Genomic DNA, 115343 nt, shown 5'->3' with positions numbered 1-115343 from the left:
GCGCGACCACCTCGGTGAAGCCCTTGTCGGTGGCCACCTGCCACTCCACCTTCGTGGCCGGGCCCTTGCCGGAGCCCGGCAGCGCGTCGGCGGCCGGGGTGACTCTGGTCCACAGCAGGACGCCGTCGGGCAGCGGATCACCGGAGGCGACACCGTGCTGGAAGGGGGCGGTGGCGGACGTGGCCGCCGTCCTGGCCGCGGGCTCGGCGGCGCGCGCGGTGGCGGCGGTGCCGAGGGGCAGGAGGGCGGCGGTCGTGGCTACGGCCGTGACGGCGGTACGGCGCGAGATCTGGTCATGATCGGTCACGGCCGATCACCCTACTGGCTGGTAAGTGACTTCGGGGGTACGGATTCCATCGGATCCGTGAACCCGTGCCCCCGGTCACCGGAGATGCGGCGTCACTTCTCCGCCGGACCGAACTCCTTGTCGATCATCTTCTCGAAGTTGTCCCGCGCGAGCTTGTTGTACTGCTCCTGCGTCATCTGCTGCTGGGGGATCTGCGCCATCTCCAGCTTCTTGTCCCCGTGCATGAAGGTCGGGGTGCCCTTGACGCCCTTGCGGCCGAACAGCCCGGCCATCTCCATCGCCCAGCGGTCGTACGTGCCGTCCTTGACCGCCCGCGTGAACTTCGCGTCCCCCTTGAGCTCGGGCACCTGGTCGGCGACCTTCAGCAGCGCGGAGTCCTTGGCGTAGGTGTCGACGCTCTCCTCGGGGTGGTTCCGCGCCGAGAACAGCGCCTCCTTGTAGTGGAGGAACGCCTCGGGGCTCTTGTCCAGCGCGGCGCCCAGCGCGCTCAGCGCGTTCTTGGAGCCCTCGCCGCCGGCCATGTCGTCGATGAACGCGTACATCGTGAAGCGGACCTTGTACCGGCCGTCCTCGATGTCCTTCAGCAGCACCTTGCCCGTGGACTGTTCGAAGGACGCGCACGCCGGGCAGCGGATGTCCTCGAACACCTCCAGGGTGTCCTTCGCGCTCTTCTCACCGATGAGGATCTCCGTGCCGTTCTTGCCCTGCGTGTGCGCGGGCTCGACCAGCTTCGCCTCCTTGGCGGCCTCCCAGCCGGTGGGCTCGTTGGCCTTCAGCACGCCGTAACCGATGCCGCCGGCGATCACCAGGACGCCGAGCACACCGCCGGCCACGACGAGCTGACGGCGGAGCCTCGCGCGCTTCTTCTCCCGCTCCCGTTCGGCGCGTATGCGCTCCCGGGCGGCGGACTTGGCGGCCTGGCTGTTGCGGTTGCTCATGCGGTCCCCTCCATGGCGGGGAGTCTGCCACGGGGGCCGGCCGGCAAGTGGTCAAGATTCGGCAACGGCCGGCGGACGCACGGGACGCATGCCGCCCGTACGTCCGCCGGCCGCCGCGGACGCGTCCGCTACTTCTTGAGGTTCTTCTCCACGAGGGAGTTGAACACGTCGGGGGTGGACGGCGCGCTCTGGCCGTCGGCGGAGAGGAGCTTGCCGTTCAGCTTGACCGTGGGCGTGCTCCGGACGTCCTTGGCGCTGTTGAACGCGTCGGACATCGCCAGCGCCCAGCGGTCGTACGTACCGTCCTTCAGGGCCTTCTGGAACGCCTTGTCGCCCTTGAGCTCGGGCACCGTGTCCGCGACCTTGATCAGGTAGGAGTCGTCCGCGAACTTGTCCGGGCCGGTCTCCTCCGGGTGGTACTCCTTCGAGTACAGCGCGTACTTGTACTTGAGGAACGCCTCGGGGCTCTTGTTCAGCGCGGCGCCCAGGGCGCTCACCGCGTTCTTCGAACCGGTGCCCTGGAGGTTGTCGTCCAGGAACGTGCCCAGGTGGAAGGTGGCCTTGTACGTGCCGTCGGCGATGTCCTTCTCGACGGTGTCGCCCACGTTCTGCTCGAAGTTGGCGCAACCGGGGCAGCGCGGGTCCTCGTACAGCGCGAGGGTGTTCTTGGCGTCCTTCTCGCCGATGGTGACGGTCGTGCCGTCGCTGCCGGTGGTGTTCGCCGGCTTGACCAGCTTGGCGTTCTTGGCCTTGGCCCAGGTGTCCTCCGGGCTGCCGTCGCCGCCACCGCCGGAATTGGCGACGGCCAGTCCGATGCCGCCGGCGATGGCCAGCACCACGACGATCGCGCCGCCGACCGTCAGCTGACGGCGCACCTTGTCCTTCTTCGCCTGCCGCTCGCGCTCGGCGCGCAGCCGCTCACGGGCTGCCTGCTTGTTGGCCTGGCTGTTGCGGTTGCTCATGATCGGTTTGCTCCTGGGTCTGCTGTGCCGGGGTGGCGCCGGGAATGCGGCGTGCCGTGCCCCGTGGGGAAAGGACCGGTGGTCGCGGATCAGGCCGCGAGGGAGCGGTGGGGGCACCGCCCATGCCGTTGAGGCAATGGGGGAGGTCCCCGGCGTACGACGCAGTGCACGAGCAGCGGGATGCCGCGGGACGGCGCGGGGGCCGCCACGGGCGGTACGGCCGGGCGGCGCGGGGCGCGGCCGGCGGTCAGCACCGCCACCGCGACCAGCAGCGGCCGCAGCGCGAAGACGGCCAGCGCGCCCAGCAGCTGGATCAGCGCCGTCTCGCCGCGGCGCAGCCAGGCGGCGGCCAGCAGCCCGACGGCGACGTGCACGGCGAGCAGCAGCAGCCAGGTGGCGGCGGGGGCCGGCTGGTGTCCGGCGGCCCGGGCCAGCGGGGTGCCGACGTCGCCGCCGCGGCACAGGAGGTCGACGCCCAGGGAGCGGAGCGGGCCGGCGACGGGGCCGCCGGCCGCGCCGTAGCAGGCGTGCTGGCCGACGCTGAAGACGGTGTCGGCAGCGAGCTCCAGCGGTACCAGCAGGGCCGCTATCGGCCCGAAGCGCCGTTCCCGGCCGGCCAGCGCGTACGCGAGCACGAAGACGGCGGCGGCGAGCGCGGCCACCGTCGGCAGCGGCAGCGGCATCCGGGAGAGCAGCACATGGGAGGCGGCGGACAGCGTCACGCACAGTGCCGTGAAGAGCGCCGCGCGCAGTGCCCGTAGGTGTGCCGCCGAGATGTCCATCGAAATCGAGTCTGCCATGGCCCGGGATAAGCGCCGCTTAAGGGGTTTCTGTGAAAACGGGGCCCGGAGCCGGGCCCCGCGGATCACAGCCCCGGGATGCGGCCGTTGCGGAAGAGGTCGACGAATATCTGGTGGTCGCGGCGGGCCCGGGAGCCGTAGCCGTGCGCGAAGTCCACCAGCAGCTCGGCGAAGCCGGCCTCGTCCGCGGCGATGGCCGCGTCGATCGCGCGCTCCGTGGAGAACGGCACGAGCGAGTGGCCGCTCTCGTCGTCCGCCGCGGCGTGCATCGCGGCCGTCGCCCGGCCCAGGCCGGCCACCACGGCGGAGATCTCCTCGATCTCGTCGATGTCGGACCAGTCCAGGTCGACGGCGTACGGCGAGACCTCGGCGACCAGCTGGCCGCTGCCGTCCAGCTCGGTCCAGCCCAGCCACGGGTCGGCGTGCGCCTGCAGCGCGCGCTGGGAGATCACCGTGCGGTGCCCCTCGTGCCGGAAGTAGCCGCGCACCTCGGGGTCGGTGATGTGCCGCGAGACCGCCGGGGTCTGCGCCTGCTTCATGTAGATGACGACGTCGTTCTCCAGGGCGTCGCTGTTGCCCTCCAGCAGGATGTTGTACGAGGGCAGGCCGGCCGAGCCGATACCGATGCCGCGGCGGCCGACCACGTCCTTGACGCGGTAGGAGTCCGGGCGGGCGAGGCTGGACTCCGGGAGCGTCTCCAGATAGCCGTCGAAGGCGGCCAGGACCTTGTACCGGGTCGCCGCGTCCAGCTCGACGGCGCCGCCGCCGGGGGAGAAGCGCCGCTCGAAGTCGCGGATCTCCGTCATCGTGTCCAGCAGCCCGAAGCGGGTGCGCGAGCGGGCGTCGCGCAGCGCGTCCAGCAGCGGGCCCTCGGCGGTGTCCAGCGTGAAGGGCTGGGTCTCGTCGTCCCTGGCGCCGGTGGCCAGCGCGTGGATGCGCTCCCGGTAGGCGGTGGCGTACGTGCGCACCAGGGCGGTGATCTGCTCGTCACTGAGCGCCTTGGCGTACCCGATCAGCGCCACGGAGGCGGCGAAGCGCTCGAGGTCCCAGATGAAGGGGCCGACGTACGCCTCGTCGAAGTCGTTGACGTTGAAGATCAGGCGGCCCGTGGCGTCCATGTACGTGCCGAAGTTCTCCGCGTGCAGATCGCCGTGGATCCACACCCGGGAGGTCCGCTCGTCCAGGTACGGGCCGGTGTCCTTGCCCGCCTCCAGGTCCTTGTAGAACAGGCAGGCCGTGCCGCGGTAGAAGGCGAAGGCGGAGGCGGCCATCTTGCGGAACTTCACCCGGAAGGCCGCGGGGTCGGCGGCGAGCAGCTCCCCGAAGGCGGTGTCGAAGACGGCGAGTATCTCCTCGCCGCGCCGGTCGGCGTCCTGCGCCGGGACGTGCTGGTTCGACATCGCTGGGTGCCTCCTGGGGGCCTTCGTGGGGCCCGTGCGTTGCGGACGGATGTTCCGTGACTGACAACGCGCGAGGCTACCTGCGCGTGCCCGCCCGCCCACCACCCCTCATCGAGGCGCTGCGCGCCGCGGGTCCGATTCCGGGCCTCGATTGTCAGTCGGGAGTCGTAGACTTCCTGACCGTCCACCCACTCTGCCGACTGCTTCCGGAGGTCCTCCGCCGTGGCCAAAAAGCCGTTCACGCACCTGCACGTCCACACCCAGTACTCGCTGCTGGACGGTGCCGCGCGGCTCAAGGACATGTTCAAGGCCGCCAATGAAATGGGCATGACGCACATCGCCATGTCCGACCACGGCAACCTCCACGGCGCCTATGACTTCTTCCACAGCGCCCAGAAGGCCGGTGTGACGCCGATCATCGGCATCGAGGCCTACGTGGCCCCGGAGTCCCGGCGGACCAAGCGCAAGATCCAGTGGGGCCAGCCGCACCAGAAGCGCGACGACGTCTCCGGTTCGGGTGGTTACACCCACAAGACGATCTGGGCGGCGAACAAGACCGGTCTGCACAACCTCTTCAAGCTGTCCTCCGACGCGTACGCCGAGGGCTGGCTGCAGAAGTGGCCGCGTATGGACAAGGAGACGATCTCCCAGTGGTCCGAGGGGCTGATCGCGTCCACCGGCTGCCCCTCCGGCGAGCTGCAGACCCGGCTGCGCCTGGGCCAGTACGAGGAGGCCCGCAAGGCGGCGGGTGAGTACCAGGACATCTTCGGCAAGGACCGGTACTTCCTGGAGCTGATGGACCACGGCATCGAGATCGAGCGCCGGGTCCGCGACGACCTGCTGAAGATCGGCAAGGAGCTGGGCATCCCGCCGCTGGTCACCAACGACTCGCACTACACCTACTCGCACGAGGCGAGCGCCCACGACGCGCTGCTCTGCATCCAGACCGGCAAGAACCTCTCCGACCCCGACCGCTTCCGCTTCGACGGCACCGGCTACTACCTGAAGTCCACGGAGGAGATGTACGCCATCGACTCCTCCGAGGCCTGGCAGCTGGGCTGCGACAACACCCGGCTGGTCGCCGACCAGATCGACACCACCGGGATGTTCGAGAAGCGCGACCTGATGCCGAAGTTCGACATCCCCGAGGGCTTCACCGAGGTCACGTGGTTCCAGGAAGAGGTCCGGCGCGGCATGGCCCGGCGCTTCCCCGGCGGCGTCCCCGAGGACCGCCAGAAGCAGGCCGAGTACGAGATGGACATCATCATCCAGATGGGGTTCCCGGGGTACTTCCTGGTCGTCGCGGACTTCATCATGTGGGCGAAGAACAACGGCATCGCGGTGGGCCCGGGCCGAGGCTCCGCGGCCGGCTCGATCGTCGCGTACGCCATGGGCATCACCGACCTCGACCCGATCGAGCACGGGCTGATCTTCGAGCGGTTCCTGAACCCCGAGCGCGTGTCCATGCCCGATGTCGACATCGACTTCGACGAGCGCCGGCGCGTCGAAGTGATCCGGTACGTGACCGAGAAGTACGGCGCCGACAAGGTCGCCATGATCGGCACCTACGGCAAGATCAAGGCGAAGAACGCGATCAAGGACTCCGCCCGCGTCCTCGGCTACCCGTACGCCATGGGTGACCGCCTCACCAAGGCCATGCCCGCCGACGTCCTCGGCAAGGGCATCGACCTGGACGGCATCACCAACCCGGAGCACCCGCGCTACAGCGAGGCCGGCGAGATCCGGTCGATGTACGAGAACGAACCGGACGTGAAGAAGGTCATCGACACCGCCAAGGGCGTCGAGGGCCTGGTCCGGCAGATGGGCGTGCACGCGGCCGGCGTGATCATGTCCAGCGAGCCGATCGTCGACCACGCCCCGCTGTGGACGCGGCACACCGACGGCGTGACGATCACCCAGTGGGACTACCCGCAGTGCGAGTCGCTCGGCCTGCTGAAGATGGACTTCCTGGGCCTGCGCAACCTCACCATCATGGACGACGCCCGCAAGATGGTGGAGGCCAACAAGGGCGTCAAGCTGGACCTCCTGGAGATCCCGCTCGACGACCCGAAGACGTACGAACTGCTCTGCCGCGGTGACACGCTCGGCGTCTTCCAGTTCGACGGCGGCCCGATGCGTTCGCTGCTGCGCCAGATGCAGCCCGACAACTTCGAGGACATCTCCGCCGTCTCGGCCCTGTACCGCCCGGGCCCGATGGGCATGAACTCCCACATCAACTACGCGGAGCGGAAGAACGGCCGCCAGGAGATCACGCCGATCCACCCGGAGCTGGAGGAGCCGCTCAAGGAGGTCCTGGGCCTCACCTACGGCCTGATCGTCTACCAGGAGCAGGTCCAGAAGGCCGCCCAGATCGTCGCCGGCTACTCCCTCGGCGAAGCCGACGTCCTCCGTCGCGTGATGGGCAAGAAGAAGCCCGAGGAGCTGGAGAAGAACTTCGTCCTCTTCCAGGCCGGTGCCCGGAAGAACGGCTTCTCCGACGAGGCGATCCAGGCGCTGTGGGACGTGCTGGTCCCGTTCGCCGGCTACGCGTTCAACAAGGCGCACTCCTCCGCGTACGGCCTGGTCACGTACTGGACCGCGTACCTGAAGGCGAACTACCCGGCGGAGTACATGTCCGCGCTGCTCACCTCGGTGCGCGACGACAAGGACAAGTCGGCGGTCTACCTGAACGAGTGCCGCAAGATGGGCATCAAGGTCCTCCCGCCGAACGTCAACGAGTCGGAGTCGAACTTCGCCGCGCAGGGCGACGACGTGATCCTCTTCGGCCTCTCCGCGGTCCGCAACGTCGGTACGAACGTCGTCGAGGCGATCATCCGGGCCCGCAAGTCCAAGGGGAAGTTCTCCTCCTTCCCGGACTATCTCGACAAGGTCGAGGCGGTCGTCTGCAACAAGCGCACCACCGAGTCGCTGATCAAGGCCGGCGCGTTCGACGAGATGGGCCACACCCGCAAGGGCCTGATGGCGCACTACGAGACGATGATCGACAACGTCGTCCAGGTGAAGCGCAAGGAGGCCGAGGGGCAGTTCGACCTCTTCGGCGGGATGGGCGACGACGCCGACGACGGCGGCCCCGGCTTCGGCCTGGACGTGGAGTTCTCCGACGTCGAGTGGGACAAGACGTACCTGCTCGCGCAGGAGCGCGAGATGCTCGGTCTGTACGTCTCCGACCATCCGCTCTTCGGTCTGGAGCACGTCCTGTCCGACAAGGCGGACGCCGGCATCTCCCAGCTCACCGGCGGCGACTATTCGGACGGCTCGATCGTCACCATCGGCGGCATCATCTCCGGCCTGCAGCGCAAGATGACCAAGCAGGGCAACGCCTGGGCCATCGCCACCGTCGAGGACCTGGCGGGCTCCATCGACTGCATGTTCTTCCCGGCCACCTACCAGCTGGTCTCCACCCAGCTCGTCGAGGACGCGATCGTCTTCGTCAAGGGCCGCCTGGACAAGCGCGAGGACGTCCCCCGTCTGGTCGCCATGGAGATGATGATCCCCGACCTTTCGGACGCCGGGACGAACGCCCCCCTGACGATCACCATCCCGACGCTCAAGGTCACCCCGCCGCTGGTGGAGAAGCTGGGCGACGTGCTGAACCAGCACCGCGGCTCCACGGAGGTGCGGATCAAGCTGCAGGGGACGCGGAAGACGACCGTGCTGCGCCTGGACAAGCACCGGGTCACCGCCGACCCGTCGCTCTTCGGCGACCTCAAGGTGCTGCTCGGCGCCTCCTGCCTGGCGGGCTGAGCGGCCGGCGGAGCGTACGTACTGCGTACGCCACGGAGTACGCGGTACGTATGACAGGGGCGCGCCCGGGGTGATCCCGGGCGCGCCCCTTCTTGCGCACCACCGCCGTGGCGCCGCCGCGTCAGTTGTGGCCGAAGCGGCGCTCCCGGTGCTTGCGGGCGACGTCGCCCGGGTTCGCCTGGGCGGCCGACTTCGCCTGTGCTTCCATCGCCGACTGCTGAGCCTGCTGCTGTCCGCGCCCCGACTGCGCGGCGGCCTTCTGATTGCGGTCACGGTTCTTGTTCTTGGCCATGATCGTGCCTCCTGAAGGGGAATCCTGGGATCGGCGCCGAAGCCAGAGTTACACGCCGGGCAATAGGCTGCATTTCGGGCAATTCTCTTGGGTGATCCGGAGTGTCGGCGACGGAATCCGGGCCGCGGCGGCGTAAAGCGCCACGCCGATGATCGAGTTCCGGCAGATAACCCCCGCCCGGTCGGGCAGACTCGAAGAAAGCCGAAGACACCTCAGCCAACAGGCCGAGCCGGGGGGCGACCGGACCGCAGGACCTTAAGGGAAGAGGGTGGAACGTGGACCGCTGCGTCGTCCTTGTGGATGCCGGGTACTTGCTCGGTGCCGCTGCGAGCCTGCTCGCCGGAGAGCCCGCCCGGTCCCGGATCACCGTCGACCACGCCGCCCTCATCCAGGGCCTGCGGGAGCGCGCGGAGGCCGACACCGAACGGCAGCTGCTGCGCATCTACTGGTTCGACGGCGCCCCCGACCGGGTGCCGCAGCCCGAGCACCGCAGGCTGCGGGTGATGCCCCGGGTCACCGTACGGCTGGGCGCCCTGACCCGCAGCGACGGCCGCTGGGCGCAGAAGGGCGTGGACGCGGCCATGCACGCCGAGCTCACCGAACTGGCCCGTAACCGCGCCTGCTCCGACATCGTCCTGGTCACCGGCGACGGCGACCTGCTGCCCGGCCTGATGTCGGCCAAGGAGCACGGCGTCGCCGTCCACCTCTGGGCCGTCCAGGCCGCCGACGGCGACTACAACCAGTCCGAGGACCTGGTCGCCGAGGCCGACGAGCGCCGGGTGCTGGACCGCGCCTGGATCACCCGCGCGGTCCGCGCGAAGGACATCAGCGGCGTCTGCCCGCCGGCGTCCGTGCCGCGTACCGAGATCGCCGCGATCCTCTCCGCGCCGCTCCCGGAGTCCGCCGTCGCCGCGGCCGCCGCCGCCACGGCGGCCGACCGGGACCCCGGCGACCGCCACGAACGCAACGGCACCGCCCGCCCGTCACCGGTCCCGCGCTCCGGCGCGCCCGACGGCGCCTCGGCGGCATCCCCGGCCGGCGCGGACGGCGCCTGCGTGGTGAACCGGGACACGGAGGAGGCGGGCTCGGCGGCCGCCGGCAAGGGCGTCCCCACCCCCAAGGACCTGGCGGGCCTCGGCCGGAACCACACGACGCCGCCCGCCGGCACGCCGGTGCCCGCCGCCGCGACGCTGCGCTGGTCCTCCGACAAGGGCTGGGTGGAGCGGGCCGGCGGGCCGGTCGGCGAGCCGCCGGAGACCGCCTCACTGCCCACCCTCGCCCAGCTCACCAGCGCCGAACAGCGCTGGGCCGACCGCGAGGAGGACATCACCGCGGTCGGCGGCGACCCCTTCGAGGTCGGCCAGGTCTTCGCCCGCCGCTGGACCGAACGGCTCACCGACAACGCGCACCTCCAGCAGCTCTCCACGGAGTACCCGCGCATCCCGCACCGCATCGACGGCGAGCTGCTGCGCTACGCCGCCCGCTTCGGGCTGCTCGCCCACAAGGACGACCAGATCGACGAGCACGACCGGTACGCCATCAGGGCCGGGTTCTGGCGTGAGGTGGACCTGCGCACGGCCGCCGAGCACGCCCCGGCGGCCGACTGACCGCGCCGCCCGCCGGACGCCCCGCGGGCGGCGGGCCCCGAGCGGGCGCGTACCCTCGTTCCTCGTGAGGACGGGCACGACATCGGGCACGACACAGGCCGCGGGCGGCGAGACCGTGGTGGCCGTGCGGGATCTGGTCAAGACGTATCCCGCGGTGCGTGGGCGCCGCGGCGCTGCCGACGTGCCCGCCGTACGTGCCAGCGACGGGATCGGCCTGGACATCCGGCGCGGCGAGATCTTCGGCCTGCTGGGCCCCAACGGCGCCGGGAAGTCCACCCTGGTACGCCAGCTCACGGGTCTGCTGCGGCCGGACTCCGGCAGCGTGACCGTGCTGGGCCACGACATCGTGCGCCACCCCGAGCGGGCCGCCCGGCTGCTGGGCTACCTCGGCCAGGAGTCCACCGCGCTGGACGAGATGACCGTGGCGCTGGCCGTGGAGACCACCGGACGGCTGCGCGGGCTGGACGTCCGGGCCGCGCGCGACGAGCGGGACGCCGTCCTCGACGAGCTGGCCCTCACGAAGATCGCCGGGAGCCCGCTGAAGAAGCTGTCCGGCGGACAGCGGCGGCTGGCCTGCTTCGCCACCGTGCTGATGGGCGAGCGCCCGCTGCTCGTCCTGGACGAACCGACGACCGGCATGGACCCCCTCGCGCGGCGCGCGGTGTGGTCGGCCGTGGACCGGCGGCGCGCCGAGCACGGCGCCACCGTCCTGCTCGTCACGCACAACGTCATCGAGGCGGAGACCGTACTGGACCGGGTCGCGGTGATCGACCGCGGCCGGGTCATCGCCTGCGACACGCCCGGCGGCCTGAAGGAAATGGTCGGCGAGGAGGTACGGGTGGAACTGGTCTGGCGCGACCGCCCGCCGCTGGACGTGCCCGAGGTCGCCCGGCTCGGCGAGCACGCCCGCAAGGGCGGGCGGCGCTGGACGCTGCGGATGGCGCCGGACGAGGCCCGCGCCGCGGTGGCCGCGGTCACCGGCGGCCCCGCGTTCGCGGCGCTGGACGATTTCACCCTAGCCACGCCCAGCCTGGAGGATGTCTACCTCGCGCTCGGCGGGCGGACTGAGGAAGGCTTGGTGAAGGCGTGAGAGCGGCCCGGCCGGAACGGAAGAGGAGCGGCGCGGCGTGACAGTGGTTCCTGCGGAGGCGATGACCGGCGAGCGGGCCGGCGACGGGGCCCGCGAGGTCCCGGCGGCGGCCGAGCTGGCGCCGCGCGCACGGCTGCGCCCGGCGCTGGCCGCGGTGTACCGCGCACAGCTCTCCCGGGCCCGGGTGGCCCGCATCCCGCTGCTGTTCGTCGCCACCTTCCAGTCCGTCGGGATCATGGTCCTGATGCGCGGCGTGGCGGACGGCCCCGCCGAGGCGCGTGCCGTGGTCGCCGGGTCCAGCGTGCTGGTCGTGGCCTTTGTGGCGCTCAACCTGCTCGCGCAGTACTTCGGCCAGCTGCGGGCCGGCGGCGGCCTGGACCACTACGCCACGCTGCCCGTGCCGCCCGCGGCCGTGGTGCTGGGCGCGGCGGCCGCGTACGCCTCCTTCACCGTCCCCGGCGCCGTGGTCACCGCGGTGGCCGGCAGCGTCCTCTTCCAGCTGCCGCTGACCAACCTCTGGGTGCTCGCCGCCGTCATCCCGCTCTCCGGCGCCGCTCTCTCGGGCCTGGGCGCGGCGCTCGGGCTGCTCGCGCCGCGCCAGGAACTGGCCACGCTCCTCGGCCAGCTGGGCATGTCGGCGGCGCTGCTGCTCGGCGTGCTGCCGGCCGAACGGCTGCCCACCCTCATCACCTACGCGCGCGACCTGCTGCCCTCCACGTACGGCGTGGAGGCGCTGGCGCACAGCTTCGACGCGCGCCCCGACTGGCTGCTGATCTGTGCCGACCTGGGCGTGTGCGCGGCGGTCGGCGTGCTCTCGCTGGCCGTGGCGACCTGGGCGTACCGCCGGGCGGCCGTACGGTGACGGGGCGGAGCGGGGACACCGGGCGGCACGGGACCACCGGGACGGGCGGTACGACCGGGCCGGAGAACCGTCCTGCCGCCGGTGGCGGAGCCGGGACCTGGCACGATGGCGGGGTGAGTGCACCGCTGACACCGCCCGACCGTCCGTCGAACCAGCAGCCGGGGGCCACCCGCGACCCGTGGACCCGGCCCGCGACCGAGGAGGACCACGTGCCGACGCCCCCGCAGGAGTACGGCGGGCCGGACGCCCGTCCCCTCGACGGGGACGACGGCCCGGGCCTGCGCGGTGAGCTGCGCGAGGCCGTGCTGGTCGTGCTGGTCACGACGGTGTGCGGGGCGCTGCTGGGCGTCCTGTGGGCATGGCTGGCGCCGCACGTGCCGCTGATCTCGGACGGCAAGGCCGTCTACCTGAAGAACGCCGAGGGCGAGGAGTCGATCGGCGCCGACGGCACGTTCATGCTCCTCGGGATGCTGTTCGGCCTGGTCACCGGCGCGGTGGTCTTCCTGTGGCGGCGGCGCGGCGGCGTGCCGCTGGTGGTGGCGCTGGTGGTCGGCGGGCTGCTGGCCTCGGTGCTCGCCTGGCGGCTCGGGATGCTGCTGGGGCCGGAGCAGGACGTGGTCGCGCAGGCGAAGGCGGCCGGCAAGGGCGTCACGTTCGACGCGCCGCTGCGGCTCCAGGCCAAGGGCGCGCTGCTGACCTGGCCGATGGGCGCGGCCCTCGCGCATCTGCTGCTGACGGGGATGTTCGGACCGCGCGACCCCGAGCCGTTCGTACCGGACTGGCACGCGCCGCAGCCGCCCAGGGACTGACGTCCCGGGTGCGCGACTGCCCCGCCGCGTGCGTGCCGGCAGTCCGCCTCGTGCTCGCTCCGGTGCGCGCGTGCGTACGGAGCCGGGGCCGGCACCGGGGCACCTCCTCGGAATCGAGGGCCGACGGCCGCTTGAGCATGCGGGACCGTGGAGAGAAACCCCGATTCCTGCGGGGACACCCCGATACCGTCCCCTCCGGCCGCGAGGCGCTGCACCGTCGCGGTCGGCTGCGCCTGTTACGCCGGGCGACGGCCGTGGTTGGCGCGGCCCTTCTTGATGCGCCACTTCCGTTTGCGGGTCTTCTTCGACACAGGGACCTCCTCGGTCGGTCCCTACGGGTACTAGTCGCGGCAGCGGAGGGCGTAAAGAGGGCGCGTCGGTCAGGCCCGGCGGTCAGGCCCGGCCGATCGGGGCGAAGACCGCGCCGGTGAGGGCGGCCAGATCCTTGGGGGAGAGCTCGACCTCCAGGCCGCGGCGGCCCGCCGAGACGCAGACCGTCGCCAGTGCCTCCGCGGAGGCGTCCACCACCGTGCGCAGCTTCTTGCGCTGCCCGAGCGGGGAGATGCCGCCGCGTACGTAGCCGGTGGTGCGCTCGGCGAGCGCGGGGTCGGCCATGGCGGCGCGCTTGCCGCCCACGGCCGCCGCCAGGGCCTTGAGGTCCAGGGAACCGGAGACGGGGACGACGGCCACGGTGAGCGTGCCGTCGACGTCCGCCAGCAGGGTCTTGAAGACCTGGTCGGGGGAGACCCCCAGGGCCTGCGCGGCTTCCTCGCCGTACGACGGCGCCGCCGGGTCGTGCTCGTAGGCGTGGGTGGTGAAGGGGACGCCCGCCTGCGTCAGGGCCACTGTCGCCGGGGTGCCGCCCTGCTTGCCCTTGGACTTCTTCGCCAACTTCTCGGCCTCGTGTCAGTTGGGGTGGGTCTGCTGCCGGGTGAGGTCCACGGCCGGCAGCGACGGGAGCTTACCGATCACCGCGGTCTCCTGGCGCAGCATTTTCAGCTCCTGCGACAGGCGGGTGGCGGTGTCCGGCGCTTCCAGCAGCTGCTGTTTGCGGGGGACGTCCAGGACGGTCGCCGCGGCCACGAGGTAGGACAGGACGGCGGGGTCGTCCGGCAGCTCCTGCGAGCTGGTCACCGTGCGCTCGTTCGCCCAGGCCAGCTTCTTCTGGTACATGCGGAACGCGCGCTCCACGCCGGTGGCGAGGGCGCCCGCGCCGTCGCCCTCCGTCTCCTCCAGGGGCTCGACCTCGCCGGTGAGGTACGGCCCCGAGGCGTCGACCGAGAGCAGCCGGAAGCGGGTGGTGCCGGTGGTCAGCACCTCATAGGCGGTGTTCTCGTCGCTGCCCTCGGGTGCCGGGCCCGCCGCGGTGCTCTTCTCCTGGATCGTCGCCGCGTCCGCGATGCAGCCGACCGGGTGGAAGGCGCGCATCGGGTCGTCGCCGAAGCCGGCCGCCGCGCCCTTGTCGGGGACGGCGGTGGTGTCGGGCATGCCAGGGGCGGTCGCGGCGACCTCCCGGCCGTCGCGGATGGCGACGACCCCGAAGCGGCGCTCGTCCTCCGGCAGGTCGAGGAGGTCCCGCATGAGCGCTCGGTACCGCGCTTCGAAGACGTTCAGCGGGAGCACGAGTCCCGGGAACAGCACCGAGTTCAGCGGGAAGAGCGGTAGGCGCACGGAGGTCACAGCCCGTAAGCCTAAATGGTCGGCGGCGTCCCGTGAGGGGCCGGGCGTCACAGGAGTGTTTCCCGGCCCCACCGTCTACTGGCGGCGGAGCAGCCGGGAGGCACCGGCGGCGACCGTGGTGGCCAGCACCCAGCCCGCCAGGATCATGAGCGCGGCGGCCCACTGGGAGCTGCCCTCGGGCCGCCAGTAGCTGTCCTGGTTGAGGTTGATGACCGGCAGCAGCAGGTCGAGCGAGTACAGGTACGGGTTCCACAGGGGCGTCTCGCCGGGCTTGAGGGCGTGCGGCGGATTCTGCGAGAAGAAGACCGTGCCCACCGCCCACAGGACGGCCATCCAGACGGCGGCACGGCCGGGCCGGTACCCGTAGGCCACCGTCCAGTCCTGGAGGAAGCCCCAGGCCTTGCCGGCGAGGGGCAGCGTCTCCCGGCGTCTGCGCTGTTTGGCCAGGAGGACCTCGCGGGCGTCGGCGTCCTCACCACTGCCGCGCAGCGCGGCGGCGAGCATCTCGTACGGCTCAGGGGCGTACTCCGGAGTGGCCGCCGCCACCCACTGCAGGCGCAGCGAGAGCGGGAAGTGGCCGCGGGGGATCAGCGTCTCGTAGGCGAAGCCGGCCATCCACAGGCCGCCCAGACCGGGCCAGCTGGTCGACTTGTCGACCAGGTTCACCACCCGGGCCCCGGAGAGGATGACCCGGCCGCGCTGCGGACGCTCCCCGAGGAAGCGCAGCTCGGGGGTCTGGATGCGGCGCATCGACAGCTCCTGGTCGGACTCCAGGACGAAGCGGGCCTGGTCCAGGTCGACGGCGTCACCGAAGCGGCCGTCGTCCAGCCGCATGCCGCCCTCACACTCGAAGCGCTGCATGCGGGTGCCGCGCGCCGGGGTGGCGGTGATGCCGTACGGGGGCGTGGCGCTGCCGGCGACCGAGCCGGAGAGCCCGGCGGCGGTGAGGTAGAGCGTGCGCTCGACGGTGAGCTGCGGGGCGTTCAGCGCCCGGCGGCCGTACGGATTGCTCAGCCGGCTGCCGCGCAGGCTCAGCGACACGCCGATGGTGGCGCCGCGCAGCGTCAGCTCGCCGTAGGACTCCATCATCTCGGCCTGGAGGTCCTGGGCCACGGTCAGGCCGTCGGCGGTGATGGACCGGCCACGGCGGTCCTTGTGCACCACGGCCTGGTTGAGCATGAGGTCCGTACCGATGTGCGCGTCGGTGAGGCGGATGCCGTGCTGGACGACACAGCGGGGCAGGTGCAGGTCACCCTCGGTGTGCAGCCGCGCCGCCTCCAGCCGGGGGATGGCGCAGTTGACCATCCGCAGCGTCGTGAAGCGGCTCTCGGGGAGTGTCACCTCACTCTCGAAGCGGCAGTCGCGCAATTCCACAAATGGCTCGATCGTGCCCCCCGCGACGTCGAGAGGGCCGGTGATGTAGGCACCGGTCAGCTTCAGCGCGGAGACCCGGCCGGGCTGGGCCGGCGGGCCGTCCAGGAGCAGCAGCGCGACGATCCGGGCACGTACCGTGCGCTCGGCGCCCCACGTGTGGCGGCCGTGCGGATCGTTGCGCACGGGGTCGTCGGTGCGCAGATCGCACGTGCTGCCGTTGCGGAACGCCTGCCACAGGGCCCATTCCGCCGGGCTCAGCTCCAGATCGGCCGGCGCGTCGCCGTCGGTGGGGTCACTCACCGCGGCCTCCCCCTCTCGTTCCCGGCCGCGCCGTCCGGGCGCCGCCGTCTCTCCATGCGTACCGGGCGTCCCACGCGTACCGCTGCGGCCCCCTCGGCACCCCTTTCCCGCTGGGCGACCGGGTGAACGCCAGTGGTCGGAATCACCCCGGGGAGTGCGTATCACCGATTGATACGGGCGGCGGACACCGTGAGTGCGTCTGAGACACTGGAGGGGTGATCTCCCGAATCGATCTGCGCGGTGACGCCCTTCCCGAGGGCGGCGCCCTGCGCGACCTGCTGCCCCGTGCCGAGTTCGACGTGGAAGCCGCCCTGGAGAAGGTGCGGCCCATCTGCGAGGACGTACGCCATCGTGGCACGGCTGCGCTGATCGAGTACGCCCATCGGTTCGACCGGGTCGAGATCGAGCGGGTCCGGGTGCCCGCCGAGGCACTGCGGACCGCGCTGGCCGAGCTGGATCCGGCGGTCCGGGCCGCGCTGGAGGAGTCCATCAAGCGGGCCCGCACCGTCCACCGTGAGCAGCGGCGTACGGATGTGACGACGAAGGTCGTGCCCGGCGGCACGGTCACCGAGCGGTGGGTGCCGGTCGAGCGCGTCGGGTTGTATGTGCCCGGTGGCCGCTCGGTCTATCCCTCGTCCGTGGTGATGAACGTGGTCCCGGCCCAGGAGGCCGGCGTCGAGTCGCTGGCGATCGCCTCGCCGCCGCAGGCCGAGTTCGGCGGCCTGCCGCACCCGACCATCCTGGCCACCTGCGCCCTCCTCGGCGTGGACGAGGTGTACGCGGCCGGCGGCGCCCAGGCCGTCGCGATGTTCGCGTACGGCACCGAGGACTGTCTGCCGGTCAACCTCGTCACGGGCCCCGGCAACATCTACGTCGCCGCCGCGAAGCGCCTGCTCAAGGGCCGCATCGGCATCGACTCCGAGGCCGGTCCCACCGAGATCGCGATCCTCGCGGACGACACGGCGGACCCGGCGCATGTCGCGGCCGACCTGATCAGCCAGGCCGAGCACGACCCGATGGCCGCCGCCGTCCTGGTCACCGCCTCGGAGGAGCTGGCCGAGAAGGTCGAGAAGGAGCTGGAGCCGCAGGTCCGCGCGACCCGGCACGTCGAGGACCGGATCATCCCGGCGCTGGCCGGCCGCCAGTCCGCGATCGTGCTGGTCGACGGCCTGGACGAGGGCCTGAAGATCGTGGACGCCTACGGCGCCGAGCACCTGGAGATCCAGACCGCGGACGCCTCGGCGGTGGCCGCGCGGGTCCGCAACGCCGGCGCGATCTTCGTCGGTCCGTACGCTCCGGTCTCGCTCGGCGACTACTGCGCGGGCTCCAACCACGTCCTGCCCACCGGCGGCTGCGCGTGCCACTCCTCGGGGCTGTCCGTGCAGTCGTTCCTGCGCGGCATCCATGTCGTGGACTACACCCGTGACGCACTGGCCGAGGTCGCCCACCACGTGGTGACGCTCGCCGAGGCCGAGGACCTCCCGGCACACGGCGCGGCCATCAAGGCAAGGTTCGACTGGAAGGTCCCGCAGGGCAAGTGACCAGGATCGACGATCTCCCCATCCGGGACGAGCTGCGTGGCAAGTCCCCGTACGGTGCCCCCCAGCTGGACGTGCCCGTACGACTGAACACCAACGAGAACCCCTACCCGCTGCCCGAGCCGCTCGTGCAGCGGATCGCCGAGCGGGTCACCGAGGCGGCCCGCGACCTCAACCGCTACCCGGACCGGGACGCGGTCGAGCTGCGCTCGGGGCTGGCCCGGTACCTCTCCCGCACCGGCGGCCACGAGGTCACCAAGGACCAGGTCTGGGCCGCCAACGGCTCCAACGAGGTCATCCAGCAGCTGCTGCAGACCTTCGGCGGTCCAGGGCGCTCGGCCATCGGCTTCGAGCCGTCGTACTCGATGCACGGCCTGATCTCGCGCGGCACGGGCACGGAGTGGATCTCCGGGCCGCGGAACGACGACTTCACCATCGACGTCGAGGCCGCGAAGCAGGCCATCGCCGAGCGCAAGCCGGACGTGGTCTTCATCTGCTCGCCGAACAACCCCACCGGCACGGCCGTGGCAGCGGAAACGGTTCTGGCGCTGTACGAGGCGGCGCAGGCCGCCAAGGCGGACACTGCCGGGGCGCTCGTCGTGATCGACGAGGCGTACGGCGAGTTCAGCCACCGCCCGTCGCTGCTCCCGCTGATCGAGGGCCGGCCGAACCTGGTCGTCTCCCGGACGATGTCCAAGGCGTTCGGCGCGGCCGGGCTGCGCCTGGGTTACCTCGCCGCCGACCCGGCCGTGGTCGACGCCGTGCAGCTGGTACGCCTGCCGTACCACCTCTCCGCGGTCACCCAGGCCACCGCGCTGGCCGCCCTGGAGCACACCGATACGCTGCTGAAGTACGTCGAGCAGCTGAAGACCGAGCGGGACCGCATCGTCGACGAGCTGCGCGCGATCGGCTGCGAGGTCGTCGACTCCGACGCCAACTTCGTGCAGTTCGGCCGGTTCGAGAACCAGCACGCGGCCTGGCAGGCCATCCTCGACCAGGGCGTCCTGGTCCGTGACAACGGAGTACCGGGCTGGCTGCGGGTGACCGCGGGCACCCCGGCAGAGAACGACGCGTTCCTCGATGCGGTGCGCGCGATCATGAAGGAGACAGGCGCATGAGCCGCGTAGGACGCGTCGAGCGCAAGACCAAGGAGACCTCGGTCCTCGTCGAGATCGACCTCGACGGCACCGGACAGGTCGACGTCTCGACCGGCGTGGGCTTCTACGACCACATGCTCGACCAGCTCGGCCGGCACGGTCTGTTCGACCTCACCGTGAAGACCGACGGCGACCTGCACATCGACACCCACCACACCATCGAGGACACCGCCCTCGCGCTGGGCGCCGCCTTCAAGCAGGCGCTCGGCGACAAGGTGGGCATCTACCGCTTCGGCAACTGCACCGTCCCGCTGGACGAGTCGCTCGCCCAGGTGACCGTGGACCTCTCGGGCCGCCCGTACCTGATCCACACCGAGCCCGAGAACATCGCGCCGATGATCGGCACGTACGACACGACGATGACCCGGCACATCCTGGAGTCCTTCGTCGCGCAGGCCCAGATCGCCCTGCACGTCCACGTGCCGTACGGGCGCAACGCCCACCACATCGTGGAGTGCCAGTTCAAGGCGCTGGCCCGGGCGCTGCGGTACGCCTCCGAGCGGGACCCGCGCGCCGCCGGCATCCTGCCTTCCACGAAGGGCGCCCTGTGAACGGTCTGTCGACGGTCTTCATCCTCGTGGGCCTCTTCCTGCTCGGCGGGGTCTACTCCTTCTGGAAGCAGAAGCTGCCCAAGAGCGTGATCGTGCTGCTCGCCATCGGCTCGGTGCTGTGCCTGGCCGCCGGCATCGTGCGGCTGGAGGTATGGAATTGAGCACGCCTCGTAAGAAAGTGGTCGTCTTCGACTACGGCTTCGGCAACATCCGGTCCGCCGAGCGGGCACTGGCCCACGTCGGCGCCGATGTCGAGGTGACCCGCGACTACGACACCGCCATGAACGCCGACGGGCTGCTGGTCCCCGGCGTCGGTGCCTTCGCGGCCTGCATGAAGGGCCTGCGCGCGGCCCGCGGCGACTGGGTCGTGGGCCGCCGGCTGGCCGGCGGGCGTCCGGTCATGGGCATCTGCGTGGGCATGCAGATCCTCTTCGGCCGCGGCATCGAGCACGGCGAGGAGACCGAAGGCCTGGACGAGTGGCCCGGCACGGTCGGCCCGCTCAAGGCCGACGTCGTGCCGCACATGGGCTGGAACACCGTCGAGGCGCCGCAGGACTCGCGGCTCTTCGCCGGCCTGGACGCCGACGCGCGCTACTACTTCGTGCACTCCTACGCCGTGCACGACTGGGAGCTGGAGATCGGCAACCCCACCATGCGTGCCCCCAAGGTCACCTGGGCCACGCACGGCGCGCCCTTCGTGGCCGCCGTGGAGAACGGCCCGCTGTGGGCCACCCAGTTCCACCCCGAGAAGTCCGGCGACGCGGGAGCCCAGCTCCTGACCAACTGGATCGAGTCCCTGTGAGCCCCGAGAGTTCTGTGAGTCCTGTGAGTTCCGTGAACAAGCTCGAACTGCTGCCCGCCGTCGACGTCCGGGACGGCCAGGCCGTCCGCCTCGTGCACGGCGAGTCCGGCTCCGAGACCTCCTACGGCGACCCGCTGCAGGCCGCCCTGGCCTGGCAGCGGTCGGGCGCCGAGTGGCTGCACCTGGTCGACCTGGACGCCGCCTTCGGCACCGGCGACAACCGCGCGCAGATCGCCGAGGTCGCCCGCTCCATGGACATCAAGGTCGAGCTGTCCGGCGGTATCCGCGACGACGACTCGCTGGCCGCTGCGCTCGCCACCGGCTGCGAGCGCGTCAACATCGGCACCGCGGCCCTGGAGAACCCCGAGTGGGTCGCCAAGATCATCGCCGAGCACGGTGACAAGATCGCGGTGGGCCTGGACGTACGCGGCACGACCCTGCGCGGCCGCGGCTGGACCCGCGACGGCGGCGACCTGTACGAGACGCTGGCCCGGCTGGACTCCGAGGGCTGCGCCCGGTACGTCGTCACCGACATCAACAAGGACGGCACCCTCCAGGGCCCCAACCTGGAGCTGTTGAAGAACGTCTGCGCCGCGACCGACCGGCCCGTCGTCGCCTCCGGCGGCGTCTCCTCCCTCGACGACCTGCGCGCCATCGCGACGCTGGTCCCCGAAGGTGTGGAGGGCGCGATCGTCGGAAAGGCCCTGTACGCCAAGGCGTTCACCCTGGAAGAGGCCCTGGAGGCCACCCGATAACGGAGGCAGTGCGATGAGCGGAGTACGGCGCGTACCTGGTGAGGGCCCCTGGGAAGAGGCCTTCGGCGCGGCACGCGCCGTCGCCGCCGGGGACCGGGTCCTGGTCTCCGGCACGACCCCGTTCGACGGCACGGTGCTGTACGGCGAGGGCGACCCGTACGAACAGACCCGGGTCGCCCTGACCCGCGCCGTCGACTCCCTCGCGGAGTTCGGCCTCGGCGCCGCCGCCGTCGTCCGCACCCGCCTGTACCTCGCGCACGCCCGGGACATCGACGCGGCGGCGCGCGCCCACCAGGAGCTGTTCGGCGTGGTCCGGCCCGCCACCACCGTCGTCGTGGTCTCGGGCTTCGTCGACCCGCGCATCCTGGTCCAAGTAGAACTGGAAGCCTTCGCAGGCCCCGAAGGCCTCCGAGCACCCATCGAAGGAGCCTGACCCTCATGACCCTGGCGGTCCGAGTCATCCCCTGCCTGGACGTGGACAACGGCCGGGTCGTCAAGGGCGTGAACTTCCAGAACCTCCGTGACGCCGGCGACCCCGTCGAGATGGCCAAGATCTACGGCCAGGAGGGCGCCGACGAGCTGACCTTCCTCGACATCACGGCCTCCTCCGGCAACCGCGAGACGACGTACGACGTGGTCCGCCGCACCGCCGAGCAGGTCTTCATCCCGCTCACCGTCGGCGGCGGCGTCCGCACCCCCGAGGACGTCGACAAGCTGCTGCGCGCGGGCGCGGACAAGGTCGGCGTCAACACCGCCGCGATCGCCCGCCCCGAGCTGATCCGGGAGATCGCCGAGCGCTTCGGCCGCCAGGTCCTGGTCCTCTCGGTCGACGCCCGCCGCACGCCCGAGGGCACCACCACCCCCTCCGGCTTCGAGGTCACCACGCACGGCGGCCGCCGCGGCACGGGCATCGACGCCGTCGAGTGGGCGCACCGCGCCGCCGACCTCGGTGCCGGCGAGATCCTCCTGAACTCCATGGACGCCGACGGCACCAAGGACGGCTACGACACGGAGATGATCGCCGCCGTCCGCAAGCACGTGACCGTCCCGGTCATCGCCTCCGGCGGCGCGGGCAAGCTCACCGACTTCCCCCCGGCCGTCGACGCCGGCGCCGACGCGGTCCTCGCCGCCTCCGTCTTCCACTTCGGCGACCTCCGCATCAGCGAGGTCAAGGACACCCTCCGGGAGGCGGGGCGGCCGGTCCGCTGACGCCCGCGTCGCGGGGCGCACGAAGCGCCCCGCACCTCGGTTTCACCTTTGGTAGTGAACGCGGTAGTGATCAAGGCGGCGGGCTGTCTAGTGTGACGACATGCCGGGTATCACGATCGAGTTCACCGAGGAAGAGCTGGCCGAGCTGCGCGCCGAGGCCAAGGAGCAAGGCGTCGCGATCAAGCGGCTGGCGCACGACATTCTGACCGAGGACGTCGTGCGGCGGCGGCAGCGGCAGAGTTTCATCGAGGGCGCGAGTGCCAAGTTCGCTGTCCTGGCACCGGAGTTCGTCGAAGCCTTCGAGGCGGGCGACAGGTGATCCTGACGATCGATGCCGGGTGGATCCTCGGCATTCAGGCGGCGAACGTGCCCAGTGATCCCCGGCTGCGTGACTGGGGTGCACTGCACGCCGTCGTCGAGCGCCACCGGTTCCAGCGGTTCGCCGGTGAGATCTACTACGAGGAGACGCCGACCCGGGCCGCCAGCCTGCTGCACACTATGGTGCTCCTGAAGCCTTTCGAGGACTACAACGGCATCATCGGTGCGGCGTGCGCCTGGGCGTACATGGAGCAGTCCGGCGAAGCCCTCGCGCCGACACCCGGGGGCATGGCCCAGTTGGTCCGGGACGTCCGGGAGAAGGAGGCCGATCTGGCCGTCGTGGCCAAGCGGCTGCGCAGCTGGAAGGCCAGGTAGGCGCGCCGTTCACTGGCCGCCCGTTCGTGCGGCTCCTAGGCTCCTCGCATGAGCCGAGTCAACGATGTGGGCGGGCAGACCGGGTTCGGCCCTCTGGAGATCGAGGCGGACGAGCCTCCGTTCCATGCCGACTGGGAAGCGCGGGTGTACGCGCTGAACATGGCGCTGGTGCGGGGCGGGGTCTACACGCTGGACGAGTTCCGGGACGCCGTGGAGCGGATGGCGCCCGCCGAGTACCTGGCGGCCTCGTACTACGAGCGCTGGCTGCACGCCATCGAGACGCTGGTCGCCGAGCGGAAGGTGCTCGGGGATGCGTGAGTTCGCGGCGGGGCAGCGGGTGCTCGTACGGGCCGTCGACCCCGACGGGCACACCCGCGCGCCGCGGTACGTGCGCGGGCACACCGGACGGGTCGTGGAGGCGCAGGGCCGCTGGCCGCTCGCGGACGAGCGGGCCGCCGGGGCCGCCGAGCCGCGCATCGAGACCGTCTACACCGTCGCCTTCCCGGCACGGGAGCTGTGGGGCGCCGGCACGCACGAGGTCACGGTGGACCTGTGGGAGTCGTACCTGGAACCGGCGGAGGAGGAACGGGTATGAGCGGGCAGCATGCGAGCAGCACGGTGGCGGTACGGGTACGGCACCTGGAGGAGCGGCTGATCGAGGCCGGGGTGGTGGCCGACGACCAGCTGGACGGCATCCTGACCACCGTGCTGAACGGCGCCTCGCCGGTCAACGGCGCGCGGATCGCCGCGCGGGCCTGGACGGACCCGGGCTTCCGGGAGCGGCTGCTGGCGGACGCCAACGCGGCGCTGCCGGAGGTCGGGCTGTCGATGGCCGGCGGCATCCAGGAACAGCGGCTGAAGGTCGTGGCGAACACCGCCGACCACCACAACGTCCTGGTCTGCACGCTGTGTTCGTGCTACCCGATCGGGCTGCTGGGGCCCTCGCCGTCCTGGTACAAGAGCGAGGCGTACCGGTCCCGCGTGGTGCGCGACCCGCGGTCGGTACTGGCGGAGTTCGGGCTGACGCTCGGCGACGACGTACGCATCACCGTCTGGGACTCCAGCGCGGAGAGCCGGTACATGGTGCTGCCGCGGCGGCCCGAGGGCACGGACGGCCTGGCCGAGGAGGCGCTCGCCCGGCTGGTCACCCGGGAGGGTCTCATCGGGACCGCCGCGGTCTGAGAGCCGGCGACCAGGAACCGGCTCCGCAGGGGGCGGGCCACCGCACGGCCCGCCCCGGGAGGCGGCGGGATGCACCGGCCCGCCGCCTCGGGGCGCCGCGGCCGCGGAGCGTCGGTTGCCGCCGCGGCGCCGGTCCGGCGGGCCCGGACTCCCGGAGGCCTGGGAGCCCGGACCCGGGTCTGTCAGGCCTTGCGGGCCGCCCGCACGAACTCGCGGTTCATCTTGGTGATGCTGAACAGCGGGATGCCCTTCGGGCAGGCCGTCGCGCACTCGCCGGTGTTCGTGCAGCCGCCGAAGCCCTCGTCGTCCATCTGCCCGACCATGTCCAGGACCCGGGACTCGCGCTCCGGGGCGCCCTGCGGCAGGGAGTTGAGGTGGACGACCTTGGCGGAGGTGAAGAGCATCGCCGAGCCGTTCGGGCAGGCCGCGACGCACGCGCCGCAGCCGATGCACTCCGCGTGCTCGAACGCGGTGTCGGCGGCCGGCTTCGGCACCGGCGTGGCGTGCGCCTCGGGGGCGCTGCCCGTCGGGGCCGTGATGTAGCCGCCGGACCCGATGATCCGGTCGAACGCCGTACGGTCCACGACCAGGTCCTTGACGACGGGGAACGCCGAGGCGCGCCACGGCTCGATGTCGATCGTGTCGCCGTCGTCGAAGTGCCGCATGTGCAGCTGGCAGGTGGTGGTCCGCTCCGGGCCGTGCGCCTCGCCGTTGATGACCATGCCGCACGCGCCGCAGATCCCCTCGCGGCAGTCGTGGTCGAACGCGACCGGCTCCTCACCGCGCAGGATCAGCTCTTCGTTGAGGGTGTCGAGCATCTCCAGGAAGGACATCTCGGGGGAGATGTCCCGCACGTCGTACTCGGTCATACGGCCCGCGGAATCGGGGCCGGACTGGCGCCAGATGCGCAGGGTGAGGTTCACGCGTAGCTCCGCTGAGTGGGGTGGACGTACTCGAAGTCGAGCTGCTCCTTGTGCAGCACGGGCGCCTCGCCGGTACCGGTGAACTCCCACGCCGCCGCGTAGGAGAACTCCTCGTCCCGGCGTTCCGCCTCGCCGCCCGGGGTCTGGCTCTCCTCGCGGAAGTGGCCGCCGCAGGACTCGGAGCGGTGCAGGGCGTCCAGGCACATCAGCTCGGCGAGTTCGAAGTAGTCGGCGATCCGGTTGGCCTTTTCCAGGGACTGGTTGAGGTCCTGGCCGGAGCCCGGGACCTTGATGCGGCGCCAGAACTCCTCGCGGAGTTCGGGGATGCGGTCCAGGGCCTTGCGCAGGCCGCTCTCCGTGCGGGCCATGCCGCATTCCTCCCAGAGCAGCTCGCCCAGTTCGCGGTGGAAGGAGTCCGGGGTGCGGTCGCCGTTGTTGGAGAGGAGACGGTAGAGGCGGTCGGTGACGGAGGTGACCGCTTCGGTGACGGCCGGGTGGTCGTCGGGTACCTCGTCGTGGGGGTGCCGGGCCAGGTAGTCGTTGATGGTGGCCGGCAGGACGAAGTAGCCGTCGGACAGGCCCTGCATGAGGGCGGAGGCGCCGAGGCGGTTCGCGCCGTGGTCGGAGAAGTTGGCCTCGCCGATGGCGAAGAGGCCGGGCACGGTGGTCTGGAGGTCGTAGTCGACCCAGAGGCCGCCCATCGTGTAGTGGATGGCCGGGTAGATGCGCATGGGCGTCGTGTACGGGTCCTCCGCCGTGATGCGCGCGTACATGTCGAAGAGGTTGCCGTACTTCTCCTCGACCGCCTTGCGGCCCATCCGGGCGATGGCGTCCGCGAAGTCCAGGTAGACGCCCTGGCCGCCGGGGCCGACGCCGCGGCCCTCGTCGCAGACGTTCTTCGCGGCGCGGGAGGCGATGTCGCGGGGGACGAGGTTGCCGAAGGCCGGGTAGATGCGCTCCAGGTAGTAGTCGCGCTCGTCCTCGGGGATTTCGGCCGGCGGGCGGGTGTCGCCCTTCGCCTTGGGCACCCAGATGCGGCCGTCGTTGCGCAGCGACTCGCTCATCAGCGTCAGCTTGGACTGGTGGTCGCCGGAGCGCGGGATGCAGGTGGGGTGGATCTGGGTGAAGCAGGGGTTGGCGAAGTACGCGCCGCGCCGGTGCGCCCGCCAGATCGCGGTGGCGTTGGAGTTCTTGGCGTTGGTGGAGAGGTAGAAGACGTTGCCGTAGCCGCCGCTCGCCAGCACCACCGCGTCCGCGAAGTAGGTGTCGATGCGGCCGGTGAGCAGGTCGCGGGCGACGATGCCGCGGGCCCGGCCGTCGACCACGATCAGGTCGAGCATCTCGGTGCGCGGGTGCATTTCGACCGTGCCGGCCGCGATCTGCCGGGACAGCGCCTGGTACGCGCCGAGCAGCAGCTGCTGGCCCGTCTGGCCGCGGGCGTAGAAGGTACGGGAGACCTGGACGCCGCCGAAGGAGCGGGTGTCGAGGAGGCCGCCGTACTCGCGGGCGAAGGGCACGCCCTGGGCCACGCACTGGTCGATGATCTCCACGGAGATCTGGGCCAGCCGGTGGACGTTGGACTCGCGGGCGCGGAAGTCGCCGCCCTTGACCGTGTCGTAGAAGAGGCGGTGGATCGAGTCGCCGTCGTTGCGGTAGTTCTTGGCCGCGTTGATGCCGCCCTGGGCGGCGATGGAGTGGGCGCGGCGCGGCGAGTCCTGGTAGCAGAACTGGACGACGTGGTAGCCCTGCTCGGCCAGGGTGGCGCCGGCCGCGCCGCCGGCCAGCCCGGTGCCGACGACGATGACGGTGTGCTTGCGCCGGTTGGCGGGGTTGACCAGCTTCGCCTCGAAGCGGCGGCGGTCCCAGCGCTCGTTGATCGGGCCGTCCGGGGCCTTGGTGTCGGCGACGGGCTCGCCGGTCGCGTAGTCCGTGTAGGTGCTCATGTCAGCTCACAACTCCGGTCATCACGGAGACGGGGACGGCGATGAAGCCGAGGGTGAGGACCAGGGCCAGGAGGTTGGCGATGGCCTTGAGGGTGCGGTCGCGCCCCGGACGGTTGGCGCCGAGGGTCTGCGCGGCGCTCCAGAAGCCGTGCCGGATGTGCAGGCCGAGCGCGAGCATCGCGACGAGGTAGATGACGTTGCCGTACCAGGTGGAGAAGGTGGCGACGACATTGGCGTACGGGTGTCCGGCGGCGGCGTGCGGGTTCACCGTCAGGGTCGTCAGGTCCAGGATGTGCCAGACGATGAAGAGGCCCAGGATGATCCCGCCCCAGCGCATGGTGCGGGTGGCGTAGCTGGTGCGCTTCTTCTTGTGCACGTACTTGGTGGGGCGGGCGGCGAGGTCGCGGCGGCTCAGCTGGTAGGCGGCGACCGCGTGCACGATGACGGCGGCGAGCAGCACCACCCGGGCGATCCACAGGAACCACTCGTGATGCAGGAAGGGCTCGCCGATGGTGCGCAGCCAGTGGGCGTAACCGTCGAACTCGACGGCTCCGAAGAAGATCTTGAGGTTCCCCAGCATGTGGGCGACCAGGTACAGCAGCATCACGATGCCGCTGACGGCCATCGCCGTCTTCTTGCCGACGGTCGAGTGCCACAGGATGCCCGCATAGGAGGACGGCCGTCGGTCCGTCCGGGTGTCCACTGCCATGGCCACGACGGTAAGGACGCCGTAAGCCATCAGTCCAAGACATGGTGGAGCTCATTTTCATAGGCATGAGCTATCGAGCCACTATCCTGGCCGCATGCAGCTCCAGCAGCTCCGCTATTTCGCGGCCGTCGCCGACACCCGGCACTTCACCCGCGCCGCCGAGCGGGAGCATGTCGCCCAGCCTTCGCTCTCCCAGCAGATCCGGTCCCTGGAACGGGAGCTGGGCGCCGAGCTGTTCCACCGGGCGCGCGGTCACATCACCCTCACCGACGCCGGCGAGACGCTGCTGCCGTTCGCCCGCCGGATCCTCGCCGACGCGGACACCGCCCGGCGCGAGGTCCAGGAGGTCGCCGGGCTGCGCCGCGGCCGGCTGCGGCTCGGCGCCCCGCCCAGCCTCTGCGCCTCCGTCGTCCCCGACGTGCTGCGCGCCTTCCACGACCGCTACCCGGGCGTCGACCTCCAGGTGCACGAGAGCGGCTCCCAGGACCTGGTGCGGGTACTCGCCGCGGGCGAACTGGATCTCGCCCTGGTCATCACCCCGCTGCCGGTGCAGGCCCCCGCCCTCGCCACCGCCGAGCTGCTGCGCGAGGAGCTGGTCGTGGTCTCCGCGCCGGACGCCCCGCCCCCGGTGCGCCGCACGCGCATCCGCGTCGACGACCTGCGCGACCATCCGCTGGTGATGTTCCGGCGCGGCTACGATCTGCGCGAATTCACGGTCGCCGCGTGCCGGACGGCCGGCTTCGAGCCGGTGTTCACGGTGGAGGGCGGCGAGATGGACGCCGTCCTCGGCTTCGTACGGGCCGGGCTCGGCGTCGCCGTCGTGCCCGTCATGGTCGCCGAGCGCGCCGGGCTGCGCGCCACCCCGTTCGCCGCGCCGGGCCTGCACCGCAACATCTCCGTCGCGCACCGCGCCGATGTCTCACCGCCCCGCGCGGCCCGTGAGCTGCAGCGGATCCTCGTCCGCCACCTGGCGCCCGGGACGGCTGCGGACTGACCCCGCCCCTGCGGGCGCACGGGCACACACGTCGGTTTCCGGCCAGTACGTCGCGATATTGCCGTACGGCGGCAGGTGCGCCCCTGCCTGGTGACGGGCCGCCGCGCGGCGCGTGCGGCGTGGCCGTCCGCTCCGCGACCGGCGGTTTCCACGCACATTTCCGGAATGCCGTTGCTCATTCCGCGGCCGCCGGTGTACCAATGCCTCACTTGCCGTCCGGCATGACGCGGGCGGTAATCGGGGGAATGGACGGGGGAACATCACGATGCTGCTCGAAGAGGTCTACGCGGGCGCGCCCACCGTAAAGCCGGGACGCCTTTCGGTCGCCGTGCGGGAATGCACGGACCGGCCGCCCGCGCCACGCCCGGAAGTCCTCGCCGAGACCGCCGCCGGCTCGTACGCCCGCGGTCTCGCGCCGTCGTCAGCCCTGGTGACCGTCGTCTCCTGACGGCCGGCACGTCCTGACGCGGTCCGGAGATTTCCTCTTCACGTTTTTCAGCATGCTGTCCAGCACGGTTCGGGGGAGCCGCACATGAGCGCATCGGCGCAAGGTGCCGGAAACGCGCACGCGGAAGTGTACGAATTGCAGCGAACTGCCGAACCCGGGGCGGCGAGGACATTCGCCGAGTGCGAATGCCGTAATCCCACCGGGAGTCACACGCAATGAACGAGGAACACACCAGCTACCGCACCACATCCGACCGCACCACGCCCGACCGCGCGGCAGCCGATCGCTCCGCGGGCGACGGCGGCGCGGGCGACGGCACCGTTCCGGACGGCGCGCCCCCGGACAGTCACCGTCCGGACCCGGGGCCGTTCCCGGACGCCGCGACGCGCCTCGCCGCCCTCACCCGTCGCCTGGACGAGGCGTGCCGGCGCGCCGGACGCCCGCCCGGCTCCGTGACGCTCGTCGCGGTCAGCAAGTACCGCTCCCGGGACGCCGTCTCCGCCGCGCTGGAGGCCGGCCAGCGCGACTTCGCGGAGAGCCGGGTCCAGGAGGCCCGCGCCAAGTGGCCGCCGCTGCGCGCCCGCCACCCCGGCGTCCGGCTGCACCTCGTCGGCCCGCTGCATACCGGTAAGGCGACGGCGGCCGTCACCGGCTTCGACGTACTGCACAGCGTCGACCGCGCACCGCTGGCCGCGGCGCTCGCCGCCGCGATGGCCCGCACCGGCCGCAGGCCCGACTGCTACGTCCAGGTCAGCACCGGCGACGAACCGCAGCGTGGCGGGGTGCCGCTGGAAGCCGCCGACGCCCTCCTCAAGGAATGCCGCGACGTGTACGGGCTCCCCGTCGTCGGCCTGACGTGCGTGCCGCCGGCCGGCCAGGACCCGCTCCCGCACTTCCGGCTGCTCCGCTCGCTCGCCGCCGCGCACGGCCTCAGCGGCCTGAGCGTGGGCACGGGCGCGAGCGCCGACTTCGAGCCCGCGGTGGCGGAGGGCGCGACGGTGATCCGGGTGGGCCGCGCGCTCTTCGGTCCCCGCCCGCGGCGCGCCGGCGGCCAGGGAAAGCCGGAAACTCCGGAAACTCCCTGATCCGCTGTCGTGGCCGACATGCCTTCGCAGGCGACCCTCCCGGCCCGCGGCAGCGGGCCGGGAGGGGACGGAAGCGGGGCGCGCGGGCCGGACGTACGGCGTCCGGCCCGCGCGCCTCCGCGCCGACTACAGCCCCAGCTTCGCCTCCTGGAGCCGGGCCACCGCCTCCTTGTCGCCGTCCAGCTCGACCTTGGCGGCGCCCTGCCGCCCGAACAGGAACAGCGTCAGCTCGCCCGGCTCACCGGTGACGGTGACCACCGGCGTGCCGCGGTGCGCCACCGCGGTCTGCCCGTCCGGCCGGCGCAGCACCACGCCCACCGGGGCCTTCCGCCCCATCACCCGGGCCATCCGCTCGATACGGGACCACAGCGCGTCGGCGAAGCCGGAGCTCAGCTCGCGCGGCGTCCAGTCCGGCCGGGCCCGCCGCACGTCCTCGGCGTGCACGAAGAACTCCACGGTGTTCGCCGCCTCGTCGATCTGCTTCAGTGCGTACGGCGACACCTTCGGCGGCCCGGTCCTGATCAGCCGGATCAGCTCGTCGTACGGCTTGGCGGCGTACTCGCTCTGCACCCGCTTCAGGCGGGCCGCCAGCGGCTTGATCACCAGGCCGCCGGCCGCGTCCGCGCGCCGCTCGCGCACCACGACATGGGCGGCCAGGTCTTGCGCGCTCCAGCCCTCGCACAGCGTCGGCGCCTCGGGCCCCGCGCTCTCCAACAGGTCGGCGAGAAGAAGTCGTTCACGCTTGGCATGGGTCGACATGGCCTCACCCTACGGCCGACCCCGCCGCCCGTGCCATGACGCCGCGCGGTCCCTTGCGCACCCGCCGTCACCCCTGGACGAGGATCACCGCCATCACCACCACGGCCGCCACGAAGACCGAGCACAGCACGATCGTCGCCACCTTGGCCACGCGGTCGTCCTCCGGGGGCGGATACCGGTCGTTCATGCCCGCATGATGCCGCACGGCACAATGGAGGGCATGAGCAGCAGTCCCGCCACCCCGGCCACCCCCTCCGGCGCCTCCCTGGACCCGGCCATCGCCGCCCGGCTCAAGCGCACCGCCGACGGCCTGGTCCCGGCCATCGCGCAGCAGTACGACACGGGCGAGGTCCTGATGATGGGCTGGATGGACGACGAGGCGCTGCACCGCACGCTGACCACCGGACGCTGCACCTACTGGAGCCGCAGCCGTCAGGAGTACTGGGTCAAGGGCGACACCTCCGGGCACGTCCAGCACGTGAAGTCCGTCGCCCTGGACTGCGACGCGGACACCGTCCTGGTCAAGGTGGACCAGGTCGGCGCGGCCTGCCACACCGGCGCCCGGACCTGCTTCGACGAGGACGTCCTGCTCCCCGAGGGCTGACCGCGCCGCCGGACCGTGTCCGGCGGGGCCGGTCAGTACCCGGACGTGCCGCCCGTCCGCCGCTGATCGCCACTAGGATCCGCTGTCATGACCACGGGAACCACCGGCACCGCGACTCCGGACCTCGAAAACTTCCGCACCCTCGCGAAGGACCGCCGGGTCATCCCGGTCACCCGGCGGCTCCTCGCGGACGGCGACACCCCGGTGGGCCTGTACCGCAAGCTCGCGGCGGAGCGCCCCGGCACCTTCCTCCTGGAATCGGCCGAGAACGGCCGCAGCTGGTCCCGCTACTCCTTCATCGGCGTCCGCAGCGCCGCCACCCTCACCGCCCGCGACGGGCAGGCCCACTGGCTCGGCACCCCGCCGGTCGGCGTGCCCACCGGCGGCGACCCGCTCGCCGCGCTGCGCGAGACCGTCGAGACCCTGCACACCCCGCGCGACCTCATCGAGGGCCAGGGCCTGCCGCCCTTCACCGGCGGCATGGTCGGCTACCTCGGCTACGACATCGTCCGCCGCCTGGAGAAGATCGGCGACGCCACCGAGGACGAGCTGCGGCTGCCCGAGCTGACCATGCTGCTCACCTCGGACCTCGCCGTGCTGGACCACTGGAACGGCACGGTCCTGCTGATCGCCAACGCCATCAACCACAACGACCTGGACACCGGCGTCGACGAGGCGTACGCGGACGCCGTGGCCCGCCTCGACACCATGGCGTACGACCTGAGCCGCCCGGCCCCGTCGAACGCCGCCGCGCTCCCGGCCTCCGAGCTGCCCGAGTACACCGCGAAGTGGGGCGGCGACGCCTTCAAGGACGCGGTCGAGGACATCAAGGAGCGCATCCGGGCCGGCGAGGCCTTCCAGGTCGTGCCCTCGCAGCGCTTCGAGACGCCGTGCACGGCCTCCGCGCTGGACGTCTACCGGGTGCTGCGGGCCACCAACCCGAGCCCGTACATGTACCTCTTCCGCTTCGAGGGCGGCGACGGCCTCCCCTTCGACGTCGTCGGCTCCAGCCCCGAGGCGCTGGTCAAGGTCGAGGACGGGCAGGCGATGCTGCACCCCATCGCCGGCACCCGGCCGCGCGGCGGCACCCCGCAGCTGGACCAGGCGCTCGCCGACGAACTGCTGGCCGACCCCAAGGAGCGCGCCGAGCACCTGATGCTGGTCGACCTGGGCCGCAACGACCTGGGCCGGGTCTGCGAGCCCGGCAGCGTCGAGGTCGTGGACTTCATGTCCATCGAGCGCTACAGCCACGTCATGCACATCGTCTCCACGGTCACCGGCACGGTCGCCGAGGGCCGCACCGCCTTCGACGTGCTGACCGCCTGCTTCCCGGCCGGCACGCTCTCGGGCGCCCCGAAGCCGCGCGCCCTGCAGATCATCGAGGAGCTGGAGCCCACCCGGCGCGGCGTCTACGGCGGCTGCGTGGGCTACCTCGACTTCGCCGGCGACTCCGACACCGCCATCGCCATCCGTACGGCCCTGCTCCGCGACGGCACGGCGTACGTCCAGGCCGGTGCGGGCATCGTCGCCGACTCCGACCCGGCGGCCGAGGACGCCGAATGCCGCAACAAGGCGGCGGCGGTGCTGCGGGCGGTGAACACGGCCAACAGCCTCAGCGGCTGACGCCCGCCGGTACCCGCGCGGGCGGCCGCCCGGCGACGTACGCGATAGTGGTACATGTGAGTGCCGTACCCCCGCCCCGCACCGACGCCCCCGCCGTGTCGGCCGAACCCCCGTCGGTCAGACCCGCGCGGAAGGCCCTCGCCCTCGCCCTCCTCCTCGGAGCGCTCGGCGCCGCCCTGGCCCTGCTGTCCTCCGGCCGTACCTGGGCGACCGCCACCGCCGTGGTCGCCCAGGGCGAGCTGCCGCAGAAGGCGTCGGGCCAGGACATCACCGGCGTGCCCGGCGCGCTCGCCGTGGTCGGGCTCGCCGCGCTGGTCGCCGTCTTCGCCGTGCGCGGCGCCGGCCGCGTCGCCGTCGCCGCGCTGCTGACGCTGAGCGGCGCCGGCATCGTCGTCGGCGCCCTCCTCGGCAACGCCGACACCTCGGCCCTGAAGGCCAAGGCCGCCACCGCCACCGGCATGAGCGGCGCCGGCGTCCAGCACGTGGCCCACACCGCCTGGCCCTGGGTGGCGGCCGGCGGCGGCGTGCTGCTGCTCGTCGCCGGGCTGCTGGCGCTGGTGTACGGGCGGCGCTGGCCCGCGATGTCCGGGCGTTACGAGCGCGCGGCGGGCAGCCCCCGGGCCGCGCGCGGCCCGCGCCGCGCCGCCGCGCGGCCGGACCTGGACCGCCCGGAGGAGATCTGGAAGTCGCTGGACCGCGGCGAGGACCCCACCGCGTAGGGGGAGGACCCCACCGCACAGGGGACGGCCGTCACCGGTCCGTACCGACCCGATGGCGGGCCCACCCCGCGCATCAGGGACAATGATTCCGAGCGAACGCCGCGCCCCGACCCAGGCGCGAGAAAGCAACGAGGAGCATTCATGTCGAGCAACGGCCACGGACACACCCCGGCTGCGTGGACCGGCGTCATCATTTCCTTCATCGGCTTCTGCGTCGCGGGCGCCTTCACCGTGCTGGCCAACGTGCCCGGCTTCTGGGTCGGCGTGGTCCTCATCTTCGCCGGTGCGGTCGTGGGCGGCATCATGCACGCCGCGGGCCTGGGTTCCGCCCCGAAGCGGTCCAAGGGCCGGCCGCAGACCCAGAGCTGACCCCGTCGGCGGCCGGACACCGGATCCGGCCCGCCGGCCCGACGTAGGCGCGGCTTCCCGGCCGTTCCGCACGCCCCGCGCGCATGGCGCGGAGTGCCCCGTGCGGCCGCCGGGCAGCTGCGCCTTCGCGCGTACCGGGGGACAATCGGGACCGTGACGGAACCCGTGGCGCGTACCCCGGACGGCCCGCCCCCGGCACCGGCGGCCCGCCGCGGCCTCGCGCGCCGTCTCGCGGCCCCGCTGGGCGCCCTGGCGGCGGCCGTGGCGGCCTTCGGGTACGTCGGCGCCGTCGACCCCCATGAGGCCGGCCACTACCCCGTCTGCCCGCTGCTGGAGCTCACCGGGATCTTCTGCCCGGCGTGCGGCGGGCTCCGCAGCGCCTACGCGGTCGCGCACGGTGACCTGGGCGCGGCGCTCGGGGCCAACGCCCTGGCAGTGATCGGTTACGCGGCGTTCGCGGTGTTCTGGACGGTCCGGCTGGCCCGGGCCGTCCGTGGGCTGCCGGCCGCCGGGCCGCGGCCGAGCCCCTTCCACTGGTGGCCGGCCGGCGGTGCCGTGCTGCTCTTCACCGTGGTCCGCAACCTGCCCGCGGGATCGGCGCTCGCCCCGTGAGCGGCGATTTTCCGCTGCTCCAGGGGTGCGCTCACCCGGCCGATATCTGCCGGTATCTGTCCATGTTGTGGGACCGAGGGCGGCCGGATGCGGGGCCGGGCGCCGCTGGCCGGATACCATCGGAGTGCCTGCTGGGAGCGCACCGTGTCCCCGGGGGCGACAGTTTCCCTCCACCGCTCAAGAAGGAGGCCGCTCGCGTGAGTGTGCTCGACGAGATCATCGACGGAGTCCGCGCCGACCTCGCCGAGCGGCAGGCGCGCGTCAGCCTCGACGAGCTCAAGGAGCGGGCTAAGAAGGCAGCCCCCGCCAAGGACGGCGTGGCCGCGCTCAAGGGTGACGGCATCCGCGTGATCTGCGAGGTCAAGCGCTCCAGCCCGTCCAAGGGCGCGCTGGCCGCCATCGCCGACCCGGCCGGGCTCGCCGCCGACTACGAAGTGGGCGGCGCCGCCGTCATCTCCGTCCTCACCGAGCAGCGCCGCTTCGGCGGCTCGCTGGCCGACCTGGAGGCCGTCCGGGCCAAGGTCGACATCCCGGTCCTGCGCAAGGACTTCATCGTCAGCGCCTACCAGCTGTGGGAGGCCCGCGCGTACGGCGCCGACCTGGCGCTGCTGATCGTGGCGGCGCTGGACCAGGAGGCGCTGGTCTCGCTCATCGAGCGGGCCGAGTCGATCGGGCTGACCCCGCTGGTCGAGGCGCACGACGAGGAAGAGGTCGAGCGCGCGGTGGCCGCGGGCGCGAAGATCATCGGGGTGAACACCCGCGACCTGAAGACCCTCAAGGTCGACCGCGGCAACTTCGGCCGGGTCGCCCCGGAGATCCCCGACCACATCGTGAAGGTCGCCGAGTCCGGCGTCCGCGGGCCGCACGACCTGATCGCGTACGCCAACGAAGGCGCGGACGCCGTGCTCGTCGGCGAGTCGCTGGTCACCGGCAAGGACCCGAAGACCGCCGTCGCCGACCTCGTCGCGGCCGGCTCCCACCCCGCGATCCGGCACGGCCGGGACTGACGGCCGAGGCCCCCGGACCTCCCGATGACCGCCGCCACCCGCACCCAGCAGCCGCGCCCGGGCCACCGCCCGGCCGCGGCCGGCGCCGCGCGCCTGCCGCACGCGGCCCTCGGGCGCGGGTGCAGGCCGCGTGGCTGCCGGGCCCCGGCACGCCGCGTCCACGGACGGCGCGTCCGCTACCACATCGGCGCGGAGCCGGGCCAGATCAACGGCCGCCGATGGCCCGGTCCCGCGCCGCGCGCGGGCGCCCACGCCTGACCGGACCAGGCCGACCGGACGACTGTCCGTACGGTGCTCCGGCGGAGTGTGACACCCGGGCCCGCGCAGCGCGCACGTAGCTTGATGCCCGTATGCCGAGAATTCGAGACTTCCGGGGCGCATGCGCGCGCCCCGGCGAGGAGTACGTCGGATGTCGTCTGACTTCTTCATTCCGGACCCCGAGGGTCAGGTTCCCAGCGCCGAGGGGTACTTCGGCGCCTTCGGCGGCAAGTTCATCCCCGAGGCCCTGGTCGCGGCGGTCGACGAGGTCGCCGAGGAGTACGAGAAGGCCAAGGCCGATCCCGAGTTCGCGCGCGAGCTCGACGACCTGATGGTCAACTACACCGGCCGGCCCAGCGCCCTCACCGAGGTGCCGCGGTTCGCCGAGCACGCCGGCGGCGCACGGATCTTCCTCAAGCGGGAGGACCTGAACCACACCGGCTCCCACAAGATCAACAACGTGCTGGGCCAGGCGCTGCTCACCAAGCGCATGGGCAAGACCCGCGTCATCGCCGAGACCGGCGCGGGCCAGCACGGCGTGGCCACCGCCACCGCCTGCGCCCTCTTCGGCCTCGAATGCACCATCTACATGGGCGAGATCGACACCCAGCGGCAGGCGCTCAACGTCGCCCGCATGCGGATGCTCGGCGCCGAGGTCATCGCCGTGAAGTCCGGCAGCCGCACCCTCAAGGACGCGATCAACGAGGCGTTCCGCGACTGGGTCGCCAACGTCGACCGCACCCACTACCTCTTCGGCACGGTCGCCGGGCCGCACCCCTTCCCCGCCCTCGTACGCGACTTCCACCGCGTCATCGGCGTCGAGGCCCGCCGCCAGATCATCGAGCGCGCGGGGCGGCTGCCGGACGCGGCCGTGGCCTGCGTCGGCGGCGGCTCCAACGCCATCGGCCTCTTCCACGCCTTCCTGCCCGACGAGAGCGTCCGCCTGATCGGCTGCGAGCCGGGCGGCCACGGCGTGGAGAGCGGCGAGCACGCGGCCACCCTCACCGAGGGCACGCCCGGCATCCTGCACGGCTCCCGCTCCTACGTCCTCCAGGACGAGGACGGCCAGATCACCGAGCCGTACTCGATCTCTGCGGGCCTGGACTATCCGGGCATCGGCCCCGAGCACTCCTACCTCAAGGACGTCGGGCGCGCCGAGTACCGCGCCGTCACCGACGACGCCGCCATGCAGGCGCTGCGGCTGCTCTCCGGGACCGAGGGCATCATTCCCGCCATCGAGAGCGCGCACGCGCTGGCCGGCGCCCTGGAGCTCGGCCGCGAGCTGGGCAAGGACGGCCTGATCGTGGTCAACCTCTCCGGCCGCGGCGACAAGGACATGGACACGGCCGCACGGTACTTCGGGCTGTACGACGCCCCCGCCGACGACGCCGTCGAGGCGGACGACACCGACGCCACGGACACCGCGCTCGGCGCGCACCAGGAGGGGACGAAGTGATGGCGGGCAACGTCGAACTGCTCAGCTCGGTACTGGCCGGCGCGAAGGCCGAGGGCCGCGCCGCGCTGGTCGGCTATCTCCCGGCGGGCTTCCCGACCGTGGACGGCGGGGTACGGGCCGTCACCGCGATGATCGAGGGCGGCTGCGACATCGTCGAGGTCGGCCTGCCGCACAGCGACCCGGTGCTGGACGGCCCGGTCATCCAGACCGCCGACGACATCGCGCTGCGCGGCGGCGTGAAGATCGTCGACGTGATCCGCACGGTCCGTGAGGCGCATGCCGCCACCGGCGCCCCCGTGCTGTGCATGACGTACTGGAACCCGGTCGACGCGTACGGCGTGGAGCGGTTCGCCGCCGACCTGGCCGCGGCGGGCGGCGCCGGCTGCATCCTGCCGGACCTCCCGGTCGAGGAGTCCGAGGTGTGGCGGAAGGCCGCCGGCGAGCACGGCCTGGCCACGGTCTTCGTGGTCGCGCCGAGCAGCAAGGACGCGCGGCTCGCCAAGATCACCGCGGCCGGTACGGGCTTCGTGTACGCGGCGTCCCTGATGGGCGTCACCGGCACCCGCGAGTCCGTCGGCCGGGAGGCCCAGGACCTGGTCGCGCGCACCCGCGCCACCACCGACCTGCCGGTCTGCGTGGGCCTGGGCGTCTCCAACGCCGAGCAGGCCGCCGAGGTGGCGCAGTTCGCCGACGGGGTCATCGTCGGCTCGGCGTTCGTGAAGCGGCTGCTGGCGCACGAGGGAGACCTGGAGGCCGGGCTCGCCGGCGTACGCGAGCTGGCCGGGGAGCTGGCCAAGGGCGTACGCGCGTAAAGCCGGTACCGCCGGGATCGCTCGATAGGGCGAAATGCGGGGCGGAGGGGCGCAGTCGCGTCCCTCCGCCTCGTTTTCCACCGGTGTGAGCCAGAAATCCCGAGCCGAAGGCAGCGCACGCGAGCGGCTGCAGGCACAGCGCGAGAAGGAAAAGGCCCGCGCCCGGCGCGGCCGGCAGGCGAAGGTCGCCGGAGTGGTGGTGGCGGTCCTGGTGGTGGCCGCGGGCATCGCGGTCTGGGCGTCCTCGGCGGGCGGCGACAAGAGCACGCCGGTCGCCGCGCCGGACGGCGCGACCGGCGGGGACAAGCCGAAGGTGACCGTCGGGAAGGCGAGTGCGCCGTCCACGCTGGAGGTGTGGGAGGACTTCCGGTGCCCGGCCTGCAAGCAGTTCGAGACGGGCTTCCGCGCCGTCCTCCATGAGCTGGAGGACGGCGGGCAGCTGAAGACCGACTACCACCTCGCCACGCTCATCGACGGCAACATGGGCGGCAAGGGCTCGCTGAACGCGGCCAATGCCGCGATGTGTGCCCAGGACGCGGGCAAGTTCCGCGCGTACCACGACGTGCTCTTCACGCAGCAGCCCGCCGAGCAGCAGGACCGGTATGCGGACAAGAGCTACCTGATCAAGCTGGCCGGGAAGGTGCCAGGCCTGGTGACCGGGGACTTCCGCTCCTGCGTGGAGGACGGGAAGTACAACGGCTTCGTGCAGAAGTCCCAGCAGGCGTTCCTGAACGCCGGCCTTCAGGGCACCCCCAGCGTCATCCTCAACGGGAAGAACATCTTCGCCGACCAGAGCGCGCAGATGACCCCGCAGAAGCTGAAGCAGGCGGTGCTGGAGGCGAACAAGAAGAAGTAAGGAGAAGCGCGGCGGAGAAGTGCCGTCCGGGGGGTCGTTACTGAGCCGTTGCCGGGTGGGTTGCCGACCGGACCGCCCGGCGCGGTAGCGTCAGGGCTGCCATGGACCTCGCATTCATTCCCAGCCCGTCGACCGGTGTCGTGCATCTCGGCCCGATCCCGCTGCGCGGCTACGCATTCTGCATCATCATCGGCGTCTTCATCGCCGTCTGGCTCGGCAACAGGCGCTGGATCCAGCGCGGCGGGCAGAGCGGGACGGTCGCCGACATCGCCGTGTGGGCGGTGCCGTTCGGCCTGGTCGGAGGGCGGCTCTACCACGTCGTCACGACGTACGAGCCGTACTTCGGCGAGGGCGGTGACCCGATCAAGGCGTTCTACGTCTGGGAGGGCGGCCTCGGCATCTGGGGCGCGATCGCGCTGGGTGCGCTGGGCGCCTGGATCGGCTGCCGCCGCCGGGGCATCCCGCTGCCGGCGTACGCGGACGCCGTCGCGCCGGGCATCGCGCTGGCACAGGCGATGGGCCGCTGGGGCAACTGGTTCAACCAGGAGCTGTACGGCAGGAAGACGGACGTGCCGTGGGCGCTGCAGATCACCTCGGACCCGGCGATCGGCCGCGTGGGCGGCACGTACCACCCCACGTTCCTGTACGAGTCCCTGTGGTGCATCGGCGTCGCGATCCTGGTCATCTGGGCGGACCGGCGGTTCAAGCTGGGCCACGGCCGGGCGTTCGCGCTGTACGTCGCCTCGTACTGCGCGGGCCGGGCGTGGATCGAGTACATGCGGGTCGACGAGGCGCACCACATCCTGGGCCTGCGGCTGAACGTCTGGACGGCCCTGATCGTGCTGGTCCTGGCGGTGGTCTACATGGTGGTGTCGGCCAAGCGGTCGCCCGGCCGGGAGGCCGTGGTCGAACCCGCGGCGGTGGAGCAGGAGACCGCCGACGCGGAGGACGCCGAGGACTCCCCGGCCGGCAAGGCCGCGGACGAGCCGCAGGCGCCGGAGGACAAGCCCGCCGGGACCGGGAAGAAGAAGTCCTGACGCACGTACGACAGCGGGCCGTGGTTCCCTTCGGGGCCACGGCCCGCTGTCGTACGCGGTCACTGCTGGACCGGTACCGGACTCACCGCCTGTGCTGCCTCCCCGGCGACCGCCAGCGCCGCCGTCTCGCGGGCCAGCGCGTCGAAGCCGATGCCGTCCAGGTCGCCGACGGACGTGCTCAGACGGTTGGCGAGCGGGGCGGTCCAGCGGGCGGGCAGCGCGTCCGGGGAACCGGCCAGGAGCCCGGCGAGGGAGCCGGCCGTCGCGCCGTTGGAGTCGGTGTCCCAGCCGCCGGAGACCACACGGCAGACCGACCCGGTGAAGTCGCCGTCGGCATGGGTGAGCGCTGCGGCCAGCAAGGCGGCGTTGGGCAGTACGTGCACCCAGTGGTGCCACCCGTACGCGGCGTGCAGCCGGTCCACGACGGGCTCGAAGCCGCCGGGCGTGCGGTCCGGTGCCTCCCGGGCCGCCGCGATGCCGAAGCGTACGGCCCGCGCCAGGCGGGAGCGGGGCGGGACGACGGCGAGCCCGGCCGCCAGGCACCGGTGCACATCCGCCGTGCCGCCCGCGGCCGTGGCCAGCGCGGCGGCGGCGAACATCGCCCCGTACACCCCGTTGGCGGTGTGGGTCAGCACGGCGTCGCGCCAGGCGGCCTCGGCGGCCCCGGCCGGGTCGCCCGGGTGCGTCCAGCCGTGCACGTCGGCGCGGATCAGGGCGCCGATCCACTCCCGGAAGGGGTTGCGGAAGCGGGCGGTGTCCGGCGGTTCGACGCCGTCGAGGAGGTTGCGGTACGCGACGCGCTCGGCGGTGAAGGTACGGCCCGCCGGGAGCTCGTCCAGCCACAGGCGGGCGAGGTCGGCGGTGGTGAAGCCGGGGCCGTGGCGGCGGAGGAGGAGCAGGCCGAGGAGCGGGTGGTTCAGGTCGTCGTCCTCGGGCATGCCGTCGATGTTCTCGGCGAGCGAGGTGGTGCGGCTGCGGCGGTTCCAGGGGTACCGGGCGGCGGTCGAGGGGTCCAGTCCGGCCTCGGTGAACCAGGTGTGCAGCGGCCAGTTCGCGGTCGACCGGGCGATCGCGCGGATGCCGGCCAGCGGCAGCTTCTCGACGGGCTTGCCGAGGAGGCAGCCGGCGGCGCGGCCCAGCCAGGCGGCCTCCAGGCGGGGGAGCAGGCCCGCGGCGGCGGGCACCGGCGGGGGTGCGGGTGCCGCGGCCCGGATGGCCGCCAGGTCGGTGGGCTCGTCGGCGGCCGAGGGGCAGGGCAGGGAGGCGAGGTCGTCCAGGAGGGCGACGGCCAGGGCGCGGAGCCGGGGCGGCACCGGGCCGGGGGAGGCACCGGCCCGGTCGGGGGCGAGGGTGCCGCCGGCGGTGAGCCAGCGGCGGCGGATCACGGTGGCGTCGCGGCCGTCCTCGGCGGCCTGCCGCAGTTCGTGGCCGATCAGGTCCTCCGGCTGGACCCAGGTCACCCGCAGCGGCGCCGGCGGGTACGTCATCGGGCCACCGTGAGCGCGGCGAAGGCGGCTTCGTGGGCGCGGCGGCGCGCCAGGTCGCGGTGGTGGATCTCGTGGGCGACGGCGGTCAGCGCGTGCGCCGGGGCCTGGAGGTCCAGCCGGCTCGCCTCGGAGACGGCCGTGGTCCACTCGGTGGGCACGGGACGGCCGAGCGCGCCGACCAGGGCGCCGCACATGGTGGCGATGGAGTCGCAGTCGCGGCCGTAGTTGACGGCGCCGAGCACCGTCTCGCGGTAGTCGCCGTCGCCGATGAGCAACAGGCCGAGCGCCACGGGCAGTTCCTCGATGGCGTGCAGCCGGGAGGGCCGCCTGGCGCCCAGCGAGGGCCGCCGGTACTCGGGACCCACCGTGTCGAACGGCGATACGGCGCCCCGGAGTTGTGTCAGCGCGGGCTCGAACTCGTCGTACTTCACCGCCACTTCGCAGACGGCCTCGATGGCTGTACGGGTGCCGTCCTTGGCGAGGGCGAGGGCCGCTTCGACCACCGAGCCGGGGGTGGCGCCGGGGACGCAGGCGGCGGCCACCGCGGCGGCGAAAACCCCGGCCGCCTCCCGCCCGTACGACGACTGGTGCGCGCCCGCGACGTCCAGCGCCTCGGCGTAAGCCCCACGCGGATCACCGGCGTTGACCAGGCCGACCGGGGCCATGTACATCGCGGCGCCGCAGTTGACGATGTTGCCGACGCCGGCCTCGCGGGGGTCGGCGTGCCCGTAGTGCAGCCGGGTGACGAGCCACTTCTCGGCGAGGAACACCCGGTGCAGGGGCAGCGCCTCGGCCTCCAGCTCGGGGATCCAGCGGGGCTCGGTGATCAGTTCGGGGACCAGGTGGTCGGCCACGGCGTACGCTTCGAGGTGGTCGCGGACCTTCTCGTACACCCGGATCAGGGCGTGGGTCATGAGGGTGTCGTCGGTGACGTGGCCGTCGCCCTTGTGGTACGGCGCGAGGGGGCGGGCGGTCCGCCAGTCCTCGTACCAGGGGCCGACGATGCCGCGGACCGGGCCGCCGTGCCGTTCCCGGATCTGCTCCGGGCTCCAGCCCTCGACGGGCCCGCCGAGCGCGTCGCCGACCGCGGCCCCGGCCAGGGCGCCGGCCGTGCGGTCGGCGAGGGTGGGGACCGCCGTGGTGGCGGGTGGTGCCGCGGTGTCGGTCATGGCCGGTCGGATCCTTTCGGCGGGGGCGTCTGCGGAGTGGTCAGTTCGGTGCCGGCGAGCAGGTCGGCCAGCTCGACCAGGTCGGTGCCGGCCAGCCGGGGCAGCGCACAGCCGGAGAGGGTGCGGCAGGCGTCGCGCCAGGCGGCGGGCAGCGCGGTGGCCCCGCCGAGGGCACCGGTCAGCGCGCCGGCCAGGGCGGGCGCCGAGTCGGCGACGCGGGAGAGGCAGGCGGCGGCGGGCACCGCCTCGGCGGTCCGCCCGCCGCCCGCGAGGGCCAGTGCGAGGGCGACCGGTACGGTCTCGGCGGCGGCGATGCCGTAGCTGTAGACGTGGTCGACGATCTCGTGCTCCAGGGTGGGGACCAGGGCGAAGGCGGCGCCGGGGCGGCCGTCGGCGGTGGCCTCGGCCAGCCGGACGGCGTGCAGGGCGTTGCGGCGGATCTCGGTGCCTTCGGGGAGCTGGGCGAGGGCGGCGGCCACGCAGGCGTCGACGGGGGAGCCGCCGAGTGCGGCGGCGACCGCGGCGGCCATCGCGCGGGCGCCGTGCACGCCGTCGCCGTCCTGGGTGTACCGGGCGTCGAACTCGGCCAGCCCGGCCGCCGCCGCCGGGTCGCCGGGGTGGACGACGGCGAGGACGGCGGCGCGTACGCAGGCCGCGTCGTCGAAGAAGTGCGGGTTGTCGTGGCCGGTGGCGGGCGGCCGGAGCCCGGCGGCGAGGTTGCCGAGCCCGGCGCGTACGGAGATCCGGGCGCGCAGCGGCAGGACGGCCGACTCCACCTCCGGGGCCCGGTCGGCGGCGGCCGCGACCTCGCAGGCCAGCGCGTTCCAGGCGAGGTCGAGGGCGGCCCGCATCCGGCGGTCCCGGCCGAGGTCGGAGAGGAACGCACCGGCCGCGGTGAGCACGGAGCCGGCGGTGAAGGCGGCCCATTCCGCGTCGTCGGAGGGGCCGAGGCGGAGTGGTTCGGGCGGCTGGTTGAGGGCGATGGGGACGGGGAGCGTGGTGGTGGCGTTCTGCTCGGCGAAGGTGTCGAGCTCGCGGGTGAGGCGGCGGGTCCATTCGGGCATCCGGGCCGCGCGGTGCCGGCTCGCCGGCCAGCCGGCGGCGTCTCCGGCGGCGAGGCCGAGGAGGAGGCCCTCGATCCGGGCGGCACTGTCGCGGGCGGGTTCCGCGCACGCGGCGAGCGGCGGGACCGCCACGGCGGCGGCAGGAGTGTCCGCTGCGGTGCTCATGAGGCCGCCTCTGCCGTGGGTGCGGGCATGGGCATGTCCGGGGTGAGCAGGTCCGCGATGTCCAGGACGTGGTAGCCCGCCATCGAGGGCAGGCAGCTGCCGCGTACCGGGCCGATGACCCGCGCCCACTCGGCGGGGACGGCGGCGGTGCCGCCGAGCGCGCCGGCCAGGGCCCCGGCGACCGCCGCCGTGGTGTCGGCGTCGCGGCCCATGTTGACGGCGGTCAGCACCGCGCCGGGGAAGTCCCCCGCCGCCGCGGCGAACGCGCCGAAGGCCAGGCCGACCGCCTCGGGCGCCAGGTCGGTCCAGGGGTAGCCGCCGATGACGACGGCGGAGCGCACGGCGCGTTCGGTGCCGAGGCGGGTGATGCCGGGGTCCAGCCGGGAGCGCTGGGCGGCGGCGACCGCGCGGCGCAGCGAGCGGGCGGTCCAGGAGTCCTCGGGGACGACGGAGAGCGCGGCGGCGATCACCGCGTCGGTGCTCCCGGCGACCATGGCGGCGGCGACCCCGGCGGCGACGGCCTGACCGCCGTAGATGCCCTCGCCGTCATGGCTGACCGTGCCGTCCACCGCGACCAGCCGGGCGGCCTCGGCGGGCCGGCCCGCCGCGTGTACGCCGAACGGCGCGGCCCGCATCGCCAGTCCGTCGCTCCAGGCATGACGGTGCTGGGCGGAAATCGGTGCGGCGAGGCCCCGGCGGAGGTTCTCCAGGGTGCCGCGCTCGCTGAACCCGGCGCCGCGGAAGGGGCCCTCGTCCAGGTCGGCGATCCACTGGTGCCAGGCGGCCTCGACGTGCGCGACGGTGAGCGCCGAGCCGTGTTCGGCCAGCAGCAGGCCGGAGAAGATGGCGTATTCGGTGTCGTCGGTGCCGGCCGGGTCGTCGGCGACGAAGCCTTCGATGCGGCCCCAGCGGCGGCGGATCTGCGAGGGCTTCATGTTCTCGGCGGGAGCGCCGAGCGCGTCACCCACGGCGAGTCCCAGGAGGGTGCCCCGGGCCCGGTCGCGCAGCTCGGCAGGGCGGTCACCCGGGGTGACGGGGGCGGGTGAGGGGGCGTGCGGTGTGCTCATCTGCGTGCCCTTCCGCCGACCGGTCCCGGATCCGTACGCGTCTGAGGGATCGTAGGGCCGGTTTGCCGCTAATGGGGGGACTTCACGCCGGATCGGAGCGATGTCGTGATGGCCGGTTCCCGGTTGCCGGCGAAGGCGCGGTGTGGCCCGGATCACTGGCCGGTGGTCTCGGTAAAGCTGCAGGTCAGAGCGGTAAGTACGGCCTTCCTTGCTAGCGCAAGGACTTGTGGGCGACGTAACTTCGAGGTGTTCCAGGGGGAAGTGCCGCTGATCGGCCCACACCTCGCGAGGGAGGGAGAGGTCCCTTATGTCCGTCACTGATGTCATGGACGCGTCGGCTCCTACGCACATCGCCCACCGTGACAACCACACGCACCGTGACGTCAACGGCGGCTGGCTCCGCCCGGCGGTGTTCGGCGCGATGGACGGGCTGGTGTCGAACCTCGCGCTGATGACGGGGGTGGCCGGCGGTTCGGTGTCGCAGCAGACGATCGTCATCACGGGGCTGGCCGGACTGGCCGCCGGTGCCTTCTCGATGGCCGCGGGTGAGTACACCTCGGTCGCCTCGCAGCGCGAGCTGGTCCAGGCCGAACTGGACGTGGAGCGCCGTGAGCTGCGCAAACACCCCAAGGACGAGCAGGCCGAGCTGGCCGCCCTGTACGAGTCGCGCGGGGTGGAGCCGGGGCTCGCCCGCGAGGTGGCCGCGCAGCTCTCCAAGGACCCGGAGCAGGCGCTGGAGATCCATGCCCGCGAGGAGCTGGGCGTCGATCCGTCGGACCTGCCCTCCCCGCTCGTCGCCGCCGTTTCCTCGTTCGGTTCGTTCGCGCTGGGTGCGCTGCTGCCCGTACTGCCGTACCTTCTGGGTGCCGCCGCGCTGTGGCCCGCCGTGGTCCTGGCGCTGCTCGGACTCTTCGGGTGCGGCGCGGTGGTGGCCCGGGTGACGGCGCGCTCGTGGTGGTACAGCGGGTTGCGCCAGTTGGCCCTCGGCGGTGCCGCCGCAGGTGTGACGTACGTCCTGGGCGCGCTGTTCGGAACCGCCGTAGGGTGACGCCCTATGCGTGCAGACGCATAATTAACCTGTTACCTCGCGGTTTCAGAAGTTGACCAGCGGGCATAAGGGTGTGGCGCCGGAGGCAATGTCGCTTACCGGTGTCCCGCGCTGTCGGACGACGATCTGTCCCACTGCGTTCTCGATCCACCGCTCTGCGCGGTGTCCGCATGCTGGAAGCCTCTATCCGATTCCCGAGATCGAGGTCATCCTGTAACCTGCACGCAAAATTCGCGGAGGGCCAACGTCGTCCCTCGGCACTGCACATGCCACGACGACGTTGGGAGAGCCGATGCGTTCCGCGTCCACGCACTCCGCGACCACCGGCAGCGCCACCAGCGCCGCCTGGTCGCCCATGGACGGGCGCCCCGCCCAGCAGGGGATGTACGACCCGCGTAACGAGCACGACGCCTGCGGCGTCGGCTTCGTCGCGACCCTCACCGGTGAGGCGAGCCACGCGCTGGTCGAGCAGGCCCTGACTGTTCTGCGGAACCTCGAACACCGCGGCGCCACCGGCTCCGAGCCCGACTCCGGCGACGGCGCGGGCATCCTGCTCCAGATTCCCGACGCCTTCCTGCGCGAGAACGTCTCGTTCGAGCTGCCCGAGGCCGGCGCGTACGCCGCGGGCATCGCCTTCCTCCCCTCGGACGCCGAGGAGGCCCAGGCCGCCGTCTCGAAGATCGAGACGATCGCGTCCGAGGAGGGACTGAACGTCCTCGGCTGGCGTGTCGTCCCCGTAGCCCCGCAGCTGCTCGGCAACGGCGCCCGCGCCACCATGCCCGCCTTCTCCCAGCTCTTCGTGGCCGACGGTGAGCACACCGGCCTGGCGCTGGACCGCAAGGCCTTCGTGCTGCGCAAGCGCGCCGAGCGCGAGGCCGGCGTGTACTTCCCGTCGCTGTCCGCGCGCACGATTGTGTACAAGGGCATGCTGACCACCGGGCAGCTGGAGCCGTTCTTCCCGGACCTGAGCGACCGCCGCTTCGCGACCGCCATCGCGCTGGTCCACTCGCGGTTCTCCACCAACACCTTCCCGAGCTGGCCGCTGGCCCACCCGTACCGCTTCGTCGCGCACAACGGCGAGATCAACACGGTCAAGGGCAACCGCAACTGGATGCGCGCCCGCGAGTCCCAGCTCGCCTCGAAGCTCTTCGGTGAGTCCACCGAGACGCTGGAGCGCCTGTTCCCCGTCTGCACGCCGGACGCCTCCGACTCCGCGTCCTTCGACGAGGTCCTGGAGCTGCTCCACCTCGGCGGCCGCTCGCTGCCCCACTCGGTGCTGATGATGGTCCCGGAGGCGTGGGAGAACTCCACCTCCATGGACCCGGCCCGGCGCGCGTTCTACCAGTACCACTCCACGATGATGGAGCCCTGGGACGGCCCGGCCTGCGTCACCTTCACCGACGGCACCCAGGTCGGCGCGGTCCTGGACCGCAACGGCCTGCGCCCCGGGCGTTACTGGGTCACCGACGACGGCCTCGTCGTGCTCTCCTCCGAGGTCGGCGTCCTGGACATCGACCCGGCCAAGGTCGTCCGCAAGGGCCGCCTGCAGCCCGGCCGGATGTTCCTCGTGGACACCGCCGAGCACCGCATCATCGAGGACGACGAGATCAAGGGCGCCCTCGCCGCCGAGCACCCGTACGCGGAGTGGCTGGAGGCCGGCGAGATCGAGCTCGAGGACCTCCCCGAGCGCGAGCACATCGTCCACACCCACGCCTCGGTCACCCGCCGCCAGCAGACCTTCGGCTACACCGAGGAGGAGCTGCGCGTCCTCCTCGCGCCGATGGCCAAGGCCGGTGCCGAGCCCATCGGTTCGATGGGCACCGACTCGCCGATCGCCGCGCTCTCCGAGCGCCCCCGGCTGCTCTTCGACTACTTCACCCAGCTGTTCGCGCAGGTCACCAACCCGCCGCTGGACGCCATCCGCGAGGAGCTCGTCACCTCGCTGATCTCCTCGCTCGGCCCGCAGGGCAACCTCCTGGAGCCGACCGCGGCCTCCTGCCGCAGCGTCACGCTGCCCTTCCCGGTGATCGACAACGATGAGCTGGCCAAGCTCATCCACATCAACGCCGACGGCGACATGCCGGGGATGACGGCCGTCACCCTCTCCGGCCTGTACCGCGTGCACGGCGGCGGCGAGTCCCTCGCGGCCCGGATCGACGAGATCTGCGCCGAGGCCGAGGCCGCCATCGAGGACGGCGCCCGCCTGATCGTGCTGTCCGACCGGCACTCCGACGCCGAGCACGCGCCGATCCCGTCGCTGCTGCTCACCTCCGCGGTCCACCACCACCTCATCCGTACGAAGCAGCGCACCCAGGTGGGGCTGCTCGTCGAGGCCGGTGACGTCCGCGAGGTGCACCACGTCGCGCTGCTGATCGGCTACGGCGCCGCCGCGGTCAACCCGTACCTCGCCATGGAGTCCGTCGAGGACCTGGTCCGCGCCGGCACCTTCCTGCCCGGCGTCGAGGCCGAGACCGCCATCAAGAACCTGATCAAGGCGCTCGGCAAGGGCGTCCTGAAGGTCATGTCCAAGATGGGCATCTCCACCGTCGCCTCCTACCGCGGCGCGCAGGTCTTCGAGGCGGTCGGCCTGGACGAGGCCTTCGTCGACAAGTACTTCCACGGCACCGCCACCAAGATCGGCGGCGCGGGCCTGGACGTCATCGCCAAGGAGGTCGCCCAGCGGCACGCCAAGGCGTACCCGGCCTCCGGCATCGCCCCGGCGCACCGCGCGCTGGACATCGGCGGCGAGTACCAGTGGCGCCGCGAGGGCGAGCCGCACCTGTTCGACCCGGAGACCGTCTTCCGCCTGCAGCACTCCGCGCGCTCGGGCCGGTACGACATCTTCAAGAAGTACACCGAGCGGGTGAACGAGCAGTCCGAGCGTCTGATGACGCTGCGCGGCCTGTTCGGCTTCAAGTCCGACCGCCCCTCGATCCCGATCGAGGAGGTCGAGCCGGCCAGCGAGATCGTCAAGCGGTTCTCCACCGGCGCCATGTCGTACGGCTCCATCTCGCAGGAGGCGCACGAGACCCTCGCCATCGCCATGAACCAGCTGGGCGGCAAGTCCAACACCGGTGAGGGCGGCGAGGACCCGGAGCGCCTGTACGACCCGGCGCGCCGCTCCTCCATCAAGCAGGTCGCGTCCGGCCGCTTCGGTGTGACCAGCGAGTACCTGGTCAACTCCGACGACATCCAGATCAAGATGGCCCAGGGCGCCAAGCCCGGTGAGGGCGGCCAGCTGCCCGGCCACAAGGTCTACCCGTGGGTCGCCAAGACGCGTCACTCGACGCCGGGCGTGGGCCTGATCTCCCCGCCGCCGCACCACGACATCTACTCCATCGAGGACCTGGCGCAGCTGATCCACGACCTCAAGAACGCCAACCCGCAGGCCCGCATCCACGTGAAGCTGGTCTCCGAGGTCGGCGTCGGCACGGTCGCCGCGGGTGTCTCCAAGGCGCACGCGGACGTGGTCCTGATCTCCGGCCACGACGGCGGTACGGGCGCCTCGCCGCTCACCTCGCTGAAGCACGCCGGCGGCCCCTGGGAGCTCGGCCTCGCCGAGACCCAGCAGACGCTGCTGCTCAACGGCCTGCGCGACCGCATCGTCGTACAGACCGACGGCCAGCTGAAGACCGGCCGCGACGTGGTCATCGCCGCCCTGCTGGGCGCCGAGGAGTACGGCTTCGCGACCGCCCCGCTGGTGGTCTCCGGCTGCGTCATGATGCGCGTCTGCCACCTGGACACCTGCCCGGTCGGCATCGCCACCCAGAACCCGACGCTGCGCGAGCGGTTCAGCGGCAAGGCCGAGTACGTCGTCAACTTCTTCCAGTTCATCGCCGAGGAGGTCCGCGAGCTCCTCGCGGAGCTGGGCTTCCGCACCCTGGAGGAGGCCGTCGGCCACGCCGAGCTGCTGGACACCACCCGCGCCGTGAACCACTGGAAGGCGCAGGGCCTGGACCTGGCTCCGCTGCTGCACGTGCCCGAGCTGCCCGAGGGCGCCGTCCGCCACCAGATCACCGTCCAGGACCACGGCCTGGAGAAGGCGCTGGACAACCAGCTCATCAAGCTGGCCGCCGACGCGCTCCACGCGGACACCGCGGAGGAGGCCCAGCCCGTACGGGCGCAGGTCGCCATCCGCAACATCAACCGCACGGTCGGCACCATGCTGGGCCACGAGGTGACGAAGAAGTTCGGCGGCGCGGGCCTGCCCGACGACACCATCGACATCACCTTCACCGGCTCGGCCGGCCAGTCCTTCGGCGCCTTCCTGCCGAAGGGTGTCACCCTCCGCCTGGAGGGCGACGCCAACGACTACGTCGGCAAGGGGCTCTCCGGTGGCCGCGTCATCGTCCGCCCGGACCGCGGCGCGGACCACCTGGCGGAGTACTCCACCATCGCGGGCAACACCCTCGCCTACGGCGCCACCGGCGGCGAGCTGTACCTGCGCGGCAAGGTCGGCGAGCGCTTCTGCGTCCGCAACTCCGGCGCCACGGTGGTCTCCGAGGGCGTGGGCGACCACGGCTGCGAGTACATGACCGGCGGCAACGCGGTCATCCTCGGCGAGACGGGCCGCAACTTCGCGGCCGGTATGTCCGGCGGCTTCGCGTACGTCATCGACCTCGACCCGGCCAACGTCAACAAGGAGATGACCGCCGCGGTCAACCCCTTGAACGACACCGACAAGCAGTGGCTGCACGACGTGGTGCGCCGCCACCAGGAGGAGACCGGCTCCACCGTCGCGGAGAAGCTCCTCGCAGACTGGGATGCCGCGGCCGCGCGCTTCAGCAAGGTCATCCCGCCCACGTACCAGGCAGTGCTCGCCGCCAAGGAAGCCGCCGAGCAGGCCGGACTCTCCGAGTCCGAGACCCACGAGAAGATGATGGAGGCGGCGACCAATGGCTGACCCCAAGGGCTTCCTGAACCACGACCGCGAGGTCGCCGAGACCCGTCCCGTCGAGGAGCGCGTCAAGGACTGGAACGAGGTCTACCGGCCCGGCTCCCTGCTGCCGATCATCAGCAAGCAGGCGTCGCGCTGCATGGACTGCGGCATCCCGTTCTGCCACAACGGCTGCCCGCTGGGGAACCTCATCCCCGAGTGGAACGACTACGCGTACCGCAACGACTGGGAGGCCGCGAGCGAGCGGCTGCACGCGACCAACAACTTCCCGGAGTTCACCGGCCGCCTCTGCCCCGCGCCGTGCGAGGCCGCCTGCGTGCTGGGCATCAACCAGCCGCCGGTGACCATCAAGAACGTCGAGGTCTCCATCATCGACAAGGCGTGGGACAACGGGGACGTCACCCCGCAGCCGCCCGAGCGCCTGTCCGGCAAGACCGTCGCCGTCATCGGCTCGGGCCCGGCGGGCCTGGCCGCCGCCCAGCAGCTGACCCGGGCAGGCCACACCGTCGCCGTCTACGAGCGCGCGGACCGTATCGGCGGTCTCCTCCGCTACGGCATCCCCGAGTTCAAGATGGAGAAGCGGCACATCAACCGCCGCATCGAGCAGATGCGCGCGGAGGGCACCAAGTTCCGCACCGAGGTGGAGATCGGCCGCGACATCGACGCCGCCAAGCTGCGCCGCCGGTACGACGCCGTCGTGATCGCCGCGGGCTCGACCACCTCCCGCGACCTGCCGGTGCCCGGACGTGACCTCAAGGGCATCCACTTCGCGATGGAGTACCTCCCGCTCGCGAACAAGGTGCAGGAGGGCGACCTCACCACGTCGCCGATCTCCGCCGAGGGCAAGCACGTCGTCGTCATCGGCGGCGGCGACACCGGCGCCGACTGCGTCGGCACGGCCCACCGGCAGGGCGCGCTGTCCGTCACCCAGCTGGAGATCATGCCCAAGCCGGGCGAGGAGCGGAACGAGAACCAGCCCTGGCCGACCTTCCCGATGCTCTACAAGGTCACCTCGGCCCACGAGGAGGGCGGCGAGCGGCTGTACTCCGTCTCCACCACCCACTTCGAGGGTGACGAGGACGGCAACGTCCAGTGGCTGCATCTGATCGAGGTGGAGTTCAAGGACGGCAAGCTGGAGCAGAAGCCCGGCACCGAGCGGAAGATCCCGGCCCAGCTGGTCACCCTCGCGATGGGCTTCACCGGCATCGACAAGGAGAACGGCCTCGTCGAGCAGTTCGGCGTGGACCTGGACGAGCGCGGCAACGTCGCCCGCAACGCCGACTTCGAGACCAACGTCCCCGGCGTCTTCGTCGCCGGTGACGCGGGCCGCGGCCAGTCGCTCATCGTGTGGGCCATCGCCGAGGGCCGCTCCGCGGCCAAGGGCGTGGACCGCTTCCTGACCGGCGCGTCGTCCCTGCCAGCCCCCATCAAGCCGACGGACCGCGCCCTGGCGGTGTGACGCCGGTACCGGCCTGACGGCCCCCAGATGTCCCGTACAACGGAGTACGGAACAACGCGGCGCCTGCCCCTTCCCCGACCGGTGAGGGCAGGCGCCGCACTGTGCTTTCGGGCGCGTTTCACTCGAACGTGGAAATGATCGCCTATCGTGAAATCGGAGGCTGCTGCTCTCCCTACGCTGTGCCTGAAAAGGAGGCGCGCGATGACCCTGATGCATCACGAGACGGCCGAGGACATGTCGCCGATCGACGACCCGCACGATCTGCTGCGCTTTCTGGAAGATCTCCCCGAGCTCGATCAGCTGAAGATCGAGCTCATCGACGGAAAGATCGTTATGCAGGCGTCGGCAGCCCCGTTTCACAATCAGATCGTCATGAAGCTCGGTATGCAGTTCGAGTCGCACGGCTGGACAGCGTTGCCGGATCAGGCCCTGATTTCCCCCATTTCCTCGTTCGAGCCGAAGGCGGACCTCACGGTCACCACGCCTGAGGCGATGGCCGACAACGCCAACCCGTTCCCCGCCGACCGTGTCGCCCTCGTAGTGGAGATCGTTTCCAGCGACAAGGACGTCGACTACATCAAGAAGCGTTTCTGGTACGGCATGAGCGAGATCCCGCTCTACCTCGTGATCGACCCGAACATCGGCACGTGCTCACTGCACTCGCAGCCGCACACCAACGGCTATCGGACCGTCACCACATTGGAGTTCGGCGAGCCGGTGGAGCTGCCCGAGCCGTTCGGCTTCGCCGTCGACACCTCCGCCTTCAAGCTCTACCCGCCGAAACCCTGAGGCCGCCTCAGCCCTCGTCCTCCACCAGCCGCGCAGGGAAGCCGCCCGTGGCGATCGGGCCCCAGCGGCGGGGCGTGATGCGGATGATCGACTTGCCCTGCTTGAGCATGGCCGCGCGGTACTCGTCCCAGTCCGGGTGCTCGCCGGAGATGTTGCGGAAGTACTCCACCAGCGGCTCGACCGAGTCCGGCGCGTCGATGACCTCGGCCTCGCCGTCGACCTGCACCCACGGGCCGTTCCAGTCGTCGGAGAGGACGATGACGCTGACGGACGGCGCGCGGCGGGCGTTGCGGACCTTGGCGCGCTCCGGGTACGTCGAGATCACGATCCGGCCCGAATCGTCCACACCGCAGGTCAGCGGCGAGCCCTGAGGGGTGCCGTCCGACCGGCGGGTCAGCAGGATGGCGCGGTGCCGGGGGCGGACGAACTCCAGCAGTTCGGGGAGTTCGACGGTGGTGTTGGTGGCGATGGAAGGGCTCATACCCCGGAGCCTAGGCGCTGGAGTGCGCTCGAAGCCCCACCGCCGCGACCCGCACGGCGAGGACACCCCGCGGTGGCGCCACGACAGCTGGTACGCCCCTCTTCCTCCGGCGCCCCGTACGGGACACAGTGGACGCCCCGAGGACCGACCGGCACGCCGCGCGGCGGGCGACGGACGCCTGCGCGGCCGGCCGGCCGACACGAGAGGTGAGGGCAAGGATGCGTGCATACCGCGCGGCGCACGAACAGAGCATCAGCGATCCCGACGGCTTCTGGGGAGCCGCGGCCAAGGCGGTGACCTGGACGAAGGAGCCCACCCGCGTCCTGGACGCGGACCGCCCGCCGTTCTACCGCTGGTTCCCCGACGGCGAGCTCAACACCTGCCACAACGCCCTGGACCGGCACGTCGCCGCCGGCCACGGCGACCGCACCGCGCTGATCCACGACAGCCCCGTCACCGGCACCCGGGAGCACTTCACCTACGCCGAACTCCTGGACCGCACCGCCCGGTTCGCGGGCGTCCTCCGCTCACTGGGCGTCGGCAGAGGCGACCGCGTCGTCCTCTACCTGCCGATGGTCCCGCAGGCCGTCATCGCGATGCTGGCCTGTGCCCGCCTCGGCGCCGTGCACTCCGTCGTCTTCGGCGGCTTCGCGCCCAGGGAGCTCGCCGTCCGCATCGACGACGCCCGGCCCAAGGCCGTCGTCTCCGCCTCCTGCGGCATCGAGGGCAAGCGCGTCCTCCCGTACAAGCCGATGCTCGACGAGGCACTGCGGATCGCCGAGCACGCGCCCGACCACTGCGTCATCCTGCAACGCCCCCAGGAACGCGCCGAACTGACCGACCGCGACCTGGACTGGGACGAGGCCATGGCGGCCGCCGAGCCCGCCGGCTGCGTCCCCGTCGCCGCCACCGATCCGCTCTACATCCTCTACACCTCCGGCACCACCGGCCGCCCCAAGGGAGTCGTCCGCGACAACGGCGGCCACGCCGTCGCGCTGACCTGGAGCATGGCGAACATCTTCGACATCGGCCCGGGGGACGTCTGGTGGACCGCCTCCGACGTCGGCTGGGTCGTCGGCCACTCCTACATCGTCTACGGCCCGCTGCTGACCGGCGCCACCACCGTCCTCTACGAAGGCAAGCCCGTCGGCACCCCGGACGCGGGCGCCTTCTGGCGGGTGATCGCCGAACACCGCGTCAAGGCGCTGTTCACCGCGCCCACCGCACTGCGCGCCGTCCGCAAGGAGGACCCGGAGGCGGCGCTGCTCGCCCACCACGACACGGCGTCGCTGCGTACGCTCTTCATGGCGGGGGAGCGGCTGGACCCGGGGACGTACCACTGGGCGAGCCGGGTGCTGGGCGTACCGGTGATCGACAACTGGTGGCAGACCGAGACCGGCTGGCCGATCGCCGCCAACCTGCGCGGACTGGACCCGATGCCGGTCAAGCCGGGCTCCCCGACGGTGCCGGTACCCGGCTACGACCTGCGGGTCCTGGACGAGGGCGGGGAGCCGTGCGGCCCCGGGCAGGACGGCGCGGTCGCGCTGCGGCTGCCGCTGCCGCCGGGCTCGCTGCCCACCCTCTGGAACGACGACGAGCGGTACGTCTCCTCGTACCTGTCACGGTTCCCCGGCCACTACGCGACGGGCGACGGCGGGTACGTCGACGAGGACGGGTACGTCTTCATCATGGGCCGCACGGACGACGTGATCAACGTCGCCGGGCACCGGCTGTCCTCCGGCGCGATGGAGGCCGTCCTCGCGAGCCACCCGGCGGTCTCGGAGTGCGCGGTCATCGGCGTGGCCGACGCGCTCAAGGGCCAGGTGCCGCGCGCGCTGGTGGTCCTCAAGGCGGGCGCGACGGACGACCACGACCGGGTCGCCGCCGAGCTGGTGCAGGCCGTACGCCGGGAGATCGGCGCGGTCGCAGCGCTGAAGGAAGCCGTGATCGTGCCCGCCCTGCCCAAGACCCGCTCGGGCAAGATCCTGCGCCGCAGCATGCGCGCGATCGCCGACGGCGTGGCCGAGCCGGTGCCTGCGACCGTCGAGGACCCCGCCGTCCTGGAGGCCCTGCGGCCGGTGCTCAGCCCACAGCGGAAAGACTGATCCCCGGCGGCCGGGCGCCATAGCCTCACCGCATGGGACCTCAGCAGCTCACCCCTTCGATATGGCGACTCCCCTTTCCCGTGGGCCATGTGTACGCCGTACGGCTGCCGGCCGGCGGACCTGCCGGGCGGCCCGGGTACGCCCTGGTCGACACCGGCGTACCCGGCTCGGCGCCGGCGATCCTGGCGGCGCTGGCCGAGCTCGGCGGGCGCCCCGAGGACGTCCGGCAGATCGTGCTGACCCACTCCCACCTCGACCACACCGGTTCGGCCGCCGACCTCGCGGCGGCCACCGGCGCCACCGTGCTGGCGGGCGCGCCCGACGCCCCGGTCATCCGCGGGGAGGTGCCGGAGCCGCCACCGGTCCACACGGCCACCGAACGCGTCCTGCACGAGAAGATCATGGCGGGCCTCGCGGAGTCCGGCGTCGAACCGCCCCGCCCGGTGGCGGTCGGCATCGAGCTGGCCGACGGCGACGAACTGGCGGGCTGGGGCGAGCCGGTGCACGTGCTCGCGACCCGCGGCCACACCCCCGGCGGCATCGCCCTGCACCTGCCGGAGTCCCGGGTGCTCTTCCCCGGGGACATCATCGGTACCGGGGAGGGCCGGGCGGTGCTCGGTCCCTTCAACGTCGACCGGGCGCAGGCCATCGCCTCGTTCCGGCGGCTGGCCGGGCTGGAGCGGGTCGAGGTGGTGTGCGTACCGCACGGCGACCCGATCACCGAGGACGCGGCGGCCACGCTGGCGGCGGCCACCCCCGAGACCGACTGGCTGTAGCCGTGAACTCCGGCTCTACGTGTCGCACTCCAGCTCCGTACGGCACAGCGCGCAGCGGGCGCGGAGCGGGCCGCGCACCGGCAGCCTGATGCGCTGGTGGCAGGCCGGGCACGGGAACGAGACGCGCAGCGGCCCCGGCCCGTCGAAGAGGTACCCGGCGTCCGGCGGCGGGCCGGGGGAGCGGTGCGGCACGCGCGCCGCGCGCCGGTCCTTGACGTACCGCCGCCGCGCGCCCCGGCCGGCCGCGGCCAGCGGCGGCTGCCGGGTGTCCCGCAGCGCCCGCAGCCGTCCCGCGCGGTAGGCGTCGTACGCCTGCGGGCTGGTGAACCACGGCGCCGGGTCCTCGCCGAAGAACAGCGCCCGCTTGGCGAGGACGTAACCGAACTCCTCCGGGGTGAGATAGCCCAGCTTCTGCGAGACCGCGCCGTGCTCGCGGTAGGCGTCCAGCAGCAGCCACCCGGCGCCGAGGTAGGCGGTCGCCGTGTCGGTGAGGATCTCGTTGTCGTGCGTGCCGGGGAAGGACAGGCCCAGGCGGTGCAGGTAGATGTGCATCACCTCATGGGCGAGGGCCGCCGCGATGTCCCCGCGGTGGTTGCGGAAGCGGTCGTTGAGTTCGATGAAGTACTCGGGCCCCGCGGTCAGTTCGACGTTCGAGGCGTGCCGCATCGTCCGGAACGAGACGATCATGCGGGCGTCGGGCAGCCGCAGGTGCGCCACCATCGCCCGGGCCACCCGCTGCACGCCGAGGTGCAGGTCCTCGTCCTGGCCGAACGCCGCGTCGGCGGGCGGTACGGCCGTGTCGAAGGTGCGCACGGTGTCGTAGGACATGCGGGTGTAGAGCGCGGTCACGGCCGCGCGGACGGTGTCGAGGTGCGGGTAGCCGTGCACGACCCTGTCGGCGGGGCGGGGGTCGCCGGCCGGCCTGTCCGTGCTCCCGGGGCCGCCCGGACGTCCGGTGCCTCCCACTGTCACGCGACCACTGTACGGTCGGAAGAGACCGGGCGGTATGGGGCGTACTGCGCTTGGGTACAACGCAGTTGAGCTCCCGGGCGCCCTTGTCACTCTTGTCGCTCGTTCCACATAATCGCAGGGCGCTTCACGGGCTCACCCCCACTGGGTCCGGACGCCTTTTCGTGCGCTGCCGGTTTTGCCTGTGCTTGTTTCACCTGGCGGCGGACACCGGGTCCGGTGTTGGCATGAGCTCGTCATTGACGTGCAACCCCCCACGAAAGGAAGCCCGTTGAGCTACCTGAAGCAGATCAAGAGAGCCGTCGCCGTCGGAGCCGTGGCCCTCGCGGCCGTCAGCCTCCAGCCCGGCACCGCCGGCGCCGCCACCCCCGCCCGGGACGGCGGCAACGACACCAAGGTCGTCGGTGGCACCCCCGCCGAGCAGGGTGAATTCCCCTTCATGGTGCGGCTGTCCATGGGCTGCGGCGGCGCGCTGTACGCCAAGGACATCGTGCTCACCGCCGCGCACTGCGTCGACGGCAGCGGCAAGGACAAAACCATCACGGCCACCGCCGGTGTCGTGGACCTCAAGGACCCCGCCGCCGTGAAGGTGAAGTCCACCGAGGTCCTGCAGGCTCCGGGCTACAACGGCAAGGGCAAGGACTGGGCGCTGGTCAAGCTCGCCAAGCCGATCGAGAACATACCCACCCTCAAGATCGCCGAGAACGACACCTACAACACCGGCGACTTCACCATCGCCGGCTGGGGCGCCGACAAGGAGGGCGGCTCCCAGCAGCGGTACCTCCTCAAGGCCGAGGTGCCGTTCATCGACGACGCCACCTGCGAGCAGGCCTACGGCTCCGACCTCACTCCCGGCGACGAACTGTGCGCCGGCAAGCTGGACACCGGCGGCGTGGACACCTGCCAGGGTGACTCCGGCGGCCCGATGTTCCGCAAGGACGACGCCGGCGAGTGGATCCAGGTCGGCATCGTCAGCTGGGGCGAGGGCTGCGCCCGGCCCGGCAAGCCCGGCGTCTACACCGAGGTGAGCGCCTTCGCCGCGGACATCAAGAAGGGCGCGGGCGAGCTCGGCGGCTGAGCACGCCGACGACCGGGGCGGTGCCGCGTGCGGCGGCACCGCCCTCCGTCGGTCCCGCTCCCGCCCTCCGTCGGTCCCGCTCCCGCCCTCCGTTAGTCCAAGAGCTGTCCCTCCTTTGTCCATGGGCGCACCCGTCGCACGGGCAGCACGCTGTGCGGCGACAGGCAGTGCCGGTGCGAAGGAGGACAGCGCGCGTGAACGAACTGACAGGTGCCGGGCACGGACCCAGCCGCAGGACCGTCGTCACCACCACCGCGCTCGCCGCCCTCGGCACCGCGCTGCCCCTCGGCGCCGGAACCGCGGACGCGGCACCCCGGGCAGGCGAGGCCGTACTCCGCTCCGACCGCCTCCAGGTCCGCGTCGACACCGCCTTCCCGCGCGTCATCGCGTACACCGACACCGGAACCGGCGCCGTCCTGCACGGCCAGACCGAACCGGTCACCGACGTCGTCATCGACGGCACGGCCCGCACCCCGAAGGTCACCGCGCGGCCCTCCGGCGACCGCATCGCCTACACCCTCGCCTTCGACGGCGGCACCGAGATCGGCGTGGAGATCGCGGCCGACGGATGGCAGGTCCACTGGCGCGTCACGCGCATCGCCGACACCGCCGCGCTGCGCGTCGGCACCCTCCAGATCCCCGCGCTCGCGCTGCTCAGCGTCCGCAGCGACCAGCCCGGCGCGACGCTCCTCGCGGCCCGCATCGAACTGGACAAGGCCAAGAGCGGCGACACCCTCGTCCGGGTCACCGACGGCACGCCCGCCGACGCCGCGCCCCTCGGCTGCGCGTACGCCGTGGTCGCCACCGACCGCCTGGCCGCCGCCCTGGAGACCAACACCGTGTACGACACTCCTTCCGGCGCCACCACCTGGGAGAACGGCCGGCTGTGGCGGCAGACCGTCCACCGCGACGGCTACGCCGAGGCGCGCCTGGCATGCGGCCAGTGGACCCACCGCGCGGCGACCGCTCCCGTGGACGCCACCGAGCCGCTGCCGTACGCCACCGTGATCCTCACCCGGGACCGCAACGGCGACGGCCGCGTCGACTGGCAGGACGCGGCCATCGCGATGCGCGACATCATGGTCACCCCGCTCGGCGCCGACGAACAGCACCTGCGCGTCGTCCCGCACATCCCGTTCAACTTCGCCAGCCAGGCCACCAACCCGTTCCTCGCCACCCTCGACAACGTCAAACGGATCTCCCTCGCGACGGACGGCCTGCGGCAGTTCACCCTCCTCAAGGGCTACCAGTCGGAAGGACACGACTCCGCACACCCCGACTACGGCGGCAACCACAACGAGCGGGCCGGCGGCCTCGAGGACCTCAACACCCTGGTCCGCGCCGGAAAGAAGTGGAACAGCGACTTCGCCGTCCACGTCAACGCCACCGAGTCCTACCCCGTCGCCCGCGCCTTCTCCGAGACGCTGGTCGACAAGACCGACGAACAGTGGGACTGGCTGGACCAGTCCTACCGCATCGACGCCCGCCGCGACCTGGTCTCCGGCGACATCGCGGCCCGCTTCCAGCAGCTCCGCGACGAGACCGACCCGGCCCTGAACACCCTCTACATCGACGTCTTCCGCGAGTCCGGCTGGAACTCCGACCGCCTCCAGCGCCACCTGCGCGACCAGGGCTGGCAGATCACCACGGAGTGGGGCCACGGCCTGGAACGCTCGGCCCTCTGGTCGCACTGGGCGAACGAGACCGACTACGGCGGCGACACCTCCCGCGGCATCAACAGCAAGCTGATCCGCTTCCTGCGCAACCACCAGAAGGACGTCTTCGCCGACAAGTGGCCGACGCTGCTCGGCGCACCCCGCATGGGCACCTTCGAGGGCTGGGTCGGCAAGACCGACTGGCACGCCTTCTACAAGATCATCTGGCAGGACGCGCTGCCCGCCAAGTACCTCCAGGCGTACCCGATCAGCACCTGGACCGACCACGAGATCACCTTCGAGGGCCCGGTCCGCACGGCCGTCACCGACGCCGACGGCAAGCGGCGCATCACCACCGACGGCCGCCTGGTCTACGACGACGGCAGCTACCTGCTGCCCTGGGAACCGCGCCGCGCCACCGACCCGCAGAAGCTCTACCACTACAACCCGCGGGGCGGCGCGACGACCTGGACGCTGCCACGCGGCTGGCGGGCCGGTCCGGTGTACCTCTACCGCCTCACCGACCAGGGCCGGGCCGACGAGAAGCGGCTGCCGGTCAAGAACGGCAAGGTCACCATCGACGCGGCACCCGGCGTCCCGTACGTCGTCCGCGCACGGCGCGCCGAGCCCCAGCAGGCACCCCGCTGGGGCGAGGGCACCGGCCTGGCCGACCCCGGCTTCCACTCCGGCACGCTCGACGGATGGCAGGTCAGCGGCCCGGCGACGGTACGCGCGAGCGCGCTCGGCGACTACGAGCTGGTGATCGGCGCCGGCGCCGCGGCCACGGTGTCCCGCCGCCTGGACCGCCTCGCGCCCGGTACGTACGCGGCGTCCGTACAGGTCGAGGTCGGCGCGGAGGCGGGGGAGCGGCGCCGGGCCGAGCTGGCCGTACGCACCGCCGACGGGGTCACGGCGGCCAACTGGACCGAGACCTCGACGGCAGGCAACTTCGTCGGCGCCGACCGCAAGCACGGCACCCGCTTCCAGCGGATGTTCACCCGCTTCACGGTCCCCGAGGGCGGCGGCCCCGTGACGCTGTCCCTCGAAGCGGCGGCCGGGCAGGCCCGCGTCCGCTTCGACAACCTCCGCGTCGTGCCCACCGTGCATACGACGAAGCCCGGTGCCCTGGTGTACGAGGACTTCGAGCACGTACCGCAGGGCTGGGGCGTCTTCGTGAAGGGCGACGCGGGCGGCGCGAACGACCCGCGCACCCACATCGCCCAGCGCCACGCGCCGTACACCCAGCGCGGCTGGAACGGCAAGGCCGTCGACGACGTCATCGACGGCACCCAGTCCCTGAAGTCACGCGGCGAGAACAAGGGCCTGGTCTACCGGACCGTCCCACACACCGTCCGCTTCCTCCCCGGCCGCCGCTACCGCGTCACCTTCCGGTACGAGAACGAGAAGGCCGGCCAGTACGCCTGGATCACCGCCGCCGACAGCCCGGCGGCCCGCGAACTGAGCCGCACCCCGCTCCCCGTCGCCACCGGCCCGACCGTCCACTCCTACGAATTCACCGCCCCGGAACAGGGCGAGGCGTGGGTGGGCCTGCGGAAGACCGGAAGCGACGGGAAGGCGGAATTTGTCCTGGACGGGTTCGAGGTGGTGGAGGTCCGAAGGGCGGCCCCCGCACGCTGAGGGCCGGGTGAATCCGCATGCTGAGGGCCGAGCGAAACCGCACGCTGAGGGCCGGGTGAATCCGCATGCTGAGGGCGGAGCGAATCCGCATGCTGAGGGCCGGGTGAAGGTGTGAGCGGTGCGGGTGAGCCGCACCGCTCACGGCACCAGCCGGGGAGCCTCCGCCGGGCCCCGGCCGCCTCCCTCCAGCTCCAGTACCAGCACCTCGTTCGCCCCCGCACGCAGACACGGACCCGGTACGTACAGCGCCCGCTGGGGCCCCGCCGACCAGTACCGCCCCAACGGGAAACCGCCCACCCAGACGAACCCCCGCGTCCAGCCCGGCAGTTCTAGCATCGCCTCCCCGCCCCCGCCCGTCGGCACCACGACCGTCCCCCGGTGCAGGCCCCGCGCCCCCGCCCGCCCCCGCGGCGCGTCGAACGCCAGCCCCGCCACCGCTGCCGCGTCCTCCAAAGCGTCCAGCCGCAGTCCACGCGCCCGCACACCGTGCAGGTACTGCCGCTCGTGCAGCACCCCGACCGTGATCCCCTTCGGCTCACCCAGCCGCGGCCCGTAATTGACCCGCCCCAACGACTCCACCCACAGCTCCACCTCGGCCGGCCCCGCCACCGACCCGAGCGACGCGTCCTCGTCCCCGTCTCCCAGTACGGGCCCCGGCACGCCGTCCACGAACGTCACCGCGCGGTCGCGCAGGCCGCGCACCCGGAGGTCGTACGGCTGCCGAGGTCCCGGCACCCGCACCCGGTAACGGACGAGGCCCCGGTCCACGTCCAGCTCCTCGAACGTCGGTGGCACCCCCGACCGCACCTCAGGCCCGCCCAGCCCGTCCACCACCACGTCCATCGACGCCCAGCCCGTCAGCCGCACCTCCGTCGGCGCGGCCAGCACCGGCAGCGGCGAGGGCGGCTCCGGCAACGGCCCGGCGGCGTAGGGCGCCAGCACCTCGCGGAACCGCCAGAACTTCGCGGTCGGCCGGCCACGCTCGTCCACGGGCGCGTCGTAGTCGTACGACGTCACGGTCGGCAGCAGCGCGCCGTCCTGCAGCGCACCGGACCGGTTGGCGCCCGCCCAGCCGCCGAAACTCGTCCCGCCGTGCGCCATGTAGATGTTCACCGACGCACCGCACTCCAGGATCTCCCGCAGCGCGGCCGCGGCATCCTCCGCGTCCCGGACGGCCGCGCCCGCACCCCCGTCCGGCCCGGTACTCCAGTGGGAGAACCACCCGCACCAGAACTCCATGCACATCAACGGCCCGTCCGGCCGGTGGCGGCGCAGCGTCGCGAACGCCTCCCGCGCCCCCGAACCGAAATTGACGGTCGCCGTCAGCCCCGGCACGCTCCCGCCCGTCAGCATGTGGTCCTCCGGCCCGTCGGACGTGAACAGCGGCACCGTCACCCCGAGCGCCCGCAACCGGCCCGCCAGGTGCGCGAGATAGGCCGTGTCCGACCCGTACGAGCCGTACTCGTTCTCGACCTGCACCATGATCACCGGGCCGCCGCGGTCACACTGCCGCGACACGACCTCCGGCAGCACCCCCGCCAGCCACCCGTCCACCGCCCGCAGATACCGCGGATCACGCGTCCGCACCGCCCGCCCCAGCGGCCCGGTCAGCCAGTGCGGCAGCCCCCCGTTCTCCCACTCGGCACAGATGTACGGGCCCGGACGGACGATCGCCAGCAGCCCCGCCCGCCCGACGGCGTCCAGGAACCGGCCGAGCGCCGCCAGCTCCCGGAACTCCCCGGGACGCGGCTCGTGCAGATTCCACGGGACGTACGTCTCCACGCAGTTCAGGCCCATCGCCCGCAGCATCGCCAGCCGGTGGTCCCAATGCCCCTCGTGCACCCGGAAGTAGTGCAACGCCCCCGACAGCAGCCGCACCGGCCGCCCGTCCCACTCGAACTCCCGCTCCCCGACGGCAAACCGCCGCCGCACCGCCGCGCCACCCGCCTCGCCGGCCGCCACACCACCCGTATCCTCGGTCACCCGTCGCCCTTCCCTCGCCCGGCCCGGCGGCCCACCCGGCCGCGTCGCGTCCAGCACACCCTCTGGCGGCGCGGCGGTCCATGGACAAAGATCGGCGTTGTTTGGACGGAACGTCCGCGTGCGCGGTGCGGGCGGTGCGGAGGGATGCGGAGGGATGCCGAGGGATGCGAAGGGAGAGAGGGAGGAGGGAGGAGGGCAGGACAAGGTAGTGCCGGGTGCTTGGCGGTGCCGGGTGCTTGGCGGCGCCGGGGGCAAGGTGGTGCCGAGTGCAGGGCGGTGCCAGGTAGGCAAGGTGGTGCCGGGTGCTTGGCGGCGCCGGGGGCAAGGTGGTGCCGAGTGCAGGGCGGTGCCAGGTAGGCAAGGTGGTGCCGGGTGCTTGGCGGCGCCGGGGGCAAGGTGGTGCCGAGTGCAGGGCGGTGCCAGGTAGGAAAGATGGTGTCGAGCGCAGGGCGGTGTCGAGGGCAAGGTGGCGCCGAGGGCAAAACGGTGCTGAAGGCAAGGCGGTGCTGAAGGCAAGGCGGTGCTGCAAGACAGTGCCACGCCCGCACTCCGGAGTTCCGTGCGGGCGGGCGAACGGAAAAGCAGCCCGGAACGGCGGCGGCGAACGGGAGGAGCCCTCGTGTACCACACCTGGATGCGCTACTTCACGCCGAGCCCGGTCCACCACCGGCTCGGCCTCGTCTGCCTCGGTGTCGGACTCCAGCACGGCACCCTGCCCGCCGTCGGCCCCCGCACCCTCGACCACCACGTGGCCGTCGTCATCCACGCGGGCAGCGGCTGGTACGCGACCCCCGACGGCACCCGGCACCCCGTCACGGCCCCCGCCCTCCTCTGGCTCACCCCGGGCGTCCCGCACCACTACGGCGCTGACCCGGACAGCGGCTGGGACGAGAGCTTCGTCGACTTCACCGGCCCGGCCGCCGCCACGTACACCGAACTCGGCTACATAGAACCCGCCCCCGACCACCCACTCGTCCCCCTCGCCGACACCGCCGCCGCCCGCGCCGCCGTCGGCCGCATCGCCCGCGCAGCCCGCCGCGGCAACCCCCTCCTGGAGGTCGAGACCTCCGCCGCCGTCCACGAACTGCTCGTCGCCCTGCGCCGCGCACGCGCCGACACCGATGCCGACGGCGACCCCGTCCTCCAGGCGCTCGCCCGGGACGCCTTCCTGCCGCTGTCGGTCGCCGAACACGCGGCCCGGCACGGCATGAGCCCCGCCGAACTCCGCACCGCCGTACGCCGCGGCGCCAGCTGCAGCCCCAAGGACTACCTCCTCGGCATCCGCCTCGGCCGCGCCAAGGAACTGCTCGCCGCCACCGAACTGCCGGTCGCCGCGGTGGCCCGCCGCGTCGGCTACGACGACCCGGCCTACTTCAGCCGCCTCTTCACCCGACGCGTGGGCACCGCACCGGTCCGCTTCCGCGACCAACAAGGCCGCGCGGTACCCGGCGGCTGGTCCACCAGCATTCCGGACCCGGACGACCCGCCGCTGGTCAGCGGGACGGACTGAACGGCCTCTGTCTCCCCCGCTCTTGGCCACGTACCGGACCGCCCGAGCGGCCCGGACTGCCCGGGCGGGCCGGACTGCCTGAGCGGGCCGGACTGCCTGAGCGGGCCGGACTGCCCGAGCGGGCCGGACTGCCTGAGCGGGCCGGACTGCCCGACGGCCCGGGTCCCGGCCCGGTGTCAGGGTGAGACCTCCTCCAGCGGCCGGTTCGTGGTCTCCTCGGCGAAGAACGCGGCGGCCAGCGCGCCCACCAGCGCGACCCCGCCCAGCGTGACGAACACCGCGGGAACGTGCCCGCCGCCCGCGTAGATCACACCGACCAGAACCGGGCCGAGAATCACCCCGAGCCGGTTGAGCGCACCGCCGACACTGCATCCCAACGCCCGCATACGGGTCGGGTACAGCTCGGGCGTATACAGGTACAGGCAGATGTTCGAGCCGAAGAAACACACCGCGGCGAGCGAGGTCCACACCAGTACCTGCACCGGCGTACGGGCACCGAGTGCGGCCAGCACGATCAGCAATGCCGCCGCGCCACCGAGGAAGAACACGAACACCTTGCGCCGCCCGATCCGGTCGACCGTGAGCGCGACCAGCAGACACCCCAGGAAGCCGGCGACCGAGGTGACGGTGGAGTACAGCAGCGAGTCGGACAGCGACAGCCCGTACTGCTTGCCGTAGATCGTCGGCAACCAGGAGGTGATGCCGTAGTTCACGAAGTAGCCGGTGAACCAGAGCGTCCCGATGACCAGCGTCCGACGCCGGTACCGACCGGTGAACAGCCCCTTCACCCCGATCGCGGCGGCCTCGGCGGCGGTGGGCGGGGAGACGGGCGGGGAGACGGGCGGGGCGGGGGAGAGGGAGGACACCTCCACAGGCGCTTCCCCAGCCGTTCCCGATCCCCCTCCCGTTCCCGATCCCGGTCCCATCACCACTCCGGCTTCTGCTCCCGTACCTGCTCTCACTTCCAGTGCCGCTTCCGGCCCGGCACCGACCGGCGGCAACGGGGCCCCGGTCGCCGCGACGACCTTGGTCTCGATCAGATCCATCGTCGCCGCGGCCTCCTCCAGCCGGCCGCGATCGGCGAGCCACCGCGGTGACTCGGGAACGGTGCGCTGCACGAGAATGCACAACAACCCCGGCACGGCGGCCACGACGTACATCGACCGCCACCCCAGCGCCGGCACGATCCACGCCGCGGCCAGCGCACCGATCGTGAGCCCGGCGGGGAAGACCAGTTCGTACAGCAACACGAAGCGGCCGCGCTTGAAACTGCGGGTGATCTCGCTGATGAAGGTCGCGGCGACCGGTACCTCACCTCCGATCGCCAGCCCCTGCACGAAGCGCAGCAGCATGAAGGGCGTCGGCGACGGACTCGCGGCCAGCGCGAGCGAGGCCAGTCCTGACACTCCGATGCAGAGCGCGATGATCTTCACGCGCCCGATGCGGTCCGCCATCCGCCCCGAGAAGAGCGCGCCGATCAGCATGCCCAGGGATCCGATGGTGAGGACGGCGGTGGCGTCACCGTCCGTGAGGTGCCATTCCTGGCGCAGCTCCGGCATGGCGTATGCGATCAGCAGCTGATCGAAGGCTTCGAAGAAGGTCACCACACCGATGACGATGCGGACGGTGACGTGCCAGCGGGACAGGGGGAGACGTTCGAACCGGGCGGCGATACCGGCGCGTACTGCGTCGGTGTCACGGCCCGGCGATGCGTCGAGGCTCATCCGGGATTCCTCCAGACCCGCGAAGGCGCGGGCGAGGGACGGGGGGAGGGAGAGGGGAAAAAGGGGGGCGCACGGTGTCGGCCGGGAGCTGGGGGAGTCCCGTACGTAAGCGCCAAGTGTCTTAGGGCTTAAGTTCTACCGACTCCGGGGGTGTGCAAGTCAAGGCCTCGTTGCCGTCAAAATTTTTCCGCGGCGACCCTTGCAGGCAAATACTTAAGCCCTTAGATTTCTGCCACTGAGAGAACGAGGGGACGCCGAACACCCCGAACCCCGCGCCACCGAAGCCCAGTTCCTCTCACCCACCCGCACCCCGTCCACCGAACTTCCACCGAACCCCCTGCGTCCCCACCTGGCTGCTTCCTGGCTGCTTCCTGGCTGCCTTCCTGGCTTCGCCCCGGCCGGCCCCCTGCGGCCCGGCCGCCCCGCGGGAGCACCCCGCTGCCGCCCGTACGACGGAATACCCGCCCGCCACACTCCGTGCCCCCGCGCCGCACCCAGCGATGCGACACCCAGCGATGCGACATCTGTCCCGCCGCCCCCGCGCCACCGACCCCACGCCCGCGCCACCGACCCCACGCCCGCCCCGCGGGCCCCACGCCCGCCCCGCGGGCCCCACGCCCGCCCCGCGGACTGCGCGCCCGTCCCGTGGGCCCCACGCCCGCCCCGCCGATCCCCGCGAACTCGCTGACCCCACGAACCCGCCGATGCCTGGGAACTCACCGATGACTTCGACTCCGCGCCACCCGTCCCCCGCCGCACCACCCGCCCCGAAGCATGAGGTCCCCCTCCCGAACGGCGAGGCCCTTGTGCCGGAGGACGAGGTCCCGATCCCGGAGGACGAGGTGCTGGTCGCGGGGGAGTGGCGCCAGGGCCGCGGTGGCGTGATCACTACCGTCGACCCGGCAACCGGCACCGCACTCGCCACCCTCCACGGCGCCTCGCTCGCCGACGTCGACGAGGCCGCCGAGCGCGCCGCACAGGCCGCCGCCGAGCCGGCCTGGCGCGAGCTGCCGGCCCACGAACGTGCCCGCCTGCTGCACCGCATCGCCGCCCTCGTCGAAGAGACCGCCGAAGACCTCTCAGCCCTGCAGACCGCCGACACCGGCAAGTCCCGCACCGAGACGCGCGCACTGGTGCACAGCGCCGCCGGCACCTTCCGCTACACCGCCGCCGCCCTGGAAACCGCCGAGGACACCCTCACCCCCGCCCGCGGCCCGTACGTCACGATGAGCACCCACGAACCGATCGGCGTCATCGGCGCCATCACCCCGTGGAACTCGCCCATCGCCAGCGACGCCCAGAAGTTGGCACCGGCCCTCGCCGCGGGCAACGCCGTACTCCTCAAGCCCGCCGAATGGACCCCACTGGTCTCCCTCGCCCTCGGACGCCTCATCCACCGTGCCCTGACCGAACACGGACTGCCCACCGGTCTGCTCTCCGTACTCCCCGGGCCCGGCAGTGTCATCGGCGACGCCATCGTCCGCCACCCGGCCGTCGGCAAGGTCACCTTCACCGGCGGCACCCGCACCGGCCGCATCCTCGCGCACGCCGCCGCCGACAAACTGATGCCGGTCTCCCTCGAACTCGGCGGCAAGTCGCCCACCGTCGTACTCGAGGACGCCGACCTCGAACAGGCCCTGGCCGGCGTGATGTTCGGCATCTTCTCGTCCAGCGGCCAGAGCTGCATCGCCGGCTCCCGCCTCTTCATAGCCCGCCCCCTGTACGACCACTTCCTCACCGAACTCGTCGCCCGTACGCGCAAACTCCGTATCGGCCCCGGCACCGATCCCAGCACCCAGGTCGCACCGCTGGTGCACCACGAACACCGGGACGCCGTCGCCGCCTACGTCGACCTCGCCCGCGAGGAAGGCGCCCGCGTCCTGTGCGGCGGTGCCGCCCCGGAAGGCGAGCGCTACCGCGACGGTGCGTACTACCTGCCCACCGTCCTGGACGGACTGCCCAACTCCGCCCGCACCTGCCAGGAAGAGATCTTCGGCCCCGTCCTGGTCGCCCTCCCCTTCGACGACGAGGACGACCTCGTCGCCCAGGCCAACGACACCGTGTACGGACTGGCCTGCGGCCTCTGGACGAAGGACGCCGCCCGCGCCTGGCGCCTCGCCCGCCGTATCGACGCCGGAACCGTCTGGATCAACACGTACAAGCAGTTCAGCATCTCCACCCCCTTCGGCGGCATGAAGGACAGCGGTCTCGGCCGCGAAAAGGGCCGCGACGGCATCCGCGCCCACCAACGACAGAAGTCCCTCTACTGGAACACCTCCCCCCACCCCCTCCCCTGGGCCACCTGACCCCCCTGGGCTACCTGGCCCCGGCCCTGGGTCACCTGGCCCCGGCCCTGGGCCACCTGACGCCCGGCCCCACTCCCCCCGCCCCGAGCCCGCCCCCCCCATTCGCGCCCACCCCCAATTCGCACTCACCACCGATCCGCCCCCCTCCACACCCAATCCGCACCCACCCCCGATCTGAGCCCACTTACGACCCGCACCCGCACCCGCACCCGCACCTGCTCTCGCCCCGCGCCCAGCACTCAGCCCCCGCCTACGACCCGCCCCAGCACCCAGCCCCGCCTCCGCCCGCCCCCGTACGACTGGAGACAGCGATGCCCCGCACCCCGCACCAGCCGCCGCCTCAGCCGCCCATCGCGCGCCTGCGCTCCCTGCGGTGCGTCGAACTGTTCACCCCTGCCTTCACCGAAGCCGCCGACTTCTACCAGGAGGTCTGGGGCCTGGAGACCGTCGAGGGTGACCGGAGCGCGCGCTGGCTGCGCGGCACCGGCGACGAACACCACGTCCTCCAGCTGACCCATGCCGACCGCACCGGACTCGGCAGGATCGCCTTCGCCGTCGCCACCCCCGCCGAGGTCGACGAGGCCGCCCGCCGCCTGCACGCCCGCGGCATCACTCCCGTCGTCGGTCCGGGCCCGCTGGACCAGGTGGGCGGCGGCTACGGACTCCGCTTCACCGACCCCGAGCACCGGCTCATCGAGATCAGCGCCCAGGTCGAAGCCGTCGCCCCCCGGGGCCGGGACGGTGCCGTCCCGGTCGGAGTGACCCACGCCGTGCTCAACACCACCGACATCGACGCCGCCGTCGCCTTCTACTGCGACGTCCTGGGCCTGCGGGTCTCGGACTGGTCAGAGCACCAGATGGCGTTCCTGCGCTGCAACGCGGACCACCACTGCATCGCCTTCAACCAGGCCGAGTGGGCGTCCCTCAACCACGTGGCGTACGAGATGAGTTCGGTCGACCACTTCATGCGCGGCCTGGGCCGGCTGCGCCACCACGGCATCACTCCTCAGTGGGGGCCGGGCCGGCACGGTCCCGGCAACAACACCTTCTCCTACTTCACCGACCCTTCCGGTCTCGTCTGCGAATACACCTCCGAGGTCGCCCAGATCGTCGAGGACGCCTGGATCGCCCGCGTCTGGCGCCGTGTCCCGGAGCTGTCCGACCTGTGGGGCACCGCGGGACCACCGTCCCCGGAGATCCGCTCCCATATGGCCGGGCACCCCGACCCCGGCCCGCTCACCCAGCCGGCCCCGCAGGAGATCCCCGCATGACCGACCAGACCACCACCGCGCCGCCGACCGCGCCGCACACCTCCTTGACCAGCACCTCCTCCTCCCCTTACGCGACCACCGTCACCCCCGTGCCTGCCTCCATCCCCGCCTCCAGCAGTTCCAGCTCCGCCCCCTCACCCACTCCTCGCCCCTCTTCGCCGTCCTCTCCCGCTCCCCGCAAAGTCGGCCTCGTCGGTTGGGGCGCCATCGGCCGCATCGTGGGCACCGCGCTCGCCGAAGGCGGTGTCCCCGGTGCCGAACTGGTCTGCGTCGTCGACAATCGTGCTCTCGGTGACGCCCCCGCTCCTCAGCTCTCCTTCGAGGACGCCCTCGACCGCTGCGATCTGATCGTCGAAGCGGCGGGTCAGGGAGTCGTCCGGGAGTGGGGCGAACGTGTCCTGCGCTCCGGCACCGACCTCCTCATCGCCTCCACCGGCGCGCTCACCGACGAAACCCTCGCCGCTTCCCTTCTTGCCGCCGGCCCGGGGCGGGTGTACTTCACCGGCGGCGCCGTCGGCGGCCTCGACCTGCTCCAGGCCGTACGGTCCCTCGGCCCCCTGACGGACGTCACCCTCACCACCACCAAGCTGCCCGGCACCCTCGAACAGCCGTGGATGAGCGAGGACTTGCTGCACCGGATGCGCACGGCCTCCGGCCCGGTCGAGGTCATGCGCGGCACCGCCCGCGACGTACCGGTGAAGTTCCCGAAGTCCACCAACGTCGCCGCCTCCGTCGCGCTGGCCGTCGGCGACCTCGACGCCGTACGTGTTCATGTCGTCGCCGATCCGGCGGCCCAGCACACCCGGCATGTCATCGAGGCGTCCGGCAGTCACGGCGTCTACCGCTTCGAGGTGCAGCACCTTCCCGACCCGGGCAATCCCGCCACCAGCCAGGTCGTGCCGTATGCGGTACTGCGCAGTCTCGGTGCGCTGTCCGGCCGGAGGGGACAGATCCTGTGACCACCTCCGCTCGTGCCGACCTCCCTTCTGCTCCGCCTTCTCCGTCCTCTCCGTCCTCCTCACCTTTCTCCTCTCCTGTGTCTTCGCCCTATGACCTCGCCGGGCTCCACGTGGAGGAAGCCGGGAACAGCGGTCCCGCGCTGCTGTGTCTGCACGGGATCGGCTCCTCCTCCGCCGCATTCGCGCCGCAGCTCGCCACACTGAGCCGGTACGTGCGTGTGGTGGCCTGGGACGCGCCGGGTTACGCCAAGTCCGCCGACCCGACGGGCCCGTTCACGCTCGACGATTTCGCTGACACCGCCGCTGCGCTCATCCGGCAGCGTGGTGGGCGCGCCCATGTGCTCGGTGTCTCCTGGGGTGGGGTGATCGCGTTGCGGCTCGCCGCTCGCCACCCCGAACTCGTCTCCTCCCTGATCGTCGCCGATTCCAGTGCCGGCTCGGGTACCGATCCGGCGAAGGCCGAGGCGATGCGGGCCCGCGCCGGTGAGCTGGCCGAGCTCGGGCCGCGTCGCTTCGCCGAGCGGCGTGGTCCGCGGCTGGTCTCCGAAGCCGCTCCCGACGCTCTTGTCCAGCGGGTCACCGAGACCATGGCCCGTTCTCTGCGGCTGCCCGGCTACCGCTACGCCACCGAGTCCATGGCCGCCACCGACCTGCGTATCGCCGATCTTTCCGCTGTCACCGCGCCCACGCTCGTGCTGTGCGGGGACCGGGACCGGGTCACCGGGATCGAAGCGAGCCAGATGCTCACAGCAGACCTCCATTCCTCCGTGTACGTGATCGTCAAAGACGCCGGTCACCTCGCGAACCAGGAACAGCCCGAGGCCTTCGACGCGTGGGTTCTCGCCCACCTCCGAATCACAGCAGGAATCGCCGAAGGCTGTTGAGGACTGTCCACAGCCCTGCCCATTCGTACGACAAAAGGACGGCACCACCATGCCCATCACCACCACCGACTACGACAACGGCGGCGACCTCGCCCGTTACACCGACTCCCTGATCGCCACCAAGGACTCCCGCGAGCCCGACTGGGACACCCTGGCGTTCCAGGCCAAGGCCGGTGACCAGTACCGCCGCGCCCAGATCCGGTACGTCGGCTCCGGCGCCACCGGCAACCACGAGGGCGACAACCGCATCCTGCCGTCCGGCGGCTTCACCTTCTCCAACATGCTGCTGCCGCCCGGCGCGGAGGGCCCCGAGCACACCCACCACGACGTGGAAGAAGCGTTCTTCGTCCTGGAGGGCCAGGTCAGGGTCGGCATCCACCGCGGCGAAGACGAGGCGGAGTACCGCACCCTCGGCTACCGGGACATGATCGTGGTCCCGGCGGGGGTGGCGCGCAGCCTGAAGAACGAGGGTGACACCGACGCCCTGTTCTGCGTGATCATCGGTACGCAGAAGCCGCAGATCCCCACCTACCCCGAGCACTCGCCGATGCACGGCGTCACCCGCGACTGATGCGCACCGTCGTCATCACCGGCGCCGGCCGTGGCCTGGGGGAGGCCATGGCCCGCCGGGCCGCGGCGGACGGGCACCGCGTCGTACTCGCCGAACTCGACGCCGAGCGCGGCAAGCGGGTGGCCGACGACCTGCGGGCCGAGGGCCGGGACGCCCACTTCGTCCCCTGCGACGTCGCCGACCCGGTGTCGGTCGACGCGATGGCGGAGCAGGTGGCCCGGCTGGGGCCGCTGCACGGCCTGGTCAACAACGCCGGCCTCGCCAACGGCGTCGGCGGCAAGGAGTTCCAGGACATCGGCATCGAGGCGTGGGACCGCATCATGACGGTCAATGCCCGCGGGCCCTGGCTCGTCGCCCGTGCCCTGCTGCCCCAGTTGCTCGCCGCGGGCAGCGGCCGGATCGTCAACCTGGCGTCCGACGCCGCGCTGTACGGCTCGCCGCGACTGGCCCACTACATCGCCTCCAAGGGGGCCGTCATCGCCCTCACCCGGGCCATGGCACGGGAGCTGGGTGACCGCGGCATCACCGTCAACGCCGTCGCGCCCGGCATCACCGAGTGCGAGGCGACCGAGAACGTGCCCGCCGAGCGCCATGAGCTCTACCGGCTCAACCGGGCCATCTCCCGGGCGCAGCAGCCGGACGACCTCACGGGGATCGTCTCCTTCCTCCTGGGCGAGGAGTCCCGCTACCTCACGGGACAGGTGATCGCCGTCAACGGCGGCTTCACCATGCACTGATCACCCCGGCCGGACCGAAGCGCACCGGCTCGCCCGGCGCCACCGAAGACCTCGTGCCGGGCTCTCCGTACCGATCACCACACCGAAGGAAATCCCCATGGACCTGGGCCTCGCCGACCGCACCGTACTGGTCACCGGCGGCAGCTCGGGCGTCGGCCTGGCCACGGTCCGCGCCCTGCTCGACGAAGGGGCACGCGTCGCCACCTGCGGCCGCGACGCCGACCGCCTCGACAAGGCCGCGGCCCGTCTCGGAGCGGCCGCCGACCGGCTGCTGACCGGCGTCTGCGACGTACGGGACGCCGCCGCGGTACGTGACTTCGCCGCCCGTACCGCGGACCACTTCGGCGGCCTGGACGGTCTGGTCAACAACGCCGGACAGTCGCGCATGAAGCGGCTCGCGGAGACCACCGAGGAGGACTGGCGCGACGAGCTGGAGCTGAAGTTCGCCGGCGTACTCAATCCGCTGCACGCCGCCCTCCCGCATCTGCGCGCCTCCGACGCCGCCGTCATCGTCAACATCAACGCCGTACTCGCCAAACAGCCCGAACCCCGCCTCATCACCACCAGCGCCGCCCGCGCCGGCATCCTCAACCTCTCCGCCAACCTCGCCCGGGAACTCGCTCCCGACGGGATCCGCGTCAACTCCGTGTGCCTCGGCCTGATCGACACCGGGCAGTGGACGCGTCGGCACGCCACCGCCGGCAGCGGACTCATCTACGAGGAGTGGCAGGCCGAACTGGCAGCCGACCGTGGCATCGCCCTCGGCCGCCTCGGCCGCGCCGAGGAAGTCGCCTACGCGGTCCTGGCCCTCCTCTCCCCGCGCGCCTCCTACATCACCGGAACCAGCATCGACGTCTGCGGCGGAGTCGGCCGCGGCATCCTCTGAGGAGCCTCCATGACGGACCATCCCACCGGAGGCGACCTCCTCGTCGCCGTCCTGCGCGAACTCGGCATCGACACCGTCTTCGGCATCGTCAGCGTCCACAACCTGCCGCTCGTCGAAGCCGTCGACCGTGAACTGCGCTTCGTCCCCGTACGCCACGAAGCCACCGCCGTGAACGCCGCCGACGCCTACGGCCGCGCACGCGGCTCCCTGGGCTGCGCCCTCACCTCCACCGGAACCGGCGCGGGCAACGCCGCCGGCTCACTCATCGAAGCGCTCAGTGCCGGTACCGGCGTCCTGCACGTCACGGGGCAGGTCGAGAGCCAGTACCTGGGCAGCGGGCGCGGCTTCATCCACGAGACCAAGGACCAGCTCGGCATGTTGCGGGCGGTCTCCACGTACGCCGCGACCGTGCCCTCCACTGATGCCGCGGGACGCATCCTCCGAGAGGCGGCGCGCGCCGCCCTGCGCGCCCCGGGCGGCCCCGCGAGCGTGGAGTGGCCGATCGACCTCCAGTACGCGGCGCAGCAGGACGCGCACGCCCCCGGTACGGCCGAGGAGACGCCCCACCCGGACGAGGCCGCGCTCGACGCCGCCGCACGTCTGCTCGCCGCCGCCCGGCGGCCCCTGATCTGGGCCGGGGGAGGGGCCTGCGGAGCCGGGGACCGGCTCGCCGAACTGCTGGCGCGCACCGGCGCCGGACTGCTCACCTCCAACTCCGGCCGCGGCGCCGTGCCCGAGGACCATCCGCAGGTCATCGGCAACTTCGCCACCACACCGGCAGGCCGGGCGCTACTCACCGACGCCGACGTCCTGCTCACCGTCGGAACGCACTTCCGCTCCAACGAGACGGGTGACTACTCGCTCGCCCTGCCCGAGGCACACATCCAGATCGATGCCGACGCCGCGGCGCTGGGACGCGTCTACCCGGCACGGCACGCCCTGCAGGGCGACGCCGACGCCGTACTCGGCGCGCTGCTCGCCCGCCTGCCCGGCGCGCGCCCGGCTTCGGGCGACGGCACCGCGACCGGCGGCGCCGAGTCCGTGAGCGGCACCGCGGAGCCCTCCTGGACCGCCCGCGTCGCCACCGTACGCGAAGAGGTCCGTGCCGCCCTGCACGACGCCATCGGGCCGCAGGCCGCCGTCTGCGACGCACTGCGCGCCGCCCTGCCCCGCCGCGCCGTCGTCGCCCGCGACGTGACCATCCCCTCCAGCAGCTGGGGCAACCGCCTGCTGGAGATCTACGACCCGCGCGACAACGTCTTCCCGCGCGGCGGCGGCATCGGACAGGGCCTCGGCATGGGTATCGGCGCGGCCCTCGGACGGCCCGGCGAACCCACCGTCGTCATGGCCGGCGACGGCGGCCTCGCCGTGCACCTGGGGGAACTCCTCACCCTCGCCCAGGAGCGCCCCGCCCTCATCCTCGTCGTCTTCAACGACGGCGGCTACGGAGTGCTCCGCAACATGCAGGACCGCTACAGCGAACGCCGCTCCGGAGTCGACCTCACCACCCCCGACTTCGCCCTCCTGGCCCGCGCCTGCGGACTGCCGTACGCCCGCATCGCCACCGAGGGTGACGCGGCACCCGTCCTCACCGAGGCCATCGCCTCCGGAGGCCCCGTCCTCGTCGAGGTCGACCTGGCCGCGCTCGGCCCGATGAAGAACCCCTTCACCCCACCCGTCAAGATCCCCACCGCGTGAGGAGGCCGACGCCATGACCAGCAACGACCCGCAGTCGGGCACCCCTGACCAGGCCACGGCCGGCGAGTCCCGCCTCGACCTGCTCGTCCACCGCATGACCTGGGAAGCCGACGGTGTCCTCTCCGTCGACCTCGTCCACCCCGACGGCAAGCCCCTGCCCGGCTGGCAGCCCGGCGCCCACCTCGACCTGCACGTCGGCGGTCTCACCCGGCAGTACTCCCTGTGCGGCGACCCGCACGACACCGCCCGTTACCGCCTCGGTGTCCTCAACGAACCGGCTTCCCGCGGAGGTTCCCGCTTCGTCCACCAGAAGCTGCGCCCCGGTCAGACCGTCACCGTCGTCGGGCCCCGCGACCACTTCGCGCTCACCGACGCGCCCGCGTACCTGTTCATCGCCGGCGGCATCGGCATCACCCCGCTGCTGGCCATGGCCCGCGAGGCCACCCGCAGGGGTGTGCCGTGGCGGCTCGTCCACGGGGGCCGCACCCGCGCCTCGATGGCCTTCGGCGGCGAACTCGCCGACCTCGCCGCCCAGGGGACCGGCGAACTCGTCCTCCACCCCCAGGACGAGCACGGCCACATCGACCTCGACGCCGCCCTGACCGGCCTCGACGAGCACACCCTCGTGTACTGCTGCGGCCCGGAGCCCCTGCTCGCCGCCGTCGAGGCACGCTGCCCCGCGGCGCAGCTCCGGGTGGAGCGGTTCGCCGCGCCCACCGTGGAGCGCGGCGGAGACGACAGCGCCTTCGAAGTCGAGTGCCGCCGCTCCGGAGTGACACTCAGCGTCGGCGCCGACACCTCGATCCTCGAAGCCGCCGAGGCCGCCGGTGTGCGAGCCGAGAACTCCTGCCGGGACGGCATCTGCGGCAGCTGCGAGACCCGCGTCCTCGAAGGCGTCCCCGACCACCGCGACTTCCTCCTCAGCGAGGCCGAGCACGCGGCGAACGCGACCATGATGATCTGCGTCTCGCGCTGTGCCTCCGACCGCCTCGTCCTCGACCTGTAAGCCACCCCCGCCCGCCTTGTGAACCCTGGAGGCACCGATGACCCCCTGGCCGTACCTGGACGTCCACCAGTCCCGTACGCACGAGCCCACGCCTTACGAGTACAAGCTCGCCGCAACCCTCGAAGAGGTCTTCACCAAGGAGGGCCACGAGCTGGCCGACGTCATCCGTGGCCTCAACGCCCGCCAGGTGCACGCCCCCAACGGCACCCCCTGGACCGAGGACACCTTCCGCGCCGAGATGCACCGTCTGGGAGCCTGACATGACCCTCACCCACCCCACCACCGGACACACCGCCACCGCGGACCACATCTACGCCACCGGGCTGCGCAACCAGTGGCACCCCGTGGTGCCCTCCCACTTCGTCGCCCCCGGAGGCATGCGCAAGGTCACCGCCCTGGGCGAGGACTGGCTCCTCTTCCGCCGCGGCGACAGCACCCTCCACATGCTCGCCGACCGCTGCCCCCACCGGGGCGCCCGGCTCTCCCTCGGCAAGCACCTCGGGGACCGCGTGGCCTGCTGGTACCACGGCGTGGAGGTCGAGGGCGACGGCACCGTCTCCTCCGTGCCCGGCCTGCCCGGCTGCAACCTGGAGGGCAAGAAGCTCGTCACCAGCCTCCCCGTACGCGAGATCGGCGGCGCGATCCTCGCCTACTTCGGCGACGAGCAGCACCCGGAGCCGTGCGAACTCACCCTCCCCGAACCGCTCACCGACCCCGGCACCGAGGCCATCCTCTGCTACGCGGAGTGGAACGTGCCCTGGCGGTTCGGCATGGAGAACCTCCTCGACCCGATGCACGGACAGTTCCTGCACCACGAGTCGCACACGATGTTCGACGGTGACACCACCGCGAAGTTCCGCATCCGGGAGACCGACCGCGGTTACTTCTTCGAGAAGACCGACCAGCGCGGCGTCAACTTCGACTGGGTGGAGCTGTGCCGCACCGGAGTCGACTGGGTCGACCTGTCCATCCCGTACCCGCCGTCCGCGGGCCCCGGCGGCCCCTTCGGGATCGTCGGCATGATCTGCCCCGTGGACGCGCACCGCAGCGGCGTCTTCTTCTGGCGCTACCGCAACGTCGAAGGATGGCAGCGCGACACCTGGCGCTTCCTGTACCGCACCCTCATCGAGAAGCGGCACTGGGAAGTCCTCGAACAGGACCGCGTCATGCTGGAGGCCATGCCGCACGACGCGGACCAGGCCGAGAACCTCTACCAGCACGACCTCGGTGTCGTACGGCTGCGCCGCCTCTACCGGGCCGCGGCCGAGCAGCAGGCCGCCGCGCTCGCCTCCCCGGAGCCGGCCGCCGCGACCGCCCCCGCCGGCGTCTGACGCAGTGACGCCGCCCGCCGCACCGCCCACCGCCCCGGTCTCCCCGCGGCGGTGGGCAGGCGTCCTCAGCCTCCTCGCCGTCGTCCTGATCTCCTACATCGACCGGGTCAACGTCTCCGTACTGATCACCGACCGGGCCTTCACCGACCACTTCGGCATGACCGGCGACCGCGTCCTCCAGGGCGCCCTGATGACCGTCTTCCTCATCGGGTACGGACTCGCCGCCTTCTTCCTCACGCCGCTGTACGAAGCCGCCCTCGGGGCACGGCGCGGCCTCCTGGTGAGCGTCGGCCTGTGGGCCGTGCTCACCCTGCTCTCCCCGTACGCGCTCGGCGCCCTCATGTTCGTCGCCGTACGCTTCCTCCTGGGCGCGTCCGAAGGGCCGCTGTTCTCGCTCAAGACGATGTACGTCAAGGAGCACTTCGCGCCCCACGAGGTGGGCCGGCCCAACGCGGTCAGCTCCATGGGCGTCTCCCTGGGCACCGCCGTGGGACTGCCGCTGATCACCTACCTCGTCCACCGCTACGACTGGCACACGTCCTTCGTGCTGCTGGCACTGCTCAATGCGGCGGTCGGGCTCCCGCTCATCGCGCTGTTCATACGGGGACGGCATCGCGCGGGGGAGGGACGGACCGGGCAGGCGCACGCTCCTACCGGAGCGCGCCGCGGCGTCGCGGCCACCCTCCGGGAAGCCCTGCGTACCCCGCGCCTCGGCTGCATCCTCCTCATCGAGATCGCCACCCTCGCCTACCTGTGGGGAAGCAGCTCCTGGCTGCCGGCGTACCTCCTCCAGGAACGCCATTTCTCCCTCGGACAGATGGGCGCCGTCTCCGCGCTGCCCTTCCTGACGAGCCTGGCCTCCGGCTTCCTCGGCGGCCACCTCATCGACAAGCTGTCCGCCCGCAGACTGCCCCTGCTGTTCGTCGCCGGCGCGCTCGGCACCGGAAGCTGCGTCCTGCTCGTCATCACCGCGGACGCCGCCTGGCTCGCCGCCACCGGACTCGTCCTGGCAGGCGGCTTCTGGGGCCTGCAAGGCCCGGCCATCCCCACCCTCGTGCAGCGCCATGCACCGGCCGGCACGGTCGGCAGCGCCTACGGAGTGGTCAACGGCGTCGGCAACCTCGTCTCCGCCTTCATGCCCACCGCCATGGGAGCCGCCATCGCCCTCGGCGGCGGCCACAGCTTCGGCCCCGGGTACGCGCTGCTGATCGGCGCTCAGGCCGTCACACTGCTCTGCGGAGCGTGGCTCCTGCTCCGGCCGGGCCCGCTCACCACCGACGATCCGGTCACGCCTCGGAGGACGACTCCGGCTCCGCCGCACCCGACTCCGTGATGGACCGCTCCAGCTTCGACAGCAGCCGCGCCAGCTGACGGCACTCGGCGGGGGAGAGGCCGGACAGCATCCGCCGCTCGTTCTCCAGGTGCTCGGCGAACAACGCGTCGATCCTGGCCAGTCCCTCTTCCGTCAGCCGCGACCGCACCACCCGCCGGTCCTCCGGGTCCCGCTCCCGGACGATCAGCCCGTCCTTCTCCAGCCGGTCGATCCGCAACGTCACGCCCGCCGACGAGATCAGCCCCGAATCGGCCAGCTGACCCGCCGTGCGCCGGTACGGCTTCCCCGCCCTGCGCAGCGCCGTGAGCACGTCGAAACCGGCCACCGACAGACCGTGCGACTCCACCGAAGCCGTCAGCTTCGCGCTGTACCGCAGGAACGTACGGTGCAGCCGCGCCAGCACCTCCAGCGGAGAGGTGTCCAGCTCCGGACGCTCCCGCCGCCAGTCCTCGATGATGCCGGCAACCGCGTCCTGCGCCGCCGTCTTCCTCGCCATCTCGGCACCCTCCCCGGGCTCGCCCCTCGGGCCGGGCTCCCGGCCGTGATCCATCCGAAATCTTAGTACTGAGAAGCCACGGCGGACCGACGGCAGAAAAGCCTCGGCGCGGGACCGCACGCCCCGCCCGCAGCGCACTCAGCGGCCGGTCCGGTCAACTCCCGGCGAGTTATCCACAGGCTGCCGGGCATGGCTGCGCGAAGCCGCCGACCTGCGGCAGCATGACGGCATGCCCGCATTGACGCGCGAAGAAGCGCAAACCCGAGCCCGCATCCTCGACGTCCACCACTACGACATCGACCTCGACCTCACCGCCGGCGAGGAACACTTCACCACCCGCGCGGCCATCCGCTTCAGCGCGCGCACCGCGGGCGACACCTTCCTCGACATCAAGCCCGAGAAACTGCACAGCATCACCCTCGACGGCCACCCCCTCGACCCGGCAGACCTGGCGGACAACCACTTCCCGCTCACCGGCCTCACCCCCGGCGAGCACGAGCTGCGCGTCGAAGCCACGATGCGCTTCTCCCGCACCGGCGAAGGCATGCACCGCTTCACCGACCCCGCCGACGGCGAGACCTACGTCTACACCCAGCTGTTCATGGAGGACGTCCAGCGCGTCTTCCCCGCCTTCGACCAGCCCGACCTCAAGGCCGTCTTCGCCCTCACCGTCACCGCCCCCGATGGCTGGACCGTGCTCGGCAACTCCCGCGCCACCCGCGCCCCCGAAGGCCACTGGGCTCTCGCCCCCACCCCGCCCATCAGCACTTACCTGGTCGCCGTCGCCGCCGGCCCCTGGCACTCCGTCCGCACCGAGCACGCCGGCCTCCCCTTCGGCATCCATTGCCGCCGCTCCCTCGCGCCGTACCTCAACGCCGACGCCGAAGAGATCTTCGACATCACCCGCCGCTGCTACGACCGCTACCACCAGCTCTTCGACGAGCCCTACCCCTTCGACTCCTACGACCAGGCGTTCGTCCCGGAATTCAACGCCGGCGCCATGGAGAACCCCGGCCTGGTCACCTTCCGCGACGAATTCGTCTACCGCTCCGCCGTCACCGACACCGAGCGCCAGACCCGCGGCATGGTCATCGCCCACGAAATGGCCCACATGTGGTTCGGAGACCTCGTCACCCTCGCCTGGTGGGACGACATCTGGCTCAACGAGTCCTTCGCCGAGTACATGGGCTACCAGGTCCTCAGCGAAGCCACCCACTTCACCGACACCTGGACCGACTTCGGCGTCGCCCGCAAGAGCTGGGGATACGACGCCGACCAGCGCCCCTCCACTCACCCCGTCGCCCCCGCGCCCGACGCGGTCCCCGACACCGCCTCCGCCTTTCTCAACTTCGACGGCATCTCCTACGCCAAGGGCGCCTCGGCCCTGCGCCAACTCGTCGCCTGGATGGGTGAGAAGGACTTCCTCGCCGGCATCAACGACCACTTCGCCCGGCACCGCTTCGGCAACGCCACCCTCGCCGACTTCACCGACTCCCTCGCCCGCGCCACCGACCGTGACGTCCACGCCTGGGCCGACCAGTGGCTGCGCACCACCGGAGTCGACACCCTCACCCCCGTCATCGACGAGACCGACGACGGCTCCTGGACGCTCACCGTCACCCACCAGGGACACCGTCCCCACCACCTCACCATCGGTCTCTACGACCAGGACCCGACCGCCCCCGGCCGCCTCGTCCCCCGCGCACCCCTCACCCACGACCTGCCCGAAGGCCGCACCCACACCCTCCCGGGCCGCCGCCCCGACCTCGTGCTCCTCAACGACCGGGACCTCACCTACGCCAAGGTCCGCCTCGACCCCGCCTCCTGGACCACCGTGCAGGCCGCCCTCTCCGGCCTCCCCGATCCCCTCACCCGCGCCGTGGTGTGGAACGCCGCCCGCGACATGGTCCGCGACGGTGAACTGCCCCCCGCCGCGTATCTGGAAGCCGTCCGCACCCACCTCCCGCACGAGACCGACACCGCCCTCGTCCAAGGCATCCTGGCCTTCGCCCGCACCCAGATCGCCGACCGCTACCTCCCCGCGGCCGACCGCTCCGCCGCCCTCACCACCCTCGCCGACCTCTGCCGCGACATCCTGCGCCGCACCGAAGGCAGCGAGAACGGTGACGGCCAAGGCCTGCGCCTGGCCGCCGTCCGCACCTTCATCGACAGCGCCACCACCCCCGAAGGCATCCAGGACTGGCTCGACGGCGACAGCGTTCCCGGCGGCCCCGTCCTCGACCCCGAACTGCGCTGGCGCATCCTCGGCCGCCTCGCCGTCCTCGGCGCCACCACGCCCGCCGCCATCGACGCCGAGCTGACCCGTGACCCCAGCGCCAGCGGCAAGGAAGGCGCCGCCCGCTGCCACGCCGCGCTTCCCGACCCGGCCGCCAAGAAGACCGCCTGGGAGGCCATGTTCACCACCGACGCCGCCGACGACCTGTCCACCTATCTCTTCACCGCGACCGCCACCGGCTTCTGGGCGCCCGAACAGGCCGACCTCGTACGCCCCTACGTGCAGCGGTACTTCACCGACGCCGTCGCCCTGGCCGACCGTCGCGGCGCAGCCCTGGCCGAGGCCGCCGGCCGGTACGCCTTCCCCGCCCCGTTCGTCGAACCGGAAACCCTCCGGCTCGGTGAGGCCTGCCTGCGCGACGCGGCACCCACCCCGGCCCTCCGGCGCAAGCTCGCCGACCAGCTCGACGACCTGCGCCGCGCGCTGGCCGTCCGGAACGGTCAGGGGTGATGCGTACGGAACGACACGCGGCCGCCCCGTAGCAGGCCGTGGCTGGGGGAGGGGCGAGGCGCCGCGGGGCTTCTATCAGATGCGAGCGGCTCAACCAGCACGTGCGTCCCTCGTGAGAGTGGACTCCGCCCGCATCTCGGCGAAGGGCTCGACAACGGAAGTAACTTAGGTCGCCCTAAACCGATCGAATCCCCGACAAGAAGGGCACACCCATGCCTGTGCCCGCCCCAGGCGCCCCGGCCCCAGGCGACAGCACCCCCAGCCACCGCGACCCCGTAAGGACCGAACCCGACACCACCACGACGGGAGGCGAGGCGACACCGGCGGAGGACGACCACGAACCCCAGGCCTCCGCCCGGGCGGGTGCCGTCACCGTACTCGACGCACCCGCCACCGGCCCCGCCCAAGCGTCCGTGTCCGGGACGCCGCTGCCCGCGACCAGCACCCGCGTCCCCGCACCTGCCGCGGCGCCCGGTCCCACCGCGACGGCTCCTTCCAGTCCCGCACTGGCCGGCGGCCGGAACGGCCCACGCGCGTTGCGGCCGCTGCTCGACACCGTGCTCGACGCCCTGGAGACCGGCGCCGCCGAGCGGGGCGGACCGCTGCCGGCCGGAGGCCCCGAGACCGTCGCCGACTCCGTGCAGCACGCCTGCGCGCCGCTCCTCCCGGACACCGGCGCAGGACCGCACGCCGCCCTGAGCACGCTCGTCCGCACCCTCGCCGCCGGGGCCGCCGACCCCGCCGACCCGCACTGCGCGGCGCACCTGCACTGCCCGCCGCTCGCCCTGGCCACCGCCGCCGACCTCGCCGCCTCGGCCCTCAACCCCTCCATGGACTCCTGGGACCAGGCCCCCGCCGCATCCGAACTGGAAGCCCTGACCACCCGCGCACTCGCCGAACTCGTCCACCCCCACGGGCGCGACGCCGACGCCCTGGTGACCACCGGCGGTACGGAGTCCAACCAGCTCGCCGTACTGCTGGCCCGCGAACACGCCGCCCAGGAGCAGGAAGCCCGCGACCGGACGGCCCGCGAGCGCGAAGCCGCTGCGGCCGCTGCGGAGCACACCGCACGGGAGCGCGAGGCCACCCGGGAGCACGCGGCCCGCGCCCACGGCGCCGGAACCGACGCCACCCGGGACCACGGCGTCCGGCACACCGGCGGCCAGCTCGGCGTGCCCACCGGCGAGCGGGACGGACACCGCGCCTGCGACCGCGCCGTCCACGGCCCCGACCACCCCGGCCGCCCGCACACCTGCACTCACACCCTCACTCACCCCCACACGGCCCACCCGGCACAGACCGCCCCCGCCGGACCCGCCGGGCCGCCCCTGCGAGTCGTCTGCGGAGCCAACGCACACCACAGCATCCACCGCGCCGCCTGGCTGCTGGGACTGCCCGCGCCCGTCACCGTCCCCACACCCGACGGAACGCTCGACCCCGGCGACCTCGCCGCCACCCTCGAACGCCTCGACGGACAGCCCCTTCTCGTCGTCGCCACCGCCGGCACCACCGACTCCGGAGCCATCGACCCCCTGCCCGCCCTGGCCGACACCGCCGCCGCACACCGCGCCCGGTTCCACGTCGACGCGGCGTACGGCGGCCCGCTCCTCTTCAGTGACACCCACCGGCACCTGCTCACCGGCCTGGACCGCGCCCACACCGTCACCCTCGACCTGCACAAACTCGGCTGGCAGCCGGTCGCCGCCGGATTCCTCGCCGTCCCCGACGCCCGCGACCTCGCCCCCCTGGACCACCGCGCGGACTACCTCAACGCCGACGACGACACCGAAGCCGGCCTCCCCGACCTGCTCGGCCGCTCGCTGCGCACCACCCGCCGCCCCGACATCCTCAAGATCGCCGTCACCCTCAAGGCGCTCGGCCGCCGCGGCATCGCCGACCTCGTCGACCGCACCGTCACCGCAGCCCGCACCCTCGCCGACCTCGTCGAAGCCCGCCCCACCCTCGAACTGCACTCACGCCCCACCCTCACCACCGTCCTCTTCCGCCCCACCGGCGCCGACGACACCACCGTCGCCACCATCCGCCGGCGCCTGCTGCACGACGGACACGCCGTCCTGGGCCGCGCCACCGGCTCCACCGGCCTCTGGCTGAAGGCCACCCTCCTCAACCCCCACGCGCACCCCGACGACCTGCGCACCCTCCTCGACCTAGTGGAAGGCCACGCCCCCCGATGACCACCGCCACCGCCCCGGACCCGCGCACCCCTCACGACCTCGTCGGCGTCGGCATCGGCCCCTTCAACCTCTCACTCGCCGCGCTCGCCCAGCCCCTCACCGGCCTCACCTGCGCCTTCTACGACCAGCGCCCCGCCTTCCACTGGCATCCCGGTCTCATGATCGAAGGCGCCACCCTCCAAGTCCCGTTCCTCGCCGATCTCGTCACCCTCGCCGACCCCACCAGCCCCTGGAGCTTCCTGAACTACCTCAGGCACCGGGACCGGCTCTTCCCCTTCTACTTCGCCGAGCGCTTCCACGCCCCGCGCGCCGAGTACGACGCGTACTGCCGCTGGGTCAGCGAAAACCTCCCCGGCCTGCACTACCGCCACCAGGTCGACGCCCTTCGCTGGAACGCCGAACACGCCGTCTTCGAAATCGACCACACCCAGCTCGACGCCGAGGGCGAGGCCGAAGCGCTCGGCCGGACCTACGCCCGCAACGTCGTCCTCGGCATCGGCACCGCACCCCACATCCCCGAACCGCTCCAGCCGCTCGCCGACGCCCCCACGCTCCCCGTCATCCACTCCGCCGACTACCTCGACCACCGCGAACGCCTGCTCGCCGCCGACCACATCACCGTCATCGGCTCAGGCCAGTCCGGCGCCGAGATCTTCCTCGACCTGCTCCGCAATCGCCCCGCAGGCCACGAACGGTTGCACTGGCTGGCGCGCACCCCCGCCTTCGCGCCCATGGAATACAGCAAACTCGGCCTGGAGCAGTTCACCCCCGACCACACCCGCTACTTCCACGGCCTCCCCGAAGCCACCCGCGACGCCCTCGTCCCGCAGCAGTGGCAGCTCTACAAGGGCATCGACCACGACACCATCGCCGCCATCCACCAAGAGCTGTACGAACGCACCGTCGACGGCGGCTGGCCCGACGCCGTCCTCACCCCCGGCGTCACCGTCCGCACCGCCGGCCGCATCGGCACCCGCACCGTCGAACTCCACCTCGAACACGCCCACCAGCAGACCCGCAGCCGGCTCACCACCGACGCCGTCGTCCTCGCCACCGGCTACCGCGAACGCAGCCTCGACGCCCTCACCGGCGCCCTCGACCCCTACCTCCGCCGCGACACCGCAGGCCGCCCCCGCATCGACGTCCACCACCGGCTCGACCTCGACGCCCGCGTCACCGGCTCCGTCTACGTACAGAACGCCGAACGCCACACCCACGGCGTCGGCGCACCCGACCTCGGCCTCGCCGCCTGGCGCAGCGCCGTCATCCTCAACCACCTCACCGGCACCACGCCCTACCCCCTCCCCGACCGCACCGCCTTCACCACCTTCGGCCTGGCACCGCAGCCCCACCCCCACCACCGAACGCCCGGCGGGCGGCGGCTCCCGCACCAGCCGCCGGCCACCACACGCCCGTCAGAAGACCGGAACACCGTCCCGCGTCAGCTTCCAGTCCACTGACGCGAAACGCGCCGCATCGATCGAACCCGACTGCTTCACCCACTCAATGATCAGATTCCGGATCTCGTCCGATGTCACCCACACCTGCTCCGCCTTCGCGACATGCGGGAAATTCCCCCCACCGCTCGCCCGGTAATTGTTCACCGCCAGCACGAAACGCGCCGCCGGATCCACCGGCTTGCCGTCCAGCTGAAGCTTCCCGATCCGCCGGCCCGCCGGCTGCGCGATGTCGATCTCGTACGACACCCCGCTCACCGCGTCATAGTTGTAATCCGGAATGCCGTCCGCATTCGTCAGCTTCGCCGGATCCACCTCACCGCCCGACGGCGTCTGCACGTAATACCGGGCGGAGAACTCCAAGTACTCCTTCAACTGTGCCCCGGTCAGCACCCGCGCCTCCAGCGTGTTGTCGAACGGATACAGTGCCGCCATCGACCGGATCGTCACCTCACCCGCCGGCACCTCCGCCGCACGCGAGAAACACGACGCCTGCGACACCAGCGGCAGATCCGCGTACGCACCCCCGGCAAGCGCCTTCCGCACCACCTCCGCCTGCACGAACGCGATGAAATCGAGCACCGGAGTGTCCTTGTACGGAGCCTCGGCCGCCGACAGCCGCGCCGTCGAGCGGCCGATCACCTGATTCACGTAACGAACGACCTTGGCGTGCGCGTCACGCAGCAGACCGGATATGTGCCCGTCCTCCTCGGCGGTATTCGAGTTCAGCACCCGCGCCGACACCGAATCCACCGACCAACGACCGCGCTGCCACACCAATTCGAAGTCGAACAGGGTCAGCCGCTGGCCCCACTTCAGCGGCTCCGACAACACCACCTCACGGCCCGTCCGCTCGTTCTTCACCCGGTACTCCGCGATCTCCGTGTGCGCATGGCCCACCAGAATCGCGTCGATACCGGGCACCTGCTGCGCCACCAGCGCGGCCGCATTCTCCACGTACGGCAGCTGATCCCCGTACGACGACGTACCGCTCGACCCGGAATGCGCCGCCACGATCACCACGTCCGCACCCAGCGCACGCAGCCGGGGCACCCACTTCGCGGCCTGTTCCTCCAGGCCGGGGAACGCCATCTTCCCCTGGACGTTCGCCTTGTCCCAGATCGCGATGCCGGGATTGGTGAGCCCCAGGATTCCCACGCGCACATCCCGGCCGTGCGGGGTGCGCATCCGCTTGATGACGTACGGAGGGAACGCCGGGCGCAGCGACGTGGCATCCACCGCGTTCGCGCCCAGCAGCGGGAAGTCGCAGTTCTCCTCGAACTTGCGCAGCACCGGAATGCCGTAATTGAACTCGTGATTGCCGAGCGCCGCGGCGTCGTAACCGATGGCATTCATGGCCCGGGCCATCGGGTGCACCGGGCCGCCCGCGCCGGTGATCGGGTCCACCTTGGCGTAGTAGTACGCCAGTTGCGTTCCCTGGATGGTGTCACCCGCGTCGATCAGCAGAGTGTTGCGGCGGCCCTTCTCGGCACGCACCTCGTTCACCAGCGTCGAAATCTTCGCCAGTCCGACGTCGTTGTGGGCAGCGTCGTCGAATTCGGCATCCGTCGCGTAATCCCAGTTGAAGACATTGCCGTGGAGGTCGGTCGTACCCATCACGGTGAACGCGTACCGCTTGCCGCCGTGGCCGTGGCCGTGGCCGTGGCCGTGACCGGCGGCGAGCGGGGCGCCCGACGGTCCGCTCGCCGCGACAGCCGGGGCCGCGGCGGCGCCCGTCAGCGCGACCCCGGCGCCCGTGGCGACGGAAGTCCCGAGAAACGTTCTGCGATCGAGCGGCATGACCTCTCCTTGACCGTCCGCATCCCTGCGAACCGTTGGCGTACAACTGGTCGTACACATCTGGTCGTACACATCCGGTGGTACAACGGAACAACGCGCGTAGATTCTGGCGCAGGCGTCACTCCCGCAACACCCCTCACAGGTTGCGATCAGATGACCGCCACACCGCGGGCCGCTCCCGCACTCGCCTGACAAACCCCGGCCACCGTGCGAGGCTCTGGACAGAAGCCGTGCGAGGACCTGCCCAGAAAGACGCACCGGCCGCCCCGGACGCGGCCGCACCGCGCCACCCGAAGGAGCCCCCCGCCACATGACCGACGAACCCACCCCCCTCACCTCCAGCGAAAGCCCCGCAGGGGCCCTTCCGTACGGCACCCCGGACGTCCCCCGCGTCGCCGTACGCGGCGAAGCGTGCCTCGAAGTCGACCCGGAGATCGCCCGCATCGGCATCACCGTCCAGGCCCGCGGCACCGACCGCAGTACCGCCCTCCAGGACCTCACCCGCCGCAACACCGAAGTCCTCGACCTGGTCAAGAGTTACGGTGAAGCCGTCGAGAAGCTCGCCACCGGCGCCTTCACCGTCACGCCCCAGCTCACCCACAAGGGCCGCGGCGAACGCATTCGCGCGTACCACGGCAACGTCCAGCTCACCGCCACCCTCACCGACTTCACCGCACTCGGCGAACTCGCCACCCGCCTCGCCGACCTCGAACTCACCCGCGTCACCGGCCCCTGGTGGGACCTGCGGCCCGACTCGCCTGCCCATCGCGAAGCCCGCCAGCAGGCCGTACGCGAAGCCGTACAGCGCGCCCGCGAATACGCCGAGGCGCTCGGCGCCCGCCTCGACGCCCTGCTGGAACTCGCCGACATCGGCGCCGAGACCCCCGCACCCGGCGGCAACCCCATGCTCCGCTCCCGCGGCGCCGCCTACGGAGGCGCAGCCCATGAAGAGACCGCGCCCGCGCTCGACCTCGAACCGCAGCGGCAGACCGTGCACGCACACGTCAATGCGCGCTTCACGATGACGCGCCCCGCGCTCTGAACGGCGATCATCAGAGATCCCGAAAAGAGTGTGCGGACGTGCGTACGAGTGCACGTGCAAGGCTCGAAAGCTGCTCATAGGAGCGGTCGCCCGCACATTGCAATACTTGTCAAGAGCCTTTCACCCCACCGACGTTGGCCAGTCACTTCCCCACAGGTCTCTACCCGCCGGTAAGTCATAGGGTCGAAACATGCGCCGAGCAAAGATCGTCTGCACCCTGGGACCCGCCACAGATTCGTACGAGCAGATCAAGGCACTCGTCGAAGCCGGAATGGACGTGGCCCGCTTCAACCTCAGCCACGGCACCTACGCCGACCACGAGGCGCGTTACGAGCGGGTCCGCAAGGCATCCGACGAGACCGGCCGCAGCGTCGGCGTACTCGCCGACCTTCAAGGTCCGAAGATCCGCCTCGGCCGATTCCGAGAAGGCCCCGTCCTCCTCGAACCCGACGACGAATTCACCATCACCGTCGAACCGGACACCCAGGGCGACCGCCACGTCTGCGGCACCACCTACGAAGGGCTCGCCGCCGACGTCACCACCGGCGAACGCATCCTCGTCGACGACGGCAAGGTCACCCTCGAAGTCACCGGCGTCGACGGGCCGAAGGTCCGCACCCGCGTCATCGAAGGCGGCATGGTCTCCGACCACAAGGGCCTCAACCTCCCCGGCGTCGCCGTCTCCGTCCCCGCCCTCTCCGAGAAGGACCAGGACGACCTCCGCTGGGCCCTGCGCACCGGCGCCGACGTCATCGCCCTGTCCTTCGTACGCAGCGGCCGCGACATCGAGGACGTCCACCGCATCATGCGGGAGGAAGGCCGCCGGCTGCCGGTCATCGCCAAGGTCGAGAAGCCGCAGGCGGTCGACAACATCGACGACATCGTTGCCGCGTTCGACGGCATCATGGTCGCGCGGGGCGACCTCGGCGTCGAAATGCCGCTCGAAACGGTCCCGATCGTTCAGAAGCGCGCGGTCAAGCTCGCCCGGCGCAACGCCAAGCCGGTCATCGTCGCGACACAGATGCTCGACTCGATGATCGACAACTCCCGGCCGACGCGCGCCGAGGCCTCTGACGTCGCCAACGCCGTCATCGACGGCACGGACGCGGTGATGCTCTCCGGCGAGACGTCCGTCGGCAAGTACCCCACCGAGACCGTCCGCACGATGAGCCGCATCGTCGAGGCCGCCGAGGAGGACATCCTCGCCAAGGGACTGCGGCCGCTCACCGAGACCAGCAAGCCCCGCACCCAGGGCGGCGCCGTCGCCCGCGCCGCCGCCGAAATGGGCGACTTCCTCGGCGCAAAGTTCCTCGTGGCCTTCACGCAGTCCGGCGACACGGTCCGCAGGCTCTCCCGTTACCGCTCGCCGATCCCCCTCCTCGCCTTCACACCGGAAGCCGCCACGCGCTCCCAGCTGAACCTCACCTGGGGCGTCGAGACCTTCCTCGGCCCGACGGTCGACTCCACGGACGAGATGGTCGCGCAGGTCGACGAACAGCTCCTCCGCATCGGCCGCTGCCGCCCCGGCGACGTCGTCATCATCACGGCCGGCTCACCCCCCGGCGTCCCCGGCACGACGAACCTGGTCCGCGTCCACCACATCGGCGAGGCCGACCCGTCGCAGTGACGCCGGCCCGCATGCCGGGTTCAGTACTTCGGTCCGACGTGGGCGTCCATGAGCGCCACGGACGCCCGTCGGGCCACGGAGACGTTGAACGGGCTCGAGCCGCGTGCCAGGATCGACCACTCGACGCCTACCTTGGCGAGGGTGTCCGTGAAGAGCTTCCTGATGTCGTCGGACTTGTTGGTGAAGAAGTACCGCGGATACTCGTAACGCTTCCGTTCACCGCCGACCGTGCGCGTCGTCCAGTTGGTGATCCGACAGCCGTCGGAGTGGATCAGCCCGCGTATGAACTGCCAGGGGTGCGCGTCCACGATGGCTTGTTGCCAGGGTTCGAGGACGATGGATCGGGTGTGCTTCCTGCCGGGCCCGTGCTGCGGGAAGAGGCACGGCCAGTGGCGGCTGAAGCTGGTCACCATGACACAGCCCTGTTTGCGTACGCGGCAGACGCTGTTCTCAGGGCGCACACGGGAAACCGCTTCACGACATTCGGTGATGAGCCCGGGCCACGCGTCTGCGCACGCGATACGGAGTGCGTGGCTGCCGCGGGGATGACGGCTGATGCAGCCATCACCGAGGTAGAGGCCCAGGAGGTACGCGTACGCCTCGGGGGCGTCCGGCGGACGCGGTACGTGTTCGCATCGGGGGCATTGCGTGGTGCGGGAGATCGGCTCGATGCGTACGCACCACTGCCGGATCGCAGCGCGGGATATTCCCGTCTGCTTGCTCACGGAGTTGAGACTGTGGCCTCGGTCCAGCAGGGAGAGGGCGCGCTTTCGCGTCACGATGTCGTACACATCGCAGATCGTGGCGCGATCTTTGCCGTCGCGGGTCGGATCGAAGGGATGTTCACCGGACGGAGTGAAGATCAGTCCGAGATGGTCTGGTCTTCGAATCGAAGGTAAAGTGCCCCGGGTCGGACTCGAACCGACACTGTATGGGTTTTGAATCCATTGCCTGCTGCCAATTGGGCTACCGGGGCCTTGCAAAGGAAGGTGGGTCGAGACCCGCCGTTCTCCAAACATACAGGAGATAGGTAGGCTCGTGGGGCACCACCTGCCTGGAACGAGGAGTCACGTGAGCGCCGCCGAGCCCGAGCAGCCCGTCGCCGACGAGCAGTCGCACGTCCCGCCGCAGACCACCCGCGTCGTCATCGCCGAGGACGAGGCGCTCATCCGCCTGGATCTCAAGGAGATGCTGGAGGAGGAGGGGTACACGGTCGTCGGCGAGGCCGGAGACGGTGAGAAGGCCGTGGAGCTGGCCCGTGAGCACCGCCCCGACCTGGTGATCCTCGATGTGAAGATGCCCGTCCTCGACGGCATCTCCGCGGCCGAGCAGATCGCCGAGGAGAGCATCGCCCCGGTGCTGATGCTGACCGCGTTCTCCCAGCGCGAGCTGGTCGAGCGGGCGCGGGACGCCGGTGCCATGGCGTACCTGGTCAAGCCGTTCTCCAAGAGCGACGTCGTGCCGGCGATCGAGATGGCCGTGAGCCGCTTCACGGAGCTGCGGACGCTGGAGAAGGAGGTCGCGGACCTCACGCAGCGCCTGGAGACCCGCAAGCTCGTGGACCGGGCGAAGAGCATTCTGCAGACGCAGTACGGGCTGACCGAGCCCGCGGCGTTCCGGTGGATCCAGAAGACGTCGATGGACCGGCGGCTGTCGATGCAGCAGGTCGCCGAGGCGGTCATCGAGGACGCCGAGGAGAAGAAGCAGAAGGAGAGGGACAAGGAGAGCCCCTCCGAGTAGCCGGCTGCCTCGGGGCGCGCCGTGTGGCGGTGCCGGGAGGCGGTGAGAGGTACGTACGCCGAGGGCCGCACCATGATCGTGGTGCGGCCCTCGGCGTATGCGCGCGCCCGTCGGCGCGGGCTTCGGTACGTGCGTCGGTACGGGCGTCCGTACGGGTTTCGGCGCGGTGGTCAGTCCTCGCCCAGGTACGCCTTGCGGACCGATTCGTCGTGGAGGAGGTCCTGGCCGGTGCCGGAGAGGACGATCCTGCCGGTCTCCATGACGTGTCCGTGGTCGGCGAGCGACAGCGCGGCCTGGGCGTTCTGTTCGACGAGGAGGATCGTCGTGCCCTGGGAACGCAGCTCGGTGATGGTCTCCATGATCTTCTGCATCATGATCGGGGAGAGGCCCATGGAGGGCTCGTCGAGCATGAGCAGTTTGGGGCGGGACATCAGGGCGCGGCCCATGGCGAGCATCTGCTGTTCGCCGCCGGAGAGGGTGCCGGAGGCTTGTTTGCGGCGTTCGCCGAGGATGGGGAAGAGCTCGTAGATCCGCTGGATGTCGCGTTCGATGCCGGTGCTGTCCTTGCGGAGGAAGGCTCCGAGCTGGAGGTTCTCGGCGATGGTGAGGCGGGGGAAGAGGCGGCGGCCTTCGGGGGAGTGGGCGAGGCCGCGTTCGACGATCTTGTGGGCGCCGACGCCGGTGAGGGGTTCGCCGTCGAAGGTGATCTTTCCGGCGAGTGGTTTGAGGAGGCCGGAGAGGGTGCGCAGGGTGGTGGTCTTGCCGGCGCCGTTGGTGCCGATGAGGGTGACGACCTGGCCGGCTCCGACGGTGAAGGAGATGCCCTTGACGGCTTCGATCTTGCCGTAGGCGACGCGGAGGTCCTCGACTTCGAGCAGGGCGGTCATCGCGCGTCTCCGTTCGGGGCGTTCTCGTCGGGCGCGTGGCCCTGGTCCTGGCCCTGACCCGGCGGGGCCTCGGCCGTCCGGGTGCCGGTCGTGTGGTCCTCGGCCGACGGCCTCCAGGGGGCCCGCTTTTCGGGTGCCTGCGCGCCGGGCGCCTGTGTGCCGGCCGTTCGCGCTTCGGCGGCGTGTGCCTCCGCCGCGTCGACCTCGGCGGCTTCCTCGTCGCCCGGTGCGCCTTCGAAGGGCGTGCCGAGGTATGCGGCGACGACGCGTTCGTCGGCCTGGACGACGTCGGCGGTGCCTTCGATGAGTTTTTCGCCCTGGACGAGGACGGCGACGCGGTCGCAGAGGTTGAAGATGAAGCGCATGTCGTGCTCGATGACGAGTACGGCGGTGCCCTGGTCGCGGATGGCGAGGACGAGGTCCTGGGTGGCGCGGGTCTCCTGGGGGTTCATGCCGGCGGTGGGTTCGTCCAGGAGGAGGAGGCCGGGTTCGCTGGCGAGGGCGCGGGCGATCTCGAGCTTGCGCTGTTCGCCGTAAGGGAGGTTGCGGGCGAGGTGGTCGCGTTTGGCGGCCAGGCCGGTGAATTCGAGGAGCTCCATGGCGCGGGTCTCGCTGCCGCGTTCGGCCTTCTTGAAGCCGGGGCCTCGGAGGAGAGCGGACCAGAGGCCTTCTTTGGTGCGGGTGTGGCGGCCGACGAGGACGTTCTCCAGGACGGTCATGTTGGCGAAGAGGCGGATGTTCTGGAAGGTGCGGGCGACGCCGGCCTGGGTGACGAGGTGGGGTTTGGGGGAGAGGCGGGTGCCTTTGTAGCTGACGGTGCCTTCGGTGGGGGTGTAGAGGCCGGTGAGGCAGTTGAAGAAGGTGGTTTTGCCGGCGCCGTTGGGGCCGATGAGGCCGACGATCTCGCCGGGGGCGACGGTGAGGTCGACGGCGCGTACGGCGGTGAGTCCGCCGAAGCGCATGGTGACGCCCGCGGCTTCGAGGACGGCGCCGCCGTTCTTCGTGGCGGTGGTGGGTGTGGTCATGGTGTCTTCACGCCCCTGCCTTCGTGGCGCCGGTGGTGTCGTCGCTCAGGCGCTGTTCGGGTACGTCGGGTACGTCGAGCTGGCCGGTCTCGTGGAATTCGAGTTGCTTGCGGCGGTCGGGGATGAGCCCTTCGGGGCGGAACCGCATGAGCAGGACGAGGGCGAGGCCGAAGAGGAAGAGCTGGTAGTCCTGGAGGAAGTCCAGTTTGGCCGGGATGAGGAAGAGGAGCGCCGCGCCGACGAGGGGGCCGCTGAGGGTGCCCATGCCGCCGAGGATGACGGCGGCGAGGAGGAAGGCGGAGTTGGGCGGCTGGGGTCCGGCGAACTGGAACTGCTCGGGTGTGACGGTCGTTACTACGTGTGCATGGACGGTTCCGGCGAGTCCTGCCAGGGCGGCGCCGAGTGCGAAGGCGAGGAGGCGGAGCCGGAAGGAGTTGATGCCCATGGCGATGGCGGCGGTCTCGTCCTCGCGGATGGCGATCCAGGCGCGGCCGATGCGGGAGGCGGCGGCGCGGCGGAAGACGAGGACGACGAAGGCCGTCACGAGGATCATGAGGAGGTAGTAGTTGCCGTAGGTGGCGATGGGGACGCCGAGGATGGTGTGGGGTTCGCCGAAGTTGAAGCCGAAGATCTCCAGGTTGGGGATGTTGGGGATGCCCATGGCGCCGTTGGTGACGTCGGGCCCTGTGGTGCCGTTGAGGTTGAGCATGGCGATGCGGAAGATCTCGCCGAAGCCGAGGGTGACGATGGCGAGGTAGTCGCCGCGGAGCCGCAGGGTGGGGGCGCCGATCAGTACGCCGAAGAGGAGTGAGGCGGCGGCTCCCGTCAGCAGGGCGGCCCAGAAGGGGAATTGGATGCCGAAGGGGGATTCGGGGGAGCCGGAGACGAGGGCGGCTGCGTAGGCGCCGACGCCGAGGAAGGCGACGTATCCGAGGTCGAGGAGGCCGGCGAGGCCGACGACGACGTTCAGGCCGAGGGCGACGGTCGCGAAGATCAGGATGTTGGCGCCGATGATCGTGTACTCATCGGTCTCCTGGGTGAAGGGGAAGGCTGCCGCGGAGATGAAGGCGGCGGCGAGTGCGATGCCGCGGTGTTTGCGGGTGAGTGCGGTGAGGCGGCTGATCAGGCCTGCGCGGTGGAGTGCGGGGACGGCGAAGCCGACGAAGAGGAGGTAGCCGACGAAGGGGGGCCCGTCCTCGGCGTCGATCCCGTAGGTGAAGGCGTAGAGGGCGATGCCGAAGGCGACGGCGATGAGGAGGATCTCGGCCCAGGAGGGGAGTTGCCTGGCGGGCCGTGGGGTGGGGACGGCGGCGCAGCTGTTGGTGAAGCGTTGCCAGGGACCGCGCGGTGGTGTGCCGGGGGTGTGGTCGGCGGGGAGGCCCAGGGCGCCGATGAGGGTGATCAGTGCGGTGATGCCGGCGAGGAAGCCGCCGGGTTCGAGGTTGATCAGGCCGCCGAGTTGTACGGCGATGGCGCCGAGGGTGAACCACGTGGCGGTGAAGGTGCCGAGGGCGGCGAAGAGGGCGGGGGCGTTGCGGCCGCCGGGGGTGAGTGCGGTCAGGCCGCGGACGCCGAGGCCGGCGAGGGCGAAGGCGAGGGTGAGGAGGGCGCCGATGAGGGTGATGAGCTGGAGTCCGGCGGGGGATCCGTAGTAGGTGAGGTCGCCGGGGAATTCGCTGCTCCAGGTCCAGGAGAGGCCGGTGGAGGCGGCGGTGGCGAGGGCTCCGGCCGCGGTGATGACGCGGGCGGCGCGGGCGGGGAGGGGAAGGAGCCCCGCAGTGGTGGTGAGGCCGGTCTTGGCGGCTGTCTTCGGGGTGGGTGTGGTGGTCATCGCTATCACGCCCGATCCGCGACGCGTTCGCCCAGGAGGCCTTGTGGCCGCAGGAGGAGTACGAGGATGAGGAGGACGAAGGCCCAGACGTCTTTCCAGGCTCCGCCGCCGAACTGGGTCATGCCGGGGATGAATTCGACGTAGGCGGTGGCGAGGGCTTCGGCGATGCCGAGGACGACGCCGCCGAGCATGGCGCCGTAGATGTTGCCGATGCCGCCGAGTACGGCCGCGGTGAACGCCTTCAGGCCCATGATGAAGCCCATGCGGAACTGGACCTCGCCGGTGCGCAGTCCGTAGGCGACCGCGGCGACGCCGGCGAAGGCCGCGCCGATGGCGAAGGCGAGGACGATGATGCGGTCGGTGTTGATGCCCATGAGTGCCGCGGTGTCGCGGTCCTGGGCGGTGGCCTGCATGGCGCGGCCACTGCGGGTTTTGGAGACGAAGAAGCCGAGGGCGATCATGCAGAGCGGGGCGGCGATGAGGACGAAGAGGTCGCCGCGCTGGACGGTGGCGCCCAGGACGTCGAAGGCGTCGCCCTTGAACTGGGGGAAGACCCGGGCCTTCTTGGCGTCGGGGTACCACTTCCAGACGGCCTGCTGGAGTGCGATGGACAGGCCGATGGCGGTGATGAGGGGGGCGAGGCGGGGCGCGCCGCGCAGGGGCCGATAGGCGAATCGTTCCGCTGCTACGCCGACGAGCACCGACACGACGATGCCGCCGATGAGCATGAAGGGAAGGGCCAGCATCAGGGACATACCGGGGGGAAGGGCGAGGTAGACGGTCAGCGCGCCGAAGCCGCCGACCATGAAGATCTCGCCGTGGGCGAAGTTGATGAGCTGGACGATGCCGTAGACCATCGTGTAGCCGATCGCGATGAGTCCGTACATCGCGCCGAGGATGAGTCCGTTGGCCAGCTGTTGCGGCAGTTCGTTCACCGCAGGGCCTCCGTGGGGTGGGAAGGTGCCGGTGGGCCGGGCAGGCGGGGGGTGTGCCGGTGTGCCGCGGGCCGCGCCGGGGCTGGGGTGTCCTGTCGGCGCGGCCCGGTGGGGGCGGTGATGGTGCCGGGTCAGCTCTTGTCGAACTTCTTGAACTCGGCGCTGAAGCGCGCCTTCCACTGCTTGTCGTCGACCTGGTAGGCCGTGATCATGGTGTTGGTGGTGTCGCCGTACTTGTCGAAGGCGACCTTGCCGGTGACGCCGTCGAAGGAGACCTTGTTCATGGCGTCGACGACCTTCTTGCGGGCGTCCTCGGGCAGCTTGCCGTTGTTGTCGGCGACGACCTGCTTGACGGCCTGGATGAGGGCCCAGGTGGCGTCGTAGGTGGAGCCGCCGTAGGCCTCGTAGGCGTCCTTGTAGCCGGCGGCCTTGTAGTCGGCGATGAACTTCTTGGCGGATTCCAGCTGCTCGACGGGCTTGCCGACGGAGGACGCGTAGTCGCCCTGCGCCTTCTTGTTCAGTTCGATGTAGTCGGCGCTGTACATGCCGTCGCCGCCCATGAGAGGTACGTTGACGCCGCCGTCCTTGAGCTGCTGGCTGAGGGGGCCGGAGGCCGGGTACTCGCCGCCGTAGAAGACGAGGTCGGGGTCGGCGCTCTTGGCCTTGGCGACGACGGCCTTGAAGTCACGGTCGTCGGGGCTGACGTGCTCGGTGCCGACGATCTTGCCGCCGAGCTTGGTGAACTGGTCCTTGAAGGAGGAGGCGAGGCCGACGCCGTAGGTCTTCTGGTCGTCGATGACGTAGGCGGTCTTGACCTTCATCTTCTCGAAGGCGTACTGGCCGTCGAACGCGCCCTGGACCTCGTCGGTGGTGGCGGTGCGGAAGTAGGTGGAGAACTGGCGCTTGCGCTCGTTCTTCTTCCAGTTCTTGCCCTGGGAGAGGTCGGGCGTGGTGTTGGCCGGGGAGATGAGGGTGACGCCGTTGGACTGGGCGACCTGCTGCATCGACTGGGCGACGCCGGAGTTCAGCGGGCCGACGATGCCGAGCACTTCCTTGTCACCGGCGAGCTTGGTGGCGTTCTGCTGGCCGGCGTTGGGCAGTGCCTTGTCGTCGAGGGGCCGCAGCTCGAAGGTGACTCCTTCGACCTCGTTCTGTTTGTTGGCGATCTTCACGGCGAGGTCGGCGGAGTTCTTGATGCCCTGGCCCAGGGCGGAGAGTTCGCCGGTGAGCGGGGCGTCGAGGCCGATGACGACGGTGGCCTTGGAGCCGTCGCCGCTCTTGTCTTCACCGCGGGAGCCGCACGCGGAGAGCGTGAGGGCGCCGGCGGCTACCGTGGTGGTGAGTATCAGCAAGGAACGGTGACGCACGATCAGTCCTTTCCCCTGGCGCGGCCACGCCACTGCGTGACCGTTCGCGCGCCGGGCTGTACGGGGTGGTACAGGCCGTGCTGGTACAGCGCGCCCGGCGGCGCGGTGACTGGCGGTGATGGTAGAGCGGTCTCGTCGGCCGGGTCAGTGGCGCCGACGAGGATGTGACGCTCTTGTTATGACCTGCGATGAGCGTTTAGTACTGATGGTCCTTACAGCAGGTGCGTGTACGCCAGGCGGAGCGCCAACTTGCACTTCCACAAGGGAGTTTGCCGCGCGGCGTCCCTGATGTGTCCGGAATGCGGTGCGGGCGGCGGTGCGGGAGCGGCGGCGCCGCGGCCTGGGGAGAAGTGCGGCGGAGGCATATTGCGTGTGTGTTACACAGCGTTAGGGCGGCGCGTGGCGCGGGCGACCGTCCGTCCGGAACCGTGGTGCACGCGTCCCGGACGTGCCGGGCCGGGACGCACGACGGCCCCGCTCCGGATGGTCCGGAGCGGGGCCGCCTGCGAACTGAACGCGCCAGGTCAGGAGGGCTGCCCCGGGGCCTCGGCGGCGCGCAGCAGGCAGGTCAGGCGGGCGCTGCAGACGCGCTTGCCCTGCTCGTCGGTGATGGCGATCTCGTACGTGGCGGTGGAGCGGCCGCGGTGCACGGGCGTGGCCACGCCGGTGACCAGGCCGGTGCGCACGCCACGGTGGTGGGTGCAGTTCAGGTCCACGCCGACGGCGAGCTTGCCGGGGCCGCCGTGGAGCATGGCGCCGACCGAGCCGAGGGTCTCGGCGAGCACGGCGGAGGCGCCGCCGTGCAGCAGGCCGTAGGGCTGGGTGTTGCCTTCGACGGGCATGGTGCCGACGACCCGCTCCGGGGAGGCCTCCACGACCTGCACGCTCATCCGCGTGCCGAGGTGGCCGGCGGAGAACAGGGAAGGCAGGTCCAGCCCCTGGCCGGCCCACTGGTCGAGGACTTCCTGGGGGAACGTGGTCGTGGTCTGCTCGCCCATGGCGTGCGGCTCCGTTCGCTCGCGCTGCTCGTCGTGATCGCTGTTCGTCGTGGTGTGCGGTGTCCGTCGTGGCCGTACGCGTACGGGGCGGCGATATGGGCCGCGGGCCGCAGCGGGGCGTCGTGCCGACCACAGGCTACTGAGCGAGCGCTCAGTTCGGGGTGCGGACAGCTGTGCGGCTCGTCACTGCGGGGCGCGGGCGGGTGCTGGGTAGCGTGCGGCCTGGGGCAGCGGGCGTCGGCCCACGGCGGGGCGCGGGCGCGGGCCACGGGCGTGGCGGGGCGAGGAGACCGCGGGGCCGGGCGCGGGGCGCACGCGCCGGGGCAGGGGCGGGTGCGCGCCCGGTTGGGCGGCGTGGGGCGTGGTGCGGCGGGGCCCGGCCCGCCGCACCCGGGGGTCAGGACGCGGTCGGCTCCAGCCTGACCACCACCGACTTCGAGGCCGGGGTGTTGCTGGTGTCGGCCGTGTGGTCCAGGGGGATCAGGACATTGGTCTCCGGGTAGTAGGCGGCGGCGCAGCCGCGCGAGGTGGGGTAGTGGACGACGCGGAAGCCGGGCGCGCGGCGCTCGCTGCCGTCGGTCCACTCGCTGACGAGGTCGGCGTAGGCACCGTCGGCGAAGCCGAGCACACGGGCGTCCTCGGGGTGGACCAGGACCACGCGGCGGCCGTTCCTGATGCCGCGGTAGCGGTCGTCCAGGCCGTAGATCGTGGTGTTGTACTGGTCGTGCGAGCGCAGCGTCTGCAGCAGCAGCCGGCCCTCAGGGGCGTCCGGGTACTCCACCGGTGCCGCGGTGAAGTTGGCCTTGCCGGTGACGGTGGGGAAGCGGCGGTCGTCCCGGGGCGCGTGCGGCAGGGCGAAGCCGTCCGGGCTCGCGACGCGGGCGTTGAAGTCCTCGAAGCCGGGGACGACGCGCGCGATGCGGTCGCGGATCGTGGCGTAGTCCTGCTCGAACTCCTCCCACGGTATGCGGCTGTCCTTGCCGAGGACCCGGCGGGCGAGGCGGCAGACGATGGCCGGCTCGGACAGCAGGTGCGGGCTCGCGGGCGCCAGGCGGCCGCGGGAGGCGTGCACCATGCCCATGGAGTCCTCGACGGTGACGAACTGCTCGCCACTGCTCTGCACGTCCTTCTCGGTACGGCCGAGGGTGGGCAGGATCAGCGCGCGGGCGCCGGTGACGGCGTGCGAGCGGTTGAGCTTCGTGGAGACGTGGACGGTGAGGTTCGCCCGGCGTACGGCGGCCTCGGTGACCTCGGTGTCGGGGGTGGCGGAGACGAAGTTGCCGCCCATGGCGAAGAAGACCTTGGCCTGCCCGTCGCGCAGCGCCCGGATGGCCCGTACGACGTCGTAGCCGTGCTCGCGGGGCGGCGCGAAGCCGAACTCCTTCTCCAGGGCGTCCAGGAAGGCGGGCGCGGGACGCTCGAAGATGCCCATGGTGCGGTCACCCTGGACGTTGCTGTGGCCGCGTACGGGGCAGACGCCGGCGCCGGGGCGGCCGATGTTGCCGCGCAGCAGCAGGAAGTTGACCACCTCGCGGATGGTGGGGACGGAGTGCTTGTGCTGGGTGAGGCCCATCGCCCAGCACACGATCGTCCGCTTCGAGGCGAGGACCATGCGCAGCGCCTGGTCGATCTCGGCGCGGGTCAGGCCCGTGGCCCGCAGGGTCTCGTCCCAGTCCAGGCCGTCTCGCGCGGCGGTGGCGAACTCCTCGAAGCCGTGCGTGTGCTCCCGGATGAAGTCCTCGTCGAGCGCGCCGTCGGTCGTGAGGAGCAGGTGGTTCAGCGCCCGGAAGAGGGCCTGGTCACCGCCGAGGCGGATCTGGAGGAAGAGGTCGGTGAGGGAGGTGCCGCCGCCGGCCAGGCCGCGCGGGGTCTGGGGGTTCTTGAAGCGTTCCAGGCCGGCTTCGGGCAGCGGATTGACCGAGATGATCTTCGCGCCGTTCGTCTTGGCCTTCTCCAGGGCGCTGAGCTGGCGGGGGTGGTTCGTGCCCGGGTTCTGACCGGCGACGATGATCAGGTCGGCCTTGTGGAGGTCCTCCAGGGAGACGCTGCCCTTGCCGATGCCGATGGTCTCGGTGAGGGCCGAGCCGGAGGACTCGTGGCACATGTTCGAGCAGTCGGGGAGGTTGTTCGTACCGAACTCGCGGGCGAAGAGCTGGTACAGGAACGCGGCCTCATTGCTCGTACGCCCGGAGGTGTAGAAGACGGCCTCGTCGGGAGAGGAGAGGCCGGTCAGCTCCTCGGCGACGATGTCGAAGGCGCGGTCCCAGGACACCGGGGCGTAGTGGGTGGCGCCCTCGGCGAGGTACATGGGCTGGGTGAGGCGGCCCTGCTGGCCGAGCCAGTAGCCGCTGCGCTTCGCGAGGTCGGCGACGGAGTGGGCGGCGAAGAAGGCGGGCGTGACGCGCCGCAGGGTGGCTTCCTCGGCGACGGCCTTGGCGCCGTTCTCGCAGAACTCCGCGGCGTGCCGGTGGTCCGGGTCGGGCCAGGCGCAGCCGGGGCAGTCGAAGCCTTCCTTCTGGTTGACGCGCAGCAGCGTCAGCGCCGTGCGCTTCACGCCCATCTGCTGCCGGGAGATGCGCAGGGCGTTGGTGATGGCGGGCAGCCCGACGGCCGAGTGCTTGGGGCTGCTGACCTCGGGTGCGTCCTGTACCGGATCCGACTCGGGTGCTTTGCCTGCCATGGCGGTCTCCCTGGGTGCCGTTGCTGCTGTACTGCCCTGCGCGAGCAGCCGTTCTGTATATCACCATTCAGCCATCTGGGTCATGCATGGAACAGTCCCCTGCACCGTCCTTCCGGTCGCCACCGATCCTGTCACGGGCCACCGGCCGTCGACGGGCCGTCCACAGGGCGTGATGACACGGGTGACGACGTTGTCCACAGGCAGCGCGCGGGCGGTCACGCGGCCGTCGCGTCGGGGAATGTCAGTGGGGCGTGGCAGGATCGGGGGCGTGGCAGCAAAGGCAGCGAAGAAGAGCGAAACGACCGGCAGCGAGACGGCGGGGGGAGGGCGTCCCCGGCTGCTCCTGATGGACGGGCACTCCATGGCGTACCGGGCGTTCTTCGCCCTGCCCGCGGAGAATTTCACGACCGCCACGGGGCAACCGACGAATGCCGTGTACGGCTTCGCCTCGATGCTGGCGAACACCCTGCGCGACGAGGCGCCCACCCATTTCGCGGTGGCCTTCGACGTCTCGCGCAAGACCTGGCGGTCGGAGGAGTTCCCCGACTACAAGGCCAATCGTTCCAAGACCCCGGACGAGTTCAAGGGGCAGGTGGAGCTGATCGGTGAGCTGCTGGACGCCATGCACGTGAAGCGGTTCGCGACCGACGGCTTCGAGGCGGACGACATCATCGCCACGCTCGCCACGCAGGCCACCGAGCAGGGCTTCGAGGTGTCCATCGTCACCGGCGACCGGGACGCCTTCCAGCTGGTCAGCGAGCATGTCACGGTGCTCTACCCCACCAAGGGCGTCTCCGAGCTGACCCGCTTCACCCCGGAGAAGGTGTTCGAGAAGTACGGCCTCACCCCCGCCCAGTACCCGGACTACGCCGCCCTGCGCGGCGACCCGTCGGACAACCTCCCCGGCATCCCCGGTGTCGGCGAGAAGACCGCCGCGAAGTGGATCAACCAGTTCGGTTCCTTCCAGGAGCTGTGCGAGCGCGCCGAGGAGGTCAAGGGCAAGGCCGGGCAGAACTTCCGCGACCACCTGGAGGCCGTGCGGCTCAACCGCCGCCTGACCGAGATGGTCCGCGACGTCGAGCTGCCCTGCGGCCCCGCCGAGCTGGTGCGCGAGGGCTACGACCGGCAGGCCCTCACGGTGTTCCTGGAGGGACTGGAGATCCGTAACCAGGGCCTGCGCGACCGCCTGCTGGCCGTCGACCCCGGAGCGGAGGACACGGTCACCGAGGAGCCGCTGCCGGGCGTCGAGATCGACGGCCTCGTCGCGGGCGCTGGGCAGCTCGCTCCCTGGCTCGCCGAGCACGGCAGCAGCCTCCTCGGCGTCGCCACGGTCGACTCCTGGAAGCTGGGCAGCGGCTCGGCCGCCGAGGTCGCGCTGGCGACCACCGCGGGCCCCGCCGTCTGGTTCGACCCGACCCAGCTCGACGAGGCCGACGACCGGGCCTTCGCCGAGTGGATCGCGGACCCGCAGCGCCCCAAGGTGATGCACAACGCCAAGGGCCTGATGCGGATCTTCCCCGAGCACGGTTGGCACATCGACGGCGTCACCATGGACACCGCCCTCGCCGCCTATCTGGTCAAGCCCGGCCGGCGCTCCTTCGCCCTCGACGCGCTCTCCGTGGAGTACCTCGGCCGTGACCTGGCCCCCGTCGCGGCCGGTGACGGACAGCTGGCCTTCGGCGCCGACGAGCAGGCCGAGGCCGAGGCCCTGATGACCAAGGCCCGTACGGTCCTCGACCTCGGTGCCGCCTTCGAGACGCGCCTGGAGGAGGTCGGCGCCGCCGACCTGCTGCGCGACATCGAGCTGCCCACCAGCGCGCTGCTGGCCCGTATGGAGCGCTCCGGCATCGCCGCCGACCGCGGCTGGCTGGAGCGCATCGAGCAGCAGTTCGCCGCCGCGGTCCAGCAGGCCGTCACCGAGGCGCACGCCGCCGCGGGACACGAGTTCAACCTCGGCTCGCCCAAGCAGCTCCAGGAAGTCCTCTTCAACGAGCTGGGCCTGCCGAAGACCAAGAAGACCAAGACCGGCTACACCACCGACGCGGACGCCCTCGCCTGGCTCGCGGCGCAGACCGACAACGAACTGCCCGTGATCATGCTGCGCCACCGTGAGCAGGCCAAGCTGCGCACGACGGTCGAGGGCCTGATCAAGACCATCGCCGCGGACGGCCGCATCCACACCACCTTCAACCAGACGGTGGCGGCGACCGGCCGGCTGTCCTCCACGGACCCCAACCTGCAGAACATCCCCGTGCGGACCGACGAGGGCCGCGCCATCCGCCGCGGCTTCGTGGTCGGTGAGGGCTACCAGACGCTGCTGACCGCGGACTACAGCCAGATCGAGCTGCGCGTCATGGCGCACCTCTCGGAGGACGAGGGCCTCATCGAGGCGTTCACCTCCGGTGAGGACCTGCACACCACCGTCGCCTCGCACGTCTTCTCGGTGCCCAAGACCGAGGTCGACCCCGAGATGCGCCGCAAGATCAAGGCGATGTCGTACGGGCTGGCGTACGGCCTGTCCGCGTTCGGCCTGTCCCAGCAGCTGGGCATCAGCCCGGACGAGGCCCGCAAGCTCATGGACAACTTCTTCGAGCGCTTCGGCGGCGTGCGGGACTACCTCCAGGAGGTCGTCGACCGGGCCCGGGCCACGGGCTACACCGAGACCATGCTCGGGCGTCGTCGCTACCTCCCCGACCTCAACAGCGACAACCGCCAGCGTCGCGAGATGGCCGAGCGGATGGCGCTGAACGCCCCGATCCAGGGCACCGCGGCGGACATCGTCAAGATCGCGATGCTGCGCGTCGACGAGGCGCTGACCGCCGCCGGGCTCAGCTCCCGGATGCTGCTCCAGGTCCACGACGAAATCGTGGTCGAGGTGTCGCCCGGCGAGCAGAAGCAGGTCGAGGAGCTGGTGCGGCGCGAGATGGCCGGCGCCGTGGAGCTCCGTGCCCCGCTGGACGTCTCCGTCGGCTCGGGCGGGGACTGGGAGTCCGCGGCGCACTGAGCGCGTCACGCGCACTGATCGCGTAAGGCGCCGTGGCGCAGCGACTGCGGAAGGCGGCCGGGGACCGGTCCGGACGAGCGTGTCCGGATCAGCCCCCGGCCGCCGTCTCCTCCGCCGGAGCGGCGGCCTGCGTACGGCGGCGCCGGCGGTCGCGGAGGTGGACCGCCGCCGCCCACACCGGAAGCCCCGCCCCCAGCCCGGCGCCCGCACCGAAGAGCACCGTCGGCACGTAGTCGAACCACGTCGCCGACCCGCCGTACACCGCGTGCGCCCGCAGCACCCGATGTCCGGCGCCCAGCAGTACGCACAGCGTCAGCAGCCCGCCGCACCACAGCCGCGCCCGATGGCCGAGCACGGGCAGCGCTGCGGGCGCGGTGGCGCGCGGTGCCCGGCGGAGCGCGGAGCGTACGAACCAGGCCAGGGCCACCAGCGCCACCGCCGAAGTGCCGTACTGCACGTAGGCGTACACCGGCCATCCGCCGGCGTACTCCTGCAGTACGGGCAGCAGCCGGACGCCCCAGCGCCCGGGGTGCGTGAACGCGTCCCACACGATGTGCGTGAGCGCGCCCAGCACCGCGGAACACCAGAAGCGGACCGCGAGCTGCCCGCGTGACAGGCTGCGCCAGTCCCGGCCGCGCACCAGCGCCCAACCGCGCTGCTGCCACGCCGCCGGCAACAGCGCGAGCAGCGGACCGCGCAGCAGGAGCCAGACTCCGACCAGCAGCGCGGCGCAGAGCGTGTCCACGGTGAGAACACCGGCCGGCGTGTGCGTGAATTCTCCGAACGCCATCGCGCCCGGCACCGCCGTGTCCGCGAAGTACGTCAGATCCGGCGCGAAGGAACCGGCGACGAGAGCGGACGCCAGCAGCGGCCCGCGTGCCGTACCGTCGCGGCGTAGGGCAGGCAGCACCGCCGCGGCATGACTGAGTGTGAACGGCATGATCCCCCTCCTGACCGACCCCCGACCGCTGTGCATGATCGAGTGATCGGTTCGAGGCAGTATGCCGGATGTGCGCAGACGGTGACGGCCAGCCGGGAACGGTAGCTGCGCGGGGGGAGTTGTCGTAGTGTCGCGTGCGTTGGAGCGCCGAGAGCGCGACACCGTGCATCCAGCGCGGTGGGTCAACGCGGAGGGGGAGTAGGACGTATGGCAGCCAAGTTCGGCCGACGGCTCCGCAGAGGAGCGGCCTCCAGTGTGGTGGCGGCGCTGGCCCTCGCCGCGCTCACCGCCTCCCAGGCGCCGGACGCCGCCGAGGCCGCGGGCAGCAGTTCCCGGGACGCCCCTCGGGGCGACACCCCGATCGACGGCGGCTCCTCGTACTTCACCGACCTGCCCCCGCTCGGCAGTCCGCAGCCGCCCGGCAAGGGGAAGGGCGGGGACGGCCCCCTAGCCACCGGCCCCATGGAGTCCGGCATACCGGCGACCGTGCTCGCCGCGTACAAGCAGGCCGAGGCCTCCCTCGCGCAGACCCACCCCGGCTGCAAGCTGCCCTGGCAGCTGCTCGCCGCGATCGGCAAGGTCGAGTCCGGGCAGGCCCGCGGCGGCGCGGTCGACGCGAACGGCACGACCCTGCAACCCATCCTCGGCCCCCAGCTCAACGGCAACGGCTTCGCCCGGATCACCGACACCGACGGCGGCCGTTTCGACAACGACACCACGCACGACCGTGCGGTCGGCCCGATGCAGTTCATCCCGTCCACCTGGGCGGTGTGGGGCACGGACGCCAACGGCGACGGCGCGAGCGACCCCGACAACATCTACGACGCGGCCCTCTCGGCCGGCCGTTACCTCTGCGCCGCCGACCGCGACCTGTCGGTACCGGCAGACCTGAACCGCGCGATCCTCGGCTACAACCACTCCGAGGAATACCTGCGCACGGTGCTGTCCTGGTACGAGTTCTACCGCAAGGGCACGCACGAGGTGCCCGACGGCGCCGGCGTCCTGCCGACCGGGCCGCGCACGAACGACTCGGGCGGTGGGAACGGTGGTTCCGGCAGCGGCTCCGGCAACCGGAAGACCGGCGACGCAGCGGACAGGACCAAGGACCGGGAGAGCGCCGGGAAGGGCACCACCCCGGGGAAGGACACCGACTCCGGAAAGGACGGCGAAGACGCGCAGTCCGGCGGCGGATCCGGCTCCGACGGCGGTACGAAGCCCGGCCCCAGTCCCGAGCCAGGCACCGGCGGCTCCTCCCCGGGCTCCGAGCCCGGCAGCGGCACGGACGACGGCTCGTCCCCCGGCACGACGCCGGGCGGCAACAACGAGACGCCCACGAAGCCCCCCGCGCCCACCCCGCCCGCACCGCTCGCCTCCCTGGAACGCCTCGGTGCCAAGGAGCGGAGCGCGACCGCCGGCGAGACGTTCGCCGACCCGCTCCAGGTCCGCGCGGAGAACACCGCGGACCGCACGGTCTCCGGCGTGAAGGTGCAGTACGAGATACGCGGCGACGGCGACACCCGCTTCGAGGGCGGCGCCGCCAAGGTCACCGTCACCACCGACAAGGAAGGCATCGCCACCGCGCCCGCCCTGACCGCCGGCGAGAAGGCCGGGACGTACACCGTCCGCGCGACGGCCGTGGGCCGCGCCGTACCGGCCACCGACTTCACCGTCACCGTCAAGGCCAGGCCGCAGGCCGACGCCCTCGCCCGCACCTCCGACAAGCAGCTGCAGGCAGCGGCCGAAGCCTCCTACGCCGACGCCGTCGAGGTGAAGGCGACCTACCAGGGCAAGGCCGCGGCAGGCGTGGCCGTCACCGCGACGGTGATCGCCGGAGACGCGGCGGACCCCGCGAAGGCGGAACAGAGCACCGAAGGCCCGTACTTCAAGGACGCCAAGGGGGCGCCGCTGCGCACTCTCGCCGGCCTGAAGACCGATGCCGACGGCCTGCTGAAGCTGCCCGAGATCTTCACCGACGACCACCCCGGGACGTACAAGCTCCGGCTCACCACGGCCGGCGGGGCCGTGCTCCTGGTGGACCTGAAGGTGGGCTGACCCCCGCACCGGTAAGCAGCGAAGGGGCGCGACGGGAAGCCGTCGCGCCCCTTCCGTATGCCGGTCCTCGCGTCTTCGTGCCGGGTCCGGCGTCCTCGTCGGCGCAAGGTGTTCTCATCTCTGCCGCCCGTTGCTACGGTGCACCGGCCCGGGCCGCTGACGCGTCGTCAGGTCGGTGGAGAATCACCGCAGTCGAACGGGAGGCCGAGCATGCGTGCCCTCACAGCAGCCGCCATCGGACTGGCCGCCGCCCTCGCCCTGGTCCTCGCTGTCACGGCCGTCGGCGCGTCCCGAAGGACGCACGTCCCCCGAACTGCTGCTGACCACCGTCCCGGAGCACCCCTGAGGGACCGCCGACCACGTCACCGACGCACCCTGAGGGAGGCCGCCGCCATGCGCCGTAGGGCCGGACCCGACGGCAAGATGGTCTCCGAGGTCCCCGAGCGCTGCATCTTCGACGCGCACACCCAGGAACCCGTACACGCCGAGGGTGAATCCGTCGACGGCGAGCCGGTCCGCCGCGACGGCATCGAGTACAAGTGGCCTTTCCTCATCGAGAAGCGCGACTACACCTACTTCGACGCCCAGACCCACATCTCGGCACCCATCCACTACAAGGGCACCCGCCGCTTCCGCGGCCTGGACGTCTACTACTTCGAACAGACCAACCCCTGGACCAAGGCCCCGCTCCCCAAGAAGATGCCGGTCAAGGGCGTCACCCTGGAAGCCGTCGAAAAGATGGGCACCGCCCGCTGGTACACCACCAAGCGGATGTTCTGGGTCGACCCGGTCACCGGCGCGCCCGTCAACGGCGAAGAGCTCCACAAGGAGGAACTGCGCGGCGGCGACCTGCTGCCCGGCGGCGGCAAGGTCACCGCCTTCGCCGGACACGTGAAGATGCGCCCCGACTGCCTCGACGCCACGGTCGACCTGGTCTCCTCCCAGCGCACACTGATCCTGCTGCTCACCACGGACCTGCCGTGGGCCTTCCTCGACGCGGGCGCCGTCCTGCCGGCCCTGAGCCTGTACCTGGAGGCCCGCGGCCGGCGCCCGGGCGGGGCACGGGCCGGACGGCGACCGCGCCCGGTCCACGCCCGGCCCACGAGCCGACGACGGCTCCCTGAACGGCGACAGGACCCGAGAGGCGCGGTCCGTGCGTGCCCGGCGCGCGGTCAGCCCCGCCGCACCGTAGTCAGCCCCGCCGCACCGCAGTCAGCCCCGTCGCATCCGGGCCGTCGTATGGCGTGTCGGCTCGGCCGTGGCCGGGTCCTCGGGCCACGGATGCTTCGGATACCGGCCGCGCAGCTCCGCCCGTACGGAGCGGTAGCCGTCGCGCCAGAAGGAGGCGAGGTCGGCGGTGACGGCAGCGGGACGCCCGGCGGGCGACAGCAGATGGACCAGCACCGGTACCCGGCCGCCCGCCACCCGCGGCGACTCCCGCAGCCCGAACATCTCCTGCAGCTTCACCGCCAGCACCGGCTGGTCACCGGCGTAGTCCACCCGGATCCGCGAGCCGCTCGGCACCTCGATGCGCTCCGGCGCGAGTTCGTCGAAGCGCGCCGACTCACCGCTCGCCCACGGCAGCAGCCGCGACAGCGCCTGGCCCGCGTCGATCCGCGCCAGATCCGCCCGCCGCCGCGCCCGGCCCAGCTCCGGCTCCAGCCACTCGTCCCGGCGCACCAGCAGCGCCTCGTCCCCGACGTCCGCCCACGGAGCGCCCAGCTCCCGGTGCAGGAACGCCATCCGTTCCCGGAGCGAGCGCGCGCCGTCCGACCAGCGCAGCAGCCCGAGCCCCTCCCTGCGCAGGCCGTCCACCAGCGCCTCGCGTACGAGCGCCGGATCCGCGTCCCGCAACGGCCGCACCACCAGCTCGATTGCGCCGAGCCGCGCCACGCTCCGCGCGACCACGTCCCCGTCCGCCCAGCCGACCTCCTCGGCCTCGGCGTACAGCGCCCCCGCCGCCGACCGCGCCGTCTCCTCGTCGATCACGGCCGCCAGCCGCACCCGCGCGGACGCCGCCGTCACCGGCCGGTCCGCCACCGCCACCGCCAGCCACTCGGCACTCCGCAGCCGCGACCCGCCGCCGACCTCCGCACCCGTTCCCGACGCCATCACGTACACGCCCTCGCCGCGCCGGCGGGCCACCCGCTCGGGGAAGGCCAGCGCCGCCACGATCCCGGCCACGACGTCGTCGCTCTCGCCATGTGCCGACGCGGCGGCCGACCGGGAAGCGGACCCGCCGCCACCGGAGGCCGACGCGCTGCCGGCGGTGGCAGTGGCGGTGGCGGACGTGCCGTCGACCGGGGCGGCCGCGTCACCGCCGTGCGGCGACGCGCCGCTGTGCTGCGCGCCGCCGCCGACCGTGGCGGGCGCGGCCCCCTCCGGCCCGCCCGCCGTGCCCGCGCCGCCGGGCAAGGCAGAGGCCAGCCGACGGGCCTCCTGCCGCCACCGCCCGGCGTACGCGTCCCGGCCCCGGCGGGCGGTACGCCAGGCGTCGGCGAGATCGTCGCCGTACTCACGCGGCGGCTCCTCGCTCAGCAACGCCACGACCTCCGCCGCCCGCCGCGCACCGACCTGCGCCGCGCCGTCCAGCAGGGCACGCGCCAGCCGCGGATGCAGACCGAGCCGGGCCATCCGTACGCCCCGCTCCGTCGCCCGCCCGGCCGCGTCCACCGCGCCCACCGCCCCCAGGACGTCCCGCGCCGCCGCCATCGCCCCGCCCGGCGGCGCGTCCAGCAGCGCCAGGCCCGAGGCGTCCGGATCACCCCAGCACGCGGCCTGCAGCGCGAACGCCGTCAGGTCAGCGATCTTGATCTCGGGGGAGGGGAAGCGCGGCAGCCGGCCGTCCTCGCCCTCCGACCAGCAGCGGTAGACCACCCCCGGGGCCTCACGCCCCGCACGGCCGGCCCGCTGCCGCGCCGCCGCCTGCGAGGCCCGTACCGTCGTCAGCGCACTCAGCCCCCGCGCGTGATCCATCCGCGGCTCCCGCGCCAGGCCGCAGTCGACCACCACCCGCACCCCGGGAACCGTCAGGCTCGACTCCGCCACGGACGTCGCCAGCACCACCCGCCGCCGGTCGCCCGCACCGGCCAGCACCGCGTCCTGCACCGCCGCCGGCGCCCGGCCGTGCACCTGCAGCACCTCGACCCCGGCAGCCCCCTGATCCGCCAGCTGTCCCGCCACCCGGGCGATCTCCCCTACACCCGGCAGGAAACACAGCACATCCCCCTCGCGCTCACGCAGCGCCCGCCGCACGACCGACGCCACATGCGACAGCAACGCCGGATCCACCCGCATCCCGTGCGCCGGACGCACCGGCCGCTCCGGCGGCGCCCACACCGTCTCCACCGGATGCGACACCCCCTGCGCCGCCACCACCGGCGCGTCCCCCAGCAGCCGCGACCAGCCCTCCGCGTCCGTCGTCGCCGACGCCGCCACCAGGCGCAGTTCCGGACGCAGCGCCTCCCGCACATCCAGCAGGAACGCCGCCGTCGTGTCCGCGTCCAGATGCCGCTCGTGGCACTCGTCCAGTACAACGGTCTCCACGCCGGGGAGTTCCTGATCACGCTGGAGCCGCTGGAGCAGCACGCCCGTCGTCACCACCTCCACGACGGTGCGCGCCCCCACCGCGCGCTCCCCGCGCACGGTGAATCCCACACGCTCACCCACGCGCTCCCCGAGCAACCACGCCATCCGCCGGGCCGCCGCACGCGCCGCGATCCGCCGCGGCTCCGCGACGATCACCTTCCGTACGGGCGCACCGTCCTCCGTCAGCCCTGCCAGCGCCAGCGGTACGAGAGTCGTCTTGCCGGTGCCCGGAGGCGCGCACAGGACAGCCGTCCCGGCGCCCTCCAGCGCCTCCTGGAGCGCGGGCAGCGCGGACCGTACGGGCAGAGCGTCGAGTTCATCGCGGCGGATCACCCGCCCAGTCTCTCGTGGGCGCACCGGCCGCCTCGTAAGGGACACCGGCGTACGCACCGCAGCACCCCGGGGCGCCGCTCGGCCACCGGGCGGCGACAGGGGCGCCGTCTACGGGTCCCGGCGGCACACGAAGATCGCCGTACCGGGGATCAGCCCGCCCCGTAGCGGCGACCAGCCGCCCCACTCCTGCGTGTTCCACGCGGGCCACTCCGGCTCCACCAGATCCTCCAGCCGGAAGCCCGCGGCCACCACGTCACGCACGCGGTCCCCCAGGGTGCGGTGGTGCTCCACGTACACTGCCTCGCCCCGCTCGTCCTGCTCCACGTAGGGCACGCGGTCGAAGTAGGACGCCGCGACCGACAGGCCCTCGGGGCCGGGCTCGTCGGGGAAGGCCCAGCGGATCGGATGCGTCACCGAGAAGACCCAGCGGCCGCCCGGCCGCAGCACCCGGTGCACCTCACGGAAGACCCGTACCGGATCGGCGACGAAAGGCACCGCACCGTACGCCGAGCACGCCAGATCGAAACTGCCGTCCGCGAACGGCAGCACCCCGGCGTCCGCCTCCACCAGCGCCACCCCCGGGCCCTCGGCCCCCCGCGCCTGGATGTCGGCGCCGATCCGAAGGGCGTGCTGCAGCTGCCGGTGCGAGAGGTCCAGCGCCACCGGATGCGCGCCCTGCGCCGCCAGCCAGCGCGCACACTGCGCCGCGCCCGCACCGATCTCCAGGACGCGCCGGCCCTTCAGGTCGGCCACCGGCCCCAGCAGTCCGGCGTCGGCCTCGTCCAGCCCCTCCGGCCCCCATACGAAGCGGTCGTCCCCCAGGAACGCGCCGTGCTCGCTCTGGTACTCGTCGGCGTTCCGGTCCCACCAGCCACGGCTGGCCCGGCTGCTCTCCGCGTCCCCGGCGCTGCGCCGTGCGGCCACGGAGTCGTCGTCCCAGGTTTCGGAGCCGGTGTCGGCCCCTGTGCCGGTGGCTGCGGAGTCGTCGTGTTGGTTCATCGCGCCCGTCGTCGTATTCTTCGTCGGAGCTTGTAGTTTCTGAGGTTCGCGTGGCTGCTGGTCCTAGCTGGTCACAGCCCCGCGGTGGATCTTGGTCGGGCCCTTGTGGCCTGCGACGGCAAGGCTGTGCGGCTCTCTCGTGCCCGGCGTGTGCCGGTTATGGGGCGATCCGCCCGCGGTGTGCGCCTTCGCGCATTGACCGTGTCCGGCTGCCCCCGTATGCTACAAGTTGCGCTGCGGGCCTGCGCACCTCAGACGGAGCAGGTCGCGCTCGCATCTGTTGCATGTCCCCTCGGTTTCGAGGCGCTGACCGGATTCTCCGGAGTTCCGGAGGGCGCGCCTCATGGCTGTCCGACTTCTGCAGAAGCGATAAAGGCTCTCGGCGTAGCAGTACCTACGACTTCAATGTCCGTACCGGAGCCCTTTCCCACATGACGAGCAGCACCGAGACCACCGCCACCACCCCGCAGGTAGCGGTCAACGACATCGGTAACGAGGAAGCCTTCCTCGCCGCGATCGACGAGACGATCAAGTACTTCAACGACGGCGACATCGTCGACGGCGTCATCGTGAAGGTCGACCGGGACGAGGTCCTGCTCGACATCGGTTACAAGACCGAAGGCGTCATCCCGAGCCGCGAGCTCTCCATCAAGCACGACGTCGACCCGAACGAGGTCGTCGCGGTTGGTGACGAGATCGAGGCCCTGGTTCTCCAGAAGGAGGACAAGGAAGGCCGCCTGATCCTCTCGAAGAAGCGCGCCCAGTACGAGCGTGCCTGGGGCACCATCGAGAAGATCAAGGAAGAGGACGGGATCGTCACCGGTACCGTCATCGAGGTCGTCAAGGGTGGTCTCATCCTCGACATCGGCCTCCGCGGCTTCCTCCCCGCCTCCCTGGTCGAGATGCGCCGCGTCCGCGACCTGCAGCCCTACGTGGGCAAGGAGCTCGAGGCCAAGATCATCGAGCTGGACAAGAACCGCAACAACGTGGTCCTGTCCCGCCGTGCCTGGCTGGAGCAGACCCAGAGCGAGGTCCGCCAGACCTTCCTCACCACCCTCCAGAAGGGCCAGGTGCGCTCCGGCGTCGTCTCCTCCATCGTCAACTTCGGTGCCTTCGTGGACCTGGGTGGCGTCGACGGTCTGGTTCACGTCTCCGAGCTGTCCTGGAAGCACATCGACCACCCGTCCGAGGTCGTCGAGGTCGGCCAGGAGGTCACGGTCGAGGTCCTGGACGTCGACATGGACCGCGAGCGCGTGTCCCTGTCGCTC

The 115343-nt window shown here is 71.8% G+C and carries 97 protein-coding genes, 1 tRNA gene and 2 pseudogenes (2 of these 100 only partly in view); 64 read left to right on the top strand and 36 right to left on the bottom strand.

Features of this window, described 5'->3' with window-relative positions; translation table 11 throughout:
- From AAC944_RS10755 to AAC944_RS10735, 5 genes are all read right to left on the bottom strand, one after another.
- Window positions 1-307 carry the beginning of an alkaline phosphatase D family protein gene (locus AAC944_RS10755; protein WP_030616820.1) on the bottom strand. It extends 1355 nt beyond the left edge of the window, so 307 of the gene's 1662 nt are visible here — the first part of the coding sequence; it begins with the start codon at window positions 305-307; its stop codon lies beyond the left edge, outside the window.
- A 92-nt stretch (window positions 308-399) separates the two neighbouring features.
- Window positions 400-1245, bottom strand: a complete 846-nt coding sequence (locus AAC944_RS10750) for a thioredoxin domain-containing protein (RefSeq protein WP_030616823.1) — start codon at window positions 1243-1245, stop codon at window positions 400-402.
- 128 nt (window positions 1246-1373) lie between these two features.
- Complete coding sequence (locus AAC944_RS10745; RefSeq protein ID WP_030616825.1) at window positions 1374-2207, bottom strand: thioredoxin domain-containing protein; 834 nt, start codon at window positions 2205-2207, stop codon at window positions 1374-1376.
- Between the two features lie 89 nt (window positions 2208-2296).
- The gene (locus AAC944_RS10740) at window positions 2297-2989 is read right to left on the bottom strand and encodes a hypothetical protein (protein WP_051871890.1); all 693 of its coding nucleotides are present in this window, start codon (window positions 2987-2989) and stop codon (window positions 2297-2299) included.
- A gap of 83 nt (window positions 2990-3072) precedes the next feature.
- On the bottom strand, window positions 3073-4407 hold the full coding sequence (locus AAC944_RS10735) for a DUF2252 domain-containing protein (protein WP_030616830.1): 1335 nt from the start codon (window positions 4405-4407) through the stop codon (window positions 3073-3075).
- Between the two features lie 222 nt (window positions 4408-4629).
- Here AAC944_RS10735 and dnaE point away from each other — a divergent pair, with 222 nt between their 5' ends.
- Window positions 4630-8172, top strand: a complete 3543-nt coding sequence (gene dnaE / locus AAC944_RS10730) for a DNA polymerase III subunit alpha (RefSeq protein WP_030616832.1) — start codon at window positions 4630-4632, stop codon at window positions 8170-8172.
- A 121-nt stretch (window positions 8173-8293) separates the two neighbouring features.
- On the opposite strand, the gene AAC944_RS10725 is transcribed toward dnaE, so the two are convergent.
- Window positions 8294-8464, bottom strand: coding sequence for a hypothetical protein (locus AAC944_RS10725; protein WP_196943049.1), 171 nt, complete (start codon window positions 8462-8464; stop codon window positions 8294-8296).
- 275 nt (window positions 8465-8739) lie between these two features.
- On the opposite strand from AAC944_RS10725, the gene AAC944_RS10720 reads away from it, so the two are divergent.
- From AAC944_RS10720 to AAC944_RS10705, 4 genes are all read left to right on the top strand, one after another.
- Window positions 8740-10071, top strand: a complete 1332-nt coding sequence (locus AAC944_RS10720) for an NYN domain-containing protein (protein WP_030616835.1) — start codon at window positions 8740-8742, stop codon at window positions 10069-10071.
- 64 nt (window positions 10072-10135) lie between these two features.
- Complete coding sequence (locus tag AAC944_RS10715) at window positions 10136-11161, top strand: ABC transporter ATP-binding protein (protein ID WP_078888640.1); 1026 nt, start codon at window positions 10136-10138, stop codon at window positions 11159-11161.
- A gap of 61 nt (window positions 11162-11222) precedes the next feature.
- The gene (locus AAC944_RS10710; RefSeq protein WP_030616841.1) at window positions 11223-12023 is read left to right on the top strand and encodes an ABC transporter permease; all 801 of its coding nucleotides are present in this window, start codon (window positions 11223-11225) and stop codon (window positions 12021-12023) included.
- Between the two features lie 113 nt (window positions 12024-12136).
- On the top strand, window positions 12137-12832 hold the full coding sequence (locus AAC944_RS10705; RefSeq protein WP_030616844.1) for a DUF2567 domain-containing protein: 696 nt from the start codon (window positions 12137-12139) through the stop codon (window positions 12830-12832).
- A gap of 236 nt (window positions 12833-13068) precedes the next feature.
- Here AAC944_RS10705 and AAC944_RS36590 read toward each other — a convergent pair whose 3' ends face one another.
- The 4 genes from AAC944_RS36590 to AAC944_RS10690 all read right to left on the bottom strand — a co-directional run bounded on the left by AAC944_RS36590 (window position 13069) and on the right by AAC944_RS10690 (window position 16186).
- Window positions 13069-13143, bottom strand: coding sequence for a hypothetical protein (locus AAC944_RS36590; protein WP_465270438.1), 75 nt, complete (start codon window positions 13141-13143; stop codon window positions 13069-13071).
- Window positions 13144-13225: 82 nt separating this feature from the next.
- Window positions 13226-13723: a Cys-tRNA(Pro) deacylase gene (gene ybaK / locus AAC944_RS10700; RefSeq protein WP_030616849.1), complete on the bottom strand. Its 498-nt coding sequence runs from the start codon at window positions 13721-13723 to the stop codon at window positions 13226-13228.
- Window positions 13724-13738: 15 nt separating this feature from the next.
- Window positions 13739-14512, bottom strand: coding sequence for an LON peptidase substrate-binding domain-containing protein (locus tag AAC944_RS10695; RefSeq protein WP_030616852.1), 774 nt, complete (start codon window positions 14510-14512; stop codon window positions 13739-13741).
- 75 nt (window positions 14513-14587) lie between these two features.
- Window positions 14588-16186, bottom strand: coding sequence for a hypothetical protein (locus AAC944_RS10690; protein WP_030616855.1), 1599 nt, complete (start codon window positions 16184-16186; stop codon window positions 14588-14590).
- 215 nt (window positions 16187-16401) lie between these two features.
- On the opposite strand from AAC944_RS10690, the gene hisD reads away from it, so the two are divergent.
- The 13 genes from hisD to AAC944_RS10625 all read left to right on the top strand — a co-directional run bounded on the left by hisD (window position 16402) and on the right by AAC944_RS10625 (window position 24073).
- Entirely contained in the window at window positions 16402-17727 is a 1326-nt protein-coding gene (gene hisD / locus AAC944_RS10685; protein ID WP_030616858.1) for a histidinol dehydrogenase, read from the top strand.
- Complete coding sequence (locus AAC944_RS10680) at window positions 17724-18842, top strand: histidinol-phosphate transaminase (RefSeq protein WP_030616861.1); 1119 nt, start codon at window positions 17724-17726, stop codon at window positions 18840-18842. The genes hisD and AAC944_RS10680 overlap by 4 nt, the downstream gene beginning before the upstream one ends.
- Window positions 18839-19432 carry an imidazoleglycerol-phosphate dehydratase HisB gene (hisB, locus tag AAC944_RS10675; RefSeq protein ID WP_030256442.1) on the top strand — a complete coding sequence of 198 codons (594 nt, stop codon included), beginning with the start codon at window positions 18839-18841 and terminating at the stop codon, window positions 19430-19432. Before AAC944_RS10680 ends, hisB begins: the two co-directional genes overlap by 4 nt.
- Window positions 19429-19593 carry a hypothetical protein gene (locus AAC944_RS10670; protein ID WP_030616864.1) on the top strand — a complete coding sequence of 55 codons (165 nt, stop codon included), beginning with the start codon at window positions 19429-19431 and terminating at the stop codon, window positions 19591-19593. The genes hisB and AAC944_RS10670 overlap by 4 nt, the downstream gene beginning before the upstream one ends.
- A complete protein-coding gene (gene hisH, locus AAC944_RS10665; RefSeq protein WP_030616867.1) occupies window positions 19584-20234 on the top strand; it encodes an imidazole glycerol phosphate synthase subunit HisH in 651 nt (216 codons plus the stop codon). Before AAC944_RS10670 ends, hisH begins: the two co-directional genes overlap by 10 nt.
- Before the next feature lie 32 nt (window positions 20235-20266).
- On the top strand, window positions 20267-20989 hold the full coding sequence (priA, locus tag AAC944_RS10660) for a bifunctional 1-(5-phosphoribosyl)-5-((5-phosphoribosylamino)methylideneamino)imidazole-4-carboxamide isomerase/phosphoribosylanthranilate isomerase PriA (RefSeq protein ID WP_030616869.1): 723 nt from the start codon (window positions 20267-20269) through the stop codon (window positions 20987-20989).
- 13 nt (window positions 20990-21002) lie between these two features.
- A complete protein-coding gene (locus AAC944_RS10655; RefSeq protein ID WP_030616871.1) occupies window positions 21003-21422 on the top strand; it encodes a Rid family hydrolase in 420 nt (139 codons plus the stop codon).
- 5 nt (window positions 21423-21427) lie between these two features.
- A complete protein-coding gene (hisF, locus tag AAC944_RS10650; protein ID WP_030616874.1) occupies window positions 21428-22198 on the top strand; it encodes an imidazole glycerol phosphate synthase subunit HisF in 771 nt (256 codons plus the stop codon).
- A 100-nt stretch (window positions 22199-22298) separates the two neighbouring features.
- Window positions 22299-22517, top strand: a complete 219-nt coding sequence (locus AAC944_RS10645) for a hypothetical protein (RefSeq protein ID WP_030616878.1) — start codon at window positions 22299-22301, stop codon at window positions 22515-22517.
- Window positions 22514-22891 (top strand): hypothetical protein, encoded by a 378-nt coding sequence (locus AAC944_RS10640; RefSeq protein WP_030616881.1) that lies wholly within the window; start codon window positions 22514-22516, stop codon window positions 22889-22891. Before AAC944_RS10645 ends, AAC944_RS10640 begins: the two co-directional genes overlap by 4 nt.
- A 48-nt stretch (window positions 22892-22939) precedes the next feature.
- Window positions 22940-23209, top strand: a complete 270-nt coding sequence (locus AAC944_RS10635) for an SH3-like domain-containing protein (protein ID WP_030616885.1) — start codon at window positions 22940-22942, stop codon at window positions 23207-23209.
- On the top strand, window positions 23202-23486 hold the full coding sequence (locus AAC944_RS10630) for an SH3-like domain-containing protein (protein ID WP_030616897.1): 285 nt from the start codon (window positions 23202-23204) through the stop codon (window positions 23484-23486). Before AAC944_RS10635 ends, AAC944_RS10630 begins: the two co-directional genes overlap by 8 nt.
- Window positions 23483-24073 (top strand): nitrile hydratase subunit alpha, encoded by a 591-nt coding sequence (locus tag AAC944_RS10625; protein WP_030616900.1) that lies wholly within the window; start codon window positions 23483-23485, stop codon window positions 24071-24073. The genes AAC944_RS10630 and AAC944_RS10625 overlap by 4 nt, the downstream gene beginning before the upstream one ends.
- 182 nt (window positions 24074-24255) lie before the next feature.
- Here the strand turns inward: AAC944_RS10625 and AAC944_RS10620 are convergent, their stop codons facing one another.
- Genes AAC944_RS10620 through AAC944_RS10610 form a run of 3 tightly spaced genes read right to left on the bottom strand, consistent with a single transcriptional unit; the run spans window position 24256 to window position 27648 of the window.
- Window positions 24256-24996: a succinate dehydrogenase/fumarate reductase iron-sulfur subunit gene (locus AAC944_RS10620; RefSeq protein WP_030256414.1), complete on the bottom strand. Its 741-nt coding sequence runs from the start codon at window positions 24994-24996 to the stop codon at window positions 24256-24258.
- Entirely contained in the window at window positions 24993-26939 is a 1947-nt protein-coding gene (locus AAC944_RS10615; protein ID WP_030616902.1) for a fumarate reductase/succinate dehydrogenase flavoprotein subunit, read from the bottom strand. The genes AAC944_RS10620 and AAC944_RS10615 overlap by 4 nt, the downstream gene beginning before the upstream one ends.
- A gap of 1 nt (window position 26940) precedes the next feature.
- Entirely contained in the window at window positions 26941-27648 is a 708-nt protein-coding gene (locus AAC944_RS10610; protein ID WP_030616904.1) for a succinate dehydrogenase cytochrome b subunit, read from the bottom strand.
- A 94-nt stretch (window positions 27649-27742) separates the two neighbouring features.
- On the opposite strand from AAC944_RS10610, the gene AAC944_RS10605 reads away from it, so the two are divergent.
- From AAC944_RS10605 to AAC944_RS10595, 3 genes are all read left to right on the top strand, one after another.
- On the top strand, window positions 27743-28642 hold the full coding sequence (locus AAC944_RS10605; RefSeq protein ID WP_030616918.1) for a LysR family transcriptional regulator: 900 nt from the start codon (window positions 27743-27745) through the stop codon (window positions 28640-28642).
- Window positions 28643-28907: 265 nt separating this feature from the next.
- On the top strand, window positions 28908-29090 hold the full coding sequence (locus tag AAC944_RS10600; protein WP_030616921.1) for a hypothetical protein: 183 nt from the start codon (window positions 28908-28910) through the stop codon (window positions 29088-29090).
- 215 nt (window positions 29091-29305) lie between these two features.
- Entirely contained in the window at window positions 29306-30175 is an 870-nt protein-coding gene (locus AAC944_RS10595; protein WP_078888641.1) for a YggS family pyridoxal phosphate-dependent enzyme, read from the top strand.
- A gap of 126 nt (window positions 30176-30301) precedes the next feature.
- Here the strand turns inward: AAC944_RS10595 and AAC944_RS10590 are convergent, their stop codons facing one another.
- Entirely contained in the window at window positions 30302-30934 is a 633-nt protein-coding gene (locus AAC944_RS10590) for a TIGR03085 family metal-binding protein (RefSeq protein WP_030616925.1), read from the bottom strand.
- Window positions 30935-31145: 211 nt separating this feature from the next.
- On the opposite strand from AAC944_RS10590, the gene hisI reads away from it, so the two are divergent.
- From hisI to lgt, 11 genes are all read left to right on the top strand, one after another.
- On the top strand, window positions 31146-31538 hold the full coding sequence (gene hisI / locus AAC944_RS10585) for a phosphoribosyl-AMP cyclohydrolase (RefSeq protein WP_438272819.1): 393 nt from the start codon (window positions 31146-31148) through the stop codon (window positions 31536-31538).
- 87 nt (window positions 31539-31625) lie between these two features.
- Window positions 31626-33161, top strand: a complete 1536-nt coding sequence (locus AAC944_RS10580; protein WP_030616929.1) for an anthranilate synthase component I — start codon at window positions 31626-31628, stop codon at window positions 33159-33161.
- A gap of 56 nt (window positions 33162-33217) precedes the next feature.
- Window positions 33218-33880, top strand: a complete 663-nt coding sequence (locus AAC944_RS10575; RefSeq protein WP_030616931.1) for a TIGR02234 family membrane protein — start codon at window positions 33218-33220, stop codon at window positions 33878-33880.
- A 141-nt stretch (window positions 33881-34021) separates the two neighbouring features.
- Window positions 34022-34249 carry an HGxxPAAW family protein gene (locus AAC944_RS10570; protein ID WP_030616933.1) on the top strand — a complete coding sequence of 76 codons (228 nt, stop codon included), beginning with the start codon at window positions 34022-34024 and terminating at the stop codon, window positions 34247-34249.
- 153 nt (window positions 34250-34402) lie between these two features.
- Window positions 34403-34861: a DUF2752 domain-containing protein gene (locus AAC944_RS10565; RefSeq protein ID WP_078888642.1), complete on the top strand. Its 459-nt coding sequence runs from the start codon at window positions 34403-34405 to the stop codon at window positions 34859-34861.
- A gap of 197 nt (window positions 34862-35058) precedes the next feature.
- Entirely contained in the window at window positions 35059-35868 is an 810-nt protein-coding gene (trpC, locus tag AAC944_RS10560) for an indole-3-glycerol phosphate synthase TrpC (protein ID WP_030616937.1), read from the top strand.
- 24 nt (window positions 35869-35892) lie between these two features.
- On the top strand, window positions 35893-36126 hold the full coding sequence (gene trpM / locus AAC944_RS10555) for a tryptophan biosynthesis modulator TrpM (protein WP_030616940.1): 234 nt from the start codon (window positions 35893-35895) through the stop codon (window positions 36124-36126).
- 151 nt (window positions 36127-36277) lie between these two features.
- Window positions 36278-37582: a tryptophan synthase subunit beta gene (trpB, locus tag AAC944_RS10550; RefSeq protein ID WP_030616943.1), complete on the top strand. Its 1305-nt coding sequence runs from the start codon at window positions 36278-36280 to the stop codon at window positions 37580-37582.
- On the top strand, window positions 37582-38394 hold the full coding sequence (gene trpA / locus AAC944_RS10545; RefSeq protein ID WP_030616946.1) for a tryptophan synthase subunit alpha: 813 nt from the start codon (window positions 37582-37584) through the stop codon (window positions 38392-38394). Before trpB ends, trpA begins: the two co-directional genes overlap by 1 nt.
- Before the next feature lie 85 nt (window positions 38395-38479).
- Window positions 38480-39250, top strand: a complete 771-nt coding sequence (locus AAC944_RS10540; protein ID WP_030616949.1) for a DsbA family protein — start codon at window positions 38480-38482, stop codon at window positions 39248-39250.
- A 101-nt stretch (window positions 39251-39351) separates the two neighbouring features.
- Window positions 39352-40287: a prolipoprotein diacylglyceryl transferase gene (gene lgt / locus AAC944_RS10535; RefSeq protein ID WP_051871891.1), complete on the top strand. Its 936-nt coding sequence runs from the start codon at window positions 39352-39354 to the stop codon at window positions 40285-40287.
- Window positions 40288-40346: 59 nt separating this feature from the next.
- On the opposite strand, the gene AAC944_RS10530 is transcribed toward lgt, so the two are convergent.
- From AAC944_RS10530 to AAC944_RS10515, 4 genes are read right to left on the bottom strand one after another with little or no spacing between them, the layout of a single operon-like run.
- Window positions 40347-41774: an ADP-ribosylglycohydrolase family protein gene (locus AAC944_RS10530; protein WP_051871892.1), complete on the bottom strand. Its 1428-nt coding sequence runs from the start codon at window positions 41772-41774 to the stop codon at window positions 40347-40349.
- The gene (locus AAC944_RS10525; protein ID WP_030616954.1) at window positions 41771-42943 is read right to left on the bottom strand and encodes an ADP-ribosylglycohydrolase family protein; all 1173 of its coding nucleotides are present in this window, start codon (window positions 42941-42943) and stop codon (window positions 41771-41773) included. Before AAC944_RS10525 ends, AAC944_RS10530 begins: the two co-directional genes overlap by 4 nt.
- The gene (locus tag AAC944_RS10520) at window positions 42940-44172 is read right to left on the bottom strand and encodes an ADP-ribosylglycohydrolase family protein (protein WP_078888643.1); all 1233 of its coding nucleotides are present in this window, start codon (window positions 44170-44172) and stop codon (window positions 42940-42942) included. The genes AAC944_RS10525 and AAC944_RS10520 overlap by 4 nt, the downstream gene beginning before the upstream one ends.
- Entirely contained in the window at window positions 44169-45239 is a 1071-nt protein-coding gene (locus AAC944_RS10515) for an ADP-ribosylglycohydrolase family protein (protein ID WP_051871894.1), read from the bottom strand. Before AAC944_RS10515 ends, AAC944_RS10520 begins: the two co-directional genes overlap by 4 nt.
- A 307-nt stretch (window positions 45240-45546) precedes the next feature.
- On the opposite strand from AAC944_RS10515, the gene AAC944_RS10510 reads away from it, so the two are divergent.
- From AAC944_RS10510 to AAC944_RS10495, 4 genes are all read left to right on the top strand, one after another.
- Window positions 45547-46287 (top strand): VIT1/CCC1 transporter family protein, encoded by a 741-nt coding sequence (locus AAC944_RS10510; protein ID WP_030616961.1) that lies wholly within the window; start codon window positions 45547-45549, stop codon window positions 46285-46287.
- Window positions 46288-46579: 292 nt separating this feature from the next.
- Window positions 46580-51190, top strand: coding sequence for a glutamate synthase large subunit (gene gltB, locus AAC944_RS10505; RefSeq protein WP_051871895.1), 4611 nt, complete (start codon window positions 46580-46582; stop codon window positions 51188-51190).
- On the top strand, window positions 51183-52643 hold the full coding sequence (locus tag AAC944_RS10500) for a glutamate synthase subunit beta (RefSeq protein WP_030616966.1): 1461 nt from the start codon (window positions 51183-51185) through the stop codon (window positions 52641-52643). Before gltB ends, AAC944_RS10500 begins: the two co-directional genes overlap by 8 nt.
- A gap of 201 nt (window positions 52644-52844) precedes the next feature.
- Window positions 52845-53432 (top strand): Uma2 family endonuclease, encoded by a 588-nt coding sequence (locus AAC944_RS10495; RefSeq protein ID WP_051871896.1) that lies wholly within the window; start codon window positions 52845-52847, stop codon window positions 53430-53432.
- Between the two features lie 7 nt (window positions 53433-53439).
- Here AAC944_RS10495 and AAC944_RS10490 read toward each other — a convergent pair whose 3' ends face one another.
- On the bottom strand, window positions 53440-53913 hold the full coding sequence (locus AAC944_RS10490; RefSeq protein WP_030616972.1) for a PPOX class F420-dependent oxidoreductase: 474 nt from the start codon (window positions 53911-53913) through the stop codon (window positions 53440-53442).
- 206 nt (window positions 53914-54119) lie between these two features.
- Between AAC944_RS10490 and AAC944_RS10485 the strand changes: the two genes are divergently transcribed.
- Both AAC944_RS10485 and AAC944_RS10480 read left to right on the top strand, forming a co-directional pair.
- Window positions 54120-56018 (top strand): propionyl-CoA synthetase, encoded by a 1899-nt coding sequence (locus tag AAC944_RS10485; RefSeq protein ID WP_368397111.1) that lies wholly within the window; start codon window positions 54120-54122, stop codon window positions 56016-56018.
- 32 nt (window positions 56019-56050) lie between these two features.
- Window positions 56051-56794: an MBL fold metallo-hydrolase gene (locus AAC944_RS10480; RefSeq protein WP_030616979.1), complete on the top strand. Its 744-nt coding sequence runs from the start codon at window positions 56051-56053 to the stop codon at window positions 56792-56794.
- 15 nt (window positions 56795-56809) lie between these two features.
- Here AAC944_RS10480 and AAC944_RS10475 read toward each other — a convergent pair whose 3' ends face one another.
- Entirely contained in the window at window positions 56810-57682 is an 873-nt protein-coding gene (locus tag AAC944_RS10475) for a hypothetical protein (RefSeq protein ID WP_030616982.1), read from the bottom strand.
- Between the two features lie 352 nt (window positions 57683-58034).
- Here AAC944_RS10475 and AAC944_RS10470 point away from each other — a divergent pair, with 352 nt between their 5' ends.
- Both AAC944_RS10470 and AAC944_RS10465 read left to right on the top strand, forming a co-directional pair.
- Complete coding sequence (locus tag AAC944_RS10470; protein ID WP_030616985.1) at window positions 58035-58841, top strand: S1 family peptidase; 807 nt, start codon at window positions 58035-58037, stop codon at window positions 58839-58841.
- A gap of 194 nt (window positions 58842-59035) precedes the next feature.
- Window positions 59036-62134 (top strand): endo-alpha-N-acetylgalactosaminidase family protein, encoded by a 3099-nt coding sequence (locus AAC944_RS10465; protein ID WP_078888644.1) that lies wholly within the window; start codon window positions 59036-59038, stop codon window positions 62132-62134.
- A 138-nt stretch (window positions 62135-62272) separates the two neighbouring features.
- Here the strand turns inward: AAC944_RS10465 and AAC944_RS10460 are convergent, their stop codons facing one another.
- The gene (locus AAC944_RS10460; protein ID WP_030616992.1) at window positions 62273-64066 is read right to left on the bottom strand and encodes a beta-galactosidase; all 1794 of its coding nucleotides are present in this window, start codon (window positions 64064-64066) and stop codon (window positions 62273-62275) included.
- A 670-nt stretch (window positions 64067-64736) separates the two neighbouring features.
- Here AAC944_RS10460 and AAC944_RS10455 point away from each other — a divergent pair.
- Window positions 64737-65627 carry a helix-turn-helix domain-containing protein gene (locus AAC944_RS10455; RefSeq protein WP_030616995.1) on the top strand — a complete coding sequence of 297 codons (891 nt, stop codon included), beginning with the start codon at window positions 64737-64739 and terminating at the stop codon, window positions 65625-65627.
- A gap of 176 nt (window positions 65628-65803) precedes the next feature.
- Here AAC944_RS10455 and AAC944_RS10450 read toward each other — a convergent pair whose 3' ends face one another.
- Window positions 65804-67351 carry an MFS transporter gene (locus AAC944_RS10450; protein WP_030616998.1) on the bottom strand — a complete coding sequence of 516 codons (1548 nt, stop codon included), beginning with the start codon at window positions 67349-67351 and terminating at the stop codon, window positions 65804-65806.
- A gap of 827 nt (window positions 67352-68178) precedes the next feature.
- Between AAC944_RS10450 and AAC944_RS10445 the strand changes: the two genes are divergently transcribed.
- The 12 genes from AAC944_RS10445 (at window position 68179) to AAC944_RS10390 (ending at window position 80333) form a co-directional block, all read left to right on the top strand.
- Window positions 68179-69657, top strand: coding sequence for an aldehyde dehydrogenase (locus AAC944_RS10445; RefSeq protein ID WP_368397258.1), 1479 nt, complete (start codon window positions 68179-68181; stop codon window positions 69655-69657).
- 311 nt (window positions 69658-69968) lie between these two features.
- Window positions 69969-70928, top strand: a complete 960-nt coding sequence (locus AAC944_RS10440) for a VOC family protein (RefSeq protein ID WP_030624758.1) — start codon at window positions 69969-69971, stop codon at window positions 70926-70928.
- A complete protein-coding gene (locus AAC944_RS10435; protein WP_078888993.1) occupies window positions 70925-71887 on the top strand; it encodes an aspartate dehydrogenase domain-containing protein in 963 nt (320 codons plus the stop codon). Before AAC944_RS10440 ends, AAC944_RS10435 begins: the two co-directional genes overlap by 4 nt.
- A 77-nt stretch (window positions 71888-71964) precedes the next feature.
- Window positions 71965-72771: an alpha/beta fold hydrolase gene (locus AAC944_RS10430; protein ID WP_030624752.1), complete on the top strand. Its 807-nt coding sequence runs from the start codon at window positions 71965-71967 to the stop codon at window positions 72769-72771.
- A gap of 49 nt (window positions 72772-72820) precedes the next feature.
- Complete coding sequence (locus AAC944_RS10425) at window positions 72821-73342, top strand: cupin domain-containing protein (protein ID WP_030624749.1); 522 nt, start codon at window positions 72821-72823, stop codon at window positions 73340-73342.
- The gene (locus AAC944_RS10420) at window positions 73342-74079 is read left to right on the top strand and encodes an SDR family oxidoreductase (protein WP_030624746.1); all 738 of its coding nucleotides are present in this window, start codon (window positions 73342-73344) and stop codon (window positions 74077-74079) included. The genes AAC944_RS10425 and AAC944_RS10420 overlap by 1 nt, the downstream gene beginning before the upstream one ends.
- Before the next feature lie 97 nt (window positions 74080-74176).
- Window positions 74177-74965 (top strand): SDR family oxidoreductase, encoded by a 789-nt coding sequence (locus AAC944_RS10415; RefSeq protein ID WP_030624744.1) that lies wholly within the window; start codon window positions 74177-74179, stop codon window positions 74963-74965.
- Window positions 74966-74974: 9 nt separating this feature from the next.
- Window positions 74975-76663, top strand: a complete 1689-nt coding sequence (locus AAC944_RS10410; protein WP_030624741.1) for a thiamine pyrophosphate-binding protein — start codon at window positions 74975-74977, stop codon at window positions 76661-76663.
- Window positions 76664-76676: 13 nt separating this feature from the next.
- Window positions 76677-77669, top strand: coding sequence for a PDR/VanB family oxidoreductase (locus tag AAC944_RS10405; protein WP_051872424.1), 993 nt, complete (start codon window positions 76677-76679; stop codon window positions 77667-77669).
- Window positions 77670-77706: 37 nt separating this feature from the next.
- Entirely contained in the window at window positions 77707-77928 is a 222-nt protein-coding gene (locus AAC944_RS10400) for a recombinase-like helix-turn-helix domain-containing protein (RefSeq protein WP_030624737.1), read from the top strand.
- Between the two features lies 1 nt (window position 77929).
- Complete coding sequence (locus tag AAC944_RS10395) at window positions 77930-79000, top strand: Rieske 2Fe-2S domain-containing protein (RefSeq protein ID WP_037773594.1); 1071 nt, start codon at window positions 77930-77932, stop codon at window positions 78998-79000.
- Between the two features lie 4 nt (window positions 79001-79004).
- The gene (locus AAC944_RS10390) at window positions 79005-80333 is read left to right on the top strand and encodes an MFS transporter (RefSeq protein ID WP_078888992.1); all 1329 of its coding nucleotides are present in this window, start codon (window positions 79005-79007) and stop codon (window positions 80331-80333) included.
- Here AAC944_RS10390 and AAC944_RS10385 read toward each other — a convergent pair.
- Window positions 80287-80829, bottom strand: coding sequence for a MarR family winged helix-turn-helix transcriptional regulator (locus tag AAC944_RS10385; RefSeq protein WP_030624728.1), 543 nt, complete (start codon window positions 80827-80829; stop codon window positions 80287-80289). The genes AAC944_RS10390 and AAC944_RS10385 overlap by 47 nt on opposite strands.
- A 229-nt stretch (window positions 80830-81058) precedes the next feature.
- On the opposite strand from AAC944_RS10385, the gene pepN reads away from it, so the two are divergent.
- The 3 genes from pepN (at window position 81059) to AAC944_RS10370 (ending at window position 87230) form a co-directional block, all read left to right on the top strand.
- Window positions 81059-83575, top strand: a complete 2517-nt coding sequence (pepN, locus tag AAC944_RS10380) for an aminopeptidase N (RefSeq protein ID WP_030624725.1) — start codon at window positions 81059-81061, stop codon at window positions 83573-83575.
- A gap of 212 nt (window positions 83576-83787) precedes the next feature.
- Window positions 83788-85770: a pyridoxal phosphate-dependent decarboxylase family protein gene (locus AAC944_RS10375; RefSeq protein WP_078888991.1), complete on the top strand. Its 1983-nt coding sequence runs from the start codon at window positions 83788-83790 to the stop codon at window positions 85768-85770.
- Window positions 85767-87230: a lysine N(6)-hydroxylase/L-ornithine N(5)-oxygenase family protein gene (locus tag AAC944_RS10370; protein WP_078888990.1), complete on the top strand. Its 1464-nt coding sequence runs from the start codon at window positions 85767-85769 to the stop codon at window positions 87228-87230. The genes AAC944_RS10375 and AAC944_RS10370 overlap by 4 nt, the downstream gene beginning before the upstream one ends.
- On the opposite strand, the gene AAC944_RS10365 is transcribed toward AAC944_RS10370, so the two are convergent.
- Complete coding sequence (locus AAC944_RS10365; protein ID WP_030624716.1) at window positions 87186-89027, bottom strand: bifunctional metallophosphatase/5'-nucleotidase; 1842 nt, start codon at window positions 89025-89027, stop codon at window positions 87186-87188. The two genes, AAC944_RS10370 and AAC944_RS10365, sit on opposite strands and share 45 nt — an antisense overlap.
- 310 nt (window positions 89028-89337) lie before the next feature.
- Between AAC944_RS10365 and AAC944_RS10360 the strand changes: the two genes are divergently transcribed.
- Window positions 89338-90069 (top strand): SIMPL domain-containing protein, encoded by a 732-nt coding sequence (locus AAC944_RS10360; protein WP_030624713.1) that lies wholly within the window; start codon window positions 89338-89340, stop codon window positions 90067-90069.
- Window positions 90070-90259: 190 nt separating this feature from the next.
- The gene (gene pyk / locus AAC944_RS10355; RefSeq protein WP_030624711.1) at window positions 90260-91696 is read left to right on the top strand and encodes a pyruvate kinase; all 1437 of its coding nucleotides are present in this window, start codon (window positions 90260-90262) and stop codon (window positions 91694-91696) included.
- 20 nt (window positions 91697-91716) lie between these two features.
- Here pyk and AAC944_RS10350 read toward each other — a convergent pair whose 3' ends face one another.
- Both AAC944_RS10350 and AAC944_RS10345 read right to left on the bottom strand, forming a co-directional pair.
- Entirely contained in the window at window positions 91717-92487 is a 771-nt protein-coding gene (locus AAC944_RS10350; protein WP_030624709.1) for a helix-turn-helix domain-containing protein, read from the bottom strand.
- Window positions 92488-92597: 110 nt separating this feature from the next.
- Window positions 92598-92672: transfer RNA gene (locus AAC944_RS10345), tRNA-Leu, on the bottom strand.
- Between the two features lie 95 nt (window positions 92673-92767).
- Here AAC944_RS10345 and AAC944_RS10340 point away from each other — a divergent pair.
- Complete coding sequence (locus AAC944_RS10340) at window positions 92768-93436, top strand: ANTAR domain-containing response regulator (protein WP_030624707.1); 669 nt, start codon at window positions 92768-92770, stop codon at window positions 93434-93436.
- Between the two features lie 170 nt (window positions 93437-93606).
- Here AAC944_RS10340 and AAC944_RS10335 read toward each other — a convergent pair whose 3' ends face one another.
- The 7 genes from AAC944_RS10335 to AAC944_RS10305 all read right to left on the bottom strand — a co-directional run bounded on the left by AAC944_RS10335 (window position 93607) and on the right by AAC944_RS10305 (window position 103159).
- Complete coding sequence (locus AAC944_RS10335) at window positions 93607-94323, bottom strand: ABC transporter ATP-binding protein (RefSeq protein ID WP_030624704.1); 717 nt, start codon at window positions 94321-94323, stop codon at window positions 93607-93609.
- Entirely contained in the window at window positions 94320-95348 is a 1029-nt protein-coding gene (locus AAC944_RS10330; RefSeq protein WP_368397105.1) for an ABC transporter ATP-binding protein, read from the bottom strand. Before AAC944_RS10330 ends, AAC944_RS10335 begins: the two co-directional genes overlap by 4 nt.
- A 7-nt stretch (window positions 95349-95355) precedes the next feature.
- Entirely contained in the window at window positions 95356-97179 is a 1824-nt protein-coding gene (locus AAC944_RS10325; protein ID WP_030624698.1) for a branched-chain amino acid ABC transporter permease, read from the bottom strand.
- Window positions 97180-97184: 5 nt separating this feature from the next.
- Window positions 97185-98114: a branched-chain amino acid ABC transporter permease gene (locus AAC944_RS10320; protein ID WP_030624695.1), complete on the bottom strand. Its 930-nt coding sequence runs from the start codon at window positions 98112-98114 to the stop codon at window positions 97185-97187.
- Between the two features lie 131 nt (window positions 98115-98245).
- Entirely contained in the window at window positions 98246-99466 is a 1221-nt protein-coding gene (locus AAC944_RS10315; protein ID WP_030624693.1) for a branched-chain amino acid ABC transporter substrate-binding protein, read from the bottom strand.
- 539 nt (window positions 99467-100005) lie between these two features.
- Window positions 100006-100479 carry a PaaI family thioesterase gene (locus tag AAC944_RS10310; RefSeq protein WP_030624689.1) on the bottom strand — a complete coding sequence of 158 codons (474 nt, stop codon included), beginning with the start codon at window positions 100477-100479 and terminating at the stop codon, window positions 100006-100008.
- Between the two features lie 397 nt (window positions 100480-100876).
- The gene (locus AAC944_RS10305) at window positions 100877-103159 is read right to left on the bottom strand and encodes an FdhF/YdeP family oxidoreductase (RefSeq protein WP_030624686.1); all 2283 of its coding nucleotides are present in this window, start codon (window positions 103157-103159) and stop codon (window positions 100877-100879) included.
- A gap of 268 nt (window positions 103160-103427) precedes the next feature.
- Here AAC944_RS10305 and polA point away from each other — a divergent pair, with 268 nt between their 5' ends.
- Window positions 103428-106163, top strand: a complete 2736-nt coding sequence (polA, locus tag AAC944_RS10300) for a DNA polymerase I (protein ID WP_030624684.1) — start codon at window positions 103428-103430, stop codon at window positions 106161-106163.
- 88 nt (window positions 106164-106251) lie between these two features.
- Here the strand turns inward: polA and AAC944_RS10295 are convergent, their stop codons facing one another.
- Window positions 106252-107103, bottom strand: coding sequence for a DUF4184 family protein (locus AAC944_RS10295; protein ID WP_030624682.1), 852 nt, complete (start codon window positions 107101-107103; stop codon window positions 106252-106254).
- Window positions 107104-107310: 207 nt separating this feature from the next.
- On the opposite strand from AAC944_RS10295, the gene AAC944_RS10290 reads away from it, so the two are divergent.
- From AAC944_RS10290 to pgfA, 3 genes and pseudogenes are all read left to right on the top strand, one after another.
- Window positions 107311-109155: a lytic transglycosylase domain-containing protein gene (locus tag AAC944_RS10290; protein ID WP_030624679.1), complete on the top strand. Its 1845-nt coding sequence runs from the start codon at window positions 107311-107313 to the stop codon at window positions 109153-109155.
- 57 nt (window positions 109156-109212) lie between these two features.
- Window positions 109213-109410 (top strand): annotated as a pseudogene (locus AAC944_RS10285) (hypothetical protein); the annotation flags it as partial.
- A 153-nt stretch (window positions 109411-109563) separates the two neighbouring features.
- Window positions 109564-110250, top strand: a pseudogene (pgfA, locus tag AAC944_RS10280) (cell envelope lipid trafficking protein PgfA); the annotation flags it as partial.
- A 117-nt stretch (window positions 110251-110367) separates the two neighbouring features.
- On the opposite strand, the gene AAC944_RS10275 reads toward pgfA, so the two are convergent.
- Both AAC944_RS10275 and AAC944_RS10270 read right to left on the bottom strand, forming a co-directional pair.
- A complete protein-coding gene (locus tag AAC944_RS10275; RefSeq protein ID WP_030624675.1) occupies window positions 110368-113076 on the bottom strand; it encodes an ATP-dependent RNA helicase in 2709 nt (902 codons plus the stop codon).
- A 108-nt stretch (window positions 113077-113184) separates the two neighbouring features.
- A complete protein-coding gene (locus tag AAC944_RS10270; protein WP_368397102.1) occupies window positions 113185-114075 on the bottom strand; it encodes a class I SAM-dependent methyltransferase in 891 nt (296 codons plus the stop codon).
- Window positions 114076-114506: 431 nt separating this feature from the next.
- Here AAC944_RS10270 and rpsA point away from each other — a divergent pair, with 431 nt between their 5' ends.
- Window positions 114507-115343, top strand: the 5' portion of a protein-coding gene (rpsA, locus tag AAC944_RS10265) for a 30S ribosomal protein S1 (RefSeq protein ID WP_030624669.1). Its footprint extends 675 nt past the window's final position; only the first 837 of its 1512 coding nucleotides appear in the window; the start codon lies at window positions 114507-114509; its stop codon lies off the right edge, out of view.

The organism is Streptomyces sclerotialus (genome assembly GCF_040907265.1).
GTDB lineage: Bacteria > Actinomycetota > Actinomycetes > Streptomycetales > Streptomycetaceae > Streptomyces > Streptomyces sclerotialus.
This window is presented reverse-complemented; position numbering and strand designations above follow the sequence as displayed.

What these genes read in the sequence shown, in the direction of transcription:
- AAC944_RS10500 (WP_030616966.1), top strand. Translation starts at nt 51,183, where the DNA reads ATGGCTGACCCCAAGGGCTTCCTGAACCACGACCGCGAGGTCGCCGAG.
- AAC944_RS10305 (WP_030624686.1), bottom strand. Translation starts at nt 103,159, where the DNA reads ATGGCAGGCAAAGCACCCGAGTCGGATCCGGTACAGGACGCACCCGAG.
- AAC944_RS10405 (WP_051872424.1), top strand. Translation starts at nt 76,677, where the DNA reads ATGACCAGCAACGACCCGCAGTCGGGCACCCCTGACCAGGCCACGGCC.
- AAC944_RS10635 (WP_030616885.1), top strand. Translation starts at nt 22,940, where the DNA reads ATGAGCCGAGTCAACGATGTGGGCGGGCAGACCGGGTTCGGCCCTCTG.
- hisI (WP_438272819.1), top strand. Translation starts at nt 31,146, where the DNA reads ATGGAGGGCATGAGCAGCAGTCCCGCCACCCCGGCCACCCCCTCCGGC.
- AAC944_RS10270 (WP_368397102.1), bottom strand. Translation starts at nt 114,075, where the DNA reads ATGAACCAACACGACGACTCCGCAGCCACCGGCACAGGGGCCGACACC.
- AAC944_RS10435 (WP_078888993.1), top strand. Translation starts at nt 70,925, where the DNA reads ATGACCGACCAGACCACCACCGCGCCGCCGACCGCGCCGCACACCTCC.
- AAC944_RS10610 (WP_030616904.1), bottom strand. Translation starts at nt 27,648, where the DNA reads ATGGCAGTGGACACCCGGACGGACCGACGGCCGTCCTCCTATGCGGGC.
- AAC944_RS10525 (WP_030616954.1), bottom strand. Translation starts at nt 42,943, where the DNA reads ATGACCGACACCGCGGCACCACCCGCCACCACGGCGGTCCCCACCCTC.
- AAC944_RS10375 (WP_078888991.1), top strand. Translation starts at nt 83,788, where the DNA reads ATGCCTGTGCCCGCCCCAGGCGCCCCGGCCCCAGGCGACAGCACCCCC.
- AAC944_RS10450 (WP_030616998.1), bottom strand. Translation starts at nt 67,351, where the DNA reads ATGAGCCTCGACGCATCGCCGGGCCGTGACACCGACGCAGTACGCGCC.
- AAC944_RS10400 (WP_030624737.1), top strand. Translation starts at nt 77,707, where the DNA reads ATGACCCCCTGGCCGTACCTGGACGTCCACCAGTCCCGTACGCACGAG.
- trpB (WP_030616943.1), top strand. Translation starts at nt 36,278, where the DNA reads ATGTCGTCTGACTTCTTCATTCCGGACCCCGAGGGTCAGGTTCCCAGC.
- AAC944_RS10645 (WP_030616878.1), top strand. Translation starts at nt 22,299, where the DNA reads ATGCCGGGTATCACGATCGAGTTCACCGAGGAAGAGCTGGCCGAGCTG.
- AAC944_RS10330 (WP_368397105.1), bottom strand. Translation starts at nt 95,348, where the DNA reads ATGACCACACCCACCACCGCCACGAAGAACGGCGGCGCCGTCCTCGAA.
- pepN (WP_030624725.1), top strand. Translation starts at nt 81,059, where the DNA reads ATGCCCGCATTGACGCGCGAAGAAGCGCAAACCCGAGCCCGCATCCTC.
- AAC944_RS10515 (WP_051871894.1), bottom strand. Translation starts at nt 45,239, where the DNA reads ATGAGCACACCGCACGCCCCCTCACCCGCCCCCGTCACCCCGGGTGAC.
- trpA (WP_030616946.1), top strand. Translation starts at nt 37,582, where the DNA reads ATGGCGGGCAACGTCGAACTGCTCAGCTCGGTACTGGCCGGCGCGAAG.
- AAC944_RS10580 (WP_030616929.1), top strand. Translation starts at nt 31,626, where the DNA reads ATGACCACGGGAACCACCGGCACCGCGACTCCGGACCTCGAAAACTTC.
- AAC944_RS10395 (WP_037773594.1), top strand. Translation starts at nt 77,930, where the DNA reads ATGACCCTCACCCACCCCACCACCGGACACACCGCCACCGCGGACCAC.
- AAC944_RS10335 (WP_030624704.1), bottom strand. Translation starts at nt 94,323, where the DNA reads ATGACCGCCCTGCTCGAAGTCGAGGACCTCCGCGTCGCCTACGGCAAG.
- hisH (WP_030616867.1), top strand. Translation starts at nt 19,584, where the DNA reads ATGGAATTGAGCACGCCTCGTAAGAAAGTGGTCGTCTTCGACTACGGC.
- AAC944_RS10510 (WP_030616961.1), top strand. Translation starts at nt 45,547, where the DNA reads ATGTCCGTCACTGATGTCATGGACGCGTCGGCTCCTACGCACATCGCC.
- AAC944_RS10310 (WP_030624689.1), bottom strand. Translation starts at nt 100,479, where the DNA reads ATGGGCGAGCAGACCACGACCACGTTCCCCCAGGAAGTCCTCGACCAG.
- AAC944_RS10370 (WP_078888990.1), top strand. Translation starts at nt 85,767, where the DNA reads ATGACCACCGCCACCGCCCCGGACCCGCGCACCCCTCACGACCTCGTC.
- hisB (WP_030256442.1), top strand. Translation starts at nt 18,839, where the DNA reads ATGAGCCGCGTAGGACGCGTCGAGCGCAAGACCAAGGAGACCTCGGTC.
- AAC944_RS10360 (WP_030624713.1), top strand. Translation starts at nt 89,338, where the DNA reads ATGACCGACGAACCCACCCCCCTCACCTCCAGCGAAAGCCCCGCAGGG.
- AAC944_RS10325 (WP_030624698.1), bottom strand. Translation starts at nt 97,179, where the DNA reads ATGACCACCACACCCACCCCGAAGACAGCCGCCAAGACCGGCCTCACC.
- AAC944_RS10530 (WP_051871892.1), bottom strand. Translation starts at nt 41,774, where the DNA reads ATGACGTACCCGCCGGCGCCGCTGCGGGTGACCTGGGTCCAGCCGGAG.
- AAC944_RS10415 (WP_030624744.1), top strand. Translation starts at nt 74,177, where the DNA reads ATGGACCTGGGCCTCGCCGACCGCACCGTACTGGTCACCGGCGGCAGC.
- AAC944_RS10630 (WP_030616897.1), top strand. Translation starts at nt 23,202, where the DNA reads ATGCGTGAGTTCGCGGCGGGGCAGCGGGTGCTCGTACGGGCCGTCGAC.
- AAC944_RS10595 (WP_078888641.1), top strand. Translation starts at nt 29,306, where the DNA reads ATGAACGAGGAACACACCAGCTACCGCACCACATCCGACCGCACCACG.
- AAC944_RS10655 (WP_030616871.1), top strand. Translation starts at nt 21,003, where the DNA reads ATGAGCGGAGTACGGCGCGTACCTGGTGAGGGCCCCTGGGAAGAGGCC.
- AAC944_RS10590 (WP_030616925.1), bottom strand. Translation starts at nt 30,934, where the DNA reads ATGTCGACCCATGCCAAGCGTGAACGACTTCTTCTCGCCGACCTGTTG.
- AAC944_RS10600 (WP_030616921.1), top strand. Translation starts at nt 28,908, where the DNA reads ATGCTGCTCGAAGAGGTCTACGCGGGCGCGCCCACCGTAAAGCCGGGA.
- AAC944_RS10290 (WP_030624679.1), top strand. Translation starts at nt 107,311, where the DNA reads ATGGCAGCCAAGTTCGGCCGACGGCTCCGCAGAGGAGCGGCCTCCAGT.
- AAC944_RS10570 (WP_030616933.1), top strand. Translation starts at nt 34,022, where the DNA reads ATGTCGAGCAACGGCCACGGACACACCCCGGCTGCGTGGACCGGCGTC.
- AAC944_RS10425 (WP_030624749.1), top strand. Translation starts at nt 72,821, where the DNA reads ATGCCCATCACCACCACCGACTACGACAACGGCGGCGACCTCGCCCGT.
- AAC944_RS10745 (WP_030616825.1), bottom strand. Translation starts at nt 2,207, where the DNA reads ATGAGCAACCGCAACAGCCAGGCCAACAAGCAGGCAGCCCGTGAGCGG.
- AAC944_RS10385 (WP_030624728.1), bottom strand. Translation starts at nt 80,829, where the DNA reads ATGGCGAGGAAGACGGCGGCGCAGGACGCGGTTGCCGGCATCATCGAG.
- AAC944_RS10605 (WP_030616918.1), top strand. Translation starts at nt 27,743, where the DNA reads ATGCAGCTCCAGCAGCTCCGCTATTTCGCGGCCGTCGCCGACACCCGG.
- AAC944_RS10420 (WP_030624746.1), top strand. Translation starts at nt 73,342, where the DNA reads ATGCGCACCGTCGTCATCACCGGCGCCGGCCGTGGCCTGGGGGAGGCC.
- AAC944_RS10710 (WP_030616841.1), top strand. Translation starts at nt 11,223, where the DNA reads ATGACCGGCGAGCGGGCCGGCGACGGGGCCCGCGAGGTCCCGGCGGCG.
- AAC944_RS10740 (WP_051871890.1), bottom strand. Translation starts at nt 2,989, where the DNA reads ATGGACATCTCGGCGGCACACCTACGGGCACTGCGCGCGGCGCTCTTC.
- AAC944_RS10725 (WP_196943049.1), bottom strand. Translation starts at nt 8,464, where the DNA reads ATGGCCAAGAACAAGAACCGTGACCGCAATCAGAAGGCCGCCGCGCAG.
- AAC944_RS10495 (WP_051871896.1), top strand. Translation starts at nt 52,845, where the DNA reads ATGACCCTGATGCATCACGAGACGGCCGAGGACATGTCGCCGATCGAC.
- AAC944_RS10365 (WP_030624716.1), bottom strand. Translation starts at nt 89,027, where the DNA reads ATGCCGCTCGATCGCAGAACGTTTCTCGGGACTTCCGTCGCCACGGGC.
- pyk (WP_030624711.1), top strand. Translation starts at nt 90,260, where the DNA reads ATGCGCCGAGCAAAGATCGTCTGCACCCTGGGACCCGCCACAGATTCG.
- AAC944_RS10480 (WP_030616979.1), top strand. Translation starts at nt 56,051, where the DNA reads ATGGGACCTCAGCAGCTCACCCCTTCGATATGGCGACTCCCCTTTCCC.
- AAC944_RS10750 (WP_030616823.1), bottom strand. Translation starts at nt 1,245, where the DNA reads ATGAGCAACCGCAACAGCCAGGCCGCCAAGTCCGCCGCCCGGGAGCGC.
- AAC944_RS10410 (WP_030624741.1), top strand. Translation starts at nt 74,975, where the DNA reads ATGACGGACCATCCCACCGGAGGCGACCTCCTCGTCGCCGTCCTGCGC.
- hisF (WP_030616874.1), top strand. Translation starts at nt 21,428, where the DNA reads ATGACCCTGGCGGTCCGAGTCATCCCCTGCCTGGACGTGGACAACGGC.
- AAC944_RS10615 (WP_030616902.1), bottom strand. Translation starts at nt 26,939, where the DNA reads ATGAGCACCTACACGGACTACGCGACCGGCGAGCCCGTCGCCGACACC.
- AAC944_RS10735 (WP_030616830.1), bottom strand. Translation starts at nt 4,407, where the DNA reads ATGTCGAACCAGCACGTCCCGGCGCAGGACGCCGACCGGCGCGGCGAG.
- AAC944_RS10440 (WP_030624758.1), top strand. Translation starts at nt 69,969, where the DNA reads ATGCCCCGCACCCCGCACCAGCCGCCGCCTCAGCCGCCCATCGCGCGC.
- lgt (WP_051871891.1), top strand. Translation starts at nt 39,352, where the DNA reads ATGGACCTCGCATTCATTCCCAGCCCGTCGACCGGTGTCGTGCATCTC.
- AAC944_RS10295 (WP_030624682.1), bottom strand. Translation starts at nt 107,103, where the DNA reads ATGCCGTTCACACTCAGTCATGCCGCGGCGGTGCTGCCTGCCCTACGC.
- trpM (WP_030616940.1), top strand. Translation starts at nt 35,893, where the DNA reads ATGACCGCCGCCACCCGCACCCAGCAGCCGCGCCCGGGCCACCGCCCG.
- AAC944_RS10520 (WP_078888643.1), bottom strand. Translation starts at nt 44,172, where the DNA reads ATGAGCACCGCAGCGGACACTCCTGCCGCCGCCGTGGCGGTCCCGCCG.
- AAC944_RS10490 (WP_030616972.1), bottom strand. Translation starts at nt 53,913, where the DNA reads ATGAGCCCTTCCATCGCCACCAACACCACCGTCGAACTCCCCGAACTG.
- AAC944_RS10625 (WP_030616900.1), top strand. Translation starts at nt 23,483, where the DNA reads ATGAGCGGGCAGCATGCGAGCAGCACGGTGGCGGTACGGGTACGGCAC.
- gltB (WP_051871895.1), top strand. Translation starts at nt 46,580, where the DNA reads ATGCGTTCCGCGTCCACGCACTCCGCGACCACCGGCAGCGCCACCAGC.